Genomic DNA, 100,579 nt, shown 5'->3' on the forward strand with positions numbered 1-100,579 from the left:
CCGCTGGTGCTGGCCGGGGTCGGGCACGCGGTGCTGCCCTCCTCCTGGACCCCGCTGGCGCGCGCCGCAGGGCTGCGGGTGCTGCGGATCGAACCGGTCACCGTGCTGCACGTGGCCGTGCTCAGCCGCCCGGCGCACCTGACCCCGGCCGCGCGCGCATTCCTGGCGGTCGCCGCCGAGCACGCGGCCCGACACGCCGCGGGCCGCCCCCGGGCACCGGAGGGGGCGGCGCCGGACCGGGCCGAGGGGGCGGGCCGGCCGGAGGGGACGGACCGAGCGGAGGGAACGGCGCCGCAGGACGTTCCGCGGATCGTGTCATAGGGGATTCCTATCCGGGGGATGGGATTCCGGTCTTGGACCTCATGGTGCTCGGGGCGCTCTACTGGAACCCGGTGCCGCACTGCGCTGCGGACACCACGAGCAGAGCACCCGAGAAGGAGAGCACCCCCATGGCCGAGCACCAGGTCTTCACGATCGCCTCGATCCCCGCCGACGGCGTGGGCCCGGAGGTCGTCGCCGCCGGCCGCACGGTCCTGGACGCGGTGGCCGAGCGGTCGAACGGGGCGTTCTCCTTCGACTGGACCGAGTTCCCCTGGGGCAGTGCGTACTACGCCCAGCACGGGGTGATGATGCCGGCCGACGGGCTGGAGATCCTCCAGGACTTCGACGCCATCTACTTCGGCGCCGTGGGGTGGGAGAACGTCCCCGACCACGTGTCCCTGTGGGGGCTGCGGCTGAACATCACCCAGAACTTCGACCAGTGGGCCAACATCCGCCCCGTGCGCTTCCTCCCCGGCGTGGTCTCCCCGCTGCGCAAGGCCGACGACACCGAGCTGGACTGGGTCGTGGTGCGGGAGAACAGCGAGGGCGAGTACGCCGGGCTCGGCGGGCGGAACCTCGCCGGCCGGGGTCCCGGCAACGAGGTCGCCGTCCAGTCCTCCCTGTTCACGGAGAAGGGCTGCGAGCGGATCATCCGCTTCGCCTTCGACCTCGCCCGCACCCGCACGGTCAAGAAGGTCTCCAGCGTCACCAAGTCCAACGCCCAGCAGTACGGCATGGTGCTGTGGGACGAGGTCTTCGCCCGGGTCGCGGCCGACTACCCCGATGTGCAGACCGAAAGCGTTCTGGTGGACGCGATGAGCGCCAAGTTCGTCCTGCGCCCCGAGGAGCTCTCCGTGGTGGTGGCCTCCAACCTCAACGCCGACATCCTCTCCGACCTCGGCTCCGCCCTGGCCGGCAGCCTCGGCCTGGCCGCCAGTGCGAACCTCAACCCGGAGCGCCGGTTCCCCTCGATGTTCGAACCCGTCCACGGCACCGCCCCGGACATCGCCGGGCAGGGCATCTGCAACCCGATCGGGGCGATCGCCAGCGCCGCCCTGATGCTGGACCACTTCGGTCTGCACGCCGAGGCCCGCCGGGTGGAGGCCGCGATCGAGGCCACCACCGCCGCCGGGCACCTCACCCGTGACATCGGCGGCACCGCCGACACCGCCGAGATCACCCGGGCCGTCGTCGACGCCCTGGCCGCCTCCCTGACCTCCGCCTGAGGCTTCCCGTCCCTCCGTCCCCCGCCCCGTCCGGGACACCTCCGGGGACCGGCCGGCGCCGCGCCGGGCGCGGCGGTCAGCGTCCCGTGGCGCAGATCGCCCGCTCAATCAGGGAGGCGCTGCGGCGGTCGATCTCGTCCTCCACGAGCCTGCCGGGCGCCTCGGGGTACCAGCCGAGGTCGTCCCGCACGTCGGCGGCGACCTCGGACCCACCGCCGCGGGGGGCCACTCGGAAGGTGGCCCGCAGGGGCAGGGCCCGCCACCCGAACTCGGAGGCCGTCCCGCGCCGGCGGAAGGTGACGTCCGAGCCCACCGAGACCTCCACGCAGCACTCCTCGGAGCGGACCGCCGGGCCGAGGTCCTCGAACGCCGTGCGGATCCGCTCGAGGGCCTCCTCCGGGGGCATCGGGCACGTCCACGCCCGGGTCGTGGTGATGCGCGGCCGGTTCGGGGACCGGCGCGCCAGCCAGGGGACGAGGAACCGCTGGCCGAGCACCAGCGCGACGACGACGAGCGCCGCCGCTCCGAGCGCGAGCTGCGCCACGGAGATCACGCCCCGGAGGAGGAGCTGGACCACGACGAGGACGACCACGGCCGACCCGGCCGGCCCCGCCAGCCGGTACCGTCCCCCGGCGGAGCGTCTGGCAGACACACGACCTCCCTCCCCCGTCCGGACCACGGTGCCCCGCGGCTGTCCTCCGTCGTTGCCATTCTTGCCCGCGCGCACCCCGGGACACCAGGTGTGCATCCGTAAAGGGGACAGGCTCGCGGGGCGCTCCCCGGGTGCAGGGAAGCTCGGGCGGCGCGGCCCGGCGCCCCGCCGTGTCGCCCGCCCTGCCTATGCTGAGGTCCGGCGGCAGCGAGGCGGCGCCGGACCGGCGGCCGCGACGACGGAGGGGTGTGGGCCATGACGGCGACCTATCGGTACGACGTGGAGGTCCTGCACCTGCTCGTGTCACCGGCGCACGCCTACTTCGGCCGCGCCCGGGACGGCGCGGCGGAGGTCCCCACCACCGACGCCGAGCGGGTGGAGCTGGTGGCCGGCAAGGGCGTGGTGGGCGACCGGTTCTTCGGCAAGGCCGCGCACATGGACGCCGCCGTCACCCTGCTCGCCGTCGAGGCGCTCGAGGCCATGGCCGCGGACCTGGGCACGGACCCCTTCGACCCGCTCCTGACCCGGCGCAACGTGGTCCTCCGGGGCGCCCACCTGGCCCCGCTGCTGGGCGAGGAGTTCGCGCTGGAGTCCCAGGGCACCCTCGTGCGGCTGCGGGGCGGGCGCCCGGCCCACCCCTGCGTGTGGATGGACCGGGTCCTGGCTCCGGGCGCGCACGCCGCCATGCGGGGGCGAGGGGGCCTGCGCTGCCGGCCGCTGTCCAGCGGCGACCTGCACCGCGGACCGGCCGTGCTGCACAGCCCGGTCCCGCTCGAGCCGGAGCTGGCCGGCGCGGCCGTGCTGCGGCGCCCGTCCCGGCTGCCGTAGCCCGCACACCCGGGACCGGCGCCCGGGCCCGCGCCGGGTCAGGCCTGCGCCAGCTGGGGCAGCACCGTCCCCCCGAAGGCGTCGAGGAAGCGGCCCTGCTCCTGCCCCACGTGGTGGAGGTAGATCTCGTCGAAGCCGAGATCGGCGTACTCGTGCAGCCACTGGGCGTGCCGGCCGAGGTCGGCGGAGACGTTGACCGCCCCGGCGATCTGCTCGTCCCCCACGTCCTCCTGGACCGCCTTGCGCAGGTAGTCCTGGGGCGAGGCGAGCTCGGCCATGGTCACGGGGTCGAAGACGTTGGTGCGCCACTGGTCGAAGGCGATCGCGCGGGCCTGCTCCGGGGAGGGCGCCCAGCTCAGGTGCACCTGCAGCGCGGTCCGCCCGGTGCCGCCGGCCTCGCGCCAGGCCTCGAGCATCCGGCGCAGATCCTCGAGGGGCTGCTGGACGGTGATGAACCCGTCGGCCAGGGGGGCGAAGCGGCGGACCGTCGCCGGGGTGAGCGCGGCCACGCGCAGGGCGGGCAGGACCTCCGGCGGGTCCCAGACCCGGGCGCGGTCGGCGTGGAACGGCTCGCGGCAGGACACCTCCTCGCCCGCGTGCAGCCGGCGGACGGCGTCGAAGCTGCCCTCGAGGAACCGCTGCCGGTGCTCCTTGGCCGGCCAGTCCGGGGTGACGGCCCGCTCGTTGAGCTTCTGCCCGCTGCCCAGGGCGGTCCAGATCCGGCCGGGGAACATGCGGGCGAGGGTGGCCGTGGCCTGGGCGGTGACCACGGGGTGGTAACGCCGGCCCGGGGCGTGCACGAACCCGAAGGGCAGGTCCGTGGTGGCCAGGGCGGCACCCAACCAGGACAGGGCGAACCCGGAGTGGCCCTGGTGCGGCGACCACGGCTCGAGGTGGTCCGAGCACATGGCGGCGCCGAAGCCGGCCTGCTGGGCGTGCCCGACGTCGCGCAGCAGCTGCTCGGGAGGGATCTGCTCGTGGGAGGCGTGGAAGCCGATCGTCGCCATGGGGTCCTCCGGTCGAAGGCGGGAACAGGACAGTGGGATCAGGTCAGCGGGATCTGGACAGCAGGAGAAGGAATGCGGGGCCAGGTGGGGACGGGTGCCGGGTCAGCCGGCCGCCGCCCGGAGGTCCTCGGCGGGGGTGCAGACGTTGCGCAGCTCGCCGATGCCCTCGATCTCGGTGACGACCTCCTGGCCGTCCCGCAGCCAGATCCGGCGGGGCTTCTGGGCCAGGCCCACGCCGGCGGGAGTGCCGCAGGCCACGAGGTCCCCTGGCTCGAGGGTCAGGAACCGGCTGAGGTACTCGACCAGCTCCACGGCGGAGAAGATCATCCGGTCGGTGCCGGAGTCCTGGTGCCGCACGCCGTCCACGGTGCAGCGGATCGCCAGTCCCGCCTCGGGGTCGATCTCGTCGGGGGTGACCACCACGGGGCCCACCGGGGTGGTGCGGTCGAAGTTCTTGCCCTGGAACCACTCGGAGGTCCGGCCCTGCCAGTCCCGCACCGAGATGTCGTTCATGATGGTGTACCCGGCGATCGCGGCCCGCGCCTGGTCCGGCGTGGCGTGGCGCAGGGGCGAGCCGATCACCACGGTGAGCTCGGCCTCCCAGTCGATCTTCTCGGACTCCTCCGGCATGGCGATGGGGTCGGTGGGGCCGATGAGTGCGGTGGCGTACTTCGCGAAGATCGTGGGGTGCTCCGGGATCTCCTGGCCGACCTCCTCCGCGTGGTCGTAGAAGTTCAGCCCGGCGCACAGGATCTTGCCCGGGCGCAGGACGGGCGTCGCCAGGTCCTCCGGGGCCGGCGCGGGGCCCGGCTCCCCCGGCAGCCGCAGGTCGCCCCCGGCGAGGAGGGCCCCGACGTCGGGGACGGGGAGGTAGACGGTCCGCCCGTCCTCCTGCCGGAAGGCCTGGGTGGTGCCGTCTCGTCGCACGGTGCCGAGTCTCACGGGTGCTCCCTCACTTTCTGCGGTGCGGTCTCCACCGACGATCCTATGCACCTCCAGTGGGAGGGTGCACCGCGGCGGCCCTACGCGCAGCGCACCACGCGGATCCCCGAGGCGCTCGTGGCGGCGAGCAGCCGCCAGCGCCCGGTGTCGAGGGTGTGGACGAGCTCGAGGGTCAGCAGCTCGGAGCGGGTGTTCAGCTGCACCTGGACCCGCCACATCTGCTGGTCCACCGCACCGATCCCCCGGTCCTTGGGCAGCCGCGCGTCCTCGGACCACCAGGCGCGGCGCTCGTACCAGCGCACGGGGCCCTGGGCCACCTGGTAGTCCCGCCCGCGCCAGCGAACGCCCACCGGCACCCCGTCCGTGTCGCAGTCCACGTCGACGCTCTCCGTCAGGAAACCCACGACGGCTCCTCTCTCCCTCGGCCCGGCGCCCGTCCCCGGTGCGCCCTGTTCCCTGGAAGCTAGAACACCTGTACGACACGCTAACCCGGAAGAGCACGGAAAAGGAACAGGTGTTCCCGTAAAGTCCCCGTTCCGACCTGGCCGTTCACTTTTGCGATCGAGGGCGGCGAAGCATGGACAAGCCCAGCGAAATGGATACGCTGAATGCACGGAGGGCCTGCCCTGCGCGGCCCGCCCGGACGTCCCCTGTCCCTCGTCCGCCCCGCCGGAGCAGCCGGCGTCGACCTCACGGAGGCCTTCCATGACCGGAACCATCACGCTGATCGCCCACACCGCGGCGAACACCAAGAAGCCCGCGGTGAATCTGCGTCCGTCCGGCCCGGAGGACGCCGAGAGCCTCGCCCAGCTCTACTACTCCTCCTACGAGCAGGGCGGGGTCTCCAGTCTGGAGGAGGCCCGCCAGGTGATCCGGGGAGTCTTCGACGGGGAGTACGGGCCCTTCCTGCCCGAGGCCTCGCCGGTGGTGGTCGACGACGACGGGACCGTGGTGGCCGCCGCGCTCGTGCTGTCCCGGCGGGTCGGCGACGACCTCCCCGACGTCCCCTACATCTTCGAGCTGTTCACGGCGGCCTCCCGCCGCCGCCAGGGCCTGGCCGAGCAGCTGGTGCGCTGCGCCATGGGCACCCTCTACGACAACGGCTACGACCAGGTCAGCCTGCGGATCGCCGAGGACAACGCGGCGGCGCTCGCGCTCTACCTGACGCTCGACTTCAACCGCTGGGTCCCCGAGACGGACTACGTCTGAGCCCGGCGGGCGCTCCGGACCGGGGGACGCCGGAGGGGACGCCGGCACGAACAGGACCCGGCACCAGGCCGTGGAAGAGGCCCGGAACCCGCGATGCGGGTTCCGGGCCTCTTCTGTGACCGGCTCAGAGCGAGAACTCCTCCCGGACGGGGGGATCGGCGGCGATGTCGACGAACCGCGCCCAGCGGGGGCGCACCGCCACGAGCCGGGTGCTGTCCTTGTCCGTGGCCCCCGGGTGCCGGGACTCCAGCACCTCGCCGGCGTCCTGCGCGGCGGAGCCCTCCAGCACGGCGGCCTCGCCCTCGAGCTGGAACTCCTGGCCCGTCCCGGAGACCACCACGAGGGAGACCCGGGGATCGGCGAGGAGGTTGGCGTACTTGCGGCTGCGCTCGTTCGTGCCGAAGACCAGCAGCCCGTCCCCGAGGGCCGCGAGGTTGATCCACGCGGACTCGGGGCAGCCGGCACCGCTGTTGGTCGCCACGACCCCGCCGCCGTGGACGCGGACGAAGTCGGCGACCCGGTCCACGGGCTCCCGGGGGCTCAGAACAGGCTCCGCTGCGGCTCGACGAGCTCCGGGGAGTTGTTGCGCACGTTGCCGACCGCCGGGCCCACCGGGTCGAGCATCCAGCGGGCGGCCGTCCGGTGCGCCTCGGCCCGGACCAGGTCCACGAGCTGCGGGGCGTCGTCCTCCCCGGGGCGCAGCCAGTCCCCCACGTGCTCGGGCGCCAGCGGGATCGGCATCCGGTCGTGCAGACCGTGCAGCTCCGTGAGCACGGGGTGCTCGTCGGAGGGCTCCGGGGAGTCGGTGGTGAGGATGGAGCAGGACAGCAGCCAGGTGCTCCCGCCGCCGTCCCTGCCGGGCTGCAGAGCCGCGGAGTGCAAATCCGTGCCCTCGGGCACCCGCCACCACTCGTAGATCCCGGCGAACCAGATGGTCTCCTCCGGATCGGCCGGGTGGACGTAGTAGGGCTGCTTGCGCCCGCCCTTCCCGGCGCCGGGCTCCTTCTTCCACTCGTAGTAGCCGTTGGCCGGGACCGCGCACCGGCGGGCCCGGACCGCCTTGCGGAAGGACGGCTTCTCGAGGACGGTCTCCGAGCGGGCGTTGAACATCTTCGACCCGACCGCCGGGTCCTTGGCCCAGCCCGGGACCAGTCCCCAGCGGGCCACGTGCAGCTCGCGCACCAGCTCCCCGTCGTCGTCCCGGCCGTCCCCGCCGATGAGGCGTTCCAGGACGATCGGCACGTCAGTGGTGGGCGCGGTGTTCCAGTTGGCCCGCAGCCGCTCGGTGTCGGCCTCGCCCAGGCTCTCGTCCGGGACCGCCCCGGTCGCGGCCACGAGGTCGCCCACGGCCCGGGCGATGACGTAGCGTCCGCACATCTGCTGCCTCCTCGGTCTGCCCGGCCCGCGGCCGGGGCTCAGTCGGTGAGCGGCCCGTACCCCAGGTACCGGGAGTACATGCCGTACACCTTGCGGATCCCGCGCTCCACGTCGGCCACGGTGGTGCCCGGGCGCAGGTCGTCCACGGCCCCCGCGGTGGCCGGGTCCCAGTCCAGGTCGAGGGCCGAGTAGACGTCGGTGAGCACCGAGCGGATGGGCTCGGACTGCTCGACCACCAGCACGGTGCTGAAGTACCAGGCGCCCGCGACCACCCGCTGGGCCGTTCCGGCCAGCTTCACCTTCCGGCCCGGGGTGGACGACGACGCCGGGTGCGTCCCGTGCACGCTGTGCTCGCCGGCACAGTACTCGCCCGGGATCTCGCCGACGTCCGCCTCGACCTCAAGCTCCTCCAGGGCGGCCACGATCATGTCGCCGAAGAGCCGGTAGCGGTCCTGGATGCCCGAGGTGGGGTCCTCGGCGGCCTCGAGGTGGTCGATGATCAGGCACCCGCCGTGGTAGGCCGCGGCGCGGCCCCCCACCTTGCGGACCAGGGGCTCGAACCCGCTCTCGCGGGCGGCCCGGGCGGCGTCGGGGAAGCCCGGGCGCAGCTCGTCCCGGCGGCCGAAGGCGACCGTGGGGGCCGGTTCGTACAGGCGCAGGACGGGCCCGCTGCGGCGCACGTCGGCGAGGAGGGTCATGGCGCTCTCGTAGTCCTGCTGGGCGCCCAGGGACTCGCGCTGGCGGAGAAGTTTCATGCTGGCCCCAGTCTAGTGGCGGATCCGGACGGTCCTGCGGCAGGTCACGCCCCGGTGATCCCGCTGCCGCGGAACCAGCGCCCCAGGGCCAGGGCGCTGAGCTCGACCTTCTCGGCCCACGCGACCGCCTCCTCGTCGGCGGCGTCGGAGACGTGCTTGACCATCCGCAGCGGCACGCCCAGGTGCCGGCAGGCCACCGCGATCGCCCAGCCCTCCATGTCCACGAGGTCCGCCCGGGCGGCCAGGGCGTCCCGGGCGGGTCCGCCGGCCACGAAGGAGTCCCCGGTGGCGAGCACGGGGCCGTCGCCGCCGAGCTCGATGACGTTGTCCACGGGGATCCCCGCCGCGCGCAGCAGCTCCTCGTCCACGTCCCGGTTGATGATCCGGGAGGGCTCGAGCACCCCGGTCAGCCCGTGCTTCAGGGCGCCGGCGCTGCCGATGTTGAGGACCGTCAGCTCCGCCCGGCGCGCGGGGTCCGGGCAGCGGGTCAGCACCGCCTCGGTGGTGCGCACCGCCGCGGCCGACATCCCGACACCGGTCAGGACCAGGTCGATGTCCTCCGGGAAGTACTTGGTCTCCAGGGGGTGGGCGGCGAGAACGAGCAGCTGTGGCACCCCGTCACTCTATCCGCACTCCCCTCCCGCCCCCGCCCCTGCCGCCGAGCCCCTCCTCCTGCCGCCGAGCCCCCCACCTGGTCGCAAATCCCCACGATCAGACGGGGGGAATTGCGATCAGATGGGGGACTCGGCGCGGTGGACGGGATCCACCTGGGGACTCGGTGGGACAGGGGGACGGCGGGACGGCGGGGGGAGGTCAGGCCGGGCGGGTGGTGAACAGCGCGGCGAGCCGCCGGTCGGAGTCCGCCTGGGCGTCGAGATCGTGCGCGCCGCCCGTCACGAGCAGCTCGTCCGCCCCGGTGCGCGCGAGCAGCCGTTCCAGCTGGTCCCGGACGTCCGGGGCCGTGCCGTGGACGGAGGACGTGAGGGTCTCCTGCACGAGGGCCCGCTCCCGGGCCGTGAGCCCGTCCGGCTCCGCGGGCCGTGCGGGCGCCAGGGGCGGGAACTCGCCCCGGGTGCGGGAGGCGGCCAGGGCGCGGGCCTCGGGCAGCAGCAGTTCGCGGGCGGCCGCGCGGGTCCGCGCCACCGCGACGTTCACCGAGACCACCGCGTAGGGCTCCGGCCACCACGACGACGGGCGGAACTGCGCGCGGTACCGCTCGAGCACCGCGGCGCCGCCGCCGGGGCCCTCGCGGAAGAGCGCCGGGCCGCCGAGCACCACGGCGAGTCCGGCCCGGGCCGCGGTCTCCACCCCGGCGCCGGTCGCCAGGACGAAGACCGGTGTGGCGGCGTGGTTGCGGGGCCGGACGGTCACCGGGGCCGCGCCGGAGAGGTGCGCGAGCAGCTCGGCCAGGTCGTCCCCGAAACGGTCCGCGGCCTCCTTGCCGGTGCGCAGCGCGTCCCGGACCGCGGCGGTGAAGCCGAGGGAGCGGCCCACGCCGAGGTCGATCCGGCCGGGGTGCAGGGCCTCAAGGGTGGCGGCCTGCTCGGCGACCACGAGGGGCTGGTGGTTGGGGAGCATGATCCCGCCGGAGCCGATCCGGAGACGACGGGTCCGGGCGGCCAGGGCGGCCATCAGCACCGCCGGCGCGGACCCGGCGATCCCGGGCACCGCGTGGTGCTCGGCCACCCAGAACCGGTGGTAGCCCAGCTCCTCCGCGCGCTCGGCCCGCTCCAGGACGCGGGCGAGGTCCTCGGCCTCCGTGGAGCCGTCCCGGGTGTTGGCGCGGTCGAGGAGGGAGAGCGGGACGTCGGAGAGGGCCATGGTGCGCACAACCCGGGCGGCGCCGGAAGCATTCCGGGCCGCTGCCGCCGTCCGGGACGGTCAGGGCCGGCGCCGGACCTGGATCCGTCCCTCCTCGACGCGGGTCTCGTAGCTGGGCTGCGCGGCGGTCGCCGGTCCGCGGACCACGGCGCCGTCCGCGAGCCGGAAGGTGCTGCCGTGCCAGGGGCAGGTGACGCAGCCGCTGTCGACCGTCCCCTCCTCGAGCGGGCCGCCCAGGGCGAGGGCCCTGCCGGCACCGCGCCGGCCCCGGAGCCGGGCGGCGAGCGAGGCCGCGTAGAACGTCAGGGCCACGCTGTTGGCGGTCGCGTGCACCAGGCCGATGCGCCGGTCGGCGCCCTGGGTGTCGGACCAGTCGTTGAGCCCGGTCGCCGCCGTGGGGACGGCGGCGGCCAGCCCCGCGGCCACGAGCACGTCGGCGGCGCGGGCCGTGCCGGGGCCGCCGGCCAGGTCCTGCACCGCGGCCAAGGTCCACGCGCCGGGCGGGACAAGGACGTCCTGGTGTGTGAAGACCGGTGGCGCCGGGAGCCGTTCAGCCGGCGCGGTCGAGGGCCTCCTCGGCGGCAACCCAGCCGAGCATGGCGCACTTGACGCGGGCCACGAACCGGGAGACCCCGGCGAAGGCGGCGGCGTCGCCGAGGACCTCCTCGTCGGGGACCACGGTGCCCCGCGAGCGCAACAGGTCCCGGAACGCGCCGATCAGCTCCACCAGCTCGGCCCGCGTCATCCCGGGGGCGGTCTCGGCCAGCACGGAGGCCGCGGCCATGGAGATCGAGCAGCCCTCGCCCTCCCAGCTGAGCTGGGCCACCACCGGCTCCGCGTCCCCGGGTCCGGCCGCGAGCTCGACGCGCACGGTGATCTCGTCGCCGCACGTGGGGTTGTACTGGTGCGACTCGCTCGCGGCGTGACCGGGGGCCGGGGCGGCAAGGCCCTCCCCGGTCCGGCGCTTGGCGTGGTCGAGGATGACCTCCTGGTACATCCCGTCCAGCGCGCTCATGGGGTCCTCCTCGGTGGGTTCAGTGGGTCCTGCGGCTCCGGTGCGGCGCTCACGGTGCTCAGCCGGCCACGCGGAAGTAGCTGCGGACCCCGGCGAGCTCGGCCAGGAACCGGTCGACGTCGGCGGTGGTGTTGTACAGGTAGGCGCTCGCCCGCGTGCTGGCGGTCAGCCCCAGCGCCCGGTGCAGCGGCTGAGCGCAGTGGTGGCCCACCCGCACGGCCACCCCGGCGGAGTCCAGCACCTGCCCGACGTCGTGGGCGTGCACCCCCGCCACGTCCACGGCCGCCAGACCCACCCGTTCGGCGCCCGGGGGCGGGCCGATCAGCCGGATTCCCTCCAGCTGGGCGAGACCGGCCGCGAGCCGCTGCCCCAGCTCGTGCTCGTGGGCCGCGACCCGCTCCATCCCGATGCCCTGGAGGTAGCGCACCGCCTCGGCCAGCGCCACGGCCTGGGCGACCCGCTGCGTGCCGGCCTCGAAGCGGGTGGGGGCCGGCAGGTAGGAGGCGGACTCCATCGTGACCTTCGTGATCATGGATCCGCCGGTGAGGAACGGCGGCATCGCGTCCAGCAGCTCGGCCCGCCCCCACAGCGCCCCGATGCCGGTGGGACCGAGCATCTTGTGCCCGGAGAACACCGCGAAGTCCACCCCCAGGGCGGGGAGGTCCACGGGCAGGTGCGGCACCGACTGGCAGGCGTCCAGCACGGTCAGCGCCTCCGCCGCCCGGGCCAGCTCGACGAGACGGGCGACGTCGGTGATCGCGCCGGTGACGTTGGAGACGTGGCTGAAGGCCACCACCCGGGTGCGCTCGCCGATGACCTCGGCGGCGGCCCCGAGATCGAGGGCGCCGGTCTCGTCGACGGGGATCCAGCGCAGGGCGGCCCCGGTGCGGGCGGCCAGCTCCTGCCACGGGATGAGGTTGGCGTGGTGCTCGGCCTCCGTGGTGACGATCTCGTCGCCCGGGCCCAGCCGGAAGCGGGCGGCCGTCCCTCCCCCGCGTCCGGCCGAGGCGTTGGAGAAGGAGTAGGTGATCAGGTTGATGGCCTCGGTGGCGTTGGAGGTCCACACCAGCTCCCGCTCGGTGGCCCCCACGAAGCCGGCCACCACCCGGCGGGCCTCCTCGTAGGCGTCGGTGGCCTCCACGGCCAGGGTGTGGGCGCCGCGGTGGACCGCGGCGTTGCGGTGCAGGTAGAAGTCCCGCTCGGCGTCCAGGACGGCCAGGGGCTTCTGGGAGGTGGCCCCCGAGTCCAGGTAGACCGACGGACTGTTCGTCAGCAGCGGGAAGTCCTCCCGCAGCGCACGCACCTCGGGATCGGTCAGGGGCAGCACGTGGTTTCCTTCCATGCTCCGACACTGTACGGCCCGGGCCCGGGGGTTCTCCGGCCGGACGCCTCCCGGCGTCACGGGCGGGCTACCGGTGGCGGGGGCGCAGATAGGTGTTGCCGTTCGCGTCCTTCTCGACCACGAACTCGTCCTGCAGGTCCTGGTACCACTGCTGCGTCTGCTCGCTGGGCTGGTCCTGGCCCCGGAGGTCGCGGGGGCTGCGCACGGCGGGCCCGTAGAACCGCATGGCGAAGTCGTCGAAGCGCCGGAACAGGCTGCGCCGGGGCTCGTCGTCGTCGGCGTGCTGGTGCTTGCGCATGGTGTCCTTCCGGGTGGCGGGCCGGGCCGTCTCCCCCCCATGATCTCCCGCCGGTCCGCGGAAGGCGAACCCGGAACGGTGCGCGAGGAGCCACAGCCGGCGGTACGGGGCGAGGGCGGCCCACGGGACGACCGGGTGGGCGGCCTGTCAGGAGAACGCCCGGACGTATTGACGACCATCGATGTTGGTGGCACTCTTCCACATAGACGGACGTCGATACCGAGGAGCGTCCGTCGCACCCGAAAGGAACCCGTCATGTCCAGAGTCCAGCTCGCCCTGCGTGTGGCCGATCTCGAGCGCTCCATCGAGTTCTACTCCACCCTGTTCCGCACGGCCCCGGCCAAGCGGCGCCCGGGCTACGCCAACTTCGCCATCGCGGAGCCGCCGCTGAAGCTCGTGCTGCTGGAGGGCGAGCCCGGTGACGACACCCGCATGGACCACCTCGGCGTGGAGGTGGAGAGCACCGAGATCGTCGAGGCGGCCGCGCAGCGCCTGGCCGACGCCGGCCTGGCCACCCGCCCGGAGGAGCAGACCACCTGCTGCTACGCCGTCCAGGACAAGGTCTGGGTGACCGGACCGGGCCGGGAGCCGTGGGAGGTCTACACCGTCACCGCCGACGCCCGGCCCGACCTGGAGGGCAGGACCGGCCGGGAGCTCTCCGAGGTGGGCGGCGACGGCTCGTGCTGCACCTCCGACCCCCGGCCGGAGCCCGTCAGCCCGTGACGGCCCCGCCGCGGTCGGCGACTCCGGCGGGTGCCGCCGACCGCGGCGGGCGCAGGGCCGCCCTCGCCGCACCGCCGGAGCGGTGACCGGGACGGTGGCCGAGGTGGTGGCCGGGACAGCCCCGTGAACCCGGCCGTCCGATGGCGTCACGAAAGGGAACGCCCTGGTGACTACCTGGTTGCAGGAGTAAACTGACACCCTCAGCTGTTGCGCCTCGGCGCCGGGACGTCGTTCCCGGTGCCACCGGTTCCCCGGAGGCGCACCGCGTCCCGGGGGACGTCTCCCGGTCGGCCGGGGGCCGGCCGAGGACTCCGGCACGCGCCACCGGCGCCCGTGCCGACGCTCCGTCTCATGACCTCGGGGACCCGCCATGAAACACCTACTCCTCTCGCGCGTGCTCACCGGCGCGTCGGCCACCGTGCTGGCGACCGCCGGGCTCGCCGTGGGCGCACCCGCCCACGCCGCGACCGCGCAGCCCGTGTTCTCCTACGCCCAGGGCTGGCGCACCGACCAGCACGTGCGCGAGCTCGCGGACGTCAACGGCGACGGCCGCGCCGACGTCGTGGGCTTCGGCAACACCGGCGTGCAGGTCGCCTTCGGGCAGCCCGACGGCACCTTCGGCACGCCGAGGATGAGCGTGCGCGACTTCGGCGCCGCCCAGGGCTGGCGCAACGACCGGCACGTGCGCACGCTGGCCGACGTCGACGGCGACCGCCGCGACGACATCGTGGGCTTCGGCAACGCCGGCGTCTACGTGGCCTACTCCCAGGGCGACGGCAGCTTCACCGCACCACAGCTGAAGGTCCGCGACTTCGGCTGGAACCAGGGCTGGCGGGTCGACATGCACCCGCGCGAGCTCGCCGACCTCAACGGGAACCTGACGGCCGACATCGTGGGCTTCGGGTACTCGGGCGTCACCGTCTCCCACGCTCTGTCCAACCGGACGTTCACCGGCACCGGCAAGCGCATCGACAGCTTCGGCTGGGACCGCGGCTGGCGGGTCGACAAGAACCCGCGGCTGCTCGCCGACGTCGACGGCAACAGCACCGCCGACATCGTCGGCTTCGGCGACGCCGGGACGTACGTCTCCTACTTCTCCGCCCTGGGCGACACGTTCACCCAGCCCGCGCTGGAGATCCGCAACTTCGGCTACGCCCAGGGCTGGCGCGTGGACCAGCACCCACGGATGCTGGCCGACGTCAATGTCAACCCCGCCGGCAACGCCGCGGCGGACATCATCGGCTTCGGCTACTCCGGGGTCTCCGTCGCGCACTCGCTCAACGGAGGGAACTACACCGGCGTGGCACTGCGGGTGAAGGACTTCGGCCAGGCCCAGGGGTGGCGGGGCGACCGGCACCTGCGGACCCACGCGGACATCAACGTCGACGGCATCCAGGACCTGGTGGGTTTCGGCAACGCCGGGGTCTACGTGGCCCACGGCCGGGCGGACGGCACCTTCGCCCGGGTGTACCTGAAGGTCGCCGCCTTCGGCTACGACCAGGGGTGGACGGAGGACCGGTATCCGCGCCTGCTCGGTGACGTCAACGGCGACGGCCGCGACGACGTCGTCGGCTTCGGGCACTCGGCCACGTACGTGCAGCTCTCGTGAGCCCGCCGGCCGCGATCCGTCGCGGCCGGGCCACGGTTCCGTCCCCGTCCGCACGGACGGGGGCGGAGCCGTGCTACGTGACGGGCTTCGGCTCCGCGCCGCGCTCGTGCACGTAGGCGGCCATGGTGATCACGGTGACGAGCTGCACGGCGACCACCACGAAGGTCCAGCCGCCCTCCGCGACGACGTAGACGGCGGCGGAGACGGCGAGCACCAGCGGCAGGACGCGCGACGCGGCGAGCGCGCGGCCGGACTCCCCGGGTGTCCCCGGCGGGTCGGGGCCGTGCCCGGCGGCCGGCTCCGCGTGCTCCGGGGCGGCTTCGGCGGCGGGCTCGCTCCGTCGGCGTCGCGCGGTGTGGACGGTGCTGACCAGCACCGCCACGTAGAGGGCCGCGACGAGACCGGTGACGAACAGCATGACGGTGCCGTCGTCGTCTCCGACGCACAGCCCCACGACGAGACCGAGGGCCACCGGCAGGAGCCAGAGCCCCAGGAGCAGCCTGTCGCGCACGGTCAGCACGAGGCCCTCCCCCCGTTCGACGATCCCCGTGACCGCATCCTCGCACCCGGCGACCCCGCGTGTCTGACCCCTCATCCGGGGATGGCGCGGGCGTCCTCGGACGGCGCGGTGACCTCCGGCGTCACACACGCGGGGGCCGCCGTCCTCTGCGGCGCGCCGTGCGGTGCCGGACGGGCACCGGACGTAGAACAGGAGGGTGCCTCGCGCGATCCCCCGACGCGTGACCTCCCCCCAGGCGCACTTCCTCTCGTCCCCCCAGGAGCACCATGCGCAACACCCTCTTCCCCTCGCCTGCCCCGGGGGCGGACCCGGCGTCCCGCCGCGGTGTCGCCGCGGGCCGGTGGATCGTGGCGGGGCCGCTGCACCTCGTCCTGGCGATCGGGCTGGTGGCGGGCTGCGCGTCCAGCACCGCGTCCACCGACCCGGCCCCCGGCCCCGTCCCGGGGACCGTGACGACGGTGCCCGCCGCCCCCTCCCCGAGCGCCGAGCCCGGCAGCACACCCTCGCCCACGGCCTCGAGGACCCCGGGGACGGTCACCACGGTCCCCCCGTCGCCGAGCTCCGCCTCGGAGCCGTCGGAGACCCCCGTCCGGGCCGTCGCCCCGCCCTCGGGGGCGTTCCTCGCCCTGGAGGACCTGCCGGTCGCCGCCGCCGGGACGATGTCCGACTACGACCGCGACGCCCTGTTCGGCGGGTGGATCGACGCCGACGGCGACTGCGAGGACTCCCGCAACGAGGTCCTGGCCCGGGACCTGACCGGCATCACCTCCGCCGACGGGTGCAGGGTCGACACCGGCACCCTCGCCGACCCGTACACGGGGGCGTCCATCGACTTCGTCCGCGGGGTCGCGACCTCCGCCGACGTCCAGGTGGACCACGTGGTCTCGCTCGGCAACGCCTGGGTCACCGGGGCGCGCCGGCTCTCCCCGGCCGACCGCGTGGCCCTCGCCAACGACCCGCTGAACCTGCTGGCGGTCGACGGCCCGGCCAACGGCTCGAAGTCCGACCAGGACGCCTCGCGGTGGCTGCCCCCGAACCGGGCCTTCGCCTGCGAGATGGTGGCCGTCCAGATCGCGGTGAAGACCCGCTACGGCCTGTGGGTCACCGCCCCGGAGAGGACCGCCATGGCCGAGGTGCTCTCCGGCTGCCCCGACCAGCAGCTGCCCGGCGGCACGCCGTTCGGCGACATCCCCGGGGGCGCCGGGGCCGCCCCGGCCCCCGCCGAGGAGGCCCCGGCCGGTCAGGCTCCCGTGCCCGCGGACGTGCACTACGCCAACTGCACGGCCGCCCGGGAGGCCGGCGCCGCACCGCTGCTGCGCGGGGAGCCCGGCTACCGGGAGGCCATGGACGGCGACTCCGACGGCGTCGCGTGCGAGTAGGACGACAGCGGGACGGGGACCGGACGACAAACGCCACCCGCTGCGCCACCGCCCCCACGGTCACCACCGGCCGGCGCTGGGGACACGCGGCCGCGCTCAGCCCTGCCAGGCGGTCCGACCACCGGCGCGGCGGGCGAACTCCGCGGCGCGGCGGTGCGGCAGCGCGTCCCACAGGGACCCCGCGGCCATGCCCACGAACCACAGGCACGGGAACCACCAGCGCCCGCCGCCCAGGTGCAGATAGCACGACACGACGAGGACGAGGGTCAGCGCGATGTTGAGGAACATCAGCGTCATCTGGTGCGGCACAGCGGCCCCCTTCACAGTTCTGCGGCATGCCCTCCGCATCGTGGCACGGCCCGCCCCTCCCCGTCTGACCCCTCTTGGGTGGGCAACTCTCCGGCGGGCCACCCCGGTTCGCCGTCCGGCCCGCCTACAGTGGGAACCCCGCCCCCCCCAGCGAAGCAGAGGCACCCCATGAGCACGAAGGCCGTCGTCACCAGTCTGTTCCTCGCGTCCGGTCTCGCCCTGGCCGGCTGCGCCGGCGACCCCCAGGTCCAGGAGGACACCCCCGCCGCCCGGACCTCGCCCTCCCCCTCGGGCACGGCCCCGGAGCCGACGCCGGAGCCGACCCCCGAGTCCGCGGAGCCCGCGGAGCAGCCCGACGACGCCGACGAGGAGCCGGCCGCGGAGTCGCCGGCGCAGCCCGGGGCCGCGCCCGCGGAGCCCGTGCCCGCCGACGCGTGGTCCGCTTTCTCCACGACGCCCGAAGGACAGCCCTACGCCGGGACCGTGTCCGGGATCGAGCAGCAGGCGGCCCCGGGCGGCGGTCTCGTGCACCGGCTCACCGCGGACACGAACGACCGCGCCGTGGCCGTCGAGATCTGCCGGGCCTACCAGTCAGCGATGAGCACCGGCCAGGACCGGATCGACGTCGTCGACACCGTCGGGCAGCTCCTCGCCTTCGCCCCGGGCGGCCCCGGGACCTGCCAGGTGCAGGTCAGCACGGACGTCGGGGCCGTGCCCTTCCCGGCGAAGTTCAGCTACGAGGAGGCACTGGCCGCGTGGCGGAGCGGGGTGCCCTACTACGACGCCTTCTGCATCAACTACGACCCGGTGACGGAGGCCGGGGCCGCCCAGTGCACGGGCATCGAGAACGGCACCGTGGACAGCGTGACCGGGGAGTACATCGGCGGCTGACCTCGGGCCGGCGCCTCAGGTCCCGCAGTAGGTCGTGTAGGCGCCGAAGTCCTCCGGGGGACCGGCGGCGTAGCGCTCCAGACCCGGACGCTCCTCGTAGGGGGTGGTCACCGCCTCCAGGAGCCGTCCCAGCGGGTCGAGGTCGCCGTCCACGGCGGCGGCGAGGGCCTCCTCCACGAGGTGGTTGCGGGGGATGTGCACGGGATTGACGCGGTCCATCGCCTCGGGGTCCGGCCCCACGGCGAGCCAGCGCTCGGCCCAGGCGTCGAAGGCCGGCAGGTCGAGGACCAGGTCGCGCGCGGCGGTCGCGCCGCTGCGGGCGGTCCCGGCCAGGGCGCGGAAGAACGAGGTCCAGTCGACGCGGTTCTGCTGGAGCAGCACGAGCAGGTCGTCGACCAGGAACGAGGCGACCTCGTCGTCGAGGTCCTCGGGCAGGCCGAGCTTCGAGCGGATCCCCGCGGACCAGGCCGCGCTGTACTGCGGCGCGAACGCCCCGAGCGCCCCCTCCGCCAGGGACACCGCCCGGTCCTGGTCCTCGTCCAGCAGCGGCAGCATGGCCTCGGCGAGCCGGGCGAGGTTCCACTGCGCGGCGACCGGCTGGTTCCGGTAGGAGTAGCGCCCGCCGTGGTCGATCGAGCTGTACACCGCGGCCGGGTCGAAGGCGTCCAGGAACGCGCACGGCCCGTAGTCGATGGTCTCCCCCGAGATGGTCGTGTTGTCGGTGTTCATCACCCCGTGCACGAACCCCAGCAGCATCCACCGGGCCACGAGCGAGGCCTGGGCGGCGACGACCGCCTCGAACAGGGCGAGGTACGGGTGCTCGGCGCCGGCGGCGCCGGGGTGGTGGCGGCTGATGGCGTGGTCGGCGAGCCGGCGCAGGAGGTCGGGGTCGTCCGTGGCGCGGGCGTACTGGAAGGTGCCCACGCGCAGGTGGCTGCTCGCCACCCGGGCGAGCACGGCCCCCGGCAGCAGGGTCTCGCGGCGCACCTGCCGTCCGGTGGCCACCACGGCGAGGGACCGGGTGGTGGGGACGCCCAGGGCGTGCATCGCCTCGCTGACGATGTACTCGCGCAGCATGGGCCCGATCGCCGCGAGACCGTCGCCGCCGCGCGCGAAGGGCGTCCGCCCGGAGCCCTTGAGGTGCAGGTCCCGCCGGCGGCCGCCGGCGTCCACGATCTCGCCCAGCAGCAGGGCGCGCCCGTCGCCGAGGCGCGGGGAGAACGCGCCGAACTGGTGCCCGGAGTAGGCCTGCGCCACCGGTGTCGCCCCGGGCGGCACGAGGTTGCCGACCAGCAGGCGTGCGCCCTCCGGGCCGCTGAGCCACTCCGGGTCCAGTCCCAGGTCGGCGGCCAGGGGCTCGTTGAGCACCAGCAGCCGGGGCTCGGCGACGTCGTCGGCCCGCCAGGGCACGGACAGCTCCCCCAGCTCCTGGGCGAAGCGGCTCTCGAAGGTGACGGTGGACAGGGCTGCGGTGCTCACACCGTCCACGGTACCCCGCGGACCCGTCGCCGCCGAGGGGTCGGCGGGATCAGGAGTGCTCGGCGGTCCGCAGCACGGCCACCAGGAAGTCGCTGTCCTCCCGGAACGGGCGCAGGTCCCAGGTGGAGAGCAGCACATCGGGCACGAGCCCGGCCCGCTCGGCGTCCTGCAGGAACTCCGCGAACGGGTAGCCGCGGCCGGCGCCGAAGCCCACGGCCACCCGGCCGTCGGCGGCCAGGTGGAGGCGGAAGCGGCGCAGCACCTCGAGGCGCGTGCTGGGGGCCAGGAAGGCCATCACGTTGCCGGCGCACACCACGGCGTCGAAGGGCTCCGGGACGCCCCGGGCGGGCAGGTCCAGCTCGGCCAGGTCCCCCACGAGCCACCGGGGACCCGGGTGGTCCTCCCGGGCGGCGGAGACCAGCGCGGGGTCGACGTCGACCCCGACGACGGTGTGCCCGCGGCGGTGCAGGTGGCCGCCCAGCCGGCCGGGACCGCACCCGGCGTCGAGGATCCGGGAGCCGGGCGGGACCATGGCCTCGACCAGCCGCGCCTCCCCCACGACGTCCTCACCGGCGGCCGCCATGGCCCGGAACCGTTCGACGTACCACGACGAGTGCCCGGGGTCCGCGCGCACCTTCTGCATCCACATGCTCTGCTCGACCACACGGCCAGGGTACCGCCCGCCGGTCGGGTGCCCGTGCGACGGCGCTGCGCTGCGCGCCGGCTCGTTCAGTCCGCGACGACGGCCTCGACGTCGACCGGTTCGCTGATGAGTCCGTGCTCCCGCATCTGCTCCTCGATGAACTCCAGGGACTCGACGTCGATCTCGGACTTCCACTGCGGGAGGGTCATGGACCCGGCGACCTCGGGCGTCACACGGGCCAGGTCGGGCAGCGCGGCGCGGAACGCGTCCGGGTCCTCCGCCACGGACGCGGCCGTGGCCTCCAGTCCGTTCCGGAAGGCCTCGATGACCTCGGGGTTCTGCTCGCGGTACTCCTGGGTGGCCAGGTAGGACCCGACCATCAGGCCGGGGCGGGCCTCCACGTACGGCCACAGGACGGGCCGGGCCCCGGACTCCGCGCCGATGGTGACGAACGGCTCGATCTCCCACGCCGCGTCGATCTGTCCCCGCTCGAGAGCGGGGATCATGTCGGGGAAGCCGATCTCCACGAACTCGACGCCGGCCGGATCCACCCCGTGCTCCTCCAGCGCGGCGGAGATGGTGACGTCGCCGATGTTCTCGAGGGTGTTGACCGCGATGGTGCTGCCGGCCAGGTCCGCCGGTTCGCGGATGTCGCTGTTCTCCGCGACGAGCACGGCCGAGAAGTCCTCCCCCTCGGTCTCGGAGCCGAAGGTGCCCGGAGCCACCATGGTGATGGGCAGGCCCTTCTCCACGGCCAGCAGGGCGCTGACCGTGTTGGAGCCGGCCAGCTGCAGCCCGCCGCTCATCAGTCCGGGCACGGCCGCCGCCCCGCCGGCGCTGACGTCGACGGTGACGTCGAGGCCCTCCTCCTCGAAGAAGCCCTGCTGCACGCCGTAGTTCAGGTATGCGGAGGGGACGCCGGCGGTCTCGGCGACGTTGACGGCGACGGGTGCGGCAGGATCCAGCCCCTCGGCCTCCGGGGACTCGGCCCCGGCCCCGCATCCGGCCAGCAGCAGGGCTGCGGCGGCCGCGCTGACGAGTGGCATGCGCTTCATCGTGGACTCCTTCGTCGTGTGGTCGTGTGGTCGTGAGGTCGTGAGGTCATGAGGTCGTGTGGTGCATCGCGGTGCATCGCGGTGGTGACGTGCCCGGTGTCCGAGGCGCACGGGGCGCTCAGCCGGTCCGGTCCGGGCCGTCCGCGGCCCGGAGCTCGTCGAGGCTGTAGCCGGCGACCTGCTGGTACCGCCGGGAGATCGCGGCGATCTCCTCCGCGCTGATGACGTCCTCGATCCGGTCGAAGGGCCGGTCCCCGGTGCGCTCCCACACCTCGCGGATGATGGTGTCCGGCGGGGACGTCCGGTTGGCCAGGACCACGGCCGACGTCCGGGGCAGCCGCTCGGCCTCGTAGTCGGCGAGCGCCTGCAGCGGGCCGGTGCCGGCGGCCAGCAGCTCGGCGAGCCGGTGCGCGTCGAGGACGGCCTGGCCGGCGCCGTTGGACCCGCGCGGCACCATGGGGTGGGCCGCGTCGCCGAGCAGGGTCACCCGGCCGAAGGTCCAGCGCGGGAGCGGGTCCTGGTCCACCATCGGGTACTCGAGCACGGTCTCGGCGCCCGTGATGAGCGCGGGGACGTCCAGCCAGTCGAACGTCCAGTCCTGGAAGACGCCCAGGAAGTCCTCCAGTCGGCCCTCCCGCGTCCAGTCGCGGCGGGCCCGCTGCGGGGCCTCGAGCTCGGCGACCCAGTTGACGAGCTGGTTGCCGTCGTCGTCGACGTCGCGGATGGGGTAGACCACCATCTTGCCGCTGGCGAGCCAGCCGATGCGCGCCATGCTCGCGCCTGTCAGGAAGGGCGGCGCCACGGTCGTGCCGCGCCACATGGTGACCCCGGAGTACCGCGGCTCGCCCTCGTCCGGGTAGAACTGCCGGCGCACCGCGGAGTGGACGCCGTCACAGGCGACGACGACGTCCGCGCGGACGTCGGGCAGCTCGGCGCCGTCGCTGGTCCGGGTGAAGCGGGCGACGGCGTCGGCGCCGTCCTGGTCCACGGACTCGCACCGGTGGTCGGTGACCACCGCGTCCTCGCCCAGGCGCTCGCGCACGGCGTCGAGGAGCACCTGCTGCAGGTCGCCGCGGTGGATCGAGAACTGAGGGCTGTCGTACCCGGCGTGACGCCCCGCCGGCTCGGCGTGGATGAACTGCCCGAACCGGTTGTAGAAGACCGCCTCCCGGGTGGTCACCCCGACGGCCGCGAGCGCGGGCTCGAGGCCGAGGCGGCCGAGCACGGCCGTGGCGTGCGGGAGCAGGTTGATCCCCACACCGAGCGGCCGGAGTTCCGGGGCGGCTTCGTAGACGCGGCACGGGATGCCCACCCGGTGCAGCTCGAGGGCCAGGACCAGGCCCCCGACACCGGCGCCGATGACCGTCACCCGGGGTGCCGGGCCCTGCCCTGGCCCGGTGGCCGCCGGGCTCTGCTCCGCTCGTGTCATGTCCTGCTCTCCCTGCCCGCACCGGGCGCCGCCGCCCGGTGCCCTGGGGAGCAACGCTAGGCAGGTGTTGCGCAGAGAAGGATCGTTCCATCAGTCTTTCTTCCATGCAGAACAAACCGGAGCTGCCGCCGTACGCCATCGAGTCCGTCTCGAACGCCCTGCGGCTGCTGCTGATGCTCCGCGACCGCGACTCCCTCCGGGTCACGGACGCCGCCGCGGAGCTGGGCGTGGCCCGCTCCACGGCCCACCGGCTCCTCATGACCCTGGCCCACGAGGGCTTCGTCCAGCAGGAGCGCAACTCCCGCGCCTACCGGCTGGGTCCGCAGCTGCTCGAGTTCGCGCTCTCCTCCGCCGGCATCCCGGAGCTGCGCCAGGTCGCGCACCCGCTCCTGGAGACGCTCTGCGCCGCCCTCGAGGAGACCGTGAACCTCATGGTCCTCGAGGGGCCGAGCGTGCGGTTCGTCGACAGCGTGGAGTGCGACCGTCCCGTGCGGGTCAGCGGACGGACCGGCGCCCTGCTCCCGGTGCACGCCACGGCCGGTGGCAAGGTCCTCCTGGCCGCGGCGGACCCGGCGGCGGCTCAGGCCCTGCTCGAGGCCGGCCTCCCCCGCATGACCGGGCGCACCACCACGAGCCCTCGGATCCTGCGCGAGGAGCTGGCGGACATCCGGCGGTCCGGCTACGCGCTCAATCTCGGCGAGAGCCTCGACGGCCTGCACGCGGCGGCCGTGCCCGTCACCGACGCCGCGGGCAGGGCCCTGGCGGCGCTGGCCGTGAGCGTCCCGGCCGACCGGGGCGGCCTCTCGGGTCTGCGGCGCCACGTGCGCGCGCTGCAGGAGACTGCGGGACAGATCAGCGGACAGCTCTGACCGGCGGTGACCGGGCCCGCCCTCTTCCCTCCGTTTTCAGGCTACAGCGCGCCGGGGGGCTTGCGGCAAGACCCGGGTCGCGCCGCAGAATGCTCGGGCCGGGAGCGGCACCTGCGGACGGAGGGGCAGCAGATGGACGAGCACGAGGTGGTGGTCGTCGGCGGCGGGCCGACGGGTCTGATGCTGGCGGCAGAGCTGGCGCTGGCGGGGGTCGACGTCGTCGTCCTCGAGCGGAGGACCGGTCAGGTGCTCGTCGGCTCGCGCGCCGGCGGGCTGCACGCGCGGACCATCGAGGTCCTCGACCAGCGCGGCGTCGCCGACCGGTTCCTCGCCGAGGGCACGATCGCCCAGGTCGCCGGGTTCGCCGGCACCCCGCTGGACATCAGCGACTTCCCCACCCGTCACCCCTACGGCCTCGCGCTGTGGCAGAACCACATCGAGCGGCTCCTGGCCGGCTGGATCGGCGAGCTGGGGGTGCCGGTCCGCTACGGGCACGAGGTGACGGGTGTGGCCCAGGACGGCACGGGCGTCGACGTCGAGCCGGCCGACGGCCGGCCGCTGCGGGCGCAGTACGTCGTCGGGTGCGACGGAGGGCGGAGCCGGATCCGGAAGGCGGCGGGCATCGGGTTCCCCGGGTGGGACCCGACGACGAGCAGTCTGCTCGCCGAGGTGGAGCTGGCCGAGGAGCCGGAGTGGGGCATCCACCAGGACGCCGTCGGCAAGCACGCCTTCCGCCGGCCCCAGGACGGAGGACCGGCGGGGGTCATGGTGACCGAGCGCCACGTGGGGCCCGGCCGTGAGCCCACCCTGCGCGATCTCCGCGCGGCGCTCGTGGCGGTGTACGGGACGGACTACGGGGTGCACAGCCCCACCTGGATCACGCGGTTCACCGACACGACCCGGCAGGCGGCGTCCTACCGGAGCGGGCGCGTCCTGCTGGCCGGCGACGCCGCGCACGTGCACGCCCCGGACGGTGGGCAGGGCCTCAACACCGGGGTGCAGGACGCGGTGAACCTGGGCTGGAAGCTGGCCCAGGTCGTCGGAGGGACCTCACCGGAGGACCTCCTGGACAGCTACCACGCCGAACGCCACCCGGTGGCCGCCCGCGTGCTGCGCCTCACCATGGCGCAGGTCGCGCTGCGCCGCCCCGACGACCGCGTCCGGGCCGTGGGCGAGACGGTCGCCGAGCTCCTGGCCATGGACGAGCCGCGCCGGCGGTACGCGGCGACGATGTCCGGCCTGGACATCCACTACGACCTCGGCGCGGGACACCCGCTGCTCGGGCGGCGCATGCCGGATCTCGACCTCCGCACGGCCGGCGGCCCGGCGCGGGTCTTCGCCCTCCTGCACGAGGCGCGGCCGGTGCTGCTCGAGCTCGGCACGCCCGGCGGTGTCGACATCGGGCCCTGGGCGGACCGCGTGCGACTGGTCACCGCCGCGCACCACGGCCGCTGGGAGCTCCCGGTGCTCGGGCCGGTCACCCCGCCCACCGCGGTGCTCGTCCGGCCGGACGGGCACGTGGCCTGGGTGGGCGAGGGCGACACGTCCGGGCTCGAGGCCGCACTCACCACCTGGTACGGTCCGCCGGCGGAGCCCCGTGCCGTCAGCGCAGATCGAACCGGTCGAGCTCCATGACCTTGACCCACGCGGCGACGAAGTCGCGCACGAACTTCTCCTGCGCGTCGTCGCTCGCGTAGACCTCCGAGATCGCCCGCAGCTGGGAGTGCGAGCCGAAGACCAGATCGGCAGCGGTGGCCGTCCACCTGAGCTCGTCCGTGGCGAGATCACGGATCTCGAAGACCTCCTCCGCATCCTCGGACGCCCTCCACTGCGTCCCGGCGGCGAGGAGATTGACGAAGAAGTCGTTGGTCAGCGCCTCCTTCCGGTCGGTGAGGACACCGTGCTCCGACTGCCCGTGGTTCGTCCCCAGGCTCCGCATGCCGCCGACCAGGACCGTCATCTCGGGGGCGGTGAGGTTGAGCATGTACGCGCGGTCGAGCAGCAGCGTCTCGGGCGAGAGCCGCACGTGGGACTGCACGAAGTTCCGGAAGCCGTCGGCCTGCGGCTCGAGCACCGCGAAGGACTCGACGTCGGTCTGCTCCTGCGCGGCGTCCGTGCGCCCGGGCCGGAACGGGACCTGGACCGGGTGACCGGCGTTCCGGGCCGCGCGCTCGACGGCCGCGCAGCCGCCGAGCACGATCAGGTCGGCCAGCGAGATCCTCGTGCCGTCGGACCGACCGCCGTTGAAGTCCTCCCGGACCTGCTCGAGGACGCGCAGCACCTCGGCCAGCCGCTCCGGCTCGTTCACCTCCCAGCCGCGCTGCGGCTCGAGCCGGATGCGGGCGCCGTTGGCCCCTCCCCGGTTGTCGGTGCCCCGGAAGCTCGCCGCGGAGGCCCACGCGGTGGAGGCTAGCTGCGCCACGGTCAGCCCCGAGCCGAGGAGGGTCTCCTTCAGGGCGGCGACGTCGTCGTCCCCGACCAGTTCGTGGTCGACCGCCGGGACCGGGTCCTGCCACAGCTGCGGCTCCGGGACCCACGGCCCCAGGAAGCGCGTGACCGGGCCCATGTCGCGGTGCAGCAGCTTGTACCAGGCCTTGGCGAACGCCTCGGCGAACTCGTCCGGGTGCTCGTGGAACCGCCGCGAGATCTTCTCGTACACCGGGTCCGCCCGGAGCGCGAGGTCGGTCGTCAGCATCGTCGGCCGGTGCTTCCGCCCCGGGTCGAAGGCGTCCGGGACGGTCTCGGTCGCGTCCTTGGCGACCCACTGGTGGGCCCCCGCCGGGCTCTCGGTCAGCTCCCACTCGTGGCCGAACAGGTTGCCGAAGAAGCCGTTGCCCCACTGGGTCGGGGTGCTGGTCCAGGTCACCTCCAGACCGCTGGTGATCGTGTCCGGGCCCTTGCCCGTCCCGTAGCTGCTCCTCCAGCCCAGGCCCTGACCCGTGACCGGGCACGCCTCGGGCTCGGGGCCCACATGGTCGGCGGGCCCGGCCCCGTGGGTCTTCCCGAAGGAGTGCCCGCCGGCGATGAGCGCGACCGTCTCCTCGTCGTTCATCGCCATGCGGCCGAACGTGTCGCGGATGTCCCGGGCGGACGCGATCGGGTCGGGGTTGCCACCGGGGCCCTCGGGGTTGACGTAGATCAGCCCCATCTGGACCGCGGCCAGCGGGCCCGAGAGTTCGCGGTCGCCGGCGTAGCGCTCGTCGCCGAGCCAGGTGTCCTCCGGGCCCCAGAACATCTCCTCGGGCTCCCACACGTCCTCGCGCCCGAAGCCGAAGCCGAACGTCCGGAAGCCCATCGACTCGAGCGCCACGTTCCCGGCGAGCACCAGCAGGTCGGCCCACGAGATCTTCCGGCCGTACTTCTGCTTGACCGGCCACAGCAGGCGCCGGGCCTTGTCCAGGTTGGCGTTGTCCGGCCAGCTGTTGAGCGGGGCGAACCGCTGGGCGCCCTCCCCGGCTCCCCCGCGGCCGTCCGCGATCCGGTAGGTGCCGGCCGAGTGCCAGCTCATCCGGATGAACAGCCCTCCGTAGTGTCCGAAGTCGGCGGGCCACCAGTCCTGCGAGGTGGTCATGAGCTCGACGAGGTCGCGCTTGAGCTCCTCGACGTCGAGCGTGGCGAACTCCTTCGCGTAGTCGAAGTCGGGGCCCAGCGGGTCGGTCGTGGTCGAGTGCTTCCGCAGGACGTTCAGGTCCAGCTGGTTGGGCCACCAGTCCTGGACCGTCCGCGGCTGACCGGTCTTGGGGGTGGGCGCGTCGATCGCCGGGTTTTCGCTCTCGCTGCCGTGCACGGGAGCATCAGGCGTCTGGGACATGGGTCTTCCTTCCAGGATGGCGGTACCGGTCCGGGGCCGGCGGTGGCCGGGTGGGGTGCTGGGCCAAGGGGCGTCGCTCAGGGAACCGAGCCGGTCCCGCCCCGGCTACCAGCACATGATGGCGGTGTCCCCGGACTGTCCTGCCCATGCGAGCCTGACGCGGACGACGTACCGCCTCCCCCGGAAGAGCTTCGCCGACAGGGTGGAGTTGCGGTCCTCCCCGCTGTCGTCGTCGCCGGCGAGGAAGCGCAGCTCTCCGTCGACCTCCTCGAAGAGCACCAGGGTGGTGTCCGCCGTCCCGAAGGTGGCGATCTGGTGCTTCCGCGACAGGTCAGGGGTGATCTCGAAGTCCGCCTGCTGCCCCGGGACCAGGGTCAGGGGCGTGGACCGGAACGGCTCGAGCGTCGGGAGCACGTCCGGCAGGACCGGGTAGAACTTCCGCACCCAGTCCTGGTCCTTGGCCGACAGGCCGCCCGGAGGGCTGATGCCCGGCTGGTAGCGGGCGGGCTCCTTGATGAGGCCTCCGGGGAAGGAGTACTGCATCACCGAGTCGGGGTCCCAGGTCGAGCCCTCCACCTCGTCCTGGCCCAGTTTGCGCAGGACGTTGTGGTGCGTGGTCTCCGGGGACCAGTGGTTCGGTGCCCCGGCGAAGAACGCGTAGACCTTCGCCTCGTCCCAGACGATCCCGGCGAACGGGTTCTGGTGCTCGTGGGGCAGGCCCATCGTGTGGCCGATCTCGTGCAGCGCCGTGGTGCGCCCGTACTCGTCGGTCAGGTCCCAGCCGAAGTTCATGGTCGCGTCCTGGGTGCCGATCGTCAGGACGTCCCTGCCCAGATAGGACCACGACCCGTCGGCCTGGTCGAAGGAGATCCGGACCTCGGCCTCCCCCGGCTCGTCCACCTCCTGGAATCCGAGGCCGATCTCCAGGTCCTTCCACTCCCGGAACGCGCTGCGCACCGCCTGGCGCTGCGGCTCGGGGCCCTCCCGGAACGCGTAGCGGAGCACTGTCCCGTTGACCCACTTCTGGGCCATCACCCGGACGAGGCGCTGTCTGATGCCCACCAGCCCCTCCGGGAGGGGACGCACGATGCGCGGCTTGGCAGCACAGTAGGGACGAACTGAGGAATTCATCGTTCTCGGCTCCTGGACAAGCACCTGTCGTGCGATATCGAATCCCGCACGTCCCGTTCGGGGTGGCAGGAGGACCCCCGGCAACCGGTCTCCAACGCTTTCCTGCGGCGTACGGAGAATACCGGCGGAGTGATGTGCATCGACATAATCACGGGTGGGTCGCACGTCAAAGCAGGCGGACGTTCCCGTGCTGCGGCTGTGACCATGTGACGCCGAGATGAAGAATTCCGGTGCACGGGTTCGTGCCCTGGTCAGAGCGTGTTTCGATGTGCTGACGGAAATACAAGGGAATTTCCGCGACCGCTGATTGTTGTCCGGCGAATTCTTTCCCGTCACACGGGGCCCGATATCGGGCAGCCGTTCCGTGCCCGCACGGCATTTGCTGTACTGACCTCGGGGATCGAACCTTCCGAAGGGGCGTGGACAGCATGGAACGGTATGCCGACCTGGTGCTGGAGGGCGGGGGCGTCAAGGGCATCGCCCTGGTGGGAGCCATCGAGATCCTCGAGGAGCACGGCTACCGCTTCAGACGGGTCGCCGGCACCTCCGCCGGAGCAATCGTCGGGGCCCTGGTCGCCGCCGGCGCCCCGGCGAGCAAGCTGGTGGACATCATCGGCTCCGTCCAGTACCCGGACTTCCGCGACGGCTCCCGCCTCACGCGCTACACCGCGGGCAAGGCCGCCGGGATCCTCGCCCGCAACGGCATCTACCTCGGCGAGCACCTCCGATCCTGGTTGCAGTCCCAGCTCGACGAGTACGGGGTGCGGACCTTCGCCGACCTGCCCTACACCGACGAGGAACGGCCCCCCGCCCCGGAGCGGTCCTACCGGCTGGTGGTCACCGCCTCGGACATCAGCAGGGGCCGGCTGCGCTACCTGCCCTGGGACTACGACGACTTCGGCCGTGACCGGGGCGCCCAGCACGTGGTCGAGGCGGTCCGGGCCTCGATGTCCATCCCGTTCTTCTACCGGCCCGTCCGCTGGGACACCGCCGACGGGAAGAAGGCCTGGCTGGTCGACGGCGGCATGCTCTCCAACTTCCCGATCGCCGCCTTCGACGCCCCGCCGGGCACCGTTCCGCGGTGGCCCACGCTGGGCATCAAGCTCTCTGCCCATCCGGATGCGGTCCAGGGCACGGGCTACCCGATCAAGGGGCCGGTGAGCATGAGCCGTGCCATGCTCAAGACCATGACCGGCTTCTACGACCAGATGCACATCGAGTCCCCCGACGCCCAGGCCCGCACGATCTTCGTCGACACCGGCACCATCCGTGCCACCGACTTCAACCTCACCGACGACGACCGGGACTTCCTCTACCGCAGCGGCCGGGCGGCCGCCGAGAAGTTCCTCGACGGCTCGCCCACCCGACCGCCGTGGGACTTCGACGCCTACATCACCGCCCACCGCTGAGGCGTGCGCAGGCCTGCCGATCCGGTCGAGCCGGAGTGCCGGCACCGTCGCGCCCGCCGGCCGGCAGCCCGGGCTCACCGGGCCGGCCGTGGGACTCGTTCATCCGGAGGACGGGGAGGCAGTGACGCCGTCCTCGGCGTCCTCCGCCGCGACCTGGGCGTACGACGCCGAGACCCGGCGGTAGACCGGGGTCAGGAAGGCCAGCAGCGCGGCGGCGACCATGACGATGCCGGCCACCAGGAACACCAGGGCGATGCCGCGCGAGGTGCCCTCGCCGAGCAGCGGGGCCAGCTGGGCGCCGCCCTCCGCGGACCGCGCGTACGGGATGATCCAGAACTGGGCGATCGGTGCGATGAGGAACGCGGTGACCGGCGCCGCCGCGGACTCGAACGCCATGGCGAAGCCGAAGACACGGCCCTGCCGCTCCAGCGGCACGACCCGCTGGATGACCGTCTGTTCCGCCGCCTCCACGAACGGGAAGAGCACCATGTAGAGCCAGATGCCCAGGACGTACAGCCAGGCCCACTCCCGCACGGTGAACACTGCGCCGAGCACGCCCATCGCCATCACCGCGAACAACATGGTGCGCAGCGGATTGGACCCCAGCCCGAACTTGCCGATCAGCGCCCCGCCCACGATGAAGCCGGTGGCGCCGAGTGCGAAGACCGCGCCCCAGATCTCCACGGGGAACATCTCCAGACCGTACGGGTCCATCAGGGCCATGTAGACGCCGCCGATGAAGTTGTTGAACGTCGAGAACAGGATCAGCGCGAACAGCCCGGACACGGCCAGCACGGCGGCGAACGCCCCCCGCAGGTCGAAGCTGCCGTGGGCGTCCGTGGCCGCGGCACGCACCTCCTCGGGCATGCGCAGCGTCAACAGGTGCGCGAAGGCCACGGCCGTGAGCGCCACGGCGACCACGACCGTCCAGCCCATGCCCAGCAGTCCGACCGACAGCCCGGAGAGCACCGAGGTCACGATGAACATCAGGCCCTGCACCATGCCCACCAGGCCGTTGGCGTTGGCGCGCCGGTCCGGCTCGATGAGGATCGTGACCGTGGTGGACAGGGCGATGTTGCGCATGTTCTCGACCACCGCCCCGATCAGGACGACCAGGGCGAAGACCCAGATCCACGGGCGGGTCAGGTCCGCCATCGAGGCCGCCGGGGCGAGGAGGAACAGGATGCCCGCCAGCACGAACATCACCAGGGTGAAGGCTGCGGCGAAGCGCATCACGGCGAGCTTGCGGTAGCGGTCCACGAAGGTGCCGAAGCTGATGCTGGAGAGCGCGATGAGCAGCATGTAGGCGCCGCCGACCACCCCGGTGGCGATGACGTTGCGCGTCTCCAGATACACCCAGAACGTCAGGGCGAACCAGAGGTAGCTGGTCGTGATGTTGGCGAGGGCGGTGTTCACCAGGATCCCGGCGAAGGTGCGGGACCGCTGCGCCGGGCTGCGCACCGAGGTGTCCACGGCCTCGGGATCGACCAGCCCCGGCCCGTCGACGGCATCGATCGGAGCGGACGTGGCGGTCGCGTCCGCGGGAAGTGCCGCACGGCCTGCGGGTGCCGAGGCGGCCCGGGACCGGCCCGGTTCCTGCTCGTTCATGCGGCTCAGTCTAGTGACGGGCGCGGACAGGCTAACGGCTCGGAGCCGACGGCAGAACACCGCCGTGACCGCCCGGACCCTCCACTCCCGGGTCCGGCCGAGCACGCCGCACCGGACGATCCCCCGCCGGACCAACCCGCCGTTCCGAGGCCGACGAGCCCGCGCTTCGTGCTGAGGACCCACGAGGATTCCCGCTCGCGCGTGGGCGCGCCGTCATCCGGGGGCAACGGGTTGACCCCCGGATCCCGTGGCGAAAAACTGGGCACCACGGATGTCGTCGGAGCACACCGGAGGACCACGTCATGGGCATCATCCAGGTCGACCTCTTCCTCACCCTCGACGGCGTCTACCAGGCGCCGGGCGGGCCCGACGAGGACCGTGCGGGCGGCTTCGATCTCGGCGGCTGGCAGGGGGCGTACTTCGACGACGAATCGGGCGCGACGATCGGCGCCGGGATCGAGCGCATCGACGCGCTGCTGCTCGGTCGCCGGACCTACGACATCTTCGCCGGCTACTGGCCGGACCACGGCGACGCCGACCCGATCGCCGCGAAGTTCAACACGGTGCCGAAGTTCGTCGTGTCCCGCACGCTGACCGACCCGTCGTGGGAGGGAACCACGGTGCTGACGGAGGTCGCCGCCGAGGTGCGAGCCCTCAAGGACCGGTTCGACGAGATCCACGTCATCGGCAGCGGCGACCTCGTGCGGACGCTGCTGAGGGAAGACCTCGCCGACCGGCTGAACCTGCTCCTCTATCCGCTGGTGCTGGGCTCGGGCAAGCGCGTCTTCGGCGACGGCACCGTCCCGGCCGCCTTCACCCTGGTGCAGCCGCCGCGGGCGTTCCCGAAGGGAGCGGTCTCGCTCGTCTACGAGCGGGCCGGCGACCCGGTCACCGGCGTGGACGTCTCCCAGCCGGCGCAGGAAACGACTCCGTGACGCCCTGATCTCCGTATCCCTCTCACCTGCAACCGGACCTCCGGGTGACCGGTGCCGCCGCCGCGTCGATCACGTGGCGGAAGACATCCAGAGGGATCGGCTATAATGCGGCCGTCCGAACCCGCGAAGAAGGGTCTGGGATGGACGAGCTGGAGGCACCGCGGTACCGGGTGCCGTTGCGGCTGCAGGGTGTGGAAGGCAGGATGGCGACCTTTGTGGTGCCACCGGAGTTCGCAGAGCACATTGCCTCGGCCACGCCGGCGAAGAACGCATGGACCCGCGATTTCAACACCGGTCTCGTCGGCGGGGTCCGCATCGATCGATCCACCACGCCGCCGACGGTTGTCAGCTACCTCACCCGGCCCTTGAAGCAGATCGACGTTGCCGGCGAAGGATGGGTGGCGCTGCTCCGGCGTGACACGCGGCCCCGGGCCAAGAGGCCCTACCAGCTGGTCTCCGTGACTCGCAGCATCGGTCAGGGCAAGACCAAGAGCTCGGACGGCGGTCCGGCGCCGGTTCCGGTCCACATTGCCCCGCCCATGGCCCTGGACGACCGGATCTGATGTTCTGGCCTCACGGGCGCACCACCCAGGAGACCCGGTGGAGGGGAGACGGCGATGCCGAACGAGGAGGTCTTCGTGCCCTACGGCCCTACTTACTGGGCTGCTCTGGGCGTCTGCGTCCTCGGGGCTGTGGTCGTGGTGATGCTGGGCCGCCGCCTTCGGGATTCCGCGGCCGATGTGGTTTTTTCTCGGGCTTTCGCCGCGGTGCTGACCACGTACACGGTGACGATGCTCGTCTACCGGTCGGTGCCGGACAATTTCGACGTCCACATCTCTCTGCCGGTCCACCTCTCGGACCTCGCGTGGATGGTCGCTGTCATCGCCCTGTGGACACGGGCCCACTGGGCGACGGCGCTCACCTACTACTGGGGACTGACTCTCAACCCGCAGGCCATCCTCACCCCGGCACTCGACTCGCCGGACTTCCCCCACATCGACTTCATCGACCTCTGGGTCCAGCACATCCTGGTCCTCTGGGCCACCCTGTACCTGGTCTGGGGACGCCGTGGCCGCGTCGGCTGGGGCAGCTACCGCCTGGCCATGGTCGTCACCGTCACGTGGGCCGTGGCTGCCTTCGCACTCAACAGCTGGCTGGGGACCAACTACGGCTTCCTCAACGGCAAGCCGGACAACCCCTCGATCCTCGATCTGTTCGGGCCCTGGCCGTGGTACCTGCTGGTCGAGTTCCTCATCATCGCCGTGGCCTGGGCGCTCATCACCTGGCCGTGGACGAGCCGGCGACAGAGCGCGGCCGAGCCCCGGGTCGGTGCGGAAGGCTGAGGCAGCACGGCACCACGGCACCGCGTCATGCCAGTCGACGACGGCGGTCCGGCCCACCTCGGGAAGGTGGACCGGACCGCCGTCGTCGTCCGCATGGCTCAGGCCGGGATCAGAAGTCCCAGTCCTCGTCCTCCGTGTTCACGGCCTTGCCGATCACGTAGGAGGAGCCCGAGCCGGAGAAGAAGTCGTGGTTCTCGTCGGCGTTCGGGGACAGCGCGGACAGGATGGCCGCCGAGACGTCCGTCATCTCCTTGGGGAACAGCGCCTCGAAGCCCAGGTTGTTCAGGGCCTTGTTGGCGTTGTAGTGCAGGAACTTCTTGACGTCCTCGGTCCACCCGACACCGTCGTAGAGGGACTCGGTGTAGCGCACCTCGTTCTCGTAGAGCTCCTCGAGCAGCTCGTAGGTGTAGAGCTTCAGCTCGTCCTGGCGCTCCTGGGACTCCAGGGCCATGGCCCGCTGGAACTTGTAGCCGATGTAGTAGCCGTGCACGGCCTCGTCACGGATGATGAGGCGCACCAGGTCGGCCGTGTTCGTCAGCTTGGCCCGGGAGGACCAGTACATGGGCAGGTAGAACCCGGAGTAGAAGAGGAAGGACTCGAGCAAAGTCGAGGCCACCTTCTTCTTCAGCGGGTCGTCGCCCTTGTAGTACTTGATGATGATGTCGGCCTTCTTCTGCAGGTACGGGTTCTCCCGTGACCAGCGGAAGACGTCGTCGATCTCCTTCATGGAGGACAGCGTCGAGAAGATGGAGGAGTAGGACTTCGCGTGCACCGACTCCATGAACGCGATGTTGGTGTACACCGCCTCCTCGTGCAGGGTGACGGCGTCCGGGATCAGGGAGACGGCGCCCACGGTGCCCTGGATGGTGTCCAGCAGCGTCAGACCGGTGAACACCCGCATGGTGAGCTGCTGCTCCTCCGCGGTGAGGGTCTTCCACGAGGGGACGTCGTTGGAGATCGGCACCTTCTCGGGCAGCCAGAAGTTGGCGGTCAGCCGGTCCCAGACCTCGTCGTCCTTCGGGTCCTCGATCCGGTTCCAGTTGATGGCCTGGGCCTGGTGGTGGAGCAGCTGCACCTTGTCGATGCTCTCGCTCTTCTCCAGAGTCATGATCTGTCTCTTCCTCGAACGGGGTGGACCCCCGCGCGCGTCCTGCGGACGCGCGCGGGGAGTTGTGGGGTGGTCGCCGGGGCTCCGGCGGTCAGAGCATGCAGGAGACGCAGCCCTCGACCTCGGTGCCCTCCAGCGCCAGCTGGCGGATGCGGGAGTAGTACATCGTCTTGATGCCCTTGCGCCACGCGTAGATCTGCGCCCGGTTGATGTCCCGGGTGGTGGCCGTGTCCTTGAAGAACAGGGTCAGCGACAGGCCCTGGTCCACGTGCTGGGTGGCCGCGGCGTAGGTGTCGATGATCTTCTCGTAGCCGATCTCGTACGCGTCCTGGAAGTACTCCAGGTTCTCGTTGTTCATGAAGGGCGCCGGGTAGTACACGCGGCCCAGCTTGCCCTCCTTGCGGATCTCGATCTTCGAGGCGATCGGGTGGATCGAGGACGTCGAGTTGTTGATGTAGGAGATCGACCCGGTCGGCGGCACGGCCTGCAGGTTCTGGTTGTACATGCCGTGCTCCATGACCGAGGCCTTGAGCTGCTCCCAGTCCGCCCGGGTGGGGATGTGCACGCCCGCCTCGGCGAACAGCTCCCGCACCCGCCCGGTGGCCGGGACCCAGTCCCGGTCGGTGTACTTGGTGAAGTACTCCCCCGACGCGTACTGGGACCGCTCGAAGCCGGCGAACACCGCCTTGCGCTCCTTCGCGATCTCGTTCGACGCGCGGACCGCGTGGTACGTGACCGTGTAGAAGTAGATGTTCGTGAAGTCGAGGCCCTCCTCGGAGCCGTAGTGGATGTGCTCCTTGGCGAGGTAGCCGTGCAGGTTCATCTGCCCGAGGCCCACGGCGTGGGACATCTGGTTGCCGCGCTCGATCGAGGGCACCGAGGTGATGTCGGACATGTCCGACACCGCGGTGAGCCCGCGGATCGCGGTCTCTACGGACTGCCCGAAGTCCGGGGACTCCATGGTCAGCGCGATGTTGAGGGAGCCGAGGTTGCAGGAGATGTCCTTGCCGACCTCGTCGTAGTTCAGGTCCTCGTGGTACGTGGACGGCTCGGAGACCTGGAGGATCTCGGAGCAGAGGTTGGACATGATGATCTTGCCGTCGATCGGGTTGGCCCGGTTCACCGTGTCCTCGAACATGACGTACGGGTAGCCGGACTCGAACTGGACCTCGGCGAGGGTCTGGAAGAATTCGCGGGCGTTGATCTTCTTCTTGGTGATCCGGCCGTCCGCGACCATCTCGTGGTACTTCTCGGACACGTTGACGTCGGAGAACGGCATGCCGTAGACCCGCTCCACGTCGTACGGGGAGAACAGGTACATGTCCTGGTTCTTCTTGGCCAGCTCGAACGTGATGTCCGGGATGACCACGCCCAGGGACAGGGTCTTGATCCGGATCTTCTCGTCCGCGTTCTCCCGCTTGGTGTCCAGGAAGCTGTAGATGTCCGGGTGGTGGGCGTGCAGGTACACCGCGCCCGCGCCCTGGCGGGCGCCCAGCTGGTTGGCGTAGGAGAACGAGTCCTCCAGCAGCTTCATGATGGGGATGATGCCCGAGGACTGGTTCTCGATCTTCTTGATCGGGGCCCCGGCCTCGCGGACGTTGGTCAGCGCGAACGCCACGCCGCCGCCGCGCTTGGACAGCTGCAGGGCGGAGTTGATCGACCGCCCGATGGACTCCATGTTGTCCTCGATGCGGAGCAGGAAGCAGGAGACGAGCTCGCCGCGCTGCTGCTTGCCCGCGTTGAGGAACGTGGGGGTCGCCGGCTGGAAGCGCCCGGAGATGATCTCGTCGACCAGCTGCGTGGCGAGCAGCTCGTTGCCGTCGGCGAGGTAGAGGGAGACCATGACCACGCGGTCCTCGAAGCGCTCGAGGTAGCGCTGGCCGTCGAAGGTCTTCAGCGTGTAGGACGTGTAGAACTTGAACGCGCCCAGGAAGGTCTCGAAGCGGAACTTCTGGGAGTACGCCCGCTTGGAGAGCTCCTTGATGAACTCCATGCTGTACTTCGCCAGGACCTCGGGCTCGTAGTACTGGTGCGAGACCAGGTAGTCGAGCTTTTCCTCGAGGTCGTGGAAGAAGACGGTGTTGTTGTTCACGTGCTGCAGGAAGTACTGCCGGGCGGCCTGCCGGTCGGCGTCGAACTGGATGTGGCCGTCGGCGTCGTAGAGGTTCAGCAGGGCGTTGAGCTCGTGGTAGCCCAGGCCCCGGTACTTCTCGGGAACGCGCGTGTCCTCGTGGCCGGGCTCGACGCTCACGCCCGGAGCTGCGGAAATTGTCGCCAAAACTGTTCCAATCCTTGATTTACCTGGTGGACATCCTCGGGGGTGCCCATGAGTTCGAACTTGTAGAGGACGGGGACGCCGCACTTGGCCGCGATCTTGTCCGCGGCCAGGCAGAACGCCGACCCGAAGTTGGTGTTCCCCGCGCCGATGACGCCGCGCAGGAACCGCCGGTTGGTCTCCTTGTTGAGGAACTTCACGACCTGCGGCGGGACGGCCCCGCTGCCGTTGGGCCGCCCGTACGTCGGGGCGGCCAGCACGAAGGGCTCGGTGATCTCGGGGGGCTCCTCCCCGGTCAGAAGAGGAAGGCGCAGCACGCGGGCGTCGAGCTTCTCGACGAAGCGGTGCGTGTTGTTGGAGACCGAGGAGAAGTAGACCACCAGTGGGGCGTGGCTGTCCGGTGCCGCGGCGGTGTCGCCGTGGTCCTGCTGAGCGGTCCCGGGACGGGTGCCGGGGTGGTGCGTGCTCATTGCTTCCGCGCTCCGAAATGGGGTCGGTGGTGGATGGACCGGGGCGCCGCGGGGAAGCGGGCGGCGCTGCGGCCTCAGGCCGAGAGGAGGACGGCCAGGGAGGTGATCTTGTCCGGGCGGTAGCCGGACCAGTGCTCGGTCGCCGTCTCGACGACCGGGACCTGCTGGTAGCCGAGGGCCAGGACGTGGGCCAGGGCGGCCTCGTCCTCGGTGACGTCGACGACGTTGTACTCGATGCCCTTCTTGGTCAGGGCCCGGTAGGTGGCATTGCACTGGACGCAGGCCGGCTTGCTGTACACGGTCACGGACATCGCTGTTTCCCCTTGGTCGATCGGGTGGTTTGTGGGGGAGATCCGGGACTTCCGCAGGGTCTGCGGCGGTGAAGGGGTCTCTCCGGGTGGCTGATTTCAATACTACATCTAGTGCCAGGAAGGGGAAGCGACCCCTAGATGCAGTGGTGGAGGTTGTCCACAGCTCCTCTCTCGCTATCCCCAGAACCACCGCCGGCCATCCACAGGGGGTCTCCGCGGGGGGTCGCGGAATCCCGCCGCCGGGGTCCCGTTGTGCACAGGCTGTGCGCACCGCGGGACCCCCGGCCGGTGGACAGGATTAATTTTCGGACACGGCGTGTCGGGTCCGGCAGCGGGGCCGGCGCAGCCCGACCGCCGCGGCCGCCAGGCGGGCCCGCAGGCCCCGGTAGGGCGGGTAGACGACCCGCAGCGTGTCGGGGGCGAGCGGCTTGTCCAGGACCGCGCGCGCGTGGGAGAACGTGGTGAACGAGAACTTCCCGTGGTACGCGCCGGTGCCGCTCTCCCCCACGCCGCCGAACGGCAGCTCGGGGCTGGTCAGGTGCAGCAGCGGGGCGTTGAAGGACAGTCCGCCGGAGGACGTGCGCCGGCGGAACAGCTCCTTGACCGAGCGCTCCTCGGAGAACACGTAGAGGGCCAGCGGCTTGTCCCCGGCGGTGATCAGCTCGACGGCGTGCTCCGCGGAGGCGACCGGGACCAGGGGCAGGACGGGACCGAAGAGCTCCTCGGCCATGAGCGGGCCGTCCGGGGCGGAGCGCACCACCGTGGGCGCGAGGTAGCGCTCCCCCGGCTCGGCGGTCCCGCCGCAGACGACGTCGTGGGCGGGGACCTGCTCCAGGAGCCCCACCAGCCGGTCGAGGTGGCGCCCGGTGACGATCCGCCCGTAGGAGTCGCTGCGGGACGGGTCCTCGCCGTAGTGCTCCTCCACGGCCCGCAGGAGCTCCGGTTCGAGGGCGGCGAGCGTCTCCGGGGTGCCGAGCACGTGGTCCGGGGCCACGCAGGTCTGGCCGGCGTTGAGGAACTTCCCCCACACGATCCGCCGGGCGGCGGTGCGCAGGTCGGTCGAGCCGTCCACCCAGACCGGGGACTTCCCGCCCAGCTCGAGGGTCACCGGGGTCAGGTGCCGGGCCGCGGCGGCCATCACGATCCGGGCCACCGTCCCGTTGCCGGTGTAGAAGACGTGGTCGAAGCGGTGCTCGAGCAGCCGCGTGGTCTCCGGCACGCCGCCCTCGACCACGCGCACGCAGTCCCCCAGGTAGCGCTCGAGCAGCTCGGCCAGCACCCCGGAGACGGTCGCGGAGACCTCGGAGGGCTTGACGACGACGGTGTTGCCGGCGGCGAGCGCTCCCGCCAGCGGGCTCAGGACGAGCTGGACGGGATAGTTCCACGGCGCCATCACGAGCACGGTCCCGAGCGGCTGGTGCTCCACGCGGGAGCGGGCCGGGGCGAGGCTCAGCGGGACGGGGACGCGGGCCGGGGTCATCCAGCGGCCGAGCTCCTTGCGGATGCCGGCGATCTCCTCGAGGGTGAAGCCGAGCTCGGTCAGCCACGCCTCCGCCGGGGGCTTGCCGAGGTCGGTGGCCAGCGCCTCCTCGAGCACCGTCCGGTTCTCCCGCACGAGGTCCTCGAGCCGGTGCAGCCGGTCCAGCCGGGTCGCGAGGTCGACGTCGGGCACGAAGGCCGCCCGGGCACCGGCGACGGCGGCGTCCACGGCCGGGAAGTCCGCCGAGGGGTCTGCCGGGACGTCTGCCGGATCTTCTGCCGGTGCGGGGGCGGGGAGGGTGCTGCGGGTGCTGGTCATGGGTCCAGGGTAGGGCCCGGCTCGGACGCCGCAGCCCGCCGGTCAGAGCAGGCCGTGCTCCGCGAGCTGCCGCGAGATCGAGGCGCCGTCGTTGCCCTCGATCCACAGCGTGCCCTCGGGGATGGTGACCCGCCGCTCCTCGTTGACCAGCGGGGTGCCGGCCAGCACGGCCTCCGCCGGGGACAGGTTGCGGATCACGATGGCGGCCACGTGCTCGGGATAGCGGTGCACGAAGCCGCTGTAGATCTCGGGGTCGTGCTGGCCGTCGTCGCCGATGAGGATCCAGCGCACGTGGGGGAAGTTGCGGGCCAGCCGCTCGAGGTTCTGCACCTTGTGCGCGGCCCCGGCCCGGAACCACCGGTCCGTGGTGGGTCCCCAGTCGGTGAGCAGCAGGGCCCCGGCCGGGTAGGCGTTGCGCGTGAGGAAGCGGCGCAGGGTGGGCGCCACGTTCCACGCCCCCGTGGAGAGGTAGAGGAACGGCGCCTCGTGGTGGCGGTGCAGCAGCCGGTCCATCATGACGGCCATCCCGGGGGTGGGCGTGCGGGCGTGCTCGTTGAGCACGAACGAGTTCCAGGCGGCCAGCATGGGCCGGGGCAGGGCGGTGACCATGACGGTGTCGTCGATGTCGGAGACCACCCCGATGCGCTGCTCGTCGGCCACGACGAACACGCGGGACTCGACCGTCTCGGAGCCCTCCGTCTGCATCCACACGGTGTGCTCGCCGGGGGCCAGGGACACCTGCAGGTCGACGTCGACCACCCCGCCCTTGTCGGCCACCAGGTGGAACTCGAACTCGTCGATCCAGATGTTGACGTGGGCGAAGGCGATGGGCACGGAGGTGAACGAGCGCCAGCCGCGGATGGACTCGGCGCTCTCGTCGGTGGACTCGATGAGCCCCCGGGTCTTCAGCAGGGCCCGGCCCAGGACCCGCACGTGGTGCTCGGAGCCGTAGCCCTCGAAGGCCACCATGACCGGGATGTCCCCGCGGGCCTCGGCGCGCCGCTGCCGGAACCGGTGGAGCCGCTGCTCGAGGCGGTAGCCCACGTTGATGGCTTCCTCGGTGACCTGGTCGACGGTCTGCTTGAGCTCCGAGCTGCTGGATTTCTTGGCCATGCGCCCAGTCTTCCACAGGGCCCACCGCGGACACGGCGGCGCCCGCGGGGCGGGCCGCGCCGGAGGTCCGGTGCGGCCCGCCCCGCGGGCGGTCGGGGTCCGCGGGCTAGTTCTTGATGTAGCCGTTGGGGTTGAGCACGTACTTGGTGGCCGCCCCGGCGTCGAACTCGGCGTAGCCCTGCGGCGCCTCCTCCAGCGGGATGGCCTTGGCGTTGACGGCCTTGGCGATCTGGATCTTGTCGTGCAGGATCGCCATCATCAGCTGCCGGTTGTACTTCATCACCGGGCACTGCCCCGTGGTGAAGGACAGCGACTTCGCCCATCCCGTGCCGAGGCTGATCGACAGGGACCCCTTCTTCGCGGCCTCGTCCACGGCTCCGGGATCCCCGGTGACGTACAGGCCCGGGATGCCCAGCGCCCCGCCGGCGGCGGTGATGTCCATCAGGGAGTTGAGCACGGTGGCCGGGGCCTCGTGCGAGGCGTCCTTGCCGTGCCCACGGGCCTCGAAGCCGACGGCGTCCACGCCGCAGTCGACCTCCGGGACACCCAGGATCTGCTCGATCTGCTCGGCGGGCGAGCCCTTCGAGACGTCCACGGTCTCGCAGCCGAAGCTGCGGGCCTGGGCGAGGCGCTGCTCGTTCATGTCGCCCACGATCACCACCGCGGCTCCCAGCAGGTGCGCCGAGGCCGCCGCGGCCAGGCCCACCGGTCCGGCACCGGCGATGTAGACGGTCGAGCCCACGCCCACCCCGGCCGTGACCACGCCGTGGTAGCCGGTGGGCAGGATGTCGGAGAGCATGGTCAGGTCCATGATCTTCTCCAGGGCCTGGTCCCGGTCCGGGAACTTCAGCAGGTTCCAGTCCGCGTAGGGCACCAGCACGTACTCGGCCTGACCGCCGACCCAGCCGCCCATGTCCACGTAGCCGTAGGCGGAGCCCGGCCGGTCCGGGTTGACGTTGAGGCAGATGCCGGTCTTGCGCTCCTTGCAGTTGCGGCACCGGCCGCAGGAGATGTTGAACGGGACGGAGACGATGTCCCCGACCTTGATGAACTCGACGTCCGGCCCGCACTCGATGACCTCGCCCGTGATCTCGTGGCCGAGGACCAGGTCCGTGGGGGCCGTGGTGCGCCCGCGCACCATGTGCTGGTCCGAGCCGCAGATGTTGGTGGCCACGGTCCGGAGGATGACCCCGTGCGGGACCTTCCGGCCGATGTTGGCCGGGTTGATCCCCGGCGCGTCCTTGAGATCGAACTCCGGGTACTCGGTGTCGATGACCTCGACCTTGCCGGGACCCTTGTAGGCGACCGCTCTGTTCCCTGCCATCATGACCTCTTCCGTGGTGGATGTCCGTCACGGGAGTCCACGGCGGGTCTCCACCGTCGACGCCCTTGTCCCCGACGGAACTCCCCACGCTGTGGCCTCGAGCTCGCTGTGACCCGGGTCACGGAGGACGGCCGCCGGTGGTGCTGACGCTAACAGGACGCGTCAACGAACGGAAGGGAAGGAAGCTGAGAAGACGCGAAACAGCCCGCCCCGCGCGATGCGGAACGGGCTCTTTCCTCCTGGTGGAGCTGAGGGGACTCGAACCCCTGACCCTTTGCATGCCATGCAAATGCGCTACCAGCTGCGCCACAGCCCCAGGTCGTTACCTCGGAGACACTATCACAACCTTCACGGGCTCCTTCACAGTCACCCTGTTCCGGTTGTTCCAGCGCCTCGCTGGGCAACGCATTCATAGTAGACAGCCGATCAGGCTCCAGGCAAATCGTCGGTGGCGGGGGCCGCGGCGGTCCGGCCGGAGAGCGGTCCGAGGTCCACCACGGGGCTGTCCCGCCACAGCCGCTCGAGGGCGTAGAACGCCCGGTCCTCGTCGTGCTGCACGTGGATCACGACGTCGCCGTAGTCCAGGAGCACCCAGCGCCCCTCGGAGCGGCCCTCGCGGCGGATCGGGCGCAGCTCGAGGCGCTCGACGAGCTTCTCCTCGATCTCGTCGACCACGGCGTTGACGAGCCGCTCGTTGGAGGCGGAGGCGACGAGGAAGGCGTCGGTGATGCCCAGGGCCTCGCTGACGTCGAGGGCCACGATGTCGTGGGCCTGCTTGGCGTCCGCCGCGGCGGCCGCGACCTGGAGGATGGAGAGGGAGAGATCGTTGACAGTCAAGGAGGATCCTTTCCCGGCGAACCGGAGGTCCCGTCCCGTGGGGACGGATGGAGTGGACGAGTCGTGCAAGAACGGGTGGTGCAGGTACGGGTGGTGCGGGAACGGTCGGTGCGGTGGGGCCGGCGGGGTGCTCAGAGCACGAACAGCACGAGCACGACGGCGAGGGCCGCGAGCACCGCCAGCAGCAGGAACCACCAGGCGCCGCTCGTGCGGCGGCGGTACTCCCGGGGCTCCAGCAGCTCGAGCCCCTCGGCGGTGCTGGCCGGCACGGGGGCGGCCGGCGGATCGTCCTCGGCCGCGGGCCACGACGCCGCGGGCCCGGACGGGTCGGCCCCCGGCGGAGCCGCCGGTGGGTCCTCCGCGTGCCCGTGCTCCTCGTGGCCAGCGGCCGCGGCGGGCGCGACCGGCGTGGAGCCGTGGTGCTCGGGGTCCCTGGGCGCGACGATCTCGATGTGCGTGAGCGCCGCCAGGTCCTCCGGGGCGAGCCGGTTGCTGAACAGGGCCGGGTCGACGTGCACCGGGTCGTGGGACACGTGCCCGTCCGGCCCGTCCGGGCCGCCGCCGGGGAACACGACGGTGATCTGCTCGAGCGGATCCTGCGGATCCTGCGGGTCATCCGGCGCCCCCGCGGGACGCGGGGCCGTAGCGGGCTGCCCCGGGACGACCGGTGCGGAGCCGGGCGCCGGGGCCTCCGGAGCCGCCACCGGCTCCCGGACCGCGGTGCCCGCGCCCGGGTCGGCCTGCGCGGCGCCGGCCTGGGCGGCGAGCTCCGCGAAGCGGCGCTGCTTCTCGAGCAGCTCGGGGTCCGCGGGGCCGGCGCCGGCCTCCTCGAGTTCGCGGGCGCGCTCGGCCAGCTCGCGGTGCAGGCGGGCCAGCCGCCGCGGTCCGAGGGGCTTGACGGGGCGGACCGGCACGCCGTCCCCACCGAGGTCGATGATGGGGGCCGGCCCGGAGGGCGCCGGCGGCGGCGCCGGGGTCCTGTCCGGGTCCGGTGCGGCGCCGTCCCGCACGTCGTCCTCGCCGGCCATCAGGGTGCCTTCGCCGAGACGCCGCGGGCGCCGACGTGGTCCGTCGTCGTCCCGTCCTCGGGTCCGAGGTAGAGGCCGTACTTGTTGATGTACTGCACCACGCCGTCGGGCACGAGGTACCAGACGGGCTTGTGCTCGGCCACGCGGGCGCGGCAGTCCGTGGAGGAGATCGCCATCGCGGGCACCTCGAGCAGGTTCACGCCGCTGGAGCCCACGGGTGCGGCCAGGTCGTGGCCCGGCCGGGTGACGCCGACGAAGTGCGCGAGCTGCCAGAGCTCCTCGGCGCCCTTCCACGTCAGGATCTCCGCCATGACGTCCGCGCCCGTGATGAAGAAGAGGTCCGCCTCCGGGCGCTGCCGCTTCAGGTCCCGCAGGGTGTCGACCGTGAACGTGGGGCCGTCGCGCTCGATGTCCACCCGGCTGACCGTGAACCGCGGGTTGGAGGCCGTGGCGATCACCGTCATGAGGTAGCGGTGCTCCGCGGGGCTCACCGCCCCGGCGGCCTTCTGCCAGGGGTGCCCGGTCGGGACGAACACGACCTCGTCGAGGTCGAACTCCCCCGCCACCTCGGAGGCGGCCACGAGGTGGCCGTGGTGGATGGGGTCGAACGTCCCGCCCATGACGCCGAGCCGGGTGCGGCCAGGCCTCCGGGGCGGGACGGCCGTGCCCGTCAGGGGCAGGTCCCGGGTCCGGGCGGCGGTGTCCTGCGGAGCGGTCGTCACGACGGTGGGGTTCCCCGGCTCAGCCGTGGCGCTTGGCCGCGTACTCGTCGAGCATGGCTCGCTCGTCCGCGGGCAGGTCGGCGGGGTCCTGGTGCTGGCCGACCTCCGGGCTGAGGCCCCGGTTCGCGAAGGAGAGCGTCACCACCATGAGGCCGATCAGCACGACGAACACGGAGGCGCCCCAGACCCACGGGGGAACTCCGGCCTCGGCGGCGGCGTGCCCGCCCTCGGCGGCTGCGAGGACGGTGGTGACGGTCTGCTGGAACATGGGGATCCCTTCTGTCGCCGACGTGGCGGCGGGTGGTCGGTGGACGGCCCTGCCGCCTCGGCCGGCTGGCCCGGACGGCTCTCATCGTACTGAATCCGCGGCGGGCCCGCCGCGTCCGGGGCTCAGGCGCGGACGTGCCCGTCGCCCTGGACGATCCACTTCGTGGTGGTCAGCTCCTCCAGGCCCATGGGTCCGCGCGCGTGCATCTTCTGGGTGGAGATGCCGATCTCGGCGCCGAGGCCCAGCTGGCCCCCGTCGGTGAACCGGGTGGAGGCGTTGACCATGACCGCGGCGGCGTCGATCTCGGCGACGAACCGCTCGGCGGAGGCGAGGTCGTTGGTCACGATCGCCTCGGTGTGCCGGGTGGACCACCGGTGGATGTGCTGGAGCGCCTCGTCCAGGGAGTCCACCACCTTCACGGCCAGGTCCATGGACAGGTACTCGGTGCCCCAGTCCTCGTCGGTGGCGCGCAGGTGGTGGCTGCCGGCCGGCAGCAGGGCCTCGGCCCGCTCGTCCACGTGCAGCGTGACGCCGGCCCGGTCGAGGGCCGCGAGCACCGCGCCCCCGTGCTCGAAGCCGCGGTGCAGCAGCAGGGTCTCCGTGGTGTTGCACGTGCTCGTGCGGTGGGTCTTGGAGTTGACGACCACGTCCACGGCCATCTTCTTCGACGCCGAGTGGTCGACGAAGAGGTGGACGTTGCCCTCGCCGGTCTCGATGACGGGGACCTTCGCGTTCTGGACGACGGACTGGATCAGACCGTGCCCGCCGCGCGGGATGAGGACGTCGACCTTCCCGCGGGCCGCCATGAGCGCGTTCGCGCCCTCGCGGCCGTACTCGTCGACGCTCTGGACGCAGTCCACGGGCAGCTTCACGTCGGCCAGGGAGTCCCGGATGATGCCCACGAGGGCCCGGTTGGACTCCTCCGCGGCCGACCCGCCGCGCAGCAGCACCGCGTTGCCGGACTTCAGGGCGATCCCGGCGATGTCCACGGTCACGTTGGGGCGGGCCTCGTAGATGGCGCCGACCACGCCCATCGGCACGCGCACCTGGCGCATCCGCAGCCCGTTGGGCAGGGTGCTGCCGCGGACGAACCCGCCCACGGGGTCGGGCAGCGCGGCGAGCTCGCGCAGGCTCTCGGCCAGGCCGGTGATCCGCTCGGCGTCCAGCTTGAGCCGGTCCAGGAGGGCCGTGGAGGTCCCGTTCACGCGGCCGCGCTCGAGGTCCTTGGCGTTCGCGGCGAGCACCACGTCCTGCTTGCGCTCGATGCGGTCGGCGATGGCGAGCAGCGCCCGGTCCTTCCAGGCCCGGGTGGCGCGGCCCAGGACGCGGGCGGAGTCCCGGGCGTCGTCGGCCATCGCGGCGACGCCGGCGACGGGGTCCTCCCCGAAGGTGGCGATGACGCCGGTGTCGGTCACGACCGCCTTGCCGGTCGTGCGGGTGGCTTCGTCGGTGGTCACGGAATCGTGTGCGGCGGAAGTCATTTCTTCAGTTTAGTCCGTGCGCCGCGGGCGCGCAGGACCACGAGGTTGTCCACGTGCACGAGCTCCCGGCTGTAGTCGTCCCCGAGTTCCTCCGCCAGCACGGAGGTGGACTTGCCGAGCATCGGCGGGATCTCGTCCGAGGAGTAGTTGCTGAGCCCGTGGGCGATCTCCTTGCCCTCCTGGTCCCGCAGCGAGACGGGCTCCCCCGCCTCGAACGTCCCGGACACGCCGGTGACCCCGGCGGCCAGCAGCGAGTTGCGGTCGCGGATCGCCTCGACGGCGCCCGGGTCCAGGGTCAGGGAGCCCTTGATGTCCGCGAGGTGGGCCAGCCACAGCAGCCGGACGTTGCGCCGCCCGCCGGAGGTCGCGAACCAGGTGCCGACGTCCTCGCCGTCCAGGGCGCGGGTGATGTTCTGGGCCGAGGTGACGAGCGCGGGGATGCCCGAGGCCGCGGCGATCCGGGCCGCCTGGACCTTGGTGACCATGCCGCCGGAGCCGACGCCGGCGCGGCCGACCGACCCGATCTGCACGCCCTCGAGGTCCTTGATGGGGTCGTTCACCACCGGGATCCGCTCCCCGCCCTTGCGGGGGTCCATGGTGTAGAGGGCGTCGACGTCGGAGAGCAGCAGCAGGACGTCGGCCTTGATCAGGTGGGCGATCAGGGCGGCGATCCGGTCGTTGTCGCCGAACTTGATCTCCTGGCTGGACACGGCGTCGTTCTCGTTGACGATGGGCAGCACCCCGAAGTCCAGGAGCCGCTCGATCTGCCGGTGGGTGTTCTTGTAGTGGCTGCGCCGCATCAGGTCCTCGGCGGTGACCAGCACCTGGCCCACCGTGACGCCGTAGCGGGCGAAGGACTCGATGTAGCGGCCCATGAGCAGGCCCTGGCCCACGGCCGCGGCCGCCTGCTTGCCGGCCAGGTTCTTCGGCCGCCGGGACAGCCCCAGGGGCGCCAGACCGGCCGTGATGGCGCCCGAGGACACGAACACGAGCTCGATGCCGCGGGCCTTCGTCTCGCCGAGGGCATCCACGATCATCCGCACGGCCTGCTCGTCGATCGAGCTCTCGATGGACGTCAGCGAGGACGAGCCGACCTTGACCACCACGCGGTGGGCGCGCGGGATGTCCTCGCGGCGCTCGATGGGGCTGCGCCGGTTCTTGCCGCGGTTCTCGCTGCTGAGCTGGACCGCGGACTTCTCCGCGACCTCCTCGAGCTGCTCGACGTCGATCTCGTTCGTCTGCTCGTTCATCCTGGGCGTCTCCCTCGTCCGGTGGGCGTCGTCGGTGTGTCGGGTCAGTCGGTGTGTCGGGTCGGTCGTCGGGTGGTGGCCGCGGGGCGTCCGGCACGTGCGGCCGCGGCCCGCCCCGCGGGCGGGCTCAGTCGTCGGTGCCGGCCGGGGCCTCGCCGCGCCGGGCGTCGACCGACTCGGTCCACACCCCGGCGGAGCGCTCGGCCTCGAGCTCGGCGCGGGCGGCGGCCTTGGCGTCCTTGCGGTCCTGGTACTGCTGGCGCTTCTGCTCGCGGGTGGGACGGTCGATGTCCGCGAAGCGCAGGTCGGTGCCGCGGGGCCCGGCCAGCAGCTCGGCGCCGCCGACCATCGTGGGCTCCCAGTCGAAGACCACGCCGTCGTCCTCGGGACCGATGAGCACGGCGTCGCCGGGCCGGGCGCCCTGCTTGAACAGCTCCGTCTCGACACCGAGCTTCGCGAGCCGGTCGGCGAGGTAGCCGACGGCCTCCTCGTTGTTGAAGTCGGTCTGCAGGATCCACCGGTCGGGCTTGTCGCCGCGCACGTGCCACAGCGGCTCGAGGTTGCGCTCCTCCCGGGTGATGGTGAACTCGGGTCCGCGCACCCCCTTGGGGCGCAGCACGACCCGCGGCGCCTCCGCCGGGGCGGGGCGGGCGGCACGGGCCTCCTGCACGACCTCGCCCATGGCGAAGGTCAGCTGCCGCAGCCCCTCGTGGGAGGCGGTGGAGATCTCGAACACGCGGTAGCCGCAGGACTCGAGCTCGGGCCGCACGAACTCGGCGAGCTCCCGGGCCTCGAGGACGTCGATCTTGTTCAGCACCACGAGCCGGGGCCGGTCGTTGAGCGGCACCGCCTGGCCGCCGTCGAGGTCGCCGTCGACGGCGTAGCCGGCGAGCTCCGCCTCGATCGTCTCGAGGTCGGATACCGGGTCCCGCCCGGGCTCGAGGGTCGCGCAGTCGAGGACGTGCACGAGCGCGGCGCAGCGCTCGACGTGGCGGAGGAACTCCAGCCCCAGGCCCTTGCCCTCGGAGGCGCCGGGGATCAGGCCCGGGACGTCCGCCACGGTGTAGCGCACGTCCCCGGCCTCCACCACGCCGAGGTTCGGGACGAGCGTGGTGAACGGGTAGTCGGCGATCTTGGGGCGGGCGGCGCTGATCGCGGCGATCAGGCTGGACTTGCCGGCGGAGGGGTAGCCGACCAGGGCGATGTCGGCGATGGACTTCAGCTCCAGGACCACGTCCCGGGCCGAGCCCGGCGTGCCGAGGAGCGCGAAGCCGGGGGCCTTGCGCTTGACCGAGGCCAGCGCGGCGTTGCCCAGTCCGCCCTGCCCGCCGGGGGCGGCCACGAACTCGGAGCCCTGGCCCACGAGGTCGGCCAGGACGTTGCCGTCCTGGTCCTTGACCACGGTGCCGTCGGGCACGGACAGCACGAGGTCCTCGCCCTTGTGCCCGTGGCGGAGGTCGCCCTTGCCGGGTCCGCCGTTGGGGGCGGACTGGTGCGGGGCGTGGTGGTAGTTCAGCAGCGTGGTGGTCTGGCCGTCCACGCGCAGCACCACGCTGCCGCCGTCCCCCCCGTTGCCGCCGTCCGGACCGCCGAGCGGCTTGAACTTCTCGCGGCGGATGGACACGCAGCCGTGCCCGCCGGAGCCGCCGGACACGTGCAGGACGACGCGGTCGACGAAACTGGCCACGGGGAACTCCTCTGGTTCAAGAACGGACGGGCCACGTTAAGACTGTAGAGGGCGGGCGCTGGACGCACCCACCCTCTACAGACCAAACATGGGTGGTGCGGGTCGTGACCCGCACCGGGGCCGGCAGCGCCGGCCCTGTGGACTACTCTGCGGCAGCCTGGATGTTGACGACCTTGCGGCCCCGGCGGGTGCCGAACTCGACCTGACCGGCGGCCAGGGCGAACAGGGTGTCGTCGCCACCGCGGCCGACGTTGAGGCCGGGGTGGAAGTGCGTGCCGCGCTGCCGGACGAGGATCTCGCCGGCGTTGACGGTCTGGCCGCCGAAGCGCTTCACGCCGAGGTACTGCGCGTTGGAGTCGCGACCGTTGCGAGTGGAGCTCGCGCCCTTCTTGTGTGCCATGAGGTGTGCCTACCTTCGGGTCTTTACTGGCTGGTGGAGTCTGGACGGGGACCGGGCCGGTCAGGCGTCGATGCCGGTCACCTTCACGGTGGTCAGCTCGGCACGGAAGCCCTGGCGCTTCTTGTAGCCGGTCTTGTTCTTGAACTTCTGGATGGAGATCTTGGGACCGCGGAGGTTCTCGACGATCTCGGCCGTGACCTTGACGCTCGCCAGGGTCTGGGCATCCGAGGTGATCTTGTCCCCGTCGACCAGCAGCAGGGCAGGGAGCTCGATGGTGCTGCCTGCTCCGCCGGCGACGCGGTCAAGGGTAACGAGGTCTCCGACGGAAACCTTTTCCTGGCGGCCGCCAGCGCGGACAATCGCGTACACCACTTGGGAACTCACTTCTCTCGACGTCATGTGTAAACAGTGTGGGTCGAGCGCATACCTGTCAGGACCAACGACGTTGAGACGAGCTGACGGTGACCGGCCCGTGGGACTAGGCCGAGGTCAGCGCAGGTTCGCCGCAATTCAGGAACTGCACCCGCATGTGCCGCCAGGTGGGGTGTCGAGTTTTTACACGCGCGCACCGGCAGGGCACCGAAGATCAAGACTACTCGATCCGGTCAGCGCCCGCCAACCGGCGCTCCGCCACCGGCGCGGCGAAGAAGTCCCGCTCGAGCGCGCAGGCCTCCAGGAACACCTCCCGCATCCTCGCCCGGACGTCCGCCGGGGCCGCCCGGGCGGCGTCGTCGAGCAGCCGGCGGGCCGTGCGGGTGGCCTCCTGGAACCCCTCGTCCGCGTACGTGGCCAGCCAGTCCGCGTAGGGGTGCCCGTCGGTCCCGTCGGCCGCGGCGAGCTCGTTCAGGTGCCGGCCCACGTCCGCGTAGACCCAGTAGCACGGCAGCACGGCGGCCAGGCCCACCGGGTAGGGCTCGGCGGCGGTGGCCGCGAGCAGGAACGTGGTGTAGCGCCGCGTCACCTCGCCGAGGCCGTCCCGGGCGCCGCCGGCCCGGGCGCCGCCGTCCCCGGCGTGCCGCAGCCGGGCCCGGTGCAGCTGCGCCTCGGTCTCGGTGCAGGACACGGCGCCGGCGGCGAAGAACAGCCGCTGCTCCTCGTCGGGCGCCCTGGCGGCCAGCAGGGCCAGCGCCCGGCTGTATCCGTCGAGGTACTGCAGGTCCTGGTCGAGGTAGGCGAGGAAGCGGTCCGGCTCGAGCCGGCCGTCGCCGAGGAGGCGGACGAACTCGAGCTCCTCGATCTCCCGCCGCACGGCCGCGGAGGCCTCCCACAGCTCGTCGGTGAACCGCTCCGGCGCCGTGCCCCAGCTCTCGAGGGCGTCCTGGACGTGGTGGAAGTGGTGGACGGGCCCGCTGCCGTGGCCCACCTCGAGGTCCCCGGCGGCCTCGAGGGCCCCGCGCAGCCAGTCCCGGGCGATCCGCAGGCTCCGGGGCCAGTCCCCGTGCCGGGCCTGGAGGGTGGCCAGGGCCGAGGAGAGGGAGCACCCGGTGCCGTGGGAGTTCTCGGTGGGCACGCGGGCGCCGTCGAACGCCACGAGGGGCGCGGGGGCGTCCGGGCCGACGAGCGCGTCGGGCGTCCGGTCCCCCGTGAGGTGCCCGCCCTTGACGAGCACCAGGGTGCCGTGGGCGCGGGCCACGCGGTGGCCCTGCGCGAGGGCCTCGTCCCACGACGACGCCGTGTCCTCCCCGGCGAGCACGGCGAGCTCCTGCAGGTTCGGGGTGATCAGGTCGGCGAGGCCGAGCATCGCGCGCAGGGCGTCCTCGGCCTCGCGCTCCAGCAGGCGGCCCCCGGAGGTCGCGACCATGACGGGGTCCAGGACCACGACCGGCGGCCGGTGGGTCCCGAGCCACCGGGTGACGGCCTCGATGACCGGCACGGACCCGAGCATCCCGATCTTGACGGCGTCGATCTCGACGTCCTCGGCGACCGCGTCCAGCTGTGCCGAGAGGAACTCGACCGGCGGGACGTGGATGTCGCGCACGCCCACGGTGTTCTGCACGACGACGGCGGTGACGGCGCTCATCCCGTAGCCGCCCATCGCGGCGATCGACTTGAGGTCCGCGTGCTGGCCGGCGCCGCCCGTGGGGTCGGTGCCGGCGATGGCCAGGACGCGGGGCACGCGGGCGGTCACGGAGCCACCTCCCCGGCGGGCACGGCGGCGAAGGCCCGCAGGTAGCGGGCGGCCGCGGCGGCGGGGTCCGGGTCGGCGCAGATCCCGGAGACCACGGCCAGCCCCGCGGCGCCGGCGGCGCGCAGGCCGGGGGCGTCCTCGACCCGCACCCCGCCGATGGCCAGGCAGGGCAGGGCCGTGCGGGCCGCGGCGCGGGCGAAGCCCTCGACGCCCAGCGGCTCGGGGGGGTCGGGCTTGGTGCGGGTCGCCCGCACCGCCCCGACGCCCAGGTAGTCGACCGTCCCGGCCGGCAGCGCGGCGGCAGCATCGAGCTCCTCCGCCGTGGCGGCGCTGAGGCCGAGCACGGCGTGCGGGCCGCAGATCTCCCGGGCGAGCGCCACGGGCAGGTCGGACTGGCCCACGTGCACGCCGGCCACGGGGGCGCCGGCCGCGCGGGCGGCGAGGTACACGTCGGCGCGGTCGTCCACGAGCACGGGCACCTCCCGGCCCACGCGCTCGGCGACGGCCGTCAGCAGGGCGACGAGCTCGCGGACCGGGGCGTCCTTCTCCCGCACCTGCACCATGGTGGCTCCCCCGCGCACGGCGGCGGCCACGACGTCCGGGACCGTCCGGGGGGCGCTCAGGGCGGTGTCCGTCACCAGGTGCAGGGACAGGGCCGCGGGGTCGAGGCGCGGGCTCACCGGGCGACCTCCTCGCGCACGAGCTCCGCCCGGGCAGCGATCCCCTCCGGGGTGACGGCGTGCAGCCGGTCCAGCAGCGCCACGGCGAAGGAGCCGGGCCCGGCGGAGTCGGAGGCCGCGTCCTCGGCCGCGAGGGTGTACACCGTGGTGGCGGCCACCGCCGCGGCGGCCGGGTCCGTGCGCACGGCGGTGAACGCGGCCATGAGGGCGCCCAGGGCGCACCCGCCGCCGGTGATGCGGGTCAGCAGGGGCGTGCCGTGCGGCACCCGGACCACGGTGCCGTCCGGGGAGCGGACGAGGTCCACGGGCCCGGACACGGCCACCGCCGAGCCGGCCCGCTCGGCGAGCGCGGCGGCGGCGTCCCGGGCCGCGTCGACGCCGTGGGTCGCGTCTGTGCCGCGGCCGCCGGCGCCGCCGGCGAGGGCGATGACCTCGGAGGCGTTGCCGCGCACGATCGCCGGCTCGAACCCGAGCAGGTCGCGGGCCAGCGCCGTGCGCACGGGCAGGGCACCCACCGCCACCGGGTCCAGGACCCAGGCCCGGCCCGCGCGGCGCCGGGCCCCGACGGCCTCGTAGGCGGCGCCGCGCTGCTCGGCGGTGGGCGTGCCGGTGTTCACGAGGAGGCCGTCGGCGAGCTCCGCGAAGACCCCGCCCTCGCCCTGGATGTCGGTCATCGCCGGGGACGCGCCCACGGCGAGCAGCACGTTGGCGGTGAAGTTGGTGACCACGGCGTTGGTGATGCACTGCACCAGCGGCGCCGCGGCGCGCAGGTCCGCCAGGGCCGCGGCGGCGTCCTCGGCGAGCGCGGGGTCCGGCGGCACCGGCCTCCCGGGTCCTGGTGTGCGGTCGGACGGGGGTACGGCATCGCGCATCTGCGACATCCCTTCGCTAGTACTGGCTAGATCAGGTTCGACGGGTGTGTTCTCAGCCGCTCGTGCGGCACCCCGTGTCTGGTGTCCTGCCAGTCTAGTCGTCGTGCGGGAGCCGGCACGGACCCCGCACGGGATCAGAACATGCCGTTGGCGTGCGCCATCCGCTCGGGCACCGGCTGCGCGACGCCCCAGTGCTCCACGATCCGGCCGTCGTCGAGGCGCCAGAGGTCGTAGCAGGCCACCGTTCCGGTGGATCCCCCGTCGCTGTTCCCTCCGGGCACGGCCTCCGCGACGGTCAGCACGAAGTTCCCCTCGCCGACCACGCGGCGCAGCCGCTGGTACGCGGGCTGCGGGCCGTCCGGCGTGCCGCCGGTGTGCTCGGTGCAGCCCCGGGGGCTCATGTGGTCCTGGACGGCGTGGCGGTCGCCCCCGACGAGGGCGGCCTCGACCCACTCGGCGGCGATGCGCTTGTTGTCCTGCGTCCGCTCGTGGTCCGTGACCGCGACGGGGCCGTCGAGCTGGGGGCGGGCGCCGTCGGGGCCCGTGCGCAGGGGCTCGAGGACGTCCCAGTGCTCGGCGATCCGTCCGTCCTCCACCCGGAAGACGTCGAAGCCGACCAGCGGCTCCGGACCGAGCCCTTCGTACACCGAGTGGACGGCCACCGTCCCGTGGTCGTCGAGCATCCGGACCATGTCCACGCGGAAGTCGTCGGGCATGCTCCGCACGAACTGCCTGAGACCCTCGCGCCCGTCCGGCGCGAGCGGCGAGTGCTGGACGAAGTCCTCCGTGTAGTGACGGTCCACGGCCGACGGATCCCGGTGGACGAACAGTTCCGTGCCGGTGGTGCGGATGGTGTCTGCACTGGTCATGGCGATGCTCCCTGGAACGGGCGGCCGCTCTCCCGGCGGACGGGACGGCGGCCCCGGGTGTGCTGTGGTGCGCACCACGGTACGCCGCCGTGCGGAGGGCGGGCAGGCCGGGGCGGTCCGTGACGGTCCGCGACGACGGAGGACCCCGACCGTGCCGGTCGGGGTCCTCCGTGGTGCTGCTCGGCGGGGCGGGTCAGCCCCGGTCGGCGGGCCGGCCGCTGGTGAGGTCCTCGGCCTTGACGCCGACGCCGACGACGGTCGGCGCCCGGCGGGAGGGGTCCTCCGGGGCGCGCTGGGCGACGGTCTTCGCCTCGTGCCGGGCGCCCTCCGCGGCGGCCGCTCGGCCGGCGGTCACCTCGGCCTCGCCGGGCCGCGCCGTCGGGGCCGAGGCCCGCCGGGAGCGCCGCCGGGGCCGCACGGGCTCCGCGTCCGCCTGTTCCGCGACGACCGCCGCGGCCGGGGCGGGAGCCTGCCGCTCCGTGCGCTCCTGGGCCGTGCTCTCCTGGGCCGGGGCCTCCGCCGCGGCGGTGGCCCCCTCCGCGGCGTCATCCGCACCGGTGACCGCCTCGGCGGCGGCCTCCGGGGCGGCGGAGCCGGCGTCCGGTCCCCGCTGCCCGAAGACCTCCGCGAGGGAGTCCAGGCTCAGCGGCCGGGCCTCGGCGGGCTCGACGACCACGGCGTGGCCCTGCGGCAGCTCGATGACCTCGCCGTTGATGGTCAGGCGCGAGCCCTGCTCGCCCGGCGCCCCCTCGGCGGGGAGCTGCTCCGGGGCGGCGGGGGCGGTGTCCTCCCCCTCCTCCGGCTGCTGCTCGGCGGCGGTGTCCCCGCCCTGGCCGCGTCCGCGGCTGCGCTTGCCGCGGCGCTTCTTCCGGGAGCGCCCCGAGCCCTCGGGCCGGGACTCCGCGGGCTGGGCGGCCTCCTCGGCGCGCTCCGGCTCGTCCGCGGCCGCCTCCTCGTGGTGGGTGGCGGCGGCGATCGTCGCGAACGCCGTCCGCGCGGCCTCGGCCTTGGCCTTCTCCGCGGGGTCGGCCTCGGCGGAGCGCTGCTCCGTCCGGGCGGGCTGCTGCTCGTTGCGGCCCCCGCGGCCGCGCTTGCGCTCCGTGCGGTTCGGCCGCTGGTCGCGGGACTCGCTCGTGGCGCCGCCGGAGCGGCCCTCGAGCGGGTGGTCGTGGACCACCACGCCGCGGCCGGCGCAGTGCTCGCACGGCTCGGAGAACACCTCCAGCAGGCCGGTGCCCATGCGCTTGCGGGTCATCTGCACGAGGCCCAGCGAGGTCACCTCCGCCACCTGGTGCTTGGTGCGGTCCCGGCCCAGGCACTCCACCAGCCGGCGCAGCACGAGGTCCCGGTTGGACTCGAGGACCATGTCGATGAAGTCGATCACGATGATCCCGCCGATGTCCCGCAGCCGCAGCTGCCGGACGATCTCCTCGGCCGCCTCCAGGTTGTTCTTGGTGACGGTCTCCTCGAGGTTGCCCCCGGAGCCGGTGAACTTGCCGGTGTTCACGTCGACCACAGTCATCGCCTCGGTGCGGTCGATGACGAGCGAGCCGCCCGAGGGCAGGAAGACCTTGCGCTCGAGTGCCTTCTGGATCTGTTCCTCCACGCGGTAGTTCACGAACAGGTCCTCGTCCTCGTCCCACTTCTTGAGCCGGTCGAGCAGGTCCGGTGCGACGTAGGTCACGTACGCCTCGATGTTGTCCCACGCCTCGTCGCCCTGGACGACCATGGTGGTGAAGTCCTCGTTGAAGACGTCGCGCACCGTCTTGATCGTGAGGTCCGGCTCCGCGTAGAGCATCTCGGGCGCGAGCGTCCTGGTCGACCCGGCCCGCTCCTGGATCTGCTCCCACTGGGCGCGCAGCCGGTTGATGTCGTGGGTGAGCTCCTGCTCGGAGGCCCCCTCGGCGGCGGTGCGCACGATGACGCCCGCCCCGTCCGGCAGACGGTCCTTGAGGATCTTCTTCAGCCGGGCGCGCTCCACGTCGGGCAGCTTCCGGGAGATCCCGGTCATCGACCCGCCCGGGACGTAGACCAGGTACCGGCCGGGCAGGGAGATCTGGCTCGTGAGCCGGGCGCCCTTGTGCCCCACCGGGTCCTTGGTGACCTGCACCAGGACGGAGTCCCCGGACTTCAGCGCGACCTCGATCCGGCGCGGCCCGCCCTCGAGCCGCGACGCGTCCCAGTTGACCTCGCCGGCGTAGAGCACGGCGTTGCGGCCCCGGCCGATGTCGATGAACGCGGCCTCCATGGACGGCAGCACGTTCTGCACCTTGCCCACGTAGACGTTGCCGATCAGGGAGTCCTGCTGGGTGTGCGAGACGAAGTGCTCGGCCAGGACGCCGTCCTCGAGGACGCCGATCTGGATCCGGTTGTCCTTCTGCCGGACCAGCATCTGCCGCTCGACCGACTCGCGGCGGGCCAGGAACTCGGCCTCGGTGATCACCTGGCGGCGGCGGCCCGTCTGGCGGGACTCGCGCCGGCGCTGCTTCTTGGCCTCGAGCCGCGTGGAGCCCTTCACGGCCACGACCTCGTCGACCGTGGCGGTCTCCGCGGCGCGGGGCGCCCGGACCCGGGTCACCGTGTTGGGGGGATCGTCGTCGCTGCCGCCCACGAGCTCCATGTCGACCTCGCCGCGGCGGCGGCGCCGGCGGCGGCGGCTGGTGGCGCTCCCGCCGGTGCCCTGGCCGGCCTCCTCGCCCTCGTCGGCGAGCTCCGCCGTGTCCGGCTCCTCGGGGCCGTCGCCCGGGTCCTCGGCGGAGGCGTTCTCCTCCTGCTGGCGGCGCCGCGCCTCCCGGCGGCGGGCGGCGCGCTGCTGAGCGGCCTCGCGCAGCTCGTCGAGGTCCGGGGCGTGGAACATGAGAGAGGTCGCCGTCACCGCGGCGGCCGGCGCCGTGCGCGGCTCCCCGTCGTCGTCGGCGTCCTCGTCATCGGTGTCCGCGCCGTCGTCGGTGTCCGCCTCGTCGTCCTCGGCGGACGGGGCGGGGTCCTGCCCGGCTCCGGCCGGCGCGTCGGCGGCCGGCGCCTGGGCCCCGGGACCCAGGTCCTCGGTCTCGCCGGCGGGCTCGACGCCCTCGGCGGCCTCCTCGGCACCGGGCGTGCCGGGCGCGGGGTTCGCGGGCGCGGCGGCCTCCTCGGCCACCGCACCGGGGCGCTCGTCGCCGGGGACCGCGGTCCCGGGCGCGACGTCGAGGGTGTCGGTCCCCGCGGCGTCGCCGGTGGCCGGCGCGGACGGGGCGGCCTCCAACGGCTCGCCCGGCGTGCCGGGCCCGGCCTCCGGCACGGGTCGCGCGTCCTCCGACGGCTCCTCGGGCACGTGGCCCGAGACCTCGGGGGCGGTTTCCGGCACGGCCGGCGCGTCCTCCGACGGCTCCTCGGGCACGTGGCCCGGGGTCTCGGCGGCGGCGTCCTGCACCGTTGCCTCCGCCGCCGGGAGGTCCCGGCGGGCGTCGTGCGATGTGTTCTGCTGACCAGCGTCCAGGGCGTCCTGCGCCCCGGCCTGGTTCACCTGTTCGGCATCCATATACAGCTGTGCTCCTGCCGCGGTACGCCGTCCGTACCCGGTCCCCGCAGCTGCTTGGTCGGCGTATCGCCGGTGGGGGTCCACGCGGCGGCCAGAAGTCCTGTGCGTACCCGTCGCGTCCCGCACACCTCGCGAACGGGCGGGGACGGCAGCGAGCCAGTCCGGGGCTTCGAGCCGCTGCTCACGAGGGCAACGGTCTTGGGCCGGCGGCGGACGCGCTCAATCCGATGAGAGCCGCGGGTCCTGCCGACCTGGGGTCGAAGTCCGACTGGGCCGAGATCCCGCGTACGGGCGGGCTCGACCGTGGCCAGTATCTCACAGACGCCCCGGTGCGGGCCGGATTGGCTCCGTCACGGCCCGCAACCCGCGGGCACGGGGCCGGGAGAGCCCCCGGGGAGCATCAGGGGGCATCGCCTAGGATCGGCGTGTGACCTCCACTCCGCCCCGCCTCGACGACTCCCCCGCCGTGTCCCGCGGCCCGGACGCCCGCGCCGACCGGCGCTGGGGCCTCGTGGCCCTCGTGACCGGGCTCCTGGGCTTCTACGGCGCTGCCACGCTGGTGTACGAGCGGCTCCAGCTCTTCCTCGACGCCGGCCACCGCACCAGCTGCGACATCAACTCGTGGCTGTCCTGCGGCACCGTCATGCGCACGCCCCAGGCGGAGGCCTTCGGCTTCCCCAACCCCTTCATCGGCATCGTCGCCTACGCGGTCGTCGTGGCTGTGGCGCTCGCGGTGCTGGCGGGTGCCCGGTTCGCCGCCTGGTACTGGTGGGGGCTGCAGATCGGGGTGACCCTCGGCTGGCTCTTCGTGCTGTGGCTGTGGTGGCAGACCACCTTCGAGATCAACGCCCTGTGCCTGTACTGCATGCTCGTGTGGGTGATGCAGACCGTCCTGCTGGTGCACACCACGACCCGCAACCTGCGCGGCGGAGTGCTGCCGGCGCCGCCCGGCGTGGCGCGCGGCGCCCAGCAGTGGGCGTGGTTCGTCTCCGCGGCCCTGCTCGTGCTGCTCTTCGGGACCGTCCTGGTCCGCTTCGCCGGGGTCATTTTCCCGGCCTGAGCCCGCCCGGTGCCGTGCGGCTCCGCCGGACGCGGCACGGCACCGACGACGACGACGGCCTCCGCCCGTGCTGGGCGGAGGCCGTCGTCGTCGGTGCGCACCGGGGTCCGGCGGGCCCAGGGCTCAGGCGAACCAGATGCCGATCTCGCGCTCGGCGGACTCCGGGGAGTCGGAGCCGTGCACGATGTTCTGCTGGACCTTCTCGCCCCAGTCCCGGCCGAGGTCGCCGCGGATCGTGCCCGGCGCGGCGGTGGTCGGCTCGGTGGTCCCGGCCAGGGACCGGAAGCCCTCGATCACCCGGTGGCCCTCGACGACGGCGGCCACGACCGGGCCGCTCAGCATGAACTCGACGAGCGGCTCGTAGAACGGCTTCCCCTGGTGCTCGGCGTAGTGCTGCTCCAGCACGGAGCGCTCCGCGTGCAGCAGGCGCAGGTCGACGAGGCGGTAGCCCTTCGCCTCGATCCGGGCGAGCACCTCGCCGGTGAGGCCGCGGGCCACGCCGTCGGGCTTGACGAGGACGAGGGTGCGTTCCGTGGTCATGGGGGTCCTTCCGAGGTGCGGGTCCAGGATGTCGGTGCCCAGCCTAGCCGTCCGGGTGCTCCCGCTCCCACTGCGCCTGGGCGGCGTCGCGGGCGGCGTTCTCCCGGTCCAGCCGCGCCCCGGTGCGCACGGCGTACCACCAGGCGAGCACGGACAGCCCGCCCACGAAGAACATCGTGGGCAGCACGAAGCCGGTGGCCAGGAACACGGCCTGCAGGACCCAGCCGACCGTGTACCCCCAGGGCCGGCCCAGCACGGCGGGGGCCAGCCCCAGGAGCAGCGCGAGCGCGGTCCCGCCGGCCAGGATCGCCGTCCGGGCCCCGTCCCCGAGCTCCCGGCCGAGGACCCCGTAGGCGGTGAGGGCCGCGAAGAACGCGATGAACGCCTCCATGACCAGCACCGAGGAGGCGAACATCGTGCGGATCGAGCGCCGCGGCCGGGGCTGCCCGGGGCGCCGGCCGCGCTGGGCTCTGGTCATGCGTGCCACGTGGGACGGGTCCTCTCCTGCGGGGGGTGCGGTCGGTGCGGGGCGCGGGGCACGGTCACAGCCCCAGCAGCGTGCGGGCCTCGCCGACCACGGTGATCGAGCCCGTGACCAGCACGGCGCCGTCGAACTCCGGGCGGGCGGCGGCGTCCTGGACGGCCTCGGTCATCGCGTCGTCGAGCTGCGGGACGGCGTGGACCACGTCCTCCGGGAAGCCCAGGTCCACGGCGAGCTCCACGAGCTCCTGCGGGTCGACCGCCCGGGGCGAGGAGGACCGGGTGAACCAGAACTCGGTGTGGAACTCCTCGTACTCGTCGAGCAGGACCCGCAGCATCGCCTCGGTGTCCTTCTCCCGGAGCATCCCCACCACGAGGTTGAGCTTCCCGAACGTGAAGGCCTCCTTGAGGGCGGCCGCCGCGGCCGTGAGCCCGTGCGGGTTGTGCGCGGCGTCGAGGACCACCGGGGGCGCCTTGCGGGCCAGCTCCAGGCGTCCCGGGGACTCGACGGCGCCCAGCCCGGTGCGGACCAGCTCGGGGTTGAGCTCCTTCTCCCCGCCGCCCAGGAAGGCCTCCACCGCGGCGAGGGCCAGGGCCGCGTTCTCCGCCTGGTGGGCGCCGAACAGCGGCAGCAGGACCTCGGGGTACCGCCCGGCCAGGCCCTGGAGCGTGAGCACCTGACCGCCCACGGCCGTGGCGCGGGCCTCCACGCCGAACTCGACGCCGCCGAAGCGGAACGGGACGCCGAGCTCCCGGGCCCGGGCGAGGAGCACCTCGGCGGCCTCCGGGTCCTGCGCGGCGGAGACGAGGAACCCGCCCGGCTTGAGGATCCCGGCCTTCTCGGCGGCGATCTCCCCGAGCGTGTCGCCGAGCAGGTCCGTGTGGTCGAGGTCGATCGGGGTCACCACGGACACCGCGGCGTCCGCCACGTTCGTGGCGTCCCAGGAGCCGCCGATGCCCACCTCGAGGACGACGACGTCGACCGGCGCGTCCGCGAAGACCGCGAACGCGAGCGCCGTGACGGTCTCGAAGTAGCTGAGCCGGGGCTCCCCCCGCTCGGCCAGCTCGGCGTCCACGAAGCCCAGGTACGGGGCGATCTCGCCGAAGACGCGCACGAAGGTCTCGTCGTCGACGGGCGCGCCGTCCACGCTGATCCGCTCGGTGACCCGGGAGAGGTGGGGGCTGGTGTAGCGGCCCACCCGGAGGTCGTGGGCGAGCAGCAGGGCCTCCACCATCCGGGCGGTCGAAGTCTTGCCGTTCGTGCCGGTCAGGTGGATCACCGGGGCGGCGCGCTGCGGCTCCCCCAGGACCTCCATGGTCCGGCGCATCGCGTCCAGGCGCGGGGCCATCCGGTTCTCGGGGGCGCGCTCGAGCAGCCGGGCGTAGACCTCCTCGACGGTCCCCGCCCCACCGGTCCCGGCGAAGGGGGCGCTCACGCCCGCACCGCCCCGGTGCCGGCGGAGGCCCCGGTGGGGGCGCCCACGACGGACACGGCCACGGCCGGTTCGCCCACGCGCAGCTCGAGCTCGGCGGAGAGCGTCTCGCCGGCCACGAGCCCGCGGTTGGCCTCGAGGGCGGCGACCGTCCGCTCGTCGGCGGTGACGACGGTGCGGATCCGGTCCGAGACCTGGAGGGCGGCGTCCTTGCGGGCCTGCTGGATCGCCCGGACCATGTCCCGGGCGGTGCCCTCGGCCTCGAGCTCGGGGGTGAGCTCGGTGTCGAGGACGAGGAAGCCGCCGCCGGGCAGGACCGCCACGGCGCGGGACCCGGCCGCGGCGTCCTGCGCCACGACGGTCTCGAGCTCGTACTCGCCCTCCTGCAGCGCCGTTCCGCCGGCGGTGACGGTGCCGTCCTCGGCCGTGCTCCAGTCCCCGGACTTCGCGGCCTTGATCACGGCCTGCACGCCCTTGCCCAGGCGGGGTCCCGCGGCGCGGGCGTTGACCCTGAGCTGCTGGGAGATGCCGAACTGCTCCGCGGAGGCCTCGCCGGCGTCGAGCAGGGTCACCGACTTGAGGTTCAGCTCGTCCGCGACGATGCGCTCGAAGGTGCCCGCGAGCTCGTCGCCCCCGGGCACCACCACGGTCATCCCGGCCAGCGGCTGGCGCACGCGCAGCTGGTGGGCCTTGCGCAGGGCGGAGCCGTTGGAGCAGATCGTGCGGGTCGTCTCCATGCGCGCCACCAGGTCGGCCTCGGCAGGGAACAGCGAGGCGTCCGGCCAGTCGGTCAGGTGCACGGAGCGCCCGGCGGTCAGCCCGCGCCAGATCTCCTCCGCGACCAGGGGCAGCAGCGGGGCGGCCACCCGGCAGACGGTCTCCAGGCAGGTGTACAGCACGTCGAAGGCGACGGTGTCCTCGTCGAAGAACCGGTCCCGGGAGCGGCGCACGTACCAGTTGGTCAGGGTGTCCATGTAGGAGCGCAGGCGCTCCGCGGCCCCGGAGACGTCGTAGCGGTCGAAGGCGTCCTGGACGTCCGTCACGAGCCGGCCGGTGGCGGCCAGCACGAAGCGGTCCATCACGTGCTCCGAGTCGTGGCGGGTCCGGGCCTCGTAGCCGGCTCCGCCGTTCGCGGCGTTCGTGTACAGGCCGAAGAAGTGGTAGACGTTCCACAGCGGCAGCATCATCTGGCGCACGCCGTCGCGGATGCTCTGCTCGGTGACCACCAGGTTCCCGCCGCGCAGGATGGGGCTGGACATCAGGAACCAGCGCATCGCGTCCGCGCCGTCCCGGTCCAGGACCTCGTTGACGTCCGGGTAGTTGCGCAGGGACTTCGACATCTTCTGCCCGTCCGAGCCCAGCACGATGCCGTGACTGATGACGTTGCGGAACGCGGGCCGGTCGAACAGCGCGGTCGCCAGGATGTGCAGCGTGTAGAACCAGCCGCGGGTCTGGCCGATGTACTCCACGATGAAGTCACCCGGGTTGTGGGTCTCGAACCACTCCCGGTTCTCCATGGGGTAGTGCACCTGGGCGTACGGCATCGACCCGGAGTCGAACCACACGTCCAGCACCTCGGGCACGCGCCGCATCGTGGCGGCGCCCGTCGGGTCGTCGGGGTTCGGGCGGGTCAGCTCGTCGATCCAGGGCCGGTGCAGGTCGACCTCGCCCCGGTCGTTGACGGGCAGCCGGCCGAAGTCGGCCTCCAGCTCGGCGAGGGAGCCGTAGACGTCGCGGCGCGGGTGCTCGGGGTCGTCGGACTCCCACACCGGGATGGGCGTGCCCCAGTACCGGTTGCGGGAGATCGACCAGTCGCGGGCGTTCTCCAGCCACTTGCCGAACTGGCCGTCCTTGACGTTCTCCGGGATCCAGGTGATCTGCTGGTTGAGCTCGACCATCCGCTCCTTGATCCGGGTGACCTCCACGAACCAGGAGGACACGGCCCGGTAGATGAGCGGGTTCCGGCAGCGCCAGCAGTGCGGGTACGGGTGCTCGTAGCTGGCCTCCCGGACCAGCCGGCCCTGGGCCCTGAGATCCCGGACCACCGTGCGGGCCACGTCCTTGTCGAAGACGTTGCGCCCGGCGATCCCGGCCAGGGGCGCGCCGGGGGCGAGCCGCTCGTCCTCGAAGAGCCGGTAGAACACCCCGGACTCGTCGAGGGAGAGCACCACGGGGATGTCGTAGCGGGCGCAGACGTTCTGGTCGTCCTCGCCGTAGGCGGGCGCCTGGTGCACGAGCCCGGTGCCGTCGGTGGTGGTGACGTAGTCGGCCACGACGAACTGCCAGGACGTGCCCGTGCCGAAGCGCTCGGCGTCCGCGAAGTAGTCCCACAGCCGCTGGTAGCGCAGCCCCTCGAGGTCGGCCCCGCGGTGACGGGCGGTCACCGCCGCGGCCGCGGCCGCCGCCGGGTCCTCGGCCTCGCCCCAGCCGAGATCCTTCGCGTAGGCGCCCAGCAGCTCCTCGGCGACCAGGAAGCGCCGGCCCTCGAGCTCGCCGGCGCCGGGGACCACGGCGTAGACGATCTCGGGGCCCACGGCGATCGCCTGGTTGGTCGGCAGCGTCCAGGGCGTGGTGGTCCAGGCGAGGGCCTCCACCCCGGCGAGCTCGGCGGCCAGTTCGGGCCGGACCGCCCACGAGGCGTCGTCGAGCACGGGGAAGGTGACGGTCACCGTCTGGTCCTGGCGGTCCTGGTAGACGTCGTCGTCCATCCGCAGCTCGTGGTTGGACAGCGGGGTCTCGTCCTTCCAGCAGTAAGGGAGGACGCGGTAGCCGGAGTAGACGAGGCCCTTGTCGTCGAGCGCCTTGAACGCGGCGATCACGGACTCCATGTAGTCCGGGTTGAGGGTCTTGTAGTCGTTGTCGAAGTCGACCCACCGGGCCTGGCGGGTGACGTAGTCCTGCCACTCGGAGGCGTACTTCATCACGGAGGACCGGCAGGCGTCGTTGAACGCCGCGACGCCCATCCGCTCGATCTCCTGCTTGTCCGCCATCCCGAGCTGCTTCATCGCCTCGAGCTCGGCGGGCAGGCCGTGGGTGTCCCAGCCGAAGCGGCGCTCCACCCGGCGGCCCCGCTGGGTCTGGTAGCGGGCCACGAGGTCCTTGACGTAGCCCGTGAGGAGGTGCCCGTAGTGCGGCAGTCCGTTGGCGAAGGGCGGGCCGTCGTAGAAGACGAACTCGTTGGAGCCGTCCCGGCCGGGGTCGCGCTGGTCCACGCTGGCCTGGAACGTGCGGTCCTGCGCCCAGTAGGCGAGCACGCGCTCCTCCACGGCGGGGAACGCGGGCGCCGCGGGCACGCCCCGGGCCGCGGGGTCGGTGGTCGCCTTGGGGTAGACGGGCTGGTCTGACACGGGGTCCATCCTCGTTCTGACGTCGGTGCTGCTCGTGCGGGTCAGGGTGCAAGGACGCTGCCGGCCGGTCGCCCGGGGCGGAACGCGGTACCACCTCGCTTGCGCCCCGGTCCCCGGGGGGACGCGGGCCGCCGCTCGTCGACTGCTGTGACGGGCTTACCCGTTCGGTTCTACTGGGGCGCGCCCCGGGACGGGGCGGGCCTGTTCTTCCGAAGACTCCCCGGTGATGGCCGGATCGACGCCGTGATGACTGCCCCATCTTAACCCACCCGGGACGTCGCCGAGATTGCGGCTGCCGGCGACCCGGCGGTCTCCGGTGGCCGCCAGCCACGACCTCGGCGGGGGTGGGTGAGTTCGCCGGGAGGGCTACCGGCCGCGGATCAGCTTGTGCGGGGCCGCCTGGGCGACCGGCTTGATGGTCACGGTGTCGAGGTCCACGTGGTGGGGCAGGTTCACCGCGAAGGCGCACACCTGGGCGACGTCCTCGGAGGTGAGGGGCTTGTCCACGCCCGCGTAGACCTTCTCCGCGGCCTCCTGGTCCCCGCCGAGGCGGTTGAGGGAGAACTCCGGGGTGTGCACGAGGCCCGGGGCGATCTCGACGACGCGCACGTTGTGCTCGGCCTCCTCGAGCCGCAGCGCCTCCGTCATGGCCCGCTCGGCGAACTTCGCGGCGTTGTAGCCGCCGCCGCCCTCGTAGGCCCGGTGCGCGGCGAGGGACGTGAGGTTCAGGACGGTGCCCTCTCCGTTCGCGCGCAGCGCCGGGAGGAAGGCGCGGGTCAGGCGCATCGTGCCGAGCACGTTGACCTGGTACATCCACTCCCAGTCCTCGGTGCTGGCCTCGGCCACGCGGTCCGTGCCGCGGGCGCCGCCGGAGATGTTGAGCAGCGCGTCCACGCGGCCCTGCTCCTCCAGCACCTGGTCCCGGAGGGCCTCGACGTCGGCGTCCGAGGTGATGTCGCACGGCGCGGGCACGGCCCCCGTCTCGCGGGCCAGGGCCTCGAGCCGTTCGGCGCGGCGGGCCACCGCGTAGACGGTCCAGCCGGACCGGCGCAGCTCGCGCGCGGTGGCCTCCCCGATGCCGGTCGACGCGCCGGTGACGACGGCGACCCTGCCGGTGTGCGTGGTGGGGCTCTGCTGATCGGTCATGGGTCCCACGCTAGCCGGGCGCCGGGCGCCGCCCAAGCACCGGGGCGTCGGGGCGCGTGCCGGGGCTCGTGAGAGACTGGTCGGCATGGCTGACAACACGCAGGGCACAGACACGCCCGGGACCGCACCGGAGACCACGCCCGAGACCACGCCCGTGACCGTTCCCGACAAGCCCGCGCTGGAGGGCCTGGAGCAGAAGTACGCGCGCAGGTGGCGCGAGGAGGGCACCTTCGCCTTCGACGAGGACACCACGCGCGAGCAGGTCTACTCGATCGACACTCCCCCGCCGACCGCCTCGGGCTCCCTGCACGTCGGCCACATGTTCTCCTACACGCAGACGGACGTGATCGCCCGCTTCCAGCGGATGAGCGGCAAGAACGTCTTCTACCCGCTGGGCTGGGACGACAACGGCCTGCCCACCGAGCGCCGCGTGCAGAACTACTACGGCGTGCGCTGCGACCCCACGAGGCCCTACGTCGAGGGCTACCGCCCGCCGGAGAAGCCCGCGAAGAACCAGCGCGACTGGGACGTGGTCTCCCGCAAGAACTTCATCGAGCTCTGCGAGGAGCTGGCGGTCGAGGACGAGAAGGTCTTCGAGCAGCTGTTCTCCACCCTGGGCCTGTCCGTGGACTGGACCCGCACCTACCGCACCATCGACGCCCGCTCCCGGGCCGTCTCCCAGCGCGCCTTCCTCCAGGACCTCGCGGCCGGCAACGCCTACATGGCCGAGGCCCCCACCCTGTGGGACGTCACCTTCCGCACCGCCGTGGCCCAGGCCGAGCTCGAGGACCGGGAGCGGGAGGGCACCTACCACCGGGTCGCCTTCCACCGTCCCGACGGCGAGCCGGTGCACATCGAGACCACCCGCCCCGAGCTGCTGCCCGCGTGCGTGGCCCTCGTGGCCCACCCGGACGACGAGCGCTACCAGCCGCTGTTCGGCACCACGGTGCGCTCCCCCTTGTTCGACGTCGAGGTCGAGGTGCGGGCGCACCCGCTGGCCAAGCCGGACAAGGGCTCCGGGATCGCCATGATCTGCACCTTCGGCGACCTCACCGACGTCACGTGGTGGCGGGAGCTGGACCTCCCGACCCGGGCGCTGATCGGCCGCGACGGCCGCTTCGCGAGCGAGACCCCGGAGTGGATCGCCGCCGGCGCCCCGGCCGAGCGCTACGCCGAGGTGGCGGGCAGGACCGTGTTCTCGGCGCAGCAGGCCGTCGTGGAGATGCTCCGGGAGTCCGGGGACCTGGTGGGCGAGCCCCGGAAGGTCATGCACCCGGTGAACTTCTACGAGAAGGGCGACAAGCCGCTCGAGGTCGTCACCTCCCGCCAGTGGTACATCCGCAACGGCGGCCGCGACGCCGACCGGCGCGAGGCGCTCATCGGGCGCGGGCGCGAGATGGACTGGCACCCCGCGTTCATGCGGTCCCGGTACGAGAACTGGATCGAGGGCCTGCACGGCGACTGGCTGATCTCCCGCCAGCGCTTCTTCGGGGTGCCCTTCCCGGTCTGGTACCGGCTCGACGGCGACGGCAACCCGGACTACGACGACCCCGTCCTGCCCGCCCTCGACCAGCTGCCCGTGGACCCGGCCGCCGACCCGGCCCCCGGCTTCGACGAGACCCAGCGGGACCAGCCGCACGGCTTCACCGGCGACCCGGACGTGCTCGACACCTGGGCGACGTCCTCGCTGTCTCCCCAGATCGCCACCGGCTGGGCGTTCGACGAGCGGCTGCACGCCAACACCTTCCCGATGGACCTCCGGCCCCAGGGCCACGACATCATCCGCACCTGGCTGTTCTCCACGGTGGTGCGCTCCGAGTCGCTGGCCGGCACGGTGCCCTGGACCAACACCGCGCTCTCCGGGTGGATCCTCGACCCGGACCGCAAGAAGATGTCCAAGTCCAAGGGCAACGTGGTGGTCCCCACCGAGGTGCTCGAGAACTACGGGGCCGACGCGGTGCGCTACTGGGCCGCCTCCGCCCGCCTGGGCGCGGACACCGCCTACGACGAGGGGCAGATGAAGATCGGCCGCCGGCTGGCCATCAAGCTGCTCAACGCCTCGAAGTTCGTCCTCGCCCAGGGCGTCACCGAGGCCTCCGTGCTCGGCGCCGGGGCGTCCGCGGACGTCGTGACCGACGCGGTGGACCGTGCGCTGCTCGCCCAGCTGGCCACGGTCGTGGAGCGCGCCGGCCAGGCGTTCCGGGACTACGAGTACGCCCGGGCCCTGCAGCTCACCGAGCAGTTCTTCTGGACCTTCACCGACGACTACGTCGAGCTCGTGAAGGACCGGGCCTACGGGGCCCGCGGGGCGGCCGCGCAGGCGTCCGTGCACGCCGCGCTCGCCACGACCCTCGACGCGCTGCTGCGCCTGTTCGCCCCCGTCCTGCCGTTCGCCACGGACGAGGTCTGGTCCTGGTGGCGCACCGGCTCCGTGCACCGGGCCTCGTGGCCGGGCGTCGAGGGCTTCGCGGACGCCGTGACCGACGCCGACCCGGAGGTGCTCACGACCGTGGGCGAGGCCCTCTCGGGGCTGCGCAAGGCCAAGTCCGAGGCCAAGGTCAAGCAGCGCACGGAGGTGCGCTCGGCGACCATCACGGCCGCCGCCGAGGACGTCGCCCGCCTTCAGGCGGGCCTGGGCGACCTCAAGGCCGCGGGCAACGCCGCCGAGCTCGTGCTCGTCGCCGGGCCCGAGGGCCTCGCCGTGCGCGACGTCGAGCTGGTCTCCGCGGAGGAGCCGGCCCGGTAGCGCCGTCCCCGGTGCGCAGCACGAGGGCCCGGCCGCCGCGGCGGCCGGGCCCTCGTGCTGTCCGGGACCCGGGTCGGTCCGGGTCGTTGCTCAGTCGAAGATCGGGCCCTCGTCACGACCGCGCTTGAGCTCGTAGAACCCGTGGTGGGAGACCAGGGCCAGGCAGCCGTCCCAGACCCGGGCGGCGTCCTCGCCCCGGGGCGCCGGCGTGAAGACGGGTCCGAAGAAGCCCACGCCGTTGACGGAGATGCAGGGCGTGCCGATGTCCTCGCCGGCGACCGCCTGGGCGGCCTCCGTGGAGGCCCGCAGCGCGTCGTCGAACTCGGTGGCGTGCCGGGCCGCCGCGAGTTCCGCGGGCAGGCCGACCTCTTCGAGGGACTCGGTGATGATCCGCTCCAGGTCCTCGATCCCCCCGGGGTGGCGCCGCGTGCCCATGGCGTCGTAGAGCCTCTTGTTGTACTCGTCACCGTGGGCGCGGGCCGCAGCCTCGACCACGCGCACGAGCCACATCGATTCCTCGTGGCCGTGGTGGTGGTTGCCGGGGTTCTCCTCGTTGAGGATGCCCAGCGAGATGATCCGCCAGTGCACCTCGACGTCGCGCAGCCGCTCGACCTCCTCCATCCACCGCGAGGTCATCCAGGCCCAGGGGCACAGGGGGTCGAACCAGAACTCCACCTTGTCCGTCATCAGCTTCCTCTCGTGCGGGCGTCCGCCGGGAGTGGCGGACGCGTCACCGGGTAGAAGCCACGGATCAGGCGGTTTTGTTCCGGTTCTGCTCCTCGCGGATCATCTCGTGGGTGATGATCTCCGGCTCGGCCTGCTTGGCCACGGCCTCGGCGGTGACCAGCACGGCGGCGATGTCCTCCCGGCTGGGGAGCTCGAACATGACGGGCTGGAGCACGTCCTCGAGGATGGCGCGCAGCCCGCGGGCGCCCGTGCCCCGCTGGATCGCGAGCTCGGCGACGGCGGTCAGCGCCTCGGGGTCGAACGTCAGCTCGACGCCGTCCAGCTGGAACATCTTCTTGTACTGCTTCACGAGCGCGTTGCGCGGCTCGGTCAGGATGCGGGTGAGGTCGGCCACCGACAGCTCGCGCAGCGTGGTCACCACGGGCAGACGGCCGATCAGCTCGGGGATCAGGCCGAACTTCAGCAGGTCCTCCGGCATGACGTCGGCCATCACCTCGTGGCGCGGCCCGCTCTGCTTCAGCTCCGCGCCGAAGCCGATGCTCGTCCGGCCCGCCCGGGAGTCCACGATGTCCTCGAGCCCGGCGAAGGCGCCGGCCACGACGAACAGCACGTTGGTGGTGTCGATCTGGATGAACTCCTGCTGCGGGTGCTTGCGCCCGCCCTGCGGGGGCACCGAGGCCACGGTGCCCTCGAGGATCTTCAGCAGCGCCTGCTGCACGCCCTCGCCGGAGACGTCGCGGGTGATCGAGGGGTTCTCGGACTTGCGGGAGATCTTGTCGATCTCGTCGATGTAGATGATCCCCGTCTCGGCCCGCTTGACGTCGTAGTCCGCCGCCTGGATGAGCTTGAGCAGGATGTTCTCGACGTCCTCGCCGACGTAGCCGGCCTCCGTGAGGGACGTGGCGTCCGCCACCGCGAAGGGCACGTCGAGCTTGCGGGCCAGGGACTGGGCCAGGTACGTCTTGCCGGAGCCGGTGGGGCCGACCAGCAGGATGTTGGACTTGGCGATCTCGACGTCCTCGTCACCGGCCGCCGTGGCCAGGGACAGGGGCTTGCCGTTCTCGCCGGCCCGGACCCGCTTGTAGTGGTTGTACACGGCCACGGCCAGCGCCCGCTTGGCGGTCTCCTGGCCGATCACGTACTGGTGGAGGTGCTGGTAGATCTCGTGGGGCGTGGGGAGCTCCTGCTGCTCGAGGTCCTTGACCTCGCTCAGCTCCTCCTCGATGATCTCGTTGCACAGCTCGATGCACTCGTCGCAGATGTAGACGCGCGGGCCCGCGATGAGCTTGCGGACCTGCTTCTGGCTCTTGCCGCAGAAGGAGCACTTGAGCAGATCCGCGGTCTCGCCGATGCGCGCCATGAAACAGTCCTCTGGTCGGGGTACGGGAATCCTCGTCCAGGATAGGCGAGGACCGGGTCCCGCCCCAACACCAGGGCGCCCCGGTGCGCCGCGACCGGTCGGGTCGCGGCGCACCGGGGCGCTGCGGGTGGGCTGCGGCGGGTCGCCCGGGTCAGGAGGTGACGGTCGCGGGCTTGTGGATCTTCCGGGACTCCAGGACGTGGTCCACGATCCCGTACTCCTTGGCGGCGGACGCGGTGAGGATCTTGTCGCGCTCGATGTCCCGGTTGACCTCCTCGGCGGTCTTGCCGGAGTGCAGGGCCAGGGTCTCCTCCAGCCACTCGCGCATGCGCATGATCTCGTTGGCCTGGATCTCGATGTCCGAGGCCTGGCCCCCGCCCTGACCGGACATGGCCGGCTGGTGGATGAGCACGCGGGCGTTCGGCAGGGCCAGGCGCTTGCCGGGGGTGCCGCCGGCGAGCAGGACGGCCGCCGCGGACGCGGCCTGTCCGAGGCACACCGTCTGGACCTCGGGGCGGATGAACTGCATGGTGTCGTAGATCGCGGTCATCGCGGTGAACGACCCGCCGGGGGAGTTGATGTACATCGTGATGTCCCGGTCGGCGTCCTGCGCCTCGAGCACGAGCAGCTGCGCCATGACGTCGTCGGCCGAGGCGTCGTCGACCTGGACGCCCAGGAAGATGATCCGGTCCTCGAACAGCTTGGTGTAGGGGTTCTGCCGGCGGTACCCGTAGGGGGTGCGCTCCTCGAAGTCGGGGAGCACGTAGCGGCTGGTGGGCAGGGCGGCCGCGGAACCGGCCGTGGACGAAGGTCCGTGGGTGAAGGTCATGGTTGAGTTCCTCGGAGGTCTGGAAGAGCGTGCCTGATGACGTGGTGGGACCGCCGAGGTCCTACTCCTGGTCCTTCATGGTCCCGCCGCCGCCGGTCATGGAGCCGGCCGAGCTGGCGATGTGGTCGAAGAAGCCGTACTCGAGGCCGCGCTGGGCGTCGAACCAGTTGTCGCGGTCGTTGTCCCGGAGGATCGTCTCCAGGGACTGCCCGGTCTGCTCGGCGGTGAGCTCCGCGAGGCGCTGCTTCATCGACAGGATGAGCTCGGCCTGCACCCGGATGTCCGAGGCGGTGCCGCCCATGCCGCCGGAGGGCTGGTGCATGAGGATCCGGGCGTTCGGGGTGGAGTAGCGCTTGCCCTTGGTGCCCGAGGACAGCAGGAACTGGCCCATCGACGCGGCCAGGCCAGTGGCCACGGTCACCACGTCGTTCGGGATGAGCTGCATGGTGTCGTAGATCGCCATGCCCGCCGTGACGGAGCCGCCCGGGGAGTTGATGTACAGGAAGATGTCCGCCTGGGGGTCCTCGGCCGAGAGCAGCAGCATCTGCGAGCAGATGAGGTTCGCGTTGTCGTCGCGCACCTCGGAGCCCAGCCAGATGATGCGCTCCTTGAGCAGCCGGTTGTAGACGTAGTCGTCCTGGCCGCCCATGGGGCCGCCGCCCTGCAGGCGCGGTCCGGTGGAGGTTGCGTGGGTCGAGCCGAACGGCGACTCGTGAGCGGAGGTCATGTAACAGTGCCTCTTTCGTCCGTGTGGTCCGGTGATCTCTGAACAGAACACTAGTGCCCGCCCCGGGTCCCGGCCGGTCCCCGTCCGGGTTGTTCGCTGATGGCGCATGGTCGCGGGCGCGCCCGCCGCACACGACGACGCCGCCGTCCCGGGCGGGACGGCGGCGTCGTCGGGAGCGGTGTCAGGACGTCACTTGGCGGAGTCCGGGGAGTCGGCCGAGTCGGCCGACTCCGGGGAGTCGGCGGACTCCCCGGACTCGGGCGAGTCGGCGGACTCCTCCTCGGTGCCGGGGGTCGGGGCCGCGGTGGTCTCCTCGGGCTCGACCTCCTCGGCGGGCTCCCCCGCCTGCTCCTCGCCCTGCGGGCGCACGAACTCGGAGAGGTCCACCGTGTTGCCCTCGGTGTCGGTGACCGTCGCGTACTCCAGGACCTTGGCCAGGGCCTTGCGGCGGCGCACCTCGCCCACCATCAGGCCGGCCTGGCCCGAGGAGTCGAGCAGCTGGGCGAACTGGTTCGGGTCCATGCCGTACTGCTGGGACATGTTGATGATGTAGTCGATCAGCTCGGACTGCTCGACGCCGATCTCCTCGGCCTCGGCGACCGCGTCCAGCACGATCTCGTTGCGGAACGCGTCCTCGGCGTTCTTCTGCACCTCGGCCCGGTGGTCCGCGGTGTCGTGGTCCGCCTCGGCCTGCGGGTTGTCGAAGTGCTGGGCGATCTGCTCGTCGATCACGGCCTGCGGCACGGGGATCTCCACGAGGGCCAGCAGCTTCTCCAGGACCTTGTCGCGGGCCTCGACGCCCTGCTCCACCACGGTGCCCTCGGCGGCCTGCTTCTTCAGGTCCTCCTTGAGCTCCTCGATGGTGTCGAACTCGGAGGCCAGCTGGGCGAACTCGTCGTCGGCCTCGGGCAGCTCGCGCTCCTTGACGGCGGTGACCTTGACCTTGACGACGGCGTCCTCGCCGCTGTGCTCGCCGCCGGCGAGCTTGGTCTCGAAGGTGGCGTCCTCGTCGGCGGACAGACCGGTGATGGCCTCGTCCATGCCATCGAGCATCGTGCCGGCGCCCACCTGGTAGGACAGGTCGTTGGCGGCGTCGACCTCCTCGCCGTCGACCAGGGCCTGCAGGTCGAGGGTGACGAAGTCGCCCTCGACGGCGGGACGGTCCACGGTCTTGAGGGTGCCGAAGCGCCCGCGCAGCTCGTCGAGGGCCTTCTGCTCGTCCTCGGCGGAGGCCTCGCGGGCCTCCACCTCGACCTCGAGGCCCTTGTAGTCCGGCAGCTCGATCTCGGGGCGCACGGCCACGTCGATCTCGACCTTGACGTCGGCCTCGCGGTCCGTCTCGTCCGGCTTGGCGAGGACCTCGACCTGGGGCTGGGTCAGCGGGGTGATCTCGTTCTCCGCCAGCGCCTGCTGGAAGAAGGTGTTCAGGCCCTCGTTGAGCGCGTTCTCGACGACGAAGTCGAAGCCCACGCGCTGCTCGATCAGCCGCGCCGGAACCTTGCCGCGGCGGAAGCCGGGGACCTGGATCTGGTTGGCGAGCGAGGTGTAGGTCTGGTCGATGAACGGCTTCAGTTCCGCGAACGGGACGTCCACCACGATCTTGACCTGGGTGGGGTTGAGTTTCTCGACGGCGCTCTTCACTTCCGCTGCACTCCTGAGTGGTAGGTCGGTTGGGTCTTCCGGTGCCGCTCTCCGGCCCGGGACAGTCGGGAAGGCGGCTGCCCGGCAGGACCGGGCAGCCGCTCCAACGTCGGGGCGACAGGACTCGAACCTGCGATCTCCTGCTCCCAAAGCAGGCGCGCTAGCCACTACGCTACGCCCCGGTACCTGCAGCCTCGGCTGCAACGACTGCGGTCCGGTGCACGAGCACGGACCACCGGCGAGTCTACCGGCTGGGCGGACGGGGCCGCACCTCGGCCCGCCGGACCCCGCTCCGCACGGCCCGCCGGCGTTCTGCCGGCCGCGCTCCGCGGGTGCGACGAGGCCCCGGGATTTGACACCGCGCGCGCCGGGCCGGTTAATGGGAAGGCCTCGACAGAGCGCTCCGCGGGGATGTAGCTCAATGGTAGAGCCTCAGTCTTCCAAACTGATTACGCGGGTTCGATTCCCGTCATCCCCTCTCCGTGCACGAACGCCCCGGTCCCGCTGGACCGGGGCGTTCGTCGTTCCGCCGGCACCTCGGCCCGGCTCCCGGCGCGTCTCAGCGGCGCAGCCCGACCACCTGCCACACCGCGCCCCGGTCCGCGTGCACGGGACGCAGCCCGTGCTCCTGCAGGACGGCGAGCATGGCCGCCGGGGAGTGCACGTAGGTGCGGAAGGGCGTCCCGGCGGCGCGGAGGCCGAGGTTCTCCAGGGCGGCGAGAGCCCGCAGGAGGCGGTGCCCGGGCGGGTGGCTGAACACGAGCAGGCGCGTGGCACGGTCCGCGGCGGCGCCCAGGAGCCGTTCGTGGTCGGGGTAGCAGCACACGACCCGGTGCAGCACCACGACGTCGTGCGGAGCGACCGCCTCCGGGTCCGTCGCGATGTCGAGCTGCCGGCGCACCACGCGGCCGGCCACCCCGGCGGCGGCGGCCAGCTCCGCGGCCTCGGCCTCGTAGGAGTCCACGAGCTCCAGGTTCGTGGTCCGCGCGGCGCCCCGGCGCAGCAGCTCGAGCTGGATCCCGCCCACGCTGCCGCCGATCTCCAACACGCTGGCCCCCTCGACACCCTGGGCGGCGAGGAACTCCACGACCCGCCGGGAGGCGCGGTCGAGGCCCCGCCGCCGGTACCGGCGGGCGAGGCGCCGCGCGAAGCGGGGGCCGAAGACGCGCCGGTAGCCGGGCGCGCCGCAGCAACTGGACACGGATCCAGGCTACGCCGTGGAACCCGGCGCGGTCAGCGCTGGCAGGAGGGGCACCAGTAGAGCGTGCGCCCCTCCAGCTCCCCCGCCGCCACGGGCGTCCCGCACCGGCGGCACGGCAGGCCCTGGCGCTTGTAGACGAGGTGGGCGTGCCCGGGCCACGCCTGCGCCTCCGAGATCCCCGGGCGGTCAGCGGCGTCGGTCGTCAGGATCCGGCCCAGCCGCACGCCCGTGCGCATGAGGGCCGCGTTCTCCGCCCACAGCTCCAGCAGCGCCGGCTCGTCGAGGGCGCGCCCCGGCGTCATCGGGTCCAGTCCGCGGCGGAACAGGGACTCCGCCCGGAAGATGTTGCCCACCCCGGCCAGCACGGCCTGGTCCATGAGCAGCGCGCCCACCGGGCGGCGGCTGCGCCGCACGGCGGCCACGAAGGGCGCGGGGTCCGCGTGCGGGTCGAGCGGGTCCGGGCCCAGCCGCGCCCGGGCCGCCTCGGCCTCGGCGGAGCTCTCCAGCACGCACAGCGTCGGCCCGCGCAGATCGGCCCAGCCCTCGTCCCCGACCAGCCGCACGCGCACCGCCCCCACGGGCGCCGGCGGCAGCAGCGGGCCGGCGGGGGCGGCGTCGTCGTCGTCGTGTGCCTCCTGCTCCCCGATCCGGCGCGGGGCCCCGATGGAGGAGGCGCCGCGGAAGCGGTCGGTGCCGCCGAAGCTCCACGCGCCGTAGAGGCCGAGGTGCGAGCGCAGCACCCGGTCCCCCGCGAAGTCGAGGAACAGCTGCTTGCCGTGGGCCCGCGCCCCCTCGAGCACGGCGCCGTCCAGGGCGTGCGCCCCGGCGGCGAAGCGTCCCTGCGGGGAGCTCACGGCCAGGGCCTGGCCTGAGAAGCAGTCGGCGAACTGGCGGGCGAGGCGGTGGACCGAGTGGCCCTCCGGCACTCAGGCCTCCCGGGCGGCCGGGAACTCGCGCGGGCGCAGGTCCTCGAGTTTGCCCGCGACGGTGCCGGTGGACTCGTACTCGCCGATCTGGGCGATCCGGCGCTCGTGGCGCTCGTCCCCGGAGAAGGGCTCCGCGAGGAACGCCCGGACGATCGCCAGCGCCTCCTCCTGGGGGTGCTGGCGCCCACCGACGGCCACGACCTGGGCGTCGTTGTGCTGGCGCGCGAGCCGGGCGGTGTCCAGGTTCCAGGCCAGGGCGGCACGGATGCCCTCGACCTTGTTGGCGGCGATCTGCTCGCCGTTGCCCGACCCGCCCAGGACGATGCCGAGGGAGTCGAGCCCCGCCTTCCGGTCCGCCCGGACGGCGCGCGCGGCGCTGATGCAGAACGCGGGGTAGTCGTCGAGGGCGTCGTACTCGGCGGGGCCGTGGTCGACGAGGTCGTAGCCGGCGGCGACGAGCTCCTCGACCAGGTAGCGGGAGAGGTCCAGGCCGGCGTGGTCGGTGGCGATGTGGACGCGCATGGGCGGCGTGCTCCTGGGGTTCGCGGGAACGGGGCGGGATCGAGGCGCAGGGCCCGAGCGGACGGACCGGCCGCCCTCCAGCGTAGTGCGTGCCGCGCACACCGCAGGGCCTCCCCGGGCGGCCGGGACCCGGCTGACATAATGGGACGATCCCCTGCGGCCCACCGGTCGCGGACGCCCCGATCCCGAGCCATCCCGACCCGACCCCGACCCCGACGAGAGGACGGCACTGAAGTGCCCGGAACCAACCTGACCCGCCAGGAGGCGGCCGCGCGGGCCGAGACCGTGGCGGTGGACGCCTACGAGGTGGTCCTCGACCTGACCCGCGGCGAGCGCGTCTTCCGCTCCACGACCACCGTGCGCTTCCGGGCGACCCCGGGCGCCTCGACGTTCATCGACGCGATCACCGACGCGGTGCACTCCGTGGTGCTCAACGGCACCGAGCTCGATCCCGCCGAGGTCTCGGACGGCGTGCGGATCCGGCTGCCCGGGCTCGCCGCGGACAACGTGCTCACGGTCGAGTCGGACTGCCGGTACATGAACACCGGCGAGGGGCTGCACCGGTTCGTGGACCCGGTCGACGACGAGGTCTACCTCTACACCCAGTTCGAGGTGGCGGACACCCGGCGCGTGTTCGCCGTGTTCGAGCAGCCGGACCTCAAGGCCCGCTTCGCGTTCACGGTCACGGCCCCCGCGCACTGGACGGTCGTCTCGACCCAGCCCACCCCGGAGCCCGTCGCCGCCGGCGAGGGCGCCGCCACGTGGTCCTTCACCCCCACCCCGGTGGTCCCCTGCTACGTCACGGCGCTGATCGCCGGCCCGTACGCGTCCGTGCACGACGAGCTCACCAGCGCCGACGGCCGCACGATCCCCCTGGGCCTGTACGCCCGCCGCTCGCTCGTGGAGCACGTCGAGGCGGAGGAGATGTTCGGCATCACCAAGCGCGGCTTCGAGTTCTTCGAGGCGCAGTTCGGGGTGCCCTACCCGTTCGAGAAGTACGACCAGCTGTTCGTCCCGCAGTTCAACGCCGGGGCCATGGAGAACGCCGGCGCGGTGACCTTCGTGGAGCTCTACGTCTTCCGCTCCCGGCCCACGCAGGCCCGGGTGGAGCGGCGGGCCATCACGGTCCTGCACGAGCTGGCCCACATGTGGTTCGGGGACTTCGTGACCATGCGCTGGTGGAACGACCTGTGGCTCAACGAGTCCTTCGCCGAGTTCATGTCCACCCTCGCCGCGGCGGAGAACACCCGGTACACGGAGGCGTGGACCACGTTCGCCGCCGGGGAGAAGTCCTGGGGCTACGAGCAGGACCAGCTGCCCACCACCCACCCCATCAAGGCCGAGATCCGGGACCTCGAGGACGTGCTGGTGAACTTCGACGGCATCACCTACGCCAAGGGCGCCTCGGTGCTCAAGCAGCTGGTGGCCTGGGTGGGCCAGGAGCAGTTCATGGCCGGGCTGAACCGGTACTTCCGGGAGCACGCGTGGGGCAACACCGAGCTGCGCGACCTCATGGTCCGGCTCGAGGAGGCCAGCGGCCGGGACCTCGACGAGTGGGCCGCGAAGTGGCTCGAGACCGCCGGGGTGAACACGCTGACCCCGGAGCTCGAGACCGACCAGGACGGGATCATCCGCTCCTTCCGGATCCGGCAGACCGCCCCCGACGAGCACCCCACGCTGCGCCCGCACCGCCTGGCCGTGGGCTTCTACGACCACGACGGGGAGCAGGGCAAGCTCGTGCGCACGCACCGGGTCGAGCTCGACGTCGACGGCCCGTCCACGGAGGTGCCGCAGCTGGTGGGCCGGGAGCTGCCGGACCTCGTGCTGCTCAACGACGACGACCTCGCCTACGCGAAGATCCGCCTCGACGAGTGCTCCCTGGACACCGCCCTGACCCACCTGAAGAACTTCGAGGACACGCTCCCGCGCGCCCTCGTCCAGGCGTCCGTGTGGGACGGCGTGCACGACGGCGAGACGCCCGCCCGCCGCTACGTGGAGCTCGTGCTCGGCAACATCGCCCACGAGACGTCCTCGACCGGCATCCAGGTGCAGCTGCGCCAGCTGGACACCGTGCTCGACGGCTACGTGGCCGAGTCCGTGCGCGGGGCCACCGTGCGCGCCGCCGCCGACCGGCTCCGCCGGCTCACCGAGGAGGCGGCGCCCGGCTCCGACCAGCAGCTGCAGTTCCTCCGGGCCTTCGCCCGGCACGCCCGCACCGACGAGCAGCTGGACGTCCTCGAGCAGCTCCTCGACGGACGGCGCGCCCTGGAGGGCCTGGCGCTGGACACCGACCTGCGCTGGAGCCTGCTCACCGCGCTGTGCGCCGGCGGGCGTGCCGGCGACGCCGAGGTGGACGCGATGCTCGCGCAGGACAACACCGAGAACGGCGCGATCGCGGCCGCCCGCGCCCGGGCCGCGATCCCCACGGCCGAGGCCAAGGCCCGGGCGTGGCAGCAGATCATGGTGGACGGGTCCCTGCCCAACTCCATCCAGGACGCGGCGATCGACGGCTTCCGCACGGCCGCCGACACCTCCCTGCTGGCGCCCTGGGCCGAGCAGTACTTCGCGGCGATCCCCGGCGTGTGGCGCACCCGGACCCACGAGCTGGCCCAGCAGATCGCGACCGGCATGTACCCGAACATCCCCGCCCAGGAGACGGTCGACGCCGCGGACGCCTTCCTCGCAGACCTGCCCGAGGACCTGCACGGACTCCGCCGGCTGGTGCTCGAGCAGCGCGACGCGACGGCCCGCGCGGTCCGGGCGCAGGCCGTGGACGCCGCCTACGAGGTGGTGCGCGCATGAGCGACGAGCAGCAGCGCCCCGGTCAGGCCGGCCAGGACCCGCGCACCGACCCCGCCGCGGCGGCGCCGCCCGGGGCGCGCTCCTTCGCGGTCGGGGCGCCCCTGTCCCAGCTGCGCCGCCCCGTGCCGCAGGTCGGCGACGAGCGGGAGCAGGCCGAGGCCGGCACGGCGTCGTCGTTCTACGACCAGATGGGCGGGCACGAGACGTTCGTGAAGCTCGTGCACGAGTTCTACGCCCGGGTGGCCGAGGACGAGCGGTTCCGGGCGCTCTACCCGGAGGACGACCTCGGCCCCGCCGAGGAACGGCTGCGGATGTTCCTCGAGCAGTACTGGGGCGGGCCGACCACCTACTCGGAGCAGCGCGGGCACCCGCGGCTGCGGATGCGGCACATGCCGTTCCCCGTGGACACGTGGGCGCGCGAGACGTGGCTGACGCACATGCGCGCGGCCCTGGACACCCTGGAACTCTCCCCGCTGCACGACGGGATCATCTGGGACTACTTCGACCGCGCCGCCCACGCCATGATCAACCGTCCCGGCTGATCCCCCGGGAGTCTCAGCGCTTGGCCAGGACGTGCCCGCCGGGGGTGCTCAGGCGCACCCAGCGGCCGTTCTCCGCGACGGCGACCTCCGCGCCCGGGCGCAGGAAGCCGAGCGAGTACGCGGCGAACGCCGCGCCGTCCGGCAGCGGCGCCCCCGTCAGCCGACCCGCGAGCGGCTCCGCCCACCCGGACGACCGACCCCAGACCTGCGAGCGCACGGTGTCCACGACGGCGGCGCCCGCGTCCGTGGGCACCGCCCGGGCGACCTCGGCGATCCCGGCCCGGGCGACCTCGCGCAGCGCGTCCCCGGCGACGGAGCCCACCGGGGTCCACCCGCCCAGGGGCGGGGCGATGCCCGCCCACGAGACGTTCGCGTCCACGGGGGGCAGGCCCACGTCCGTGGCGTCCTGGTCCTGGCGCGGCATCCGGTCGAGGACCCCGCCGAGCGGGACGGTGACGTCCAGGGCCTGCTCTCCGGCCAGCGCGGCGGTGCGCAGGCCCAGGACCGTGGGCGTGGTGTCCAGCAGGCCGTGGGGCTCGAGCACGCACACGTAGACGCCGAGGGCCCGCCCGCGCGCCTGGAAGCGCACCGCGCCCTGCGGGTCCACCCCGCGGGCCCGGGACAGGTACGTCCGCAGGTCGGCGACGTCCCGCGGGTCCGTCAGCGGAAGGGACCGGCCCACGGGGCTCAGGCCTCCGCCGGCGCGGGCCGGCGGGCGAAGCGGGTCGGGGCGTCCTGCCACTGCTCGAGCAGGCCCCGCTGCGTGTCGTCGAGGCGCACCGGCCGTCCGGAGGAGCGGTCGATCACGACGACGACCGTCTGGGCCACGGCGTAGACGCGCGAACCGTCCTCCTCCTGGACCGCGTAGTCCAGCACGAAGCTCGACCCGCCCACGGAGGAGACCCACACCCGCACGGACACCGGGTCGTCGCGGTACAGCAGCTGCTGCGTGTACTCGACCTCCTGCCGGCCGATCACGGTCATCAGGTCCCCCAGCAGGGTGCGGAACGTCGCGCCCTCCGGGACCCCCGCGGCGGCGTCCTCGGGCAGCGGACGAGCCATGAGCCGGACCCGGGCGTCCTCGAGATACTGGAGCATGGTGACGTTGTTGACGTGGCCGTAGCTGTCGATGTCGCCGAAGCGCATCTGGATGGGGATCAGCAGCGAAGACATGCCCCCCATCCCATCACACCCGGGCGCGCCGGACGCGCCCCGGCGCGACCGGCGGCTTGGCTAGAGTGAAGACCATGACCTACAGCCCGATCCCGGACCCCACGCAGGCCCTGCTCGACATGCTCGACCTCGCGGACGGGGGTGGCGCGCGCACCCTCGAGGACATCTACGTGGGCCACTCCATCTCCCCCGCACGCGGCCGGGTCTACGGCGGGCAGGTCCTGGCGCAGGCCGCGACCGCCGCCATGCGCACCGTGGAGCCGGAGCGGATCATCCACTCGATGCACGCGTACTTCCTGCGCGCCGGGGACGTGTCCCAGCCGATCACCTTCGGGGTGGAGCGGATCCGGGACGGGCGGTCCTTCTCCGCCCGCCGCGTGCACGCCTACCAGGAAGGGCGCGCCATCCTCTCGGCCATCGCGTCCTTCCAGGTACCGGCCCGGGGCCTGGACCACCAGGACGAGTCCCCCCGGAACCTGCCCGAGCCGGAGTCCCTGCCCAGCGCCGTGGAGCTGCTCGGCCACGTCGACGCCCCCGAGGCGCAGGCGATCGCGCACGAGCGGCCCTTCGACATGCGGTACATCACGGAGCCGATCTACTTCAAGCCGGACTCCCGGGGAGAGCCGTTCAACGCCGTGTGGATCAAGACCCTCAAGCCGCTGCCGGACGACCCGAACATCCACCGCGCCGCGCTCGCCTACGCGAGCGACTACACGCTGCTCGAGCCCATCCTGCGCCTGCACGGCAGGACGTGGATCGAGCCCGGCATGAACATCGCCTCCCTCGACCACGCGATGTGGTGGCACCGGGAGACCCGCGCCGACGAGTGGCTGCTCTACGTGCAGTCCTCCCCCAACGCCTCCTCGGCCCGCGGCCTCGGGGTGGGCCGGATGTTCTCCCGGGACGGCCGGCTCGTCGCCACGACCGCCCAGGAGGGCATGATGCGCTTCCCGGAGTTCTCCTGACCGCACCGGAGCACGCCGGAGGGGCCCGCCGGGCGGGAAGGAGCTGCTCCTTCCCGCCCGGCGGGCCCCTCCGGCGGCACGGGCTCCGGGCCCGGCCCTGCGTCAGTCGCGGGTGAGGCGGCGGTGGGTGACGCGGTGCGGCCGCGCGGCGTCGGCGCCGAGGCGCTCCACCTTGTTGGCCTCGTAGGACTCGAAGTTGCCCTCGAACCAGTACCACTGGTCCGGCTCCTCCTCGGTGCCCTCCCACGCGAGGATGTGGGTGGCGACCCGGTCGAGGAACCACCGGTCGTGGGAGACGACCACGGCGCAGCCCGGGAACTCCAGCAGCGCGTTCTCCAGGGAGCCGAGGGTCTCGACGTCGAGGTCGTTGGTGGGCTCGTCGAGGAGCAGCAGGTTGCCGCCCTGCTTGAGGGTCATGGCCAGGTTCAGCCGGTTGCGCTCTCCGCCCGAGAGCACCCCGGCCTTCTTCTGCTGGTCGGGGCCCTTGAAGCCGAACGCGGAGACGTAGGCGCGCGAGGGCATCTCGACGTTGCCGACGTTGATGTAGTCCAGGCCGTCCGAGACGACCTCCCACAGCGACTTGCTGGCGTCGAGGTTCGCGCGGTTCTGGTCCACGTAGGAGATCTTGACGGAGTCGCCGATCTTCAGCTCCCCGCCGTCCAGCTCCTCCATGCCGACGATGGTCTTGAACAGCGTCGACTTGCCGACGCCGTTGGGGCCGATGACGCCCACGATGCCGTTGCGCGGCAGGGAGAAGGACAGGCCCTTGATGAGGGAGCGGTCCCCGAAGCCCTTCTGCAGGTCCTTCGCCTCGATCACGAGGTTGCCCAGACGGGGTCCCGGCGGGATCTGGATCTCCTCGAAGTCCAGCTTGCGGGTCTTCTCGGCCTCGGCGGCCATCTCCTCGTAGCGGGCCAGGCGGGCCTTCGACTTCGCCTGGCGGCCCTTGGCGTTGGAGCGCACCCACTCGAGCTCGTCGGCCAGCCGCTTGGCCTGCTTGGCGTCCTTCTTGCCCTGCACCTCCATGCGGGCGCGCTTGGTCTCGAGGTAGGCCGAGTAGTTGCCCTCGTAGCCGTACAGCCGGCCGCGGTCGACCTCGCAGATCCACTCGGCCACGTGGTCGAGGAAGTACCGGTCGTGGGTCACGGCCATGACGGCACCGTGGTAGTCCTTCAGGTGCTGCTCCAGCCACAGCACGGACTCGGCGTCGAGGTGGTTGGTGGGCTCGTCGAGCAGCAGGAGGTCCGGCTTCTGCAGCAGCAGCTTGCACAGGGCCACGCGGCGGCGCTCACCACCGGAGAGGACCGTGACGTCGGCGTCCGGCGGCGGGCAGCGCAGGGCGTCCATCGCCTGCTCCAGCTGGGAGTCGAGGTCCCAGGCGTTGGCGGCGTCGATGTCCTCCTGGAGCTTGCCCATCTCCTCCATGAGGGAGTCGAAGTCGGCGTCCGGCTGGGCCATCTCCTCGGAGATCGCGTTGAAGCGGTCGACCTTCGCCTTGATCTCGCCCACGCCCTCCTCGACGTTGCCCAGGACGGTCTTCTCCTCGTTCAGCGGCGGCTCCTGGAGCAGGATGCCGACGGTGTAGCCGGGGCTGAGCCGGGCCTCGCCGTTGGACGGCTGGTCGAGGCCGGCCATGATCTTGAGGATGGTGGACTTGCCGGCCCCGTTGGGTCCCACGACGCCGATCTTCGCGCCGGGGTAGAACGACATGGTGACGTCGTCCAGGATGACTTTGTCGCCCACGGTCTTGCGGGCCTTGGACATTGTGTAGATGAATTCCGCCATGCCCTCAAGGCTACCCCGCTCCGCGGAGGCCGAGGGGCGGCCACCGGGCGGGGACGGACCGGTGGCCGCGCCTCGGTCACCGGCTCCGTCCCCGTGCCGGGACGGCTCGGCCCGGGGAGCTCAGGCGGTGGCGGGCTGGCGGCGCGGGCGCCGGCCCGGCCCGGCAGCGGTCCCGAGGAGCTCACCGGTCTCCGGATCGACGTCCTCCGGGACCGCCGGGGTGCCGCCCCCGCCGTCGGGGTCGCCGCTCGAATCGGACGGGTCCCCGTCCGGGGCCGTCGCGGCGTCCCCGGGCGCCGCCGCGTCCTCGGTCTGCCCGGCGGGCCGCTCCCCCGTCTGCTCGGCGGGCGGCGAGGAGCTCACCGTGCGCTGGAAACAGGCCGTGCCGAGGGCGAGGTCGTGCCCCAGGGACACCGCGTCGACGTCCACGGCCGTGTTGCGCCCGTGCTCGCCCTCCCAGAACCGGACCTTGAGCTTGCCGACCACCACCACGGGCTGGCCCTTCTTGATGCTGGCCAGCGCGTTGAGCCCCAGCGAGCGGAACGCCTGGACGGAGAACCAGTTGGTGTGCCCGTCCCGCCACGCACCGGCCTGCTGGTCGAACCAGCGCGGGGTGGAGGCGAGGCGGAAGGTCACCACCACGGTGCCGTCGGGCAGGCTGCGGGACTCGGGATCCGTGGCCACGTAGCCGCGGACGGTGATCTGCTCGGTCATCGGGAACTCCTCTGGACGGCGGCCGGTGCGGCCGGTGCTGGCCCCGGTGGCGGGGTGCACCCAGCGTGCTGCCGGAGCCGGTGCCGCCGCGGCGGGCGGGCCCCGGTTGTGGACGGCCGCGCTCCTCGGGTGCGGTGACCACGTGCTGTGCAGTGCGACCGCCGTGCGACCGGCGTGGGGCCGGCTCGCGGTCCGCGAGCGCCCGTCAGTCGATGTCGACGGCGTTCCAGGCGATGACGGCGAGGGGCTCCCGGTGCCGCTCCTGCTCGTGGGAGCACGCCCAGCACCACGGGCCGTAGAGCGGTGGGGCGCCGCACTGGCAGAGTCGGATCCGGGCCAACGGACTCACCTCGATGTTCGTTGCAGTGGCCTGGCAGGTGACGGCCTGCCGGACGACATCCTGCGCGGGTGTCCTCACCCCTACTACCGGCCCAGGGGCTCCTGTGGATGCACCGCGGACCGGTTTTCGGGGCCGGCACGGCGCCCGGACCGCCGGAGCGGGTGCCGCGCCCACCCCGTCCCCGCGCGTCGCCCCGCTGCGCGGAGCCGTCGCCCCGCCCCTCGGAGCCGTCGCTCCGCGCGGCGGGGCGACGACCGCGGACGTCAGCCACGGGCGTCGGCCGCGACCTCGCCTCGGCAGGCCGGTGCCGGTGCAGTGCGGGCGCCCGGACGGGAGACGGCGGTCGGCCTCGCGTGCGAGGACCTCCCGCAGTCTCCGGGCACGGCGCCACGGCGCCGTGCCCGGTTCGCCGCCGACCCCGCGCGTTCCGTTCGACTAGGCGGCGTGCCCCGGCTCGACCACGATGCAGTCCTCCCGGAAGTCGAGGTGCATGCAGTGCAGCGCGACGACGCCCCGGGTGATCGCCTCCAGCTGCTGCGGATCGATGTCCGGGCCGACGTTGCGGACGATGAAGTCACGGGTGTCCTCCGTGGCCTCCTCCACCGTGTCGTAGTGGTAGTAACGGGCCCCCCGGCCGGTCCACTGCCTGATGATGGTGACGCTCATGGTTCCTCCCCCTGAATCGGATCCGGACGCGTGGTCCGTGGCCGCCCCGGGCACCCCGTCCGGGAACTGCGGCCGTCCCGGCGGGCTGCCGCCGGGGTCGTCACGGAGGTGCTGCTCCGGCCCCTCGTCCGTCCTGGCGCGGAGCTCAGGTGGCCGGATCACTGCACCTCTCGATGTGCTACTTAACGTATGCGAATTCACAGGGTGGTGCTTGTCCACACTTTCGCGACCGCAAACAATCCAGAGCGGGTTGCAGCTCGAGGAGAGGCACCGGCAGGGCTGCCGGGGAGGGGGACGGCCGGGCCGTGCCCGCCGAGGACCGCAGGGGGGCCGGTCGTCCGGGGTGTGGCGGGAGAGAACTCCGGCTCCGGGCGCCTGCCGGGACGCCGCTCAGCACCTGCCGGCTCCGCCACCGACGAAAGATGGCCCGCCCGGTCCAGTAAGACCGAGCGGGCCGCGGGCAGACAGACGGCGAGATCTGCGTGCCCACCGCACAGCCTACCCCGCCCCCGCTGCGGCCGGGGAGGCTGTGGCACCGAGCGGGCGCCGGCACGCTCATCCGGTCCGCCGGCCCTGCCCGCAAGGGCCGTGCATCTCGCCACCGGAGAGATCCCGCCGGGCACCGCAGCACGACGTGCCGTCGGATCTGCCGCCAGAGACGACGAAATCCCCGCCACCCTGAGCCGTGAGGCCCGGAATGGCGGGGATTTTCAGTGTGCCCCAGGAGGGAGTCGAACCCCCGACCAAGAGATTAGAAGGCTCCTGCTCTATCCACTGAGCTACTGGGGCGTGCCGCCCGGGACCGTGTCCCGGGCACTGCGGTCGAGTTTATCAACTCGCGGGGGCCGCACCGGCTCCTCAGATCACGGCGCTCTGCACCGGGGGCTGGTAGCGGCCGCGGAAGAGCCGCCGGGTCGCCGGGTCGATGAACCACAGGTACACGCCGTAGGAGAGGGCGACGACCGCCGCGATCAGCCGGCCGGAGCTGAGGTCGAGGTCCAGGTACGGGAAGACATCCAGCTGGTCGGAGACCGCGTAGATCATGAAGAAGACGGTGAGGAAGAACAGGATGTCGACCTGCCAGTCGCTGCGGATGCCCGTGACGGCGAACAGCGGGATGAGCCACACCACGTACCAGGCCTGGATCATCGGGGAGAACAGCACGATCGCGGCGAACGCCCAGGTCAGCCGGCGGATGATCCGCTCGTCCCGGCCCACGAACATCAGCCAGAGGATGACGGGCACCGCGAGGGCCTGGCCCGCCGTGTGGACCACCTCCCGCCACTGGCCCGCGTCGGCGCCCACGGCCGCGGCCAGGGTGGTGGCGAGCACGCCGGCGAGACCCACCGGGGCGTACCAGATGGACACGGAGCCGGGGGTGGACATGGCGGAGACCCAGCCGAAGCCGAAGCCGTTGAGCAGCCCCATCAGCCCGAGCAGGGCGACCGCGTAGACGAGGACCAGGAACCAGATGACGAAGCGGCGGGTCCAGGACGCGTTCCGGCCCGCCCACAGCAGGCCGATGAAGGGCAGGAAGACGAGGGTGATGGGCTTGATCGCCACGGACAGCGTGACGAGCGTGGTCCCGAGCAGACCGCCCTTCCAGTTGCGGTGCACCGCGGCGGCGTAGGTGCCGCCGAGGGCCAGGGCGATCATGATGGCGTCGTTGTGCACGGAGACGATGAAGTTCGTGAGGAACAGGGGGTTCGCCACGCTGAGCCACAGGGCCCGGGCCGGGTTGATGCCGTGCAGCCGCGCGAGCCGCGGGATCAGCCACATGCAGGCGATCACGGCGAGCACGCACATCCCCCGGAACCAGAGCACCGCGGCGTCCGGGTCCGCGCCGGTGACGGCCACCACGAACTGCTCGAGCCACAGGAAGAGCGGCCCGTAGGGCGGCGGGGACTCCGACCACATCTGGTCGGCCCCGAGCTGGAAGAAATTGTCGATCGTGGAGACGCCGTGCTCGTAGGGGTTCAGCCCGCTGGCCATCACCCGGCCCTGGCCGATGTAGGAGTACACGTCCCGGCTGAACAGGGGGATCGTCACGAGCATGGGGGCGGCCCACGCCGCGATGGCGATGAGCACCCACCGGCCGCTGCCGGGTCCCCACGTGTTGAGCTTCTGCCCCAGGCGCAGCCACTCGCGGATCAGGAGCATCCCGCCCACGGCGAGCAGGAGGATGGAGACGATCACCCCGGTGGTCGTGAAGCGCATGCCGATGATGACCGGCGCCTGCCGCAGCGGGGAGACGGAGGCGAGCCAGCCGACGCCCAGGGAGCCGACCAGGAGCATGAGCGACCCGAGCGTGCCCATGAGCACCGTCCGCAGGAGCGAGTCGGAGTCGTACCACGAGCTCCGGGGATCCGCCGGCGGCCGGACGCCGTCGGGTCCCTCGCCCGGCGCCGGCGTCGTCGAAGTGGTCTGCACTGCTCTCCCGATGCGCCCGTCCGGTGGCTGCGGGCGCCCCGGCTGGGCGCAGCACGGACCCGTGGTCGCCCCGATCCTATCCCCGGCTCCTCGGGGAGTCCCCGACCGGCCCCGGCGGCGACCGGCGGCGTCGGGGCGGCACGGTAGATTGTCCGGGTGGCTAATTCGAACGGACGCATTGTGTGGATCGACTGCGAGATGACGGGGCTGTCCATCGAGGACGACGCCCTGATCGAGGTCGCGGCGCTCGTCACCGACGACGAGCTGAACGTCCTCGGGGAGGGCGTCGACGTCGTGATCCGCCCGGACGAGGCGGCGCTGGCGCAGATGGGGGACTTCGTGCGGAACATGCACACCTCCTCCAAGCTGCTCGATGAGCTCCCCTCCGGTCTGACGATGGAGCAGGCGCAGGAGCAGGTCCTCGCCTACATCAAGGAGTGGGTGCCCGAGCCCGGCAAGGCCCCGCTGGGCGGGAACTCGGTGGGCACGGACCGCACGTTCCTGGTGCGCGACATGCCGGAGCTCGTGGCGCACCTGCACTACCGCGTGATCGACGTCTCCACCATCAAGGAGCTCTCCCGCCGGTGGTTCCCGCGCGCCTACTTCCAGGCCCCGCCGAAGACCGGCAACCACCGGGCCCTGGGCGACATCCGGGACTCGATCGACGAGCTGCGGTACTACCGCCGCGCCGTGTTCGCCGCCGAGCCGGGGCCGGACTCGGTGACCGCGAAGGGCATCGCCGCGGAGATCGCCGCGTCCCGCACGGGCGCCTGAGTCCCCCGTCCGGGCCGGGACCCCGGCCCGGACGGGCGGGGGTCCCGGCGTGGTCCGGAGCCCTCCGGGAATGCGGTACACTCGTATGCGTTGCCCAGCGGAAGCACGGTCTTCCGGCGGGCGTTCATGGTGGGCGTAGCTCAGTTCGGCAGAGCGCCTGGTTGTGGTCCAGGAGGTCGCGGGTTCAACCCCCGTCGCTCACCCACTGTGAAAGGCCGTCCCGTTGACTCGGGGCGGCCTTTCGTCGTTCCCGAACCGGTTCGAAGGGGCGCAGGCCCCGGCAAGTCGAAGGAAGTGCGTCATGGCCGTCCGTCCCGTGGTGATCACCGGCGATCCCGTCCTCCACCGTCCCGCAGCCAAGGTGGCGCGGTTCGACGAGGACCTGCGCGCCCTCGTGGCGGACATGTACGAGACCATGGACGCCGCCCACGGCGTGGGGCTCGCCGCCCCGCAGATCGGCGTGGGGCTGCGGATCTTCACCTACACGTTCCAGAACGACGACGACGTGGCGCCGCGCGGGGTGCTCGTCAACCCCGTGCTGACGCCGGGGAAGATCTCTCAGGAGGCGCCGGACCCGGACGAGGAGTCCGAGGGCTGCCTGTCCGTGCCCGGTTACAGCTGGCCGCTGAAGCGGGCGGACTGGGTCCGGGTCGCCGGCTTCGACGTGGAGGGCCGTCCGGTCGACTTCGAGGCCACCGGGTGGTTCGCCCGCGTCATGCAGCACGAGTACGACCATCTGGACGGCAAGCTCTACGTGGACCGGCTCAACGACAAGTGGTCCCGCAAGGCCCGGAAGGCGGTCAAGGCCGAGGGCTGGGGCCGCGGCGGCCACACCTGGACCCCCGGCGTCGACGAGGACCCGTTCGGCCACTGATCCGTCCGCGCACCGGACTCAGTCCTCGGTGCGCACGACGACGAGCTCGCCCGCCGAACGGGCCGTGGGCTCCGTCAGCTCGGCCCGCCAGCGCTCCTGCGCCGCCGAGAGCAGGTCCAGCGGCGTCTCCAGGCGTTCGCCGGAGGCGGCGCGCTCGACGAGGTGCCGGGCCAGCAGGCCGCGGGTGTGCTTGGCCATGTGCGAGACGACCTGGCGCCTCCCGCTCCGCTCCCGCACCACCTTCACCCCCACCGTCCGGGCCCGGGGGCCGCGCCACGCCGCCGCGTAGGCGGCCGACCGGCAGTCCACGACGAGCCCGTCCCCGGCCGCCGGCACCAGCACCGCGGGCAGGTGGTGCTTCCAGTGCGCCGCGAGCCTGCCGAGCCCCGGCAGCTCGGCACCCATGGACAGGCGGTAGGCCGGGATCCGGTCGTCGGGGCGCACCGCGCCCCACAGCGCCGAGACGACGACGAGGGAGGCTGCCGCGGCGGCCCGCTGCGCCCCGGTCATCCCGGCCGGGTCGAGGGCGTCGTAGAGCACCCCGGTGTAGACGCTCAGGGCCGGTGCGGCCGGCTCGGCGCCCAGCCGGGTGTTGCGCTCGACCTCGCCGCGTAGCCGCTCCCCCACGCCCAGCACCTCGAGCGCGTCCTCGCGGGCGCTCGTCGCGGCCAGCTCGGCGAGCACCTGCTCCCGGGCGGCCGTGAGCTCGGGGAAGGACAGGACGGCGGGGTCCACGGGGGCGCCGGCGCCGGGGGCGGTCTTGGTCTCGGAGGGCGGGAGGAGGATCAGCACTCGCAGCAGTCTAGTGACCCCGCGGGCCGGTCCGGGCGCCCCGGACCGGCGGGTAGGATGGGCCTCGGACAGGTCGGCCGGGTGACCGCGGGCCGCGCAGCTCCGGCTGTCGCGGCGCGAGGAAAGTCCGGGCTCCGCAGAGCAGGATGGTGGGCAACGCCCACTCGGGGAGACCCGCAGGAAAGTGCCACAGAGAACAGACCGCCCGTCCCCGGTCCGTCCGGGCGGCGGGTCAGGGTGAAAAGGTGGTGTAAGAGACCACCAGCGCGCCGGGTGACCGGCGCGGCTCGGTAAACCCCATCCGGAGCAAGGCCAGACAGGGTGCGTCCGAGGGCTGCTCGCCCGAGCACCCGGGTAGGCCGCTCGAGCCCACCGGCAACGGTGGGCCTAGATGGATGGTCACCGGCACGGCACGGGCGACCGGCCGTGCGCACAGAACCCGGCTTACAGGCCGGCCTGTCCCCCGCCCCCGCACCGCGCGCTCCGGGCTCGAGCGGTGCCTGGAGGCCTCAGGAGCGGACGAGCAGCACCCCGCACTCGGGGCACGTGAGCACCTCGTCCGCGGCCGCCGCCCGGAACGTCGCGGCGTCCGTGGGGCTGAGCGCCGTGCCGCAGGACCCGCACGCGGTGCCCCGCAGCTCCGCGGCCGCCGGCCGATCGGTGCCGCGCCCGGTCCGGATCTTCTCGTACCGTGCCAGCAGCCCGGGGTGCCCCACGCCCTCCGCTGCGGCGGGGCGCGTGCCGGCCAGCTCGTCCCGCTCGGCCGTCAGCGCGCGGCCCTCCGCGTCCCGGGCCTCGACCCGGCGCCGGGCCTCCGCGTCGGCCTCCTTGAGCCGCGGCGTGATGCGGGCGCGGTGCGCCACGGCGTCCTCGAGCTCCTGCATGACCCCCAGCTCCGCCTCCTCCGCCTCGGCCAGCTGCCGGGTGCGGGTGTCGATCTCGTGCTGCAGGCCCATGAGGTCCTTGGCGGAGCCGCCCTGCTCGAGGCGCCGGCGGTCCTTCTCGATCGAGGCCTGGACGCGGGCGACCTTCTGCTCGGCGGCGGCCAGCCGGTCCCGGACGTCCTGCTCCGCGGCCCCGAGCTCCTTGGCGGTGGCGATCGCCCGGGCCCGGAGCTGCAGCGCGGCGGCGACCTCGGGGTCGGTCTGCAGCTCCGCGATCCGGGCGGCGATCCGGCGCAGCCGGGCGTCCACCCGCTCGAGCTCCAGCAGGGCTCGTTGCTGCTCGGGCGTGGCGGTGCTCATGCGGGTCCTCCTGCGGTCGGTGCGGCGGGGTCGGGGGCGGAACGGTCGTGGCCGGGGTGGTCGCGGCCGGAGCGGTCGTGGCCGGACCGGACGGGGTCGGACCCGTCGTGGCCGGGGCGGTCGAGGCGGAAGTCCCACGGGTCGGAGCACCGCTCGGAGACGTCGACCTGGACGTCGCGGCCGCGCGCCGCGAGCGCCTCCCGCAGCGCGGCGGCGCCCACGGGCAGCCACAGCCACTCGCTCGCGAAGTGGGAGAGGTCCACGAGGTACGGGGTGCCGCCGGCGCCGGGGCCCAGCGCGGCCTCGCGCGCCTCGGACGCCGGGTGGTGGCGAAGGTCCGCGGTCACGTAGACGTCGGCCCCGGAGGACCGCACCGCGTCGAAGAGCGAGTCCCCGGCTCCCCCGCACACGGCGACGCGCCGGACGAGGGCGTCGGGGTCCCCGGCCACCCGGACCCCGTGGGCGGTGGGCGGCACGGCGTCGGCCAGGCGCCGGGCCAGCTCCCGCAGGCGCACGGGCCGCGCCAGGTCCCCGACGCGCCCGATGCCCACGGCCGGGTCGGCGGGGTGCGGCGCGAGGGGCGTCGTCGTCGTGAGGCCGGCGGCCCGTGCCACGGCGTCCGAGACGCCGTCCGGGGCGGAGTCCGCGTTGGTGTGGCAGGCGAGCAGGGCGCACCGGTGCTCGATGAGCTCGTGCACCACGGCGCCCTTGAAGCCGTCGGCGGCCACGGACGTCACACCGCGCAGGAGCAGGGGGTGGTGGGTGACCAGCAGGTCGGCGCCGGTGGACACGGCCTCGGCGATGACCCCGGCCACGGGGTCCACGGCGAACAGGATCCGGCGCACGGGCTGGTCGGGGCGGCCGGTGACGAGCCCGCTGGCGTCCCACGGCTCCTGCAGGTGCATCGGCCACAGCTGCTCGACGGTCTCGAGCACCTCCGACAGGGTGGGGGCGGGCCGGGGCGGGGACGTGCTCTGCTCGCTCATGCGCCCCAGTCTAGGAGTCCGTTCCGCGCCGGCCGCCGAGGCGGGCGCGGAGGCGTCCGGGGCGGGTGCGGGAATGATGCGGGCCGTGCGGTGTTGTACGGGTCATGGCCTACTCCGCGCACGACGACGACGCACGTCCCGCCCCCGATCCCCGCCCCGCCGCGGCGGAGCCCGCCGCGACCGAGACGTTCGTGCTCGCGGGCGGGTGCTTCTGGTGCCTCGACGCGGTCTACCGGATCACCCGGGGCGTCACCTCCGTGGTCTCCGGCTACACCGGCGGCGACCCCGGGCGCGCCGACTACTACGCGGTGTGCACGGGCACGACCGGCCACGCGGAGGCGGTCGCCGTGACCTTCGACCCGTCGGTGGTGCCGGCGGACGTGATCCTGGACCTGTTCTTCACCGGTCACGACCCGACCACCCTCAACCGGCAGGGCTACGACGTGGGCACCCAGTACCGGTCCGCCATGTTCTGGGCCGACGAGGCCCAGCGGGAGCTGTTCGAGCAGTCGATCCGCCGGACGCAGCCGGCGTGGGACCAGCCGATCGTCACGACGCTGGAGCCGCTGGGCCCGTTCTGGGAGGCGGAGCCCGAGCACCAGGACTTCTACGCCGCGCAGCCCTGGAACGGCTACTGCCAGGTGATCATCAACCCCAAGCTGGCGAAGGTCCGGAAACGTTACTCCGCGTGGCTTACCGCATAGTAGCGCTTGCGGCGCGTGGCTAGGCTGAGCTAGGACCGCGCCGCCGCGGGCCCCCCAGAGCGCCGGCGGCCGCAGCACGACCCGAGCAGCACCCAGATCCGACAGAGAACCGACCACGCAGAAACCGAGGTACGCACATGCCGAAGATCTACAACGACGTCACCGAGATCGTGGGCCGCACCCCGCTCGTCCACCTCAACCGGCTCGACGAGGGCCTGCCCGGCAACGTCGCCGTGAAGCTGGAGTTCTACAACCCGGCGAACTCCGTCAAGGACCGGATCGGCGTGGCCATCATCGACGCCGCCGAGAAGTCCGGCCAGCTGAAGCCGGGCGGCACGATCGTCGAGGGCACCTCCGGGAACACCGGCATCGCGCTGGCCATGGTCGGCGCCGCCCGCGGCTACAAGGTCATCCTGACCATGCCGGAGACCATGTCCACGGAGCGCCGGGTCATGCTCCGCGCCTACGGCGCCCAGATCGTGCTCACCCCGGGCGCGGAGGGCATGCGCGGCGCCGTCGAGAAGGCCCAGGAGATCGTCGACACCACCGACAACGCGGTCCTCGCCAGCCAGTTCGCCAACGAGGCCAACCCGGCCATCCACTACGCGACCACGGGCCCGGAGATCTGGGAGGACACCGACGGCCAGGTCGACGTGTTCATCTCCGGCGTGGGCACCGGCGGCACCATCACGGGTGCGGGCCGCTACCTGCGCGAGCAGAAGCCGGACGTGCGCCTCGTCGTCGTCGAGCCCGCCGACTCGCCCCTGCTCACCGAGGGCAAGGCCGGTCCGCACAAGATCCAGGGCCTCGGCGCGAACTTCATCCCCGACATCCTGGACCGCGAGATCTACGACGACGTCTACGACGTGACGGTCGAGGACTCGGTGCGGGTCGCCCGCGAGCTGGGCACCAAGGAGGGCATCCTCGGCGGGATCTCCTCGGGCGCCATCGTGTGGGCCGCCCTCCAGGAGGCGGCCAAGGAGGAGAACCGGGACAAGCTGATCGTCGCCATCGTGTGCGACTTCGGCGAGCGCTACATCTCCACCCTGCTCTACGAGGACATCCGGGGCTGAGCCGCGCCACTGACCACGACCCGTCCCCGCCGGGAATAGCGCCGCCTGCCGGTGACGTTGCTCCCGGTGGTGGGCGGGTCGTTCCCGTCCGCGCCCCAGCACGTCCCGCCGTCCCGGCGGGCCAGGACCCCCGCCCCCGGAAGAACAGAGGAAGACCGTGAGTTTTTGGAGCAGACTCGCCGAGGACCTGCAGACAGCCCGGACGCACGACCCGGCCGCGCGGTCCAGGGTGGAGATCGCCCTCAACTACTCGGGTCTGCACGCCATCTGGGTCCACCGCCTGTCCCACCGGCTGTGGCAGCAACCCGACCGGCGGCTGCTGGCCCGCACGGTCTCCCAGCTCGGCCGCTTCCTCACGGGCGTCGAGATCCACCCGGGGGCGACCATCGGGCGCCGCTTCTTCATCGACCACGGCATGGGCGTGGTCATCGGGGAGACCGCGGAGATCGGCGAGGACGTGATGATCTACCACGGGGTGACCCTGGGCGGGCGCTCCCTGGAGAAGGTCAAGCGGCACCCCACCGTGGGCGACCGCGTGGTGATCGGCGCCGGGGCGAAGATCCTGGGCCCCGTGGAAATCGGCGCCGACTCCGCCGTGGGCGCCAACGCCGTGGTGGTCAAGGACGTGCCGGAGGACTCGATCGTGACCGGGATCCCCGGCAAGGTCCGCCCGCGCACCCCCGAGAAGCAGCAGCCCCTCGTGGACCCCTCCAGCTACATCGACCCCGCGATGTGGATCTGACCCTGCCCCGCTGCGACGCCGGCCGGCCGCCCCCGGGACGGGGACGGCCGGCCGGCGTCGTCGTGCGGGGTCCGGGTCAGGAGACGACCTCGGAGCGGTCCCCGCTCCACAGGGTGTGGTAGGTGCCCTCGGCGTCGTCGGTGCGCCGGTAGGTGTGGGCGCCGAAGAAGTCGCGCAGACCCTGCGTCAGGGCCGCGTTGAGCCGGGGCCGGCGCAGCGAGTCGTAGTAGTTCAGCGTGGTGGCGAACACCGGCGCGGGGATGCCGCGCTCCACGGCCCGGGCCACGACGCGCCGCCAGGACGGCAGGGCCTCCTCGACGGCGGCAACGAACTCCGGGGCGAACAGCAGGTTCAGCGGCTGCTTGTCCCCCTTGTACGCCTCCATGATGACCTCGAGCAGCTCCGCCCGGATGATGCAGCCCTCCCGCCACAGGCCCGCGATGGTCGCGAGGTCCAGGTCCCAGCCGTACTCCCGGCCGGCCATGGTGAGCATGTCGAGTCCCTGGGCGTAGCTGACCAGCTTCGAGGCGTAGAGGGCCTTGCGCACGTCCTCCACGAACTCGGGGTCGTGCACGACGTCCTCGGTGGTGCCGCCGATGCCGGCGGGCAGCACGCGCTGCGCCTCGAGGCGCATCTCCGGCTCGGCGGAGGACAGCGCCCGGGCGAAGACGGACTCGGCGATCGCGGTGACCGGGGAGCCGAGCTCGAGGGCCTCCTGGACGGTCCAGCGGCCGGTGCCCTTCTGCCCCGCGGCGTCCACGATCACGTCGATGAGGGGCTGGTCGGTGCGGGCGTCGACCTGGCGCAGCACGTGCGCGGTGATCTCGATGAGGTAGGAGGCCAGCTCGGTGCGGTTCCACTGCTCGAAGACGTCGGCCTGCTCGGCCGGCTCGAGCCCGGCGACGGAGCGCAGCAGCTCGTGCGCCTCGCCGATGACCTGCATGTCGGCGTACTCGATGCCGTTGTGCACCATCTTCACGAAGTGGCCGGCGCCGTCCGTGTCGATCCAGGCGCAGCACGGCGTGCCGTCCTCCGCCTTGGCCGCGATGTCCTCGAGGAGGGGGCCGAGGGAGTCGTAGGACTTGCGGGGTCCGCCGGGCATGATGGAGGGCCCGAGCAGGGCGCCCTCCTCACCGCCCGAGACGCCGATGCCCACGAAGTCCAGGCCCTTCTCGGCGAGCTCGCGCTCGCGGCGCCGGGTGTCCTGGAAGTAGGAGTTGCCGCCGTCGATGATGATGTCGTCCTTCTCGAGCAGCGGCACGAGCTGCTCGATCACGGCGTCCACGGGGGCGCCGGCCTTGACCATCACGAGGATGCGGCGGGGGGTCTCGAGGGCGTCCACGAGTTCCTGGAGGGTCTCCGTGCGGAGGAACGTCCCCTCGTCGCCGTGGGCGTCGAGCAGGGCGTCGGTCTTCTCGACGGAGCGGTTGTGGAGGGCGACGGTGTAACCGTGCCGGGCGAAGTTGCGGGCGAGGTTCGCGCCCATGACCGCGAGGCCGGTGACCCCGATCTGAGCTTTCTGTTCTGCTGCCATGCCCCCAGCCTACAAACTCCGGGAGGGCGCTCCGTCCGGTGCGCACTTGTTGCCGCGGCCCTCCGGGGTCCTCACCGTGCTCGCCGAGGAGCGGGCCGGGCGTGGAGCCCGGACCGGAGGCCCGGCGGAGAAGTCCTCGGAAGAACCTGCGTCACAATCGCCAATCCCCCCGCCGGGGCTCCTACATTGGTGGTGGAGCACGAGATCCGGGGGGCTTGGCATGGACGCGTGGAAGAGGACGATGATCGGGGCCGTGGCCTGCGCCACGCTGTGGGCGGGCGCAGGATTCGCACCCGCCGCGGCGGCCGCCGACGGCAAGGTCGACGTGGTCGTGGGCGCCAAGGAGGTGCTCAACGAGGCGACGATCGCCCGGGCCAGCGAGAAGGCGGCCCAGCTGTGCGGGGGCAAGGCCTCCTCCTACGTGAAGAAGGCCCGGAAGGCCGACAGCACGGGGAGCATCGTGGTCCTGTGCACCCGGGCCGGGTCCAAGCAGGTGTACTTCCGCTAGTCGTGCTCCGCACCGGCTCCCGCGGGCGTCGCGACCGGCTCGTGGTGGGTCCTACCGGGATCGAACCGATGACATCCACGGTGTAAACGTGGCGCTCTACCAGCTGAGCTAAAGACCCTGACAACCGGGTGGGCGGTTTTCGCAACCGCCGGCACCCGGTTCCCGAACAGGCTACCCGCCGGGGCGCACCGGTGCCGACCGGGTGCGGGCTCCGCCCGGCGTGACGTTCGCCATATTCGCCGCCCGCCCTACGGCCGGGCGAGTCGCTGCTCGAGCCCCACCAGGAAGGCGGTCGCGGACGCGTCGACCTTCAGCCGCGCCGCGGCGTCCCCCCGGGTGCGCCCGTGGTTGACGATCACCACCGGCACGTCGGCGCGCACCGCGTGCCGGACGAAGCGGCGCCCCGAGTTCACGGTCAGGGACGAGCCCACGACCAGCAGGGCGTCGGCGGCGTCCACCATGCGCAGCGCGCGCAGCACCCGGTGCCGGGGCGCGTTCTCCCCGAAGAACACGACGTCGGGCTTCAGGACCCCGCCGCAGACCGGGCAGTCCGGCACCCGGAACCCGGCCGTGCGCGGCACCACCGCGTCCGCGTCCGGGGCGAAGTCGATGTCGTCCGGGGACGAGATCGAGTCGTAGAAGCCGGGGTTGAGCTCGTCGAACAGGTCGGAGAGCACCGCCCGGGGGATGCGGGTGGCGCAGCGCATGCACCCGACCTGCGTGTAGCGCCCGTGCAGGTCCACGACGTTGAGGGACCCCGCAGCCTGGTGCAGGCGGTCGATGTTCTGGGTGACCACGCCCGTGACGGACCCCGTCTCCTCGAGCCGGGCCAGGGCCGCGTGCCCGGCGTTGGGCCGGGCCCGCGCCAGGTGGCGCCACCCGTACTGGTTGCGCGCCCAGTAGTGGCTGCGCATGGCCGCGCTGCCCATGAACTCGTCGAAGGTCATGGGTGTGCGGGGAGTGGAGCCGGGGCCCCGGTAGTCCGGGATCCCGGACTCCGTGCTGATGCCCGCCCCCGTCAGGACGGCCGTCCGCCGACCGCCCAGCAGCGCGGCCGCCCCGGCCAGGCCCGCCTCGAGCCCGGCGGCGTCGGGGTCCGGGAACTGGTCGGGGTGCACGGGGGCGCCGTAGCCGGCGCGGACGGTGGACATCGCTGCTCGCTGGGGACCGGGCCGGCCGGGCTCAGCCGTGCAGCTTGGTGAGGGCGGTGCGGTAGGCCTCAAGCTCCCGCGGCGTGCCGCGCTCCGACCGGAAGGCGTCGACGACGACGCCCTGCGCGTCCAGCACGAAGGTGGCCCGCTCCGCCAGACCGGCCACCGGGTCGAACACCCCGTAGCGCTGGGCCACCTCCCCGTGGGGCCAGAAGTCGGACAGCAGGTCGAAGTCGAAGGACTCCTCCCGCGCGAACGCCCGCAGCGTGTACTTCGAGTCCACGGACACCGCGAGCAGCTTCACCCCGGCGTCGTCGAACACGGAGAGGCTGTCCTGGAGCCGGCACAGCTCGCCGGTGCAGACCCCGGAGAACGCGAACGGGTAGAACACGATCGCCACCGGGCGGCCGCGGAGGGCGCTCAGGGTCACCGGCTCGCCGAACTGGTTCTTGAGGGTGAAGTCCGGGGCGGGCGCACCGATCTCGAGCATGCGTGGTCTCCTCCGCTGGGGTCCGGGACGCCCGGTCAGACGTTGCGCTTGGGCATGAGCCGGGTCGCGGCCCAGTCCGCGCTGACGCGGGCGGTCGTCGTCACGTGCAGGCCCGCCGTGGGCGCGGCCTCCTGGACCTCCGCGGGCGGCACGTAGCCGTCGCGGCCCGCCTTGGGGGTCAGCACCCACACCACGCCGCCCTCGTCCAGGGTGGTGGTGACGTCCACCAGCGTGTCGACGAGATCACCGTCACCCTCGCGGAACCAGAGGAGCACCGCGTCGACGACCTCCTGGTCGTCCTCGTCCAGCAGGTCCGACCCGATCACTTCCTCGATGCCGTCCCTCAGGTCGAGGTCGACGTCCTCGTCGTATCCGAACTCCTGGATGTAGTCGCCATCCTTGAAACCGAGCTGGACTACCGCGTCACCCGCGGTGGTCTTGGCCTCGCTCACTGTTCTTGCTCCTTCTGGGATCGGGCCGACGAACGACGACCACGCACTGCGTACCGGTGCTGGGCTCCGCCTGCCCGTCGGCGGACCGCGGGGGCACGGTGGCGGGCCGGATACCGGCTTCACCGTCCAGACAACACCGGATCAGGGACTCTTTCAAGCTCCCGCACGGTGAGCGCCTCCGAATCATGGGGGTGACGCGTGGGCTGGCACGCCGTGTGACGGCCCGCCCCGGGTGTGGAAGCATGGTCCCCACAGACACCCCGTACGCCCGAGACGGCCCCGGCGGCGCGATCCGCACGACGGGCCCGGTTCCCGGACGTCCACCCGTTCCGGGTGGCGTTCGGACAGCGGCACGGGCAACGGGTATTTTTGAGACTGTCGGACGTCCCGGCCGCGCCCTCGCGCGCGCACCCGCCCGGGATCCGTCGGGCAACTCGACGAAGAGAGGTTGAACGTGCCTTCATCCAGCAACCACCACATCCTCAGTGGCTTGACCAACAACCTGAAGGACTCCGACACCGAGGAGACCCGGGAGTGGATCGAGTCCTTCGAGGGCCTGATCGAGACGCAGGGCACGGAACGGGCGCAGTACATCATGCGCGCCCTCCTCCAGCACGCCGGTGCGAAGAGCGTAGGCGTGCCGATGGTCACCACCACGGACTACGTGAACTCGATCCCGGTGGACCAGGAGCCGGAGTTCCCGGGCGACGAGGAGATCGAGCGGCGCTACCGTGCGTTCCTGCGCTGGAACGCCGCCGTGATGGTGCACCGGGCCCAGCGCCCCGAGATCGGCGTGGGCGGTCACATCTCCTCCTACGCCGGTGTGGCGACCCTCTACGAGGTGGGCCTCAACCACTTCTTCCGCGGCCCGGAGCACCCCGGCGGCGGCGACCAGGTGTTCTGGCAGGGCCACTCGGCCCCCGGCAACTACGCGCGCGCCTATCTCGAGGGCCGGCTCACCGAGGAGCAGCTGGACGGGTTCCGGCAGGAGAAGACGAAGGCCCCGAACGGGCTGCCCTCCTACCCGCACCCCCGCTCCATGCCCGACTTCTGGCAGTTCCCGACCGTGTCCATGGGCATCGGCCCGATGAACGCGATCTACCAGGCGCAGTTCAA

General features: G+C 72.7%; 95 protein-coding genes, 6 tRNA genes, 1 other RNA gene, 1 pseudogene and 1 riboswitch (1 of these 104 running past the window's edge). Of the genes and pseudogenes, 29 read left to right on the top strand and 74 right to left on the bottom strand.

The genetic code is table 11. From position 1 onward, the window contains the following. Both RF644_RS07815 and RF644_RS07820 read left to right on the top strand, forming a co-directional pair. Positions 1-321: the 3' portion of a LysR family transcriptional regulator gene (locus RF644_RS07815; RefSeq protein ID WP_368796111.1), read on the top strand. Its footprint begins 693 nt before the window's first position; the window shows 321 of its 1,014 coding nt (coding positions 694-1,014); the start codon falls outside the window, past its left edge; it ends in the stop codon at positions 319-321. Positions 322-449: 128 nt separating this feature from the next. Continuing rightward, entirely contained in the window at positions 450-1,547 is a 1,098-nt protein-coding gene (locus RF644_RS07820) for a tartrate dehydrogenase (protein WP_368796174.1), read from the top strand. A 76-nt stretch (positions 1,548-1,623) separates the two neighbouring features. Here RF644_RS07820 and RF644_RS07825 read toward each other — a convergent pair whose 3' ends face one another. Beyond that, positions 1,624-2,199, bottom strand: a complete 576-nt coding sequence (locus RF644_RS07825) for a hypothetical protein (RefSeq protein WP_368796112.1) — start codon at positions 2,197-2,199, stop codon at positions 1,624-1,626. 255 nt (positions 2,200-2,454) lie between these two features. Between RF644_RS07825 and RF644_RS07830 the strand changes: the two genes are divergently transcribed. Further along, the gene (locus RF644_RS07830) at positions 2,455-3,027 is read left to right on the top strand and encodes an MOSC domain-containing protein (RefSeq protein WP_368796113.1); all 573 of its coding nucleotides are present in this window, start codon (positions 2,455-2,457) and stop codon (positions 3,025-3,027) included. Between the two features lie 38 nt (positions 3,028-3,065). Here RF644_RS07830 and RF644_RS07835 read toward each other — a convergent pair whose 3' ends face one another. The 3 genes from RF644_RS07835 to RF644_RS07845 all read right to left on the bottom strand — a co-directional run bounded on the left by RF644_RS07835 (position 3,066) and on the right by RF644_RS07845 (position 5,380). After that, complete coding sequence (locus RF644_RS07835; RefSeq protein WP_368796114.1) at positions 3,066-4,034, bottom strand: TIGR03885 family FMN-dependent LLM class oxidoreductase; 969 nt, start codon at positions 4,032-4,034, stop codon at positions 3,066-3,068. A gap of 102 nt (positions 4,035-4,136) precedes the next feature. Then, a complete protein-coding gene (locus tag RF644_RS07840) occupies positions 4,137-4,976 on the bottom strand; it encodes a fumarylacetoacetate hydrolase family protein (protein WP_035929081.1) in 840 nt (279 codons plus the stop codon). Between the two features lie 80 nt (positions 4,977-5,056). Further along, positions 5,057-5,380 (bottom strand): DUF6504 family protein, encoded by a 324-nt coding sequence (locus tag RF644_RS07845; protein ID WP_368796115.1) that lies wholly within the window; start codon positions 5,378-5,380, stop codon positions 5,057-5,059. A gap of 301 nt (positions 5,381-5,681) precedes the next feature. Here RF644_RS07845 and RF644_RS07850 point away from each other — a divergent pair, with 301 nt between their 5' ends. Further along, a complete protein-coding gene (locus tag RF644_RS07850) occupies positions 5,682-6,185 on the top strand; it encodes a GNAT family N-acetyltransferase (protein ID WP_133410325.1) in 504 nt (167 codons plus the stop codon). A 124-nt stretch (positions 6,186-6,309) separates the two neighbouring features. Here the strand turns inward: RF644_RS07850 and RF644_RS07855 are convergent, their stop codons facing one another. The 9 genes from RF644_RS07855 to RF644_RS07895 form a co-directional block, all read right to left on the bottom strand. Then, positions 6,310-6,711: a pyridoxamine 5'-phosphate oxidase family protein gene (locus tag RF644_RS07855; protein WP_251355724.1), complete on the bottom strand. Its 402-nt coding sequence runs from the start codon at positions 6,709-6,711 to the stop codon at positions 6,310-6,312. Between the two features lie 14 nt (positions 6,712-6,725). Next, positions 6,726-7,562, bottom strand: a complete 837-nt coding sequence (locus tag RF644_RS07860; protein WP_368796116.1) for an SOS response-associated peptidase — start codon at positions 7,560-7,562, stop codon at positions 6,726-6,728. A gap of 38 nt (positions 7,563-7,600) precedes the next feature. Next, complete coding sequence (locus RF644_RS07865; RefSeq protein ID WP_017834637.1) at positions 7,601-8,317, bottom strand: lipoate--protein ligase family protein; 717 nt, start codon at positions 8,315-8,317, stop codon at positions 7,601-7,603. A gap of 44 nt (positions 8,318-8,361) precedes the next feature. Continuing rightward, positions 8,362-8,931 (bottom strand): nucleosidase, encoded by a 570-nt coding sequence (locus RF644_RS07870; RefSeq protein ID WP_017834636.1) that lies wholly within the window; start codon positions 8,929-8,931, stop codon positions 8,362-8,364. 199 nt (positions 8,932-9,130) lie between these two features. Beyond that, a complete protein-coding gene (locus tag RF644_RS07875) occupies positions 9,131-10,138 on the bottom strand; it encodes an MsnO8 family LLM class oxidoreductase (RefSeq protein ID WP_031283650.1) in 1,008 nt (335 codons plus the stop codon). Between the two features lie 60 nt (positions 10,139-10,198). After that, positions 10,199-10,615 carry a Rieske (2Fe-2S) protein gene (locus tag RF644_RS07880; RefSeq protein WP_368796175.1) on the bottom strand — a complete coding sequence of 139 codons (417 nt, stop codon included), beginning with the start codon at positions 10,613-10,615 and terminating at the stop codon, positions 10,199-10,201. A gap of 73 nt (positions 10,616-10,688) precedes the next feature. After that, the gene (gene sufU, locus RF644_RS07885) at positions 10,689-11,153 is read right to left on the bottom strand and encodes a Fe-S cluster assembly sulfur transfer protein SufU (RefSeq protein ID WP_126346275.1); all 465 of its coding nucleotides are present in this window, start codon (positions 11,151-11,153) and stop codon (positions 10,689-10,691) included. Positions 11,154-11,211: 58 nt separating this feature from the next. Continuing rightward, complete coding sequence (locus RF644_RS07890; RefSeq protein WP_368796117.1) at positions 11,212-12,495, bottom strand: aminotransferase class V-fold PLP-dependent enzyme; 1,284 nt, start codon at positions 12,493-12,495, stop codon at positions 11,212-11,214. 67 nt (positions 12,496-12,562) lie between these two features. Then, positions 12,563-12,793, bottom strand: a complete 231-nt coding sequence (locus RF644_RS07895) for a hypothetical protein (RefSeq protein ID WP_017834631.1) — start codon at positions 12,791-12,793, stop codon at positions 12,563-12,565. A gap of 255 nt (positions 12,794-13,048) precedes the next feature. Between RF644_RS07895 and RF644_RS07900 the strand changes: the two genes are divergently transcribed. Together RF644_RS07900 and RF644_RS07905 are read left to right on the top strand one after the other, a co-directional pair. After that, positions 13,049-13,516: an ArsI/CadI family heavy metal resistance metalloenzyme gene (locus RF644_RS07900; RefSeq protein WP_017834630.1), complete on the top strand. Its 468-nt coding sequence runs from the start codon at positions 13,049-13,051 to the stop codon at positions 13,514-13,516. Between the two features lie 370 nt (positions 13,517-13,886). Further along, positions 13,887-15,125 (top strand): FG-GAP repeat domain-containing protein, encoded by a 1,239-nt coding sequence (locus tag RF644_RS07905; protein WP_368796118.1) that lies wholly within the window; start codon positions 13,887-13,889, stop codon positions 15,123-15,125. A 73-nt stretch (positions 15,126-15,198) separates the two neighbouring features. Here the strand turns inward: RF644_RS07905 and RF644_RS07910 are convergent, their stop codons facing one another. Then, on the bottom strand, positions 15,199-15,645 hold the full coding sequence (locus RF644_RS07910) for a hypothetical protein (RefSeq protein ID WP_368796119.1): 447 nt from the start codon (positions 15,643-15,645) through the stop codon (positions 15,199-15,201). 266 nt (positions 15,646-15,911) lie between these two features. Here RF644_RS07910 and RF644_RS07915 point away from each other — a divergent pair, with 266 nt between their 5' ends. Next, the gene (locus tag RF644_RS07915) at positions 15,912-17,024 is read left to right on the top strand and encodes an excalibur calcium-binding domain-containing protein (RefSeq protein WP_368796120.1); all 1,113 of its coding nucleotides are present in this window, start codon (positions 15,912-15,914) and stop codon (positions 17,022-17,024) included. Positions 17,025-17,120: 96 nt separating this feature from the next. Here RF644_RS07915 and RF644_RS07920 read toward each other — a convergent pair whose 3' ends face one another. Next, the gene (locus tag RF644_RS07920; RefSeq protein ID WP_095650504.1) at positions 17,121-17,333 is read right to left on the bottom strand and encodes a hypothetical protein; all 213 of its coding nucleotides are present in this window, start codon (positions 17,331-17,333) and stop codon (positions 17,121-17,123) included. A 168-nt stretch (positions 17,334-17,501) separates the two neighbouring features. On the opposite strand from RF644_RS07920, the gene RF644_RS07925 reads away from it, so the two are divergent. After that, positions 17,502-18,224: a hypothetical protein gene (locus RF644_RS07925; RefSeq protein ID WP_368796121.1), complete on the top strand. Its 723-nt coding sequence runs from the start codon at positions 17,502-17,504 to the stop codon at positions 18,222-18,224. A gap of 15 nt (positions 18,225-18,239) precedes the next feature. Here RF644_RS07925 and RF644_RS07930 read toward each other — a convergent pair whose 3' ends face one another. The 4 genes from RF644_RS07930 to RF644_RS07945 form a co-directional block, all read right to left on the bottom strand. Continuing rightward, entirely contained in the window at positions 18,240-19,703 is a 1,464-nt protein-coding gene (locus RF644_RS07930; RefSeq protein ID WP_368796122.1) for a YdiU family protein, read from the bottom strand. A 49-nt stretch (positions 19,704-19,752) separates the two neighbouring features. After that, a complete protein-coding gene (locus RF644_RS07935) occupies positions 19,753-20,352 on the bottom strand; it encodes a class I SAM-dependent methyltransferase (RefSeq protein WP_368796123.1) in 600 nt (199 codons plus the stop codon). A gap of 80 nt (positions 20,353-20,432) precedes the next feature. Then, positions 20,433-21,401, bottom strand: a complete 969-nt coding sequence (locus RF644_RS07940; protein ID WP_368796124.1) for an ABC transporter substrate-binding protein — start codon at positions 21,399-21,401, stop codon at positions 20,433-20,435. Between the two features lie 118 nt (positions 21,402-21,519). Next, entirely contained in the window at positions 21,520-22,830 is a 1,311-nt protein-coding gene (locus tag RF644_RS07945; RefSeq protein WP_368796125.1) for a flavin-dependent oxidoreductase, read from the bottom strand. Positions 22,831-22,934: 104 nt separating this feature from the next. Here RF644_RS07945 and RF644_RS07950 point away from each other — a divergent pair, with 104 nt between their 5' ends. Together RF644_RS07950 and RF644_RS07955 are read left to right on the top strand one after the other, a co-directional pair. Further along, on the top strand, positions 22,935-23,699 hold the full coding sequence (locus RF644_RS07950) for an IclR family transcriptional regulator (protein ID WP_368796126.1): 765 nt from the start codon (positions 22,935-22,937) through the stop codon (positions 23,697-23,699). A 132-nt stretch (positions 23,700-23,831) separates the two neighbouring features. After that, complete coding sequence (locus RF644_RS07955; protein WP_368796127.1) at positions 23,832-25,334, top strand: FAD-dependent monooxygenase; 1,503 nt, start codon at positions 23,832-23,834, stop codon at positions 25,332-25,334. On the opposite strand, the gene katG is transcribed toward RF644_RS07955, so the two are convergent. Together katG and RF644_RS07965 are read right to left on the bottom strand one after the other, a co-directional pair. After that, entirely contained in the window at positions 25,303-27,510 is a 2,208-nt protein-coding gene (gene katG / locus RF644_RS07960) for a catalase/peroxidase HPI (RefSeq protein ID WP_368796128.1), read from the bottom strand. The genes RF644_RS07955 and katG overlap by 32 nt on opposite strands. 105 nt (positions 27,511-27,615) lie before the next feature. After that, positions 27,616-28,572, bottom strand: a complete 957-nt coding sequence (locus tag RF644_RS07965) for a M12 family metallopeptidase (protein ID WP_133410343.1) — start codon at positions 28,570-28,572, stop codon at positions 27,616-27,618. Between the two features lie 497 nt (positions 28,573-29,069). Between RF644_RS07965 and RF644_RS07970 the strand changes: the two genes are divergently transcribed. Beyond that, complete coding sequence (locus tag RF644_RS07970) at positions 29,070-30,050, top strand: patatin-like phospholipase family protein (protein ID WP_368796129.1); 981 nt, start codon at positions 29,070-29,072, stop codon at positions 30,048-30,050. Positions 30,051-30,149: 99 nt separating this feature from the next. On the opposite strand, the gene RF644_RS07975 is transcribed toward RF644_RS07970, so the two are convergent. After that, a complete protein-coding gene (locus tag RF644_RS07975; RefSeq protein WP_368796130.1) occupies positions 30,150-31,658 on the bottom strand; it encodes an MFS transporter in 1,509 nt (502 codons plus the stop codon). Positions 31,659-31,960: 302 nt separating this feature from the next. Between RF644_RS07975 and RF644_RS07980 the strand changes: the two genes are divergently transcribed. The 3 genes from RF644_RS07980 (at position 31,961) to RF644_RS07990 (ending at position 33,936) form a co-directional block, all read left to right on the top strand. Further along, positions 31,961-32,593, top strand: a complete 633-nt coding sequence (locus RF644_RS07980; protein WP_368796131.1) for a dihydrofolate reductase family protein — start codon at positions 31,961-31,963, stop codon at positions 32,591-32,593. A gap of 140 nt (positions 32,594-32,733) precedes the next feature. Beyond that, the gene (locus tag RF644_RS07985; RefSeq protein WP_368796132.1) at positions 32,734-33,156 is read left to right on the top strand and encodes a hypothetical protein; all 423 of its coding nucleotides are present in this window, start codon (positions 32,734-32,736) and stop codon (positions 33,154-33,156) included. Positions 33,157-33,210: 54 nt separating this feature from the next. Continuing rightward, positions 33,211-33,936, top strand: a complete 726-nt coding sequence (locus RF644_RS07990; RefSeq protein ID WP_368796133.1) for a TIGR02206 family membrane protein — start codon at positions 33,211-33,213, stop codon at positions 33,934-33,936. Between the two features lie 109 nt (positions 33,937-34,045). Here the strand turns inward: RF644_RS07990 and nrdF are convergent, their stop codons facing one another. The 22 genes from nrdF to RF644_RS08100 all read right to left on the bottom strand — a co-directional run bounded on the left by nrdF (position 34,046) and on the right by RF644_RS08100 (position 58,077). Beyond that, the gene (gene nrdF, locus RF644_RS07995; RefSeq protein ID WP_017834614.1) at positions 34,046-35,044 is read right to left on the bottom strand and encodes a class 1b ribonucleoside-diphosphate reductase subunit beta; all 999 of its coding nucleotides are present in this window, start codon (positions 35,042-35,044) and stop codon (positions 34,046-34,048) included. 91 nt (positions 35,045-35,135) lie between these two features. Continuing rightward, positions 35,136-37,295, bottom strand: a complete 2,160-nt coding sequence (gene nrdE, locus RF644_RS08000; RefSeq protein ID WP_035929990.1) for a class 1b ribonucleoside-diphosphate reductase subunit alpha — start codon at positions 37,293-37,295, stop codon at positions 35,136-35,138. Further along, on the bottom strand, positions 37,292-37,789 hold the full coding sequence (gene nrdI / locus RF644_RS08005) for a class Ib ribonucleoside-diphosphate reductase assembly flavoprotein NrdI (protein WP_081994584.1): 498 nt from the start codon (positions 37,787-37,789) through the stop codon (positions 37,292-37,294). Before nrdI ends, nrdE begins: the two co-directional genes overlap by 4 nt. A 74-nt stretch (positions 37,790-37,863) precedes the next feature. Beyond that, positions 37,864-38,100, bottom strand: a complete 237-nt coding sequence (gene nrdH / locus RF644_RS08010) for a glutaredoxin-like protein NrdH (RefSeq protein ID WP_017834611.1) — start codon at positions 38,098-38,100, stop codon at positions 37,864-37,866. 298 nt (positions 38,101-38,398) lie between these two features. Further along, entirely contained in the window at positions 38,399-39,898 is a 1,500-nt protein-coding gene (locus RF644_RS08015) for an aldehyde dehydrogenase family protein (protein ID WP_368796134.1), read from the bottom strand. 42 nt (positions 39,899-39,940) lie between these two features. Continuing rightward, a complete protein-coding gene (locus tag RF644_RS08020; RefSeq protein ID WP_035930000.1) occupies positions 39,941-41,011 on the bottom strand; it encodes an App1 family protein in 1,071 nt (356 codons plus the stop codon). 106 nt (positions 41,012-41,117) lie between these two features. Further along, positions 41,118-42,335 carry a formaldehyde dehydrogenase, glutathione-independent gene (gene fdhA / locus RF644_RS08025; protein WP_031283632.1) on the bottom strand — a complete coding sequence of 406 codons (1,218 nt, stop codon included), beginning with the start codon at positions 42,333-42,335 and terminating at the stop codon, positions 41,118-41,120. Between the two features lie 240 nt (positions 42,336-42,575). Continuing rightward, a tRNA-Ala gene (locus RF644_RS08030) sits at positions 42,576-42,651 on the bottom strand. Between the two features lie 110 nt (positions 42,652-42,761). After that, the gene (gene rsfS / locus RF644_RS08035; protein WP_017834607.1) at positions 42,762-43,172 is read right to left on the bottom strand and encodes a ribosome silencing factor; all 411 of its coding nucleotides are present in this window, start codon (positions 43,170-43,172) and stop codon (positions 42,762-42,764) included. 131 nt (positions 43,173-43,303) lie between these two features. After that, a complete protein-coding gene (locus tag RF644_RS08040) occupies positions 43,304-44,200 on the bottom strand; it encodes a hypothetical protein (protein WP_368796135.1) in 897 nt (298 codons plus the stop codon). Further along, positions 44,200-44,874 (bottom strand): nicotinate-nucleotide adenylyltransferase, encoded by a 675-nt coding sequence (gene nadD / locus RF644_RS08045; protein WP_306460803.1) that lies wholly within the window; start codon positions 44,872-44,874, stop codon positions 44,200-44,202. The genes RF644_RS08040 and nadD overlap by 1 nt, the downstream gene beginning before the upstream one ends. Positions 44,875-44,941: 67 nt before the next feature. Next, complete coding sequence (locus RF644_RS08050; RefSeq protein WP_017834605.1) at positions 44,942-45,190, bottom strand: hypothetical protein; 249 nt, start codon at positions 45,188-45,190, stop codon at positions 44,942-44,944. A 122-nt stretch (positions 45,191-45,312) separates the two neighbouring features. Beyond that, positions 45,313-46,647 (bottom strand): glutamate-5-semialdehyde dehydrogenase, encoded by a 1,335-nt coding sequence (locus RF644_RS08055; RefSeq protein WP_368796136.1) that lies wholly within the window; start codon positions 46,645-46,647, stop codon positions 45,313-45,315. A gap of 20 nt (positions 46,648-46,667) precedes the next feature. Then, the gene (gene proB / locus RF644_RS08060; protein ID WP_035930013.1) at positions 46,668-47,921 is read right to left on the bottom strand and encodes a glutamate 5-kinase; all 1,254 of its coding nucleotides are present in this window, start codon (positions 47,919-47,921) and stop codon (positions 46,668-46,670) included. 127 nt (positions 47,922-48,048) lie between these two features. Beyond that, positions 48,049-49,608, bottom strand: coding sequence for a GTPase ObgE (obgE, locus tag RF644_RS08065; RefSeq protein ID WP_368796137.1), 1,560 nt, complete (start codon positions 49,606-49,608; stop codon positions 48,049-48,051). A gap of 142 nt (positions 49,609-49,750) precedes the next feature. After that, positions 49,751-50,008: a 50S ribosomal protein L27 gene (gene rpmA, locus RF644_RS08070; RefSeq protein ID WP_017834601.1), complete on the bottom strand. Its 258-nt coding sequence runs from the start codon at positions 50,006-50,008 to the stop codon at positions 49,751-49,753. A 60-nt stretch (positions 50,009-50,068) separates the two neighbouring features. Then, the gene (rplU, locus tag RF644_RS08075; protein ID WP_017834600.1) at positions 50,069-50,380 is read right to left on the bottom strand and encodes a 50S ribosomal protein L21; all 312 of its coding nucleotides are present in this window, start codon (positions 50,378-50,380) and stop codon (positions 50,069-50,071) included. Positions 50,381-50,600: 220 nt separating this feature from the next. Next, positions 50,601-52,136 carry a bifunctional hydroxymethylpyrimidine kinase/phosphomethylpyrimidine kinase gene (locus tag RF644_RS08080; RefSeq protein ID WP_368796138.1) on the bottom strand — a complete coding sequence of 512 codons (1,536 nt, stop codon included), beginning with the start codon at positions 52,134-52,136 and terminating at the stop codon, positions 50,601-50,603. Next, positions 52,133-52,816: a thiamine phosphate synthase gene (gene thiE / locus RF644_RS08085; RefSeq protein ID WP_368796139.1), complete on the bottom strand. Its 684-nt coding sequence runs from the start codon at positions 52,814-52,816 to the stop codon at positions 52,133-52,135. The genes RF644_RS08080 and thiE overlap by 4 nt, the downstream gene beginning before the upstream one ends. Continuing rightward, positions 52,813-53,637, bottom strand: a complete 825-nt coding sequence (thiM, locus tag RF644_RS08090) for a hydroxyethylthiazole kinase (protein WP_368796140.1) — start codon at positions 53,635-53,637, stop codon at positions 52,813-52,815. The genes thiE and thiM overlap by 4 nt, the downstream gene beginning before the upstream one ends. A 42-nt stretch (positions 53,638-53,679) precedes the next feature. Next, positions 53,680-53,773: riboswitch (TPP riboswitch) on the bottom strand. A gap of 49 nt (positions 53,774-53,822) precedes the next feature. Further along, the gene (locus RF644_RS08095; RefSeq protein WP_368796141.1) at positions 53,823-54,557 is read right to left on the bottom strand and encodes a nuclear transport factor 2 family protein; all 735 of its coding nucleotides are present in this window, start codon (positions 54,555-54,557) and stop codon (positions 53,823-53,825) included. A 193-nt stretch (positions 54,558-54,750) separates the two neighbouring features. Then, complete coding sequence (locus tag RF644_RS08100) at positions 54,751-58,077, bottom strand: Rne/Rng family ribonuclease (RefSeq protein WP_368796142.1); 3,327 nt, start codon at positions 58,075-58,077, stop codon at positions 54,751-54,753. A 427-nt stretch (positions 58,078-58,504) separates the two neighbouring features. Here RF644_RS08100 and RF644_RS08105 point away from each other — a divergent pair, with 427 nt between their 5' ends. Next, entirely contained in the window at positions 58,505-59,137 is a 633-nt protein-coding gene (locus RF644_RS08105; protein ID WP_368796143.1) for a vitamin K epoxide reductase family protein, read from the top strand. Positions 59,138-59,260: 123 nt separating this feature from the next. Here the strand turns inward: RF644_RS08105 and ndk are convergent, their stop codons facing one another. From ndk to RF644_RS08130, 5 genes are all read right to left on the bottom strand, one after another. Continuing rightward, positions 59,261-59,677: a nucleoside-diphosphate kinase gene (gene ndk / locus RF644_RS08110; protein ID WP_017834593.1), complete on the bottom strand. Its 417-nt coding sequence runs from the start codon at positions 59,675-59,677 to the stop codon at positions 59,261-59,263. Positions 59,678-59,720: 43 nt separating this feature from the next. Then, a complete protein-coding gene (locus RF644_RS08115) occupies positions 59,721-60,155 on the bottom strand; it encodes a DUF4233 domain-containing protein (protein WP_368796176.1) in 435 nt (144 codons plus the stop codon). A 64-nt stretch (positions 60,156-60,219) separates the two neighbouring features. Beyond that, positions 60,220-61,593 carry a folylpolyglutamate synthase/dihydrofolate synthase family protein gene (locus RF644_RS08120; RefSeq protein WP_368796144.1) on the bottom strand — a complete coding sequence of 458 codons (1,374 nt, stop codon included), beginning with the start codon at positions 61,591-61,593 and terminating at the stop codon, positions 60,220-60,222. After that, positions 61,590-64,937 carry an isoleucine--tRNA ligase gene (gene ileS / locus RF644_RS08125; RefSeq protein ID WP_368796145.1) on the bottom strand — a complete coding sequence of 1,116 codons (3,348 nt, stop codon included), beginning with the start codon at positions 64,935-64,937 and terminating at the stop codon, positions 61,590-61,592. Before ileS ends, RF644_RS08120 begins: the two co-directional genes overlap by 4 nt. 366 nt (positions 64,938-65,303) lie before the next feature. Continuing rightward, positions 65,304-66,083 carry an SDR family oxidoreductase gene (locus RF644_RS08130; RefSeq protein ID WP_035930044.1) on the bottom strand — a complete coding sequence of 260 codons (780 nt, stop codon included), beginning with the start codon at positions 66,081-66,083 and terminating at the stop codon, positions 65,304-65,306. Between the two features lie 85 nt (positions 66,084-66,168). On the opposite strand from RF644_RS08130, the gene valS reads away from it, so the two are divergent. Next, positions 66,169-68,829, top strand: a complete 2,661-nt coding sequence (gene valS / locus RF644_RS08135; protein ID WP_368796146.1) for a valine--tRNA ligase — start codon at positions 66,169-66,171, stop codon at positions 68,827-68,829. Between the two features lie 90 nt (positions 68,830-68,919). On the opposite strand, the gene RF644_RS08140 is transcribed toward valS, so the two are convergent. The 6 genes from RF644_RS08140 to RF644_RS08165 form a co-directional block, all read right to left on the bottom strand. After that, positions 68,920-69,516: a DsbA family protein gene (locus RF644_RS08140; RefSeq protein ID WP_109222440.1), complete on the bottom strand. Its 597-nt coding sequence runs from the start codon at positions 69,514-69,516 to the stop codon at positions 68,920-68,922. A gap of 64 nt (positions 69,517-69,580) precedes the next feature. Next, the gene (gene clpX / locus RF644_RS08145; protein ID WP_017834586.1) at positions 69,581-70,876 is read right to left on the bottom strand and encodes an ATP-dependent Clp protease ATP-binding subunit ClpX; all 1,296 of its coding nucleotides are present in this window, start codon (positions 70,874-70,876) and stop codon (positions 69,581-69,583) included. Positions 70,877-71,027: 151 nt separating this feature from the next. Further along, on the bottom strand, positions 71,028-71,705 hold the full coding sequence (locus tag RF644_RS08150; RefSeq protein ID WP_017834585.1) for an ATP-dependent Clp protease proteolytic subunit: 678 nt from the start codon (positions 71,703-71,705) through the stop codon (positions 71,028-71,030). 61 nt (positions 71,706-71,766) lie between these two features. After that, the gene (locus RF644_RS08155) at positions 71,767-72,432 is read right to left on the bottom strand and encodes an ATP-dependent Clp protease proteolytic subunit (protein ID WP_017834584.1); all 666 of its coding nucleotides are present in this window, start codon (positions 72,430-72,432) and stop codon (positions 71,767-71,769) included. Between the two features lie 189 nt (positions 72,433-72,621). Further along, on the bottom strand, positions 72,622-74,073 hold the full coding sequence (tig, locus tag RF644_RS08160; RefSeq protein WP_368796147.1) for a trigger factor: 1,452 nt from the start codon (positions 74,071-74,073) through the stop codon (positions 72,622-72,624). A gap of 109 nt (positions 74,074-74,182) precedes the next feature. Then, positions 74,183-74,255: transfer RNA gene (locus tag RF644_RS08165), tRNA-Pro, on the bottom strand. 225 nt (positions 74,256-74,480) lie between these two features. Between RF644_RS08165 and RF644_RS08170 the strand changes: the two genes are divergently transcribed. After that, positions 74,481-74,551, top strand: a tRNA-Gly gene (locus tag RF644_RS08170). 81 nt (positions 74,552-74,632) lie between these two features. Here RF644_RS08170 and RF644_RS08175 read toward each other — a convergent pair. The 3 genes from RF644_RS08175 to RF644_RS08185 are packed head-to-tail and all read right to left on the bottom strand — an operon-like array spanning position 74,633 to position 76,722. After that, a complete protein-coding gene (locus tag RF644_RS08175) occupies positions 74,633-75,274 on the bottom strand; it encodes a methyltransferase domain-containing protein (protein ID WP_368796148.1) in 642 nt (213 codons plus the stop codon). 32 nt (positions 75,275-75,306) lie between these two features. Continuing rightward, positions 75,307-76,200: an Fpg/Nei family DNA glycosylase gene (locus RF644_RS08180; RefSeq protein WP_368796149.1), complete on the bottom strand. Its 894-nt coding sequence runs from the start codon at positions 76,198-76,200 to the stop codon at positions 75,307-75,309. Further along, the gene (locus tag RF644_RS08185; RefSeq protein WP_368796150.1) at positions 76,201-76,722 is read right to left on the bottom strand and encodes a ribose-5-phosphate isomerase; all 522 of its coding nucleotides are present in this window, start codon (positions 76,720-76,722) and stop codon (positions 76,201-76,203) included. A gap of 234 nt (positions 76,723-76,956) precedes the next feature. Between RF644_RS08185 and pepN the strand changes: the two genes are divergently transcribed. Beyond that, positions 76,957-79,524: an aminopeptidase N gene (gene pepN / locus RF644_RS08190; protein ID WP_368796151.1), complete on the top strand. Its 2,568-nt coding sequence runs from the start codon at positions 76,957-76,959 to the stop codon at positions 79,522-79,524. Positions 79,525-79,646: 122 nt separating this feature from the next. Next, a complete protein-coding gene (locus RF644_RS08195) occupies positions 79,647-80,066 on the top strand; it encodes a globin (RefSeq protein ID WP_368796177.1) in 420 nt (139 codons plus the stop codon). 13 nt (positions 80,067-80,079) lie between these two features. Here RF644_RS08195 and RF644_RS08200 read toward each other — a convergent pair whose 3' ends face one another. Next, the gene (locus tag RF644_RS08200; RefSeq protein WP_176337493.1) at positions 80,080-80,748 is read right to left on the bottom strand and encodes a hypothetical protein; all 669 of its coding nucleotides are present in this window, start codon (positions 80,746-80,748) and stop codon (positions 80,080-80,082) included. 5 nt (positions 80,749-80,753) lie between these two features. After that, complete coding sequence (locus tag RF644_RS08205) at positions 80,754-81,239, bottom strand: thioesterase family protein (protein ID WP_017834576.1); 486 nt, start codon at positions 81,237-81,239, stop codon at positions 80,754-80,756. Between the two features lie 74 nt (positions 81,240-81,313). Between RF644_RS08205 and RF644_RS08210 the strand changes: the two genes are divergently transcribed. Further along, entirely contained in the window at positions 81,314-82,204 is an 891-nt protein-coding gene (locus RF644_RS08210) for an acyl-CoA thioesterase (protein ID WP_368796152.1), read from the top strand. A 102-nt stretch (positions 82,205-82,306) separates the two neighbouring features. On the opposite strand, the gene ettA is transcribed toward RF644_RS08210, so the two are convergent. The 6 genes from ettA to mptB all read right to left on the bottom strand — a co-directional run bounded on the left by ettA (position 82,307) and on the right by mptB (position 88,139). Next, positions 82,307-83,989 (bottom strand): energy-dependent translational throttle protein EttA, encoded by a 1,683-nt coding sequence (gene ettA / locus RF644_RS08215; protein ID WP_115162786.1) that lies wholly within the window; start codon positions 83,987-83,989, stop codon positions 82,307-82,309. A gap of 120 nt (positions 83,990-84,109) precedes the next feature. Further along, entirely contained in the window at positions 84,110-84,703 is a 594-nt protein-coding gene (locus RF644_RS08220; protein ID WP_368796153.1) for a single-stranded DNA-binding protein, read from the bottom strand. A 205-nt stretch (positions 84,704-84,908) separates the two neighbouring features. After that, positions 84,909-85,043 carry a hypothetical protein gene (locus RF644_RS08225; RefSeq protein ID WP_017834572.1) on the bottom strand — a complete coding sequence of 45 codons (135 nt, stop codon included), beginning with the start codon at positions 85,041-85,043 and terminating at the stop codon, positions 84,909-84,911. A 435-nt stretch (positions 85,044-85,478) separates the two neighbouring features. Continuing rightward, positions 85,479-85,709 (bottom strand): hypothetical protein, encoded by a 231-nt coding sequence (locus tag RF644_RS08230; protein WP_017834571.1) that lies wholly within the window; start codon positions 85,707-85,709, stop codon positions 85,479-85,481. 716 nt (positions 85,710-86,425) lie between these two features. Further along, a tRNA-Arg gene (locus tag RF644_RS08235) sits at positions 86,426-86,498 on the bottom strand. 69 nt (positions 86,499-86,567) lie between these two features. After that, positions 86,568-88,139 (bottom strand): polyprenol phosphomannose-dependent alpha 1,6 mannosyltransferase MptB, encoded by a 1,572-nt coding sequence (gene mptB / locus RF644_RS08240; RefSeq protein ID WP_368796154.1) that lies wholly within the window; start codon positions 88,137-88,139, stop codon positions 86,568-86,570. Between the two features lie 156 nt (positions 88,140-88,295). On the opposite strand from mptB, the gene orn reads away from it, so the two are divergent. The 3 genes from orn (at position 88,296) to def (ending at position 89,787) form a co-directional block, all read left to right on the top strand. Next, positions 88,296-88,913, top strand: coding sequence for an oligoribonuclease (orn, locus tag RF644_RS08245; protein ID WP_095650531.1), 618 nt, complete (start codon positions 88,296-88,298; stop codon positions 88,911-88,913). 129 nt (positions 88,914-89,042) lie between these two features. Beyond that, a tRNA-His gene (locus RF644_RS08250) sits at positions 89,043-89,116 on the top strand. A gap of 98 nt (positions 89,117-89,214) precedes the next feature. After that, complete coding sequence (gene def / locus RF644_RS08255; RefSeq protein ID WP_017833726.1) at positions 89,215-89,787, top strand: peptide deformylase; 573 nt, start codon at positions 89,215-89,217, stop codon at positions 89,785-89,787. Positions 89,788-89,805: 18 nt separating this feature from the next. On the opposite strand, the gene RF644_RS08260 is transcribed toward def, so the two are convergent. Further along, positions 89,806-90,579 carry a YaaA family protein gene (locus RF644_RS08260; protein ID WP_368796155.1) on the bottom strand — a complete coding sequence of 258 codons (774 nt, stop codon included), beginning with the start codon at positions 90,577-90,579 and terminating at the stop codon, positions 89,806-89,808. A gap of 69 nt (positions 90,580-90,648) precedes the next feature. On the opposite strand from RF644_RS08260, the gene rnpB reads away from it, so the two are divergent. Next, positions 90,649-91,042: RNase P RNA component class A (rnpB, locus tag RF644_RS08265), an RNA gene on the top strand. A 46-nt stretch (positions 91,043-91,088) separates the two neighbouring features. On the opposite strand, the gene RF644_RS08270 is transcribed toward rnpB, so the two are convergent. Further along, positions 91,089-91,823 (bottom strand): zinc ribbon domain-containing protein, encoded by a 735-nt coding sequence (locus RF644_RS08270; RefSeq protein WP_368796156.1) that lies wholly within the window; start codon positions 91,821-91,823, stop codon positions 91,089-91,091. Then, complete coding sequence (locus RF644_RS08275; RefSeq protein WP_368796157.1) at positions 91,820-92,809, bottom strand: Nif3-like dinuclear metal center hexameric protein; 990 nt, start codon at positions 92,807-92,809, stop codon at positions 91,820-91,822. The genes RF644_RS08270 and RF644_RS08275 overlap by 4 nt, the downstream gene beginning before the upstream one ends. A 104-nt stretch (positions 92,810-92,913) precedes the next feature. On the opposite strand from RF644_RS08275, the gene msrA reads away from it, so the two are divergent. From msrA to epsC, 3 genes are all read left to right on the top strand, one after another. Beyond that, entirely contained in the window at positions 92,914-93,513 is a 600-nt protein-coding gene (gene msrA, locus RF644_RS08280; protein WP_368796158.1) for a peptide-methionine (S)-S-oxide reductase MsrA, read from the top strand. Between the two features lie 137 nt (positions 93,514-93,650). Then, complete coding sequence (cysK, locus tag RF644_RS08285; protein ID WP_017833731.1) at positions 93,651-94,586, top strand: cysteine synthase A; 936 nt, start codon at positions 93,651-93,653, stop codon at positions 94,584-94,586. Positions 94,587-94,743: 157 nt separating this feature from the next. Continuing rightward, entirely contained in the window at positions 94,744-95,328 is a 585-nt protein-coding gene (gene epsC / locus RF644_RS08290) for a serine O-acetyltransferase EpsC (RefSeq protein WP_035929867.1), read from the top strand. A gap of 76 nt (positions 95,329-95,404) precedes the next feature. Here epsC and gndA read toward each other — a convergent pair whose 3' ends face one another. Then, on the bottom strand, positions 95,405-96,862 hold the full coding sequence (gndA, locus tag RF644_RS08295) for an NADP-dependent phosphogluconate dehydrogenase (protein WP_229587627.1): 1,458 nt from the start codon (positions 96,860-96,862) through the stop codon (positions 95,405-95,407). Between the two features lie 220 nt (positions 96,863-97,082). On the opposite strand from gndA, the gene RF644_RS08300 reads away from it, so the two are divergent. Continuing rightward, positions 97,083-97,370 carry a hypothetical protein gene (locus RF644_RS08300; protein WP_368796159.1) on the top strand — a complete coding sequence of 96 codons (288 nt, stop codon included), beginning with the start codon at positions 97,083-97,085 and terminating at the stop codon, positions 97,368-97,370. Between the two features lie 42 nt (positions 97,371-97,412). Here RF644_RS08300 and RF644_RS08305 read toward each other — a convergent pair. The 4 genes from RF644_RS08305 to RF644_RS08320 form a co-directional block, all read right to left on the bottom strand. After that, positions 97,413-97,488, bottom strand: a tRNA-Val gene (locus RF644_RS08305). Positions 97,489-97,618: 130 nt separating this feature from the next. Further along, entirely contained in the window at positions 97,619-98,521 is a 903-nt protein-coding gene (locus RF644_RS08310; protein ID WP_368796160.1) for an NAD-dependent protein deacetylase, read from the bottom strand. 31 nt (positions 98,522-98,552) lie between these two features. Then, positions 98,553-99,011 (bottom strand): peroxiredoxin, encoded by a 459-nt coding sequence (locus RF644_RS08315; protein ID WP_017833736.1) that lies wholly within the window; start codon positions 99,009-99,011, stop codon positions 98,553-98,555. Positions 99,012-99,046: 35 nt separating this feature from the next. After that, positions 99,047-99,463: a DUF3052 domain-containing protein gene (locus RF644_RS08320; RefSeq protein ID WP_017833737.1), complete on the bottom strand. Its 417-nt coding sequence runs from the start codon at positions 99,461-99,463 to the stop codon at positions 99,047-99,049. Between the two features lie 454 nt (positions 99,464-99,917). Between RF644_RS08320 and RF644_RS08325 the strand changes: the two are divergent. Beyond that, positions 99,918-100,579: pseudogene (locus tag RF644_RS08325) on the top strand (pyruvate dehydrogenase (acetyl-transferring), homodimeric type); the annotation flags it as partial.

Origin of the sequence: Kocuria sp. CPCC 205258 (assembly GCF_040981005.1) — a bacterium.
Lineage (GTDB): Bacteria > Actinomycetota > Actinomycetes > Actinomycetales > Micrococcaceae > Kocuria > Kocuria rosea.

What these genes read in the sequence shown, in the direction of transcription:
- nrdH (WP_017834611.1), bottom strand. Translation starts at nt 38,100, where the DNA reads ATGTCCGTGACCGTGTACAGCAAGCCGGCCTGCGTCCAGTGCAATGCC.
- RF644_RS07985 (WP_368796132.1), top strand. Translation starts at nt 32,734, where the DNA reads ATGGACGAGCTGGAGGCACCGCGGTACCGGGTGCCGTTGCGGCTGCAG.
- RF644_RS08300 (WP_368796159.1), top strand. Translation starts at nt 97,083, where the DNA reads ATGGACGCGTGGAAGAGGACGATGATCGGGGCCGTGGCCTGCGCCACG.
- RF644_RS07950 (WP_368796126.1), top strand. Translation starts at nt 22,935, where the DNA reads ATGCAGAACAAACCGGAGCTGCCGCCGTACGCCATCGAGTCCGTCTCG.
- RF644_RS07865 (WP_017834637.1), bottom strand. Translation starts at nt 8,317, where the DNA reads ATGAAACTTCTCCGCCAGCGCGAGTCCCTGGGCGCCCAGCAGGACTAC.
- RF644_RS08100 (WP_368796142.1), bottom strand. Translation starts at nt 58,077, where the DNA reads ATGGATGCCGAACAGGTGAACCAGGCCGGGGCGCAGGACGCCCTGGAC.
- RF644_RS07830 (WP_368796113.1), top strand. Translation starts at nt 2,455, where the DNA reads ATGACGGCGACCTATCGGTACGACGTGGAGGTCCTGCACCTGCTCGTG.
- RF644_RS08220 (WP_368796153.1), bottom strand. Translation starts at nt 84,703, where the DNA reads ATGACCGAGCAGATCACCGTCCGCGGCTACGTGGCCACGGATCCCGAG.
- RF644_RS07820 (WP_368796174.1), top strand. Translation starts at nt 450, where the DNA reads ATGGCCGAGCACCAGGTCTTCACGATCGCCTCGATCCCCGCCGACGGC.
- RF644_RS07905 (WP_368796118.1), top strand. Translation starts at nt 13,887, where the DNA reads ATGAAACACCTACTCCTCTCGCGCGTGCTCACCGGCGCGTCGGCCACC.
- cysK (WP_017833731.1), top strand. Translation starts at nt 93,651, where the DNA reads ATGCCGAAGATCTACAACGACGTCACCGAGATCGTGGGCCGCACCCCG.
- RF644_RS08020 (WP_035930000.1), bottom strand. Translation starts at nt 41,011, where the DNA reads ATGGCCAAGAAATCCAGCAGCTCGGAGCTCAAGCAGACCGTCGACCAG.
- RF644_RS07890 (WP_368796117.1), bottom strand. Translation starts at nt 12,495, where the DNA reads ATGGAAGGAAACCACGTGCTGCCCCTGACCGATCCCGAGGTGCGTGCG.
- katG (WP_368796128.1), bottom strand. Translation starts at nt 27,510, where the DNA reads ATGTCCCAGACGCCTGATGCTCCCGTGCACGGCAGCGAGAGCGAAAAC.
- nrdF (WP_017834614.1), bottom strand. Translation starts at nt 35,044, where the DNA reads ATGACTCTGGAGAAGAGCGAGAGCATCGACAAGGTGCAGCTGCTCCAC.
- gndA (WP_229587627.1), bottom strand. Translation starts at nt 96,862, where the DNA reads ATGGCAGCAGAACAGAAAGCTCAGATCGGGGTCACCGGCCTCGCGGTC.
- RF644_RS07895 (WP_017834631.1), bottom strand. Translation starts at nt 12,793, where the DNA reads ATGCGCAAGCACCAGCACGCCGACGACGACGAGCCCCGGCGCAGCCTG.
- def (WP_017833726.1), top strand. Translation starts at nt 89,215, where the DNA reads ATGGCCGTCCGTCCCGTGGTGATCACCGGCGATCCCGTCCTCCACCGT.
- msrA (WP_368796158.1), top strand. Translation starts at nt 92,914, where the DNA reads ATGGCCTACTCCGCGCACGACGACGACGCACGTCCCGCCCCCGATCCC.
- RF644_RS07955 (WP_368796127.1), top strand. Translation starts at nt 23,832, where the DNA reads ATGGACGAGCACGAGGTGGTGGTCGTCGGCGGCGGGCCGACGGGTCTG.
- RF644_RS08095 (WP_368796141.1), bottom strand. Translation starts at nt 54,557, where the DNA reads ATGACCAGTGCAGACACCATCCGCACCACCGGCACGGAACTGTTCGTC.
- RF644_RS07835 (WP_368796114.1), bottom strand. Translation starts at nt 4,034, where the DNA reads ATGGCGACGATCGGCTTCCACGCCTCCCACGAGCAGATCCCTCCCGAG.
- RF644_RS08210 (WP_368796152.1), top strand. Translation starts at nt 81,314, where the DNA reads ATGACCTACAGCCCGATCCCGGACCCCACGCAGGCCCTGCTCGACATG.
- RF644_RS07850 (WP_133410325.1), top strand. Translation starts at nt 5,682, where the DNA reads ATGACCGGAACCATCACGCTGATCGCCCACACCGCGGCGAACACCAAG.
- RF644_RS07980 (WP_368796131.1), top strand. Translation starts at nt 31,961, where the DNA reads ATGGGCATCATCCAGGTCGACCTCTTCCTCACCCTCGACGGCGTCTAC.
- RF644_RS08230 (WP_017834571.1), bottom strand. Translation starts at nt 85,709, where the DNA reads ATGAGCGTCACCATCATCAGGCAGTGGACCGGCCGGGGGGCCCGTTAC.
- RF644_RS08155 (WP_017834584.1), bottom strand. Translation starts at nt 72,432, where the DNA reads ATGACCTCCGCTCACGAGTCGCCGTTCGGCTCGACCCACGCAACCTCC.
- RF644_RS07945 (WP_368796125.1), bottom strand. Translation starts at nt 22,830, where the DNA reads ATGACACGAGCGGAGCAGAGCCCGGCGGCCACCGGGCCAGGGCAGGGC.
- RF644_RS08275 (WP_368796157.1), bottom strand. Translation starts at nt 92,809, where the DNA reads ATGAGCGAGCAGAGCACGTCCCCGCCCCGGCCCGCCCCCACCCTGTCG.
- RF644_RS08150 (WP_017834585.1), bottom strand. Translation starts at nt 71,705, where the DNA reads ATGACCTTCACCCACGGACCTTCGTCCACGGCCGGTTCCGCGGCCGCC.
- RF644_RS07970 (WP_368796129.1), top strand. Translation starts at nt 29,070, where the DNA reads ATGGAACGGTATGCCGACCTGGTGCTGGAGGGCGGGGGCGTCAAGGGC.
- RF644_RS07860 (WP_368796116.1), bottom strand. Translation starts at nt 7,562, where the DNA reads ATGTGCGGACGCTACGTCATCGCCCGGGCCGTGGGCGACCTCGTGGCC.
- RF644_RS08310 (WP_368796160.1), bottom strand. Translation starts at nt 98,521, where the DNA reads ATGTCCACCGTCCGCGCCGGCTACGGCGCCCCCGTGCACCCCGACCAG.
- RF644_RS08185 (WP_368796150.1), bottom strand. Translation starts at nt 76,722, where the DNA reads ATGCGCGTCCACATCGCCACCGACCACGCCGGCCTGGACCTCTCCCGC.
- ndk (WP_017834593.1), bottom strand. Translation starts at nt 59,677, where the DNA reads ATGACCACGGAACGCACCCTCGTCCTCGTCAAGCCCGACGGCGTGGCC.
- RF644_RS07915 (WP_368796120.1), top strand. Translation starts at nt 15,912, where the DNA reads ATGCGCAACACCCTCTTCCCCTCGCCTGCCCCGGGGGCGGACCCGGCG.
- RF644_RS08270 (WP_368796156.1), bottom strand. Translation starts at nt 91,823, where the DNA reads ATGAGCACCGCCACGCCCGAGCAGCAACGAGCCCTGCTGGAGCTCGAG.
- clpX (WP_017834586.1), bottom strand. Translation starts at nt 70,876, where the DNA reads ATGGCGCGCATCGGCGAGACCGCGGATCTGCTCAAGTGCTCCTTCTGC.
- rpmA (WP_017834601.1), bottom strand. Translation starts at nt 50,008, where the DNA reads ATGGCACACAAGAAGGGCGCGAGCTCCACTCGCAACGGTCGCGACTCC.
- nrdI (WP_081994584.1), bottom strand. Translation starts at nt 37,789, where the DNA reads ATGAGCACGCACCACCCCGGCACCCGTCCCGGGACCGCTCAGCAGGAC.
- ettA (WP_115162786.1), bottom strand. Translation starts at nt 83,989, where the DNA reads ATGGCGGAATTCATCTACACAATGTCCAAGGCCCGCAAGACCGTGGGC.
- RF644_RS08115 (WP_368796176.1), bottom strand. Translation starts at nt 60,155, where the DNA reads ATGACCAGAGCCCAGCGCGGCCGGCGCCCCGGGCAGCCCCGGCCGCGG.
- RF644_RS08015 (WP_368796134.1), bottom strand. Translation starts at nt 39,898, where the DNA reads ATGACCAGCACCCGCAGCACCCTCCCCGCCCCCGCACCGGCAGAAGAT.
- sufU (WP_126346275.1), bottom strand. Translation starts at nt 11,153, where the DNA reads ATGAGCGCGCTGGACGGGATGTACCAGGAGGTCATCCTCGACCACGCC.
- RF644_RS08140 (WP_109222440.1), bottom strand. Translation starts at nt 69,516, where the DNA reads ATGACGGACAAGGTGGAGTTCTGGTTCGACCCCCTGTGCCCCTGGGCC.
- RF644_RS07900 (WP_017834630.1), top strand. Translation starts at nt 13,049, where the DNA reads ATGTCCAGAGTCCAGCTCGCCCTGCGTGTGGCCGATCTCGAGCGCTCC.
- RF644_RS08315 (WP_017833736.1), bottom strand. Translation starts at nt 99,011, where the DNA reads ATGCTCGAGATCGGTGCGCCCGCCCCGGACTTCACCCTCAAGAACCAG.
- valS (WP_368796146.1), top strand. Translation starts at nt 66,169, where the DNA reads ATGGCTGACAACACGCAGGGCACAGACACGCCCGGGACCGCACCGGAG.
- RF644_RS08040 (WP_368796135.1), bottom strand. Translation starts at nt 44,200, where the DNA reads ATGGCCGGCGAGGACGACGTGCGGGACGGCGCCGCACCGGACCCGGAC.
- RF644_RS07875 (WP_031283650.1), bottom strand. Translation starts at nt 10,138, where the DNA reads ATGGCCCTCTCCGACGTCCCGCTCTCCCTCCTCGACCGCGCCAACACC.
- RF644_RS07940 (WP_368796124.1), bottom strand. Translation starts at nt 21,401, where the DNA reads ATGAAGCGCATGCCACTCGTCAGCGCGGCCGCCGCAGCCCTGCTGCTG.
- RF644_RS07990 (WP_368796133.1), top strand. Translation starts at nt 33,211, where the DNA reads ATGCCGAACGAGGAGGTCTTCGTGCCCTACGGCCCTACTTACTGGGCT.
- RF644_RS08130 (WP_035930044.1), bottom strand. Translation starts at nt 66,083, where the DNA reads ATGACCGATCAGCAGAGCCCCACCACGCACACCGGCAGGGTCGCCGTC.
- RF644_RS08050 (WP_017834605.1), bottom strand. Translation starts at nt 45,190, where the DNA reads ATGTTCCAGCAGACCGTCACCACCGTCCTCGCAGCCGCCGAGGGCGGG.
- proB (WP_035930013.1), bottom strand. Translation starts at nt 47,921, where the DNA reads ATGAACGAGCAGACGAACGAGATCGACGTCGAGCAGCTCGAGGAGGTC.
- RF644_RS07925 (WP_368796121.1), top strand. Translation starts at nt 17,502, where the DNA reads ATGAGCACGAAGGCCGTCGTCACCAGTCTGTTCCTCGCGTCCGGTCTC.
- RF644_RS07935 (WP_368796123.1), bottom strand. Translation starts at nt 20,352, where the DNA reads ATGTGGATGCAGAAGGTGCGCGCGGACCCCGGGCACTCGTCGTGGTAC.
- RF644_RS08205 (WP_017834576.1), bottom strand. Translation starts at nt 81,239, where the DNA reads ATGTCTTCGCTGCTGATCCCCATCCAGATGCGCTTCGGCGACATCGAC.
- fdhA (WP_031283632.1), bottom strand. Translation starts at nt 42,335, where the DNA reads ATGGCAGGGAACAGAGCGGTCGCCTACAAGGGTCCCGGCAAGGTCGAG.
- RF644_RS07975 (WP_368796130.1), bottom strand. Translation starts at nt 31,658, where the DNA reads ATGAACGAGCAGGAACCGGGCCGGTCCCGGGCCGCCTCGGCACCCGCA.